Origin of the sequence: Sphingobium sp. CFD-1 (assembly GCF_024611115.1) — a bacterium.
GTDB lineage: Bacteria > Pseudomonadota > Alphaproteobacteria > Sphingomonadales > Sphingomonadaceae > Sphingobium > Sphingobium baderi_A.
Window position 1 is genome coordinate 1 of sequence record NZ_CP084400.1, and the last position, 101,845, is coordinate 101,845.

101 protein-coding genes and 8 pseudogenes are annotated in these 101,845 nt (G+C 64.1%); 58 read left to right on the plus strand and 51 right to left on the minus strand.

Going from position 1 to position 101,845, the window contains the following annotated elements:
• Positions 1 to 5: 5 nt before the first annotated feature.
• The 8 genes and pseudogenes from LDB26_RS20180 to LDB26_RS20215 form a co-directional block, all read right to left on the minus strand.
• Positions 6 to 1,256 (minus strand): type II restriction endonuclease, encoded by a 1,251-nt coding sequence (locus LDB26_RS20180; protein WP_257542440.1) that lies wholly within the window; start codon positions 1,254 to 1,256, stop codon positions 6 to 8.
• Positions 1,257 to 1,504: 248 nt separating this feature from the next.
• Entirely contained in the window at positions 1,505 to 1,894 is a 390-nt protein-coding gene (locus tag LDB26_RS20185) for a copper-binding protein (protein ID WP_007683329.1), read from the minus strand.
• Positions 1,895 to 1,905: 11 nt separating this feature from the next.
• Positions 1,906 to 3,561, minus strand: a pseudogene (locus tag LDB26_RS20190) (efflux RND transporter permease subunit); the annotation flags it as partial.
• 171 nt (positions 3,562 to 3,732) lie between these two features.
• Positions 3,733 to 6,135: a VirB4 family type IV secretion/conjugal transfer ATPase gene (locus tag LDB26_RS20195; protein WP_257542442.1), complete on the minus strand. Its 2,403-nt coding sequence runs from the start codon at positions 6,133 to 6,135 to the stop codon at positions 3,733 to 3,735.
• Positions 6,128 to 6,484, minus strand: a complete 357-nt coding sequence (locus LDB26_RS20200; protein WP_257542444.1) for a type IV secretion system protein VirB3 — start codon at positions 6,482 to 6,484, stop codon at positions 6,128 to 6,130. The genes LDB26_RS20195 and LDB26_RS20200 overlap by 8 nt, the downstream gene beginning before the upstream one ends.
• A gap of 4 nt (positions 6,485 to 6,488) precedes the next feature.
• Positions 6,489 to 6,821, minus strand: a complete 333-nt coding sequence (locus LDB26_RS20205) for a TrbC/VirB2 family protein (protein ID WP_257542446.1) — start codon at positions 6,819 to 6,821, stop codon at positions 6,489 to 6,491.
• Positions 6,818 to 7,498 carry a lytic transglycosylase domain-containing protein gene (locus LDB26_RS20210; protein WP_257542448.1) on the minus strand — a complete coding sequence of 227 codons (681 nt, stop codon included), beginning with the start codon at positions 7,496 to 7,498 and terminating at the stop codon, positions 6,818 to 6,820. Before LDB26_RS20210 ends, LDB26_RS20205 begins: the two co-directional genes overlap by 4 nt.
• A complete protein-coding gene (locus LDB26_RS20215; protein WP_257542450.1) occupies positions 7,495 to 7,857 on the minus strand; it encodes a hypothetical protein in 363 nt (120 codons plus the stop codon). Before LDB26_RS20215 ends, LDB26_RS20210 begins: the two co-directional genes overlap by 4 nt.
• A gap of 719 nt (positions 7,858 to 8,576) precedes the next feature.
• Here LDB26_RS20215 and repC point away from each other — a divergent pair.
• The 4 genes from repC to LDB26_RS21570 all read left to right on the plus strand — a co-directional run bounded on the left by repC (position 8,577) and on the right by LDB26_RS21570 (position 12,323).
• Positions 8,577 to 9,842, plus strand: coding sequence for a plasmid replication protein RepC (repC, locus tag LDB26_RS20220; RefSeq protein ID WP_257542452.1), 1,266 nt, complete (start codon positions 8,577 to 8,579; stop codon positions 9,840 to 9,842).
• A complete protein-coding gene (trfA, locus tag LDB26_RS20225) occupies positions 9,842 to 11,224 on the plus strand; it encodes a plasmid replication initiator TrfA (RefSeq protein WP_306812073.1) in 1,383 nt (460 codons plus the stop codon). The genes repC and trfA overlap by 1 nt, the downstream gene beginning before the upstream one ends.
• Positions 11,225 to 11,602: 378 nt before the next feature.
• The gene (locus LDB26_RS20230; protein WP_257542454.1) at positions 11,603 to 12,154 is read left to right on the plus strand and encodes a recombinase family protein; all 552 of its coding nucleotides are present in this window, start codon (positions 11,603 to 11,605) and stop codon (positions 12,152 to 12,154) included.
• A 55-nt stretch (positions 12,155 to 12,209) separates the two neighbouring features.
• Positions 12,210 to 12,323 carry a DUF6771 family protein gene (locus LDB26_RS21570; RefSeq protein ID WP_306812074.1) on the plus strand — a complete coding sequence of 38 codons (114 nt, stop codon included), beginning with the start codon at positions 12,210 to 12,212 and terminating at the stop codon, positions 12,321 to 12,323.
• Between the two features lie 311 nt (positions 12,324 to 12,634).
• Here the strand turns inward: LDB26_RS21570 and LDB26_RS20235 are convergent, their stop codons facing one another.
• The 3 genes and pseudogenes from LDB26_RS20235 to LDB26_RS20245 form a co-directional block, all read right to left on the minus strand.
• On the minus strand, positions 12,635 to 13,201 hold the full coding sequence (locus LDB26_RS20235; protein ID WP_008786762.1) for a TetR/AcrR family transcriptional regulator: 567 nt from the start codon (positions 13,199 to 13,201) through the stop codon (positions 12,635 to 12,637).
• A 10-nt stretch (positions 13,202 to 13,211) separates the two neighbouring features.
• Positions 13,212 to 14,342, minus strand: a pseudogene (locus LDB26_RS20240) (MFS transporter); the annotation flags it as partial.
• Between the two features lie 47 nt (positions 14,343 to 14,389).
• A complete protein-coding gene (locus LDB26_RS20245; RefSeq protein WP_001389365.1) occupies positions 14,390 to 15,154 on the minus strand; it encodes an IS6-like element IS6100 family transposase in 765 nt (254 codons plus the stop codon).
• Between the two features lie 51 nt (positions 15,155 to 15,205).
• Here LDB26_RS20245 and LDB26_RS20250 point away from each other — a divergent pair.
• From LDB26_RS20250 to LDB26_RS20260, 3 genes and pseudogenes are all read left to right on the plus strand, one after another.
• Positions 15,206 to 15,715, plus strand: a pseudogene (locus LDB26_RS20250) (Tn3 family transposase); the annotation flags it as partial.
• A 142-nt stretch (positions 15,716 to 15,857) separates the two neighbouring features.
• The gene (locus LDB26_RS20255; protein ID WP_006961816.1) at positions 15,858 to 16,724 is read left to right on the plus strand and encodes a recombinase family protein; all 867 of its coding nucleotides are present in this window, start codon (positions 15,858 to 15,860) and stop codon (positions 16,722 to 16,724) included.
• Positions 16,725 to 16,753: 29 nt separating this feature from the next.
• A complete protein-coding gene (locus tag LDB26_RS20260) occupies positions 16,754 to 16,909 on the plus strand; it encodes a hypothetical protein (RefSeq protein WP_257542436.1) in 156 nt (51 codons plus the stop codon).
• Between the two features lie 66 nt (positions 16,910 to 16,975).
• On the opposite strand, the gene LDB26_RS20265 is transcribed toward LDB26_RS20260, so the two are convergent.
• On the minus strand, positions 16,976 to 17,506 hold the full coding sequence (locus LDB26_RS20265; RefSeq protein WP_007686150.1) for a GNAT family N-acetyltransferase: 531 nt from the start codon (positions 17,504 to 17,506) through the stop codon (positions 16,976 to 16,978).
• Complete coding sequence (locus LDB26_RS20270; protein ID WP_008832583.1) at positions 17,503 to 18,123, minus strand: recombinase family protein; 621 nt, start codon at positions 18,121 to 18,123, stop codon at positions 17,503 to 17,505. Before LDB26_RS20270 ends, LDB26_RS20265 begins: the two co-directional genes overlap by 4 nt.
• Before the next feature lie 125 nt (positions 18,124 to 18,248).
• Here LDB26_RS20270 and LDB26_RS20275 point away from each other — a divergent pair, with 125 nt between their 5' ends.
• The gene (locus LDB26_RS20275) at positions 18,249 to 21,140 is read left to right on the plus strand and encodes a Tn3 family transposase (protein ID WP_013849879.1); all 2,892 of its coding nucleotides are present in this window, start codon (positions 18,249 to 18,251) and stop codon (positions 21,138 to 21,140) included.
• 196 nt (positions 21,141 to 21,336) lie between these two features.
• Here the strand turns inward: LDB26_RS20275 and LDB26_RS20280 are convergent, their stop codons facing one another.
• The 13 genes from LDB26_RS20280 to LDB26_RS20340 form a co-directional block, all read right to left on the minus strand.
• Positions 21,337 to 22,086: an HAD-IIB family hydrolase gene (locus LDB26_RS20280; protein WP_004212890.1), complete on the minus strand. Its 750-nt coding sequence runs from the start codon at positions 22,084 to 22,086 to the stop codon at positions 21,337 to 21,339.
• Positions 22,083 to 24,584, minus strand: a complete 2,502-nt coding sequence (locus LDB26_RS20285; RefSeq protein ID WP_004212886.1) for a heavy metal translocating P-type ATPase — start codon at positions 24,582 to 24,584, stop codon at positions 22,083 to 22,085. The genes LDB26_RS20280 and LDB26_RS20285 overlap by 4 nt, the downstream gene beginning before the upstream one ends.
• A complete protein-coding gene (locus LDB26_RS20290) occupies positions 24,581 to 25,189 on the minus strand; it encodes a cation transporter (RefSeq protein ID WP_004212885.1) in 609 nt (202 codons plus the stop codon). Before LDB26_RS20290 ends, LDB26_RS20285 begins: the two co-directional genes overlap by 4 nt.
• The gene (locus LDB26_RS20295; RefSeq protein WP_004212882.1) at positions 25,186 to 25,872 is read right to left on the minus strand and encodes a ZIP family metal transporter; all 687 of its coding nucleotides are present in this window, start codon (positions 25,870 to 25,872) and stop codon (positions 25,186 to 25,188) included. The genes LDB26_RS20290 and LDB26_RS20295 overlap by 4 nt, the downstream gene beginning before the upstream one ends.
• Before the next feature lie 3 nt (positions 25,873 to 25,875).
• Positions 25,876 to 26,289 (minus strand): hypothetical protein, encoded by a 414-nt coding sequence (locus tag LDB26_RS20300; RefSeq protein ID WP_004212881.1) that lies wholly within the window; start codon positions 26,287 to 26,289, stop codon positions 25,876 to 25,878.
• A 47-nt stretch (positions 26,290 to 26,336) separates the two neighbouring features.
• Positions 26,337 to 26,714 (minus strand): hypothetical protein, encoded by a 378-nt coding sequence (locus LDB26_RS20305; protein ID WP_009824022.1) that lies wholly within the window; start codon positions 26,712 to 26,714, stop codon positions 26,337 to 26,339.
• A complete protein-coding gene (locus LDB26_RS20310; protein ID WP_257542279.1) occupies positions 26,711 to 27,199 on the minus strand; it encodes an SRPBCC domain-containing protein in 489 nt (162 codons plus the stop codon). The genes LDB26_RS20305 and LDB26_RS20310 overlap by 4 nt, the downstream gene beginning before the upstream one ends.
• Positions 27,200 to 27,252: 53 nt before the next feature.
• Positions 27,253 to 30,498 (minus strand): efflux RND transporter permease subunit, encoded by a 3,246-nt coding sequence (locus LDB26_RS20315; RefSeq protein WP_004212878.1) that lies wholly within the window; start codon positions 30,496 to 30,498, stop codon positions 27,253 to 27,255.
• A 3-nt stretch (positions 30,499 to 30,501) separates the two neighbouring features.
• Positions 30,502 to 31,680 (minus strand): efflux RND transporter periplasmic adaptor subunit, encoded by a 1,179-nt coding sequence (locus LDB26_RS20320; protein ID WP_004212877.1) that lies wholly within the window; start codon positions 31,678 to 31,680, stop codon positions 30,502 to 30,504.
• A complete protein-coding gene (locus LDB26_RS20325; RefSeq protein WP_013039111.1) occupies positions 31,680 to 32,957 on the minus strand; it encodes a TolC family protein in 1,278 nt (425 codons plus the stop codon). The genes LDB26_RS20320 and LDB26_RS20325 overlap by 1 nt, the downstream gene beginning before the upstream one ends.
• A 60-nt stretch (positions 32,958 to 33,017) precedes the next feature.
• Complete coding sequence (locus LDB26_RS20330) at positions 33,018 to 33,314, minus strand: hypothetical protein (protein ID WP_007406840.1); 297 nt, start codon at positions 33,312 to 33,314, stop codon at positions 33,018 to 33,020.
• Between the two features lie 73 nt (positions 33,315 to 33,387).
• Entirely contained in the window at positions 33,388 to 35,355 is a 1,968-nt protein-coding gene (locus tag LDB26_RS20335; protein ID WP_004212871.1) for a cytochrome c/FTR1 family iron permease, read from the minus strand.
• A complete protein-coding gene (locus LDB26_RS20340) occupies positions 35,355 to 35,981 on the minus strand; it encodes a cation transporter (RefSeq protein WP_257542277.1) in 627 nt (208 codons plus the stop codon). The genes LDB26_RS20335 and LDB26_RS20340 overlap by 1 nt, the downstream gene beginning before the upstream one ends.
• A gap of 75 nt (positions 35,982 to 36,056) precedes the next feature.
• Between LDB26_RS20340 and LDB26_RS20345 the strand changes: the two genes are divergently transcribed.
• Entirely contained in the window at positions 36,057 to 36,476 is a 420-nt protein-coding gene (locus LDB26_RS20345) for a helix-turn-helix domain-containing protein (protein WP_007406847.1), read from the plus strand.
• Here the strand turns inward: LDB26_RS20345 and LDB26_RS20350 are convergent.
• Positions 36,470 to 37,672 (minus strand): aspartyl protease family protein, encoded by a 1,203-nt coding sequence (locus LDB26_RS20350; RefSeq protein WP_013039112.1) that lies wholly within the window; start codon positions 37,670 to 37,672, stop codon positions 36,470 to 36,472. The two genes, LDB26_RS20345 and LDB26_RS20350, sit on opposite strands and share 7 nt — an antisense overlap.
• A 289-nt stretch (positions 37,673 to 37,961) precedes the next feature.
• The gene (locus LDB26_RS20355) at positions 37,962 to 38,534 is read right to left on the minus strand and encodes a recombinase family protein (RefSeq protein WP_009824027.1); all 573 of its coding nucleotides are present in this window, start codon (positions 38,532 to 38,534) and stop codon (positions 37,962 to 37,964) included.
• A 191-nt stretch (positions 38,535 to 38,725) separates the two neighbouring features.
• Between LDB26_RS20355 and LDB26_RS20360 the strand changes: the two genes are divergently transcribed.
• Both LDB26_RS20360 and LDB26_RS20365 read left to right on the plus strand, forming a co-directional pair.
• Positions 38,726 to 40,126 carry a Mu transposase C-terminal domain-containing protein gene (locus LDB26_RS20360; RefSeq protein WP_257542275.1) on the plus strand — a complete coding sequence of 467 codons (1,401 nt, stop codon included), beginning with the start codon at positions 38,726 to 38,728 and terminating at the stop codon, positions 40,124 to 40,126.
• Positions 40,053 to 40,931 (plus strand): AAA family ATPase, encoded by an 879-nt coding sequence (locus tag LDB26_RS20365; protein WP_009824028.1) that lies wholly within the window; start codon positions 40,053 to 40,055, stop codon positions 40,929 to 40,931. The genes LDB26_RS20360 and LDB26_RS20365 overlap by 74 nt, the downstream gene beginning before the upstream one ends.
• A gap of 314 nt (positions 40,932 to 41,245) precedes the next feature.
• Here LDB26_RS20365 and LDB26_RS20370 read toward each other — a convergent pair whose 3' ends face one another.
• Positions 41,246 to 42,484, minus strand: coding sequence for a site-specific integrase (locus tag LDB26_RS20370; protein WP_013039113.1), 1,239 nt, complete (start codon positions 42,482 to 42,484; stop codon positions 41,246 to 41,248).
• A gap of 146 nt (positions 42,485 to 42,630) precedes the next feature.
• Between LDB26_RS20370 and LDB26_RS20375 the strand changes: the two genes are divergently transcribed.
• From LDB26_RS20375 to LDB26_RS20385, 3 genes are all read left to right on the plus strand, one after another.
• A complete protein-coding gene (locus LDB26_RS20375) occupies positions 42,631 to 43,797 on the plus strand; it encodes a hypothetical protein (protein ID WP_007686500.1) in 1,167 nt (388 codons plus the stop codon).
• A gap of 96 nt (positions 43,798 to 43,893) precedes the next feature.
• Positions 43,894 to 44,292, plus strand: a complete 399-nt coding sequence (locus tag LDB26_RS20380; protein ID WP_007686501.1) for an antitoxin Xre-like helix-turn-helix domain-containing protein — start codon at positions 43,894 to 43,896, stop codon at positions 44,290 to 44,292.
• Positions 44,292 to 44,975, plus strand: a complete 684-nt coding sequence (locus LDB26_RS20385) for an RES family NAD+ phosphorylase (protein ID WP_013041559.1) — start codon at positions 44,292 to 44,294, stop codon at positions 44,973 to 44,975. Before LDB26_RS20380 ends, LDB26_RS20385 begins: the two co-directional genes overlap by 1 nt.
• A 44-nt stretch (positions 44,976 to 45,019) precedes the next feature.
• On the opposite strand, the gene LDB26_RS20390 is transcribed toward LDB26_RS20385, so the two are convergent.
• From LDB26_RS20390 to LDB26_RS20410, 5 genes are all read right to left on the minus strand, one after another.
• Positions 45,020 to 45,370 (minus strand): hypothetical protein, encoded by a 351-nt coding sequence (locus tag LDB26_RS20390; RefSeq protein WP_007688086.1) that lies wholly within the window; start codon positions 45,368 to 45,370, stop codon positions 45,020 to 45,022.
• Between the two features lie 64 nt (positions 45,371 to 45,434).
• The gene (locus LDB26_RS20395) at positions 45,435 to 46,448 is read right to left on the minus strand and encodes a ParB/RepB/Spo0J family partition protein (RefSeq protein ID WP_013849890.1); all 1,014 of its coding nucleotides are present in this window, start codon (positions 46,446 to 46,448) and stop codon (positions 45,435 to 45,437) included.
• 47 nt (positions 46,449 to 46,495) lie between these two features.
• Positions 46,496 to 47,698, minus strand: a complete 1,203-nt coding sequence (locus LDB26_RS20400; protein WP_007688084.1) for an AAA family ATPase — start codon at positions 47,696 to 47,698, stop codon at positions 46,496 to 46,498.
• A 195-nt stretch (positions 47,699 to 47,893) separates the two neighbouring features.
• Entirely contained in the window at positions 47,894 to 48,982 is a 1,089-nt protein-coding gene (locus tag LDB26_RS20405; protein WP_007688083.1) for a replication initiation protein, read from the minus strand.
• Between the two features lie 386 nt (positions 48,983 to 49,368).
• A complete protein-coding gene (locus tag LDB26_RS20410; RefSeq protein WP_013041755.1) occupies positions 49,369 to 49,569 on the minus strand; it encodes a hypothetical protein in 201 nt (66 codons plus the stop codon).
• 79 nt (positions 49,570 to 49,648) lie between these two features.
• On the opposite strand from LDB26_RS20410, the gene LDB26_RS20415 reads away from it, so the two are divergent.
• The 17 genes and pseudogenes from LDB26_RS20415 (at position 49,649) to LDB26_RS20495 (ending at position 65,826) form a co-directional block, all read left to right on the plus strand.
• On the plus strand, positions 49,649 to 49,975 hold the full coding sequence (locus LDB26_RS20415) for a single-stranded DNA-binding protein (protein WP_007688082.1): 327 nt from the start codon (positions 49,649 to 49,651) through the stop codon (positions 49,973 to 49,975).
• Between the two features lie 61 nt (positions 49,976 to 50,036).
• Positions 50,037 to 50,903, plus strand: a complete 867-nt coding sequence (locus LDB26_RS20420) for a toprim domain-containing protein (RefSeq protein ID WP_007688081.1) — start codon at positions 50,037 to 50,039, stop codon at positions 50,901 to 50,903.
• A 66-nt stretch (positions 50,904 to 50,969) separates the two neighbouring features.
• Positions 50,970 to 53,165, plus strand: coding sequence for a strawberry notch-like NTP hydrolase domain-containing protein (locus LDB26_RS20425; protein WP_257542273.1), 2,196 nt, complete (start codon positions 50,970 to 50,972; stop codon positions 53,163 to 53,165).
• Between the two features lie 90 nt (positions 53,166 to 53,255).
• Entirely contained in the window at positions 53,256 to 54,488 is a 1,233-nt protein-coding gene (locus LDB26_RS20430) for a site-specific integrase (RefSeq protein WP_007015824.1), read from the plus strand.
• Positions 54,485 to 55,840: a tyrosine-type recombinase/integrase gene (locus LDB26_RS20435; RefSeq protein ID WP_009823940.1), complete on the plus strand. Its 1,356-nt coding sequence runs from the start codon at positions 54,485 to 54,487 to the stop codon at positions 55,838 to 55,840. The genes LDB26_RS20430 and LDB26_RS20435 overlap by 4 nt, the downstream gene beginning before the upstream one ends.
• The gene (locus tag LDB26_RS20440) at positions 55,837 to 56,841 is read left to right on the plus strand and encodes a site-specific integrase (RefSeq protein ID WP_009823939.1); all 1,005 of its coding nucleotides are present in this window, start codon (positions 55,837 to 55,839) and stop codon (positions 56,839 to 56,841) included. The genes LDB26_RS20435 and LDB26_RS20440 overlap by 4 nt, the downstream gene beginning before the upstream one ends.
• Positions 56,842 to 57,024: 183 nt before the next feature.
• On the plus strand, positions 57,025 to 59,001 hold the full coding sequence (locus tag LDB26_RS20445) for a strawberry notch C-terminal domain-containing protein (RefSeq protein WP_009823943.1): 1,977 nt from the start codon (positions 57,025 to 57,027) through the stop codon (positions 58,999 to 59,001).
• A 157-nt stretch (positions 59,002 to 59,158) separates the two neighbouring features.
• Positions 59,159 to 59,332, plus strand: a pseudogene (locus LDB26_RS20450) (zincin-like metallopeptidase domain-containing protein); the annotation flags it as partial.
• Between the two features lie 52 nt (positions 59,333 to 59,384).
• Complete coding sequence (locus LDB26_RS20455) at positions 59,385 to 59,723, plus strand: helix-turn-helix transcriptional regulator (protein ID WP_013849891.1); 339 nt, start codon at positions 59,385 to 59,387, stop codon at positions 59,721 to 59,723.
• Between the two features lie 12 nt (positions 59,724 to 59,735).
• Positions 59,736 to 60,272, plus strand: a complete 537-nt coding sequence (locus LDB26_RS20460; protein ID WP_007688074.1) for an arsenate reductase ArsC — start codon at positions 59,736 to 59,738, stop codon at positions 60,270 to 60,272.
• Positions 60,269 to 60,709, plus strand: a complete 441-nt coding sequence (gene arsC, locus LDB26_RS20465) for an arsenate reductase (glutaredoxin) (protein ID WP_007688073.1) — start codon at positions 60,269 to 60,271, stop codon at positions 60,707 to 60,709. Before LDB26_RS20460 ends, arsC begins: the two co-directional genes overlap by 4 nt.
• On the plus strand, positions 60,706 to 61,773 hold the full coding sequence (arsB, locus tag LDB26_RS20470; RefSeq protein WP_007688072.1) for an ACR3 family arsenite efflux transporter: 1,068 nt from the start codon (positions 60,706 to 60,708) through the stop codon (positions 61,771 to 61,773). The genes arsC and arsB overlap by 4 nt, the downstream gene beginning before the upstream one ends.
• A complete protein-coding gene (arsN2, locus tag LDB26_RS20475; RefSeq protein WP_007688071.1) occupies positions 61,770 to 62,201 on the plus strand; it encodes an arsenic resistance N-acetyltransferase ArsN2 in 432 nt (143 codons plus the stop codon). Before arsB ends, arsN2 begins: the two co-directional genes overlap by 4 nt.
• The gene (arsH, locus tag LDB26_RS20480) at positions 62,201 to 62,941 is read left to right on the plus strand and encodes an arsenical resistance protein ArsH (protein ID WP_007688070.1); all 741 of its coding nucleotides are present in this window, start codon (positions 62,201 to 62,203) and stop codon (positions 62,939 to 62,941) included. The genes arsN2 and arsH overlap by 1 nt, the downstream gene beginning before the upstream one ends.
• 347 nt (positions 62,942 to 63,288) lie before the next feature.
• On the plus strand, positions 63,289 to 64,230 hold the full coding sequence (locus LDB26_RS20485; protein ID WP_007688069.1) for a DUF2493 domain-containing protein: 942 nt from the start codon (positions 63,289 to 63,291) through the stop codon (positions 64,228 to 64,230).
• 112 nt (positions 64,231 to 64,342) lie between these two features.
• Positions 64,343 to 65,011, plus strand: coding sequence for a hypothetical protein (locus LDB26_RS20490; protein WP_007688068.1), 669 nt, complete (start codon positions 64,343 to 64,345; stop codon positions 65,009 to 65,011).
• Between the two features lie 407 nt (positions 65,012 to 65,418).
• The gene (locus tag LDB26_RS20495) at positions 65,419 to 65,826 is read left to right on the plus strand and encodes a single-stranded DNA-binding protein (RefSeq protein WP_007688067.1); all 408 of its coding nucleotides are present in this window, start codon (positions 65,419 to 65,421) and stop codon (positions 65,824 to 65,826) included.
• 75 nt (positions 65,827 to 65,901) lie between these two features.
• Here LDB26_RS20495 and LDB26_RS20500 read toward each other — a convergent pair whose 3' ends face one another.
• Positions 65,902 to 66,336, minus strand: coding sequence for a thermonuclease family protein (locus LDB26_RS20500; RefSeq protein WP_007688066.1), 435 nt, complete (start codon positions 66,334 to 66,336; stop codon positions 65,902 to 65,904).
• Positions 66,337 to 66,641: 305 nt separating this feature from the next.
• Between LDB26_RS20500 and LDB26_RS20505 the strand changes: the two genes are divergently transcribed.
• Both LDB26_RS20505 and LDB26_RS20510 read left to right on the plus strand, forming a co-directional pair.
• A complete protein-coding gene (locus LDB26_RS20505) occupies positions 66,642 to 66,806 on the plus strand; it encodes a hypothetical protein (protein WP_007688065.1) in 165 nt (54 codons plus the stop codon).
• A 107-nt stretch (positions 66,807 to 66,913) separates the two neighbouring features.
• Positions 66,914 to 67,435 (plus strand): hypothetical protein, encoded by a 522-nt coding sequence (locus tag LDB26_RS20510; RefSeq protein WP_031295760.1) that lies wholly within the window; start codon positions 66,914 to 66,916, stop codon positions 67,433 to 67,435.
• Between the two features lie 138 nt (positions 67,436 to 67,573).
• On the opposite strand, the gene LDB26_RS20515 is transcribed toward LDB26_RS20510, so the two are convergent.
• Positions 67,574 to 67,924 carry a hypothetical protein gene (locus tag LDB26_RS20515; RefSeq protein WP_066564291.1) on the minus strand — a complete coding sequence of 117 codons (351 nt, stop codon included), beginning with the start codon at positions 67,922 to 67,924 and terminating at the stop codon, positions 67,574 to 67,576.
• A 259-nt stretch (positions 67,925 to 68,183) separates the two neighbouring features.
• On the opposite strand from LDB26_RS20515, the gene LDB26_RS20520 reads away from it, so the two are divergent.
• The 10 genes from LDB26_RS20520 (at position 68,184) to LDB26_RS20565 (ending at position 74,834) form a co-directional block, all read left to right on the plus strand.
• Positions 68,184 to 68,576: a DUF3768 domain-containing protein gene (locus LDB26_RS20520; protein WP_007688057.1), complete on the plus strand. Its 393-nt coding sequence runs from the start codon at positions 68,184 to 68,186 to the stop codon at positions 68,574 to 68,576.
• 191 nt (positions 68,577 to 68,767) lie between these two features.
• The gene (locus LDB26_RS20525; protein WP_013039042.1) at positions 68,768 to 68,944 is read left to right on the plus strand and encodes a hypothetical protein; all 177 of its coding nucleotides are present in this window, start codon (positions 68,768 to 68,770) and stop codon (positions 68,942 to 68,944) included.
• A gap of 12 nt (positions 68,945 to 68,956) precedes the next feature.
• Positions 68,957 to 69,721 carry a ParA family protein gene (locus tag LDB26_RS20530; protein WP_007688046.1) on the plus strand — a complete coding sequence of 255 codons (765 nt, stop codon included), beginning with the start codon at positions 68,957 to 68,959 and terminating at the stop codon, positions 69,719 to 69,721.
• Positions 69,721 to 70,668 carry a ParB/RepB/Spo0J family partition protein gene (locus tag LDB26_RS20535; RefSeq protein ID WP_007688045.1) on the plus strand — a complete coding sequence of 316 codons (948 nt, stop codon included), beginning with the start codon at positions 69,721 to 69,723 and terminating at the stop codon, positions 70,666 to 70,668. The genes LDB26_RS20530 and LDB26_RS20535 overlap by 1 nt, the downstream gene beginning before the upstream one ends.
• A gap of 230 nt (positions 70,669 to 70,898) precedes the next feature.
• Positions 70,899 to 71,435: a plasmid mobilization relaxosome protein MobC gene (gene mobC, locus LDB26_RS20540; protein ID WP_031295761.1), complete on the plus strand. Its 537-nt coding sequence runs from the start codon at positions 70,899 to 70,901 to the stop codon at positions 71,433 to 71,435.
• Positions 71,428 to 72,549, plus strand: a complete 1,122-nt coding sequence (locus tag LDB26_RS20545; RefSeq protein ID WP_007688043.1) for a relaxase/mobilization nuclease domain-containing protein — start codon at positions 71,428 to 71,430, stop codon at positions 72,547 to 72,549. The genes mobC and LDB26_RS20545 overlap by 8 nt, the downstream gene beginning before the upstream one ends.
• 168 nt (positions 72,550 to 72,717) lie before the next feature.
• The gene (locus LDB26_RS20550; protein ID WP_007688042.1) at positions 72,718 to 73,326 is read left to right on the plus strand and encodes a DUF6088 family protein; all 609 of its coding nucleotides are present in this window, start codon (positions 72,718 to 72,720) and stop codon (positions 73,324 to 73,326) included.
• Positions 73,319 to 73,972, plus strand: a complete 654-nt coding sequence (locus LDB26_RS20555; RefSeq protein ID WP_009823950.1) for a nucleotidyl transferase AbiEii/AbiGii toxin family protein — start codon at positions 73,319 to 73,321, stop codon at positions 73,970 to 73,972. Before LDB26_RS20550 ends, LDB26_RS20555 begins: the two co-directional genes overlap by 8 nt.
• The gene (locus LDB26_RS20560) at positions 73,969 to 74,367 is read left to right on the plus strand and encodes a nucleotidyl transferase AbiEii/AbiGii toxin family protein (RefSeq protein ID WP_009823951.1); all 399 of its coding nucleotides are present in this window, start codon (positions 73,969 to 73,971) and stop codon (positions 74,365 to 74,367) included. Before LDB26_RS20555 ends, LDB26_RS20560 begins: the two co-directional genes overlap by 4 nt.
• A gap of 263 nt (positions 74,368 to 74,630) precedes the next feature.
• Entirely contained in the window at positions 74,631 to 74,834 is a 204-nt protein-coding gene (locus LDB26_RS20565) for a hypothetical protein (protein WP_007683427.1), read from the plus strand.
• 48 nt (positions 74,835 to 74,882) lie between these two features.
• On the opposite strand, the gene LDB26_RS20570 is transcribed toward LDB26_RS20565, so the two are convergent.
• The 4 genes and pseudogenes from LDB26_RS20570 to LDB26_RS20585 all read right to left on the minus strand — a co-directional run bounded on the left by LDB26_RS20570 (position 74,883) and on the right by LDB26_RS20585 (position 76,817).
• The gene (locus LDB26_RS20570; protein WP_007683426.1) at positions 74,883 to 75,041 is read right to left on the minus strand and encodes a hypothetical protein; all 159 of its coding nucleotides are present in this window, start codon (positions 75,039 to 75,041) and stop codon (positions 74,883 to 74,885) included.
• Between the two features lie 124 nt (positions 75,042 to 75,165).
• A pseudogene (locus tag LDB26_RS20575) lies at positions 75,166 to 75,705 on the minus strand (ATP-dependent helicase); the annotation flags it as partial.
• A gap of 61 nt (positions 75,706 to 75,766) precedes the next feature.
• A pseudogene (locus tag LDB26_RS21575) lies at positions 75,767 to 76,156 on the minus strand (autoinducer binding domain-containing protein); the annotation flags it as partial.
• A complete protein-coding gene (locus LDB26_RS20585) occupies positions 76,056 to 76,817 on the minus strand; it encodes a LuxR family transcriptional regulator (protein ID WP_007683383.1) in 762 nt (253 codons plus the stop codon). The pseudogene LDB26_RS21575 and the gene LDB26_RS20585, both read right to left, overlap by 101 nt.
• A 221-nt stretch (positions 76,818 to 77,038) precedes the next feature.
• Here LDB26_RS20585 and LDB26_RS20590 point away from each other — a divergent pair, with 221 nt between their 5' ends.
• On the plus strand, positions 77,039 to 77,608 hold the full coding sequence (locus LDB26_RS20590; protein WP_013039076.1) for a hypothetical protein: 570 nt from the start codon (positions 77,039 to 77,041) through the stop codon (positions 77,606 to 77,608).
• A gap of 117 nt (positions 77,609 to 77,725) precedes the next feature.
• On the opposite strand, the pseudogene LDB26_RS20595 reads toward LDB26_RS20590, so the two are convergent.
• Positions 77,726 to 78,397 (minus strand): annotated as a pseudogene (locus tag LDB26_RS20595) (isoprenylcysteine carboxylmethyltransferase family protein); the annotation flags it as partial.
• Positions 78,394 to 78,657 carry a DUF2933 domain-containing protein gene (locus LDB26_RS20600; RefSeq protein ID WP_007683380.1) on the minus strand — a complete coding sequence of 88 codons (264 nt, stop codon included), beginning with the start codon at positions 78,655 to 78,657 and terminating at the stop codon, positions 78,394 to 78,396. The pseudogene LDB26_RS20595 and the gene LDB26_RS20600, both read right to left, overlap by 4 nt.
• Before the next feature lie 252 nt (positions 78,658 to 78,909).
• On the opposite strand from LDB26_RS20600, the gene LDB26_RS20605 reads away from it, so the two are divergent.
• The 4 genes from LDB26_RS20605 (at position 78,910) to LDB26_RS20625 (ending at position 83,996) form a co-directional block, all read left to right on the plus strand.
• Positions 78,910 to 80,358 (plus strand): MBL fold/beta-CASP domain-containing RNA metallo-hydrolase, encoded by a 1,449-nt coding sequence (locus LDB26_RS20605; protein WP_013849921.1) that lies wholly within the window; start codon positions 78,910 to 78,912, stop codon positions 80,356 to 80,358.
• Entirely contained in the window at positions 80,355 to 81,893 is a 1,539-nt protein-coding gene (locus LDB26_RS20610) for a thymidine phosphorylase family protein (protein ID WP_007683378.1), read from the plus strand. The genes LDB26_RS20605 and LDB26_RS20610 overlap by 4 nt, the downstream gene beginning before the upstream one ends.
• A complete protein-coding gene (locus tag LDB26_RS20615) occupies positions 81,890 to 82,798 on the plus strand; it encodes a ribose-phosphate pyrophosphokinase (protein WP_009823969.1) in 909 nt (302 codons plus the stop codon). Before LDB26_RS20610 ends, LDB26_RS20615 begins: the two co-directional genes overlap by 4 nt.
• A gap of 562 nt (positions 82,799 to 83,360) precedes the next feature.
• Entirely contained in the window at positions 83,361 to 83,996 is a 636-nt protein-coding gene (locus LDB26_RS20625; RefSeq protein ID WP_007683376.1) for a response regulator transcription factor, read from the plus strand.
• Between the two features lie 26 nt (positions 83,997 to 84,022).
• On the opposite strand, the gene cueR is transcribed toward LDB26_RS20625, so the two are convergent.
• From cueR to copC, 4 genes are all read right to left on the minus strand, one after another.
• The gene (gene cueR / locus LDB26_RS20630) at positions 84,023 to 84,421 is read right to left on the minus strand and encodes a Cu(I)-responsive transcriptional regulator (protein ID WP_004212744.1); all 399 of its coding nucleotides are present in this window, start codon (positions 84,419 to 84,421) and stop codon (positions 84,023 to 84,025) included.
• Positions 84,418 to 86,775: a heavy metal translocating P-type ATPase gene (locus LDB26_RS20635; protein WP_007683374.1), complete on the minus strand. Its 2,358-nt coding sequence runs from the start codon at positions 86,773 to 86,775 to the stop codon at positions 84,418 to 84,420. The genes cueR and LDB26_RS20635 overlap by 4 nt, the downstream gene beginning before the upstream one ends.
• Positions 86,776 to 87,169: 394 nt before the next feature.
• Complete coding sequence (gene copD / locus LDB26_RS20640; protein WP_007683373.1) at positions 87,170 to 88,114, minus strand: copper homeostasis membrane protein CopD; 945 nt, start codon at positions 88,112 to 88,114, stop codon at positions 87,170 to 87,172.
• A gap of 4 nt (positions 88,115 to 88,118) precedes the next feature.
• Positions 88,119 to 88,496 (minus strand): copper homeostasis periplasmic binding protein CopC, encoded by a 378-nt coding sequence (gene copC / locus LDB26_RS20645; protein ID WP_007683372.1) that lies wholly within the window; start codon positions 88,494 to 88,496, stop codon positions 88,119 to 88,121.
• A gap of 133 nt (positions 88,497 to 88,629) precedes the next feature.
• On the opposite strand from copC, the gene LDB26_RS20650 reads away from it, so the two are divergent.
• The 9 genes from LDB26_RS20650 to LDB26_RS20690 all read left to right on the plus strand — a co-directional run bounded on the left by LDB26_RS20650 (position 88,630) and on the right by LDB26_RS20690 (position 96,305).
• Positions 88,630 to 88,902, plus strand: coding sequence for a hypothetical protein (locus LDB26_RS20650; protein WP_007683370.1), 273 nt, complete (start codon positions 88,630 to 88,632; stop codon positions 88,900 to 88,902).
• On the plus strand, positions 88,902 to 89,342 hold the full coding sequence (locus LDB26_RS20655; RefSeq protein WP_007683368.1) for a periplasmic heavy metal sensor: 441 nt from the start codon (positions 88,902 to 88,904) through the stop codon (positions 89,340 to 89,342). The genes LDB26_RS20650 and LDB26_RS20655 overlap by 1 nt, the downstream gene beginning before the upstream one ends.
• Positions 89,339 to 89,905, plus strand: a complete 567-nt coding sequence (locus LDB26_RS20660; protein WP_007683367.1) for an RNA polymerase sigma factor — start codon at positions 89,339 to 89,341, stop codon at positions 89,903 to 89,905. The genes LDB26_RS20655 and LDB26_RS20660 overlap by 4 nt, the downstream gene beginning before the upstream one ends.
• A 66-nt stretch (positions 89,906 to 89,971) precedes the next feature.
• Positions 89,972 to 91,897, plus strand: coding sequence for a copper resistance system multicopper oxidase (locus LDB26_RS20665; protein WP_007683365.1), 1,926 nt, complete (start codon positions 89,972 to 89,974; stop codon positions 91,895 to 91,897).
• Positions 91,897 to 93,045 (plus strand): copper resistance protein B, encoded by a 1,149-nt coding sequence (locus tag LDB26_RS20670; protein WP_007683363.1) that lies wholly within the window; start codon positions 91,897 to 91,899, stop codon positions 93,043 to 93,045. The genes LDB26_RS20665 and LDB26_RS20670 overlap by 1 nt, the downstream gene beginning before the upstream one ends.
• 90 nt (positions 93,046 to 93,135) lie before the next feature.
• Positions 93,136 to 93,609, plus strand: coding sequence for a DUF305 domain-containing protein (locus tag LDB26_RS20675; protein ID WP_007683361.1), 474 nt, complete (start codon positions 93,136 to 93,138; stop codon positions 93,607 to 93,609).
• Between the two features lie 58 nt (positions 93,610 to 93,667).
• Complete coding sequence (locus LDB26_RS20680) at positions 93,668 to 95,203, plus strand: nitrogen regulation protein NR(II) (RefSeq protein ID WP_007683359.1); 1,536 nt, start codon at positions 93,668 to 93,670, stop codon at positions 95,201 to 95,203.
• Entirely contained in the window at positions 95,193 to 95,816 is a 624-nt protein-coding gene (locus LDB26_RS20685) for a response regulator transcription factor (protein WP_007683357.1), read from the plus strand. Before LDB26_RS20680 ends, LDB26_RS20685 begins: the two co-directional genes overlap by 11 nt.
• Positions 95,817 to 95,897: 81 nt before the next feature.
• Entirely contained in the window at positions 95,898 to 96,305 is a 408-nt protein-coding gene (locus LDB26_RS20690; RefSeq protein WP_007683354.1) for a response regulator, read from the plus strand.
• Between the two features lie 62 nt (positions 96,306 to 96,367).
• Here LDB26_RS20690 and LDB26_RS20695 read toward each other — a convergent pair.
• The 4 genes and pseudogenes from LDB26_RS20695 to LDB26_RS20710 form a co-directional block, all read right to left on the minus strand.
• Positions 96,368 to 96,682 (minus strand): annotated as a pseudogene (locus tag LDB26_RS20695) (CorA family divalent cation transporter); the annotation flags it as partial.
• 401 nt (positions 96,683 to 97,083) lie between these two features.
• Positions 97,084 to 97,365, minus strand: coding sequence for a type II toxin-antitoxin system YafQ family toxin (locus LDB26_RS20700; RefSeq protein WP_004212690.1), 282 nt, complete (start codon positions 97,363 to 97,365; stop codon positions 97,084 to 97,086).
• On the minus strand, positions 97,352 to 97,615 hold the full coding sequence (locus LDB26_RS20705; RefSeq protein ID WP_004212689.1) for a type II toxin-antitoxin system RelB/DinJ family antitoxin: 264 nt from the start codon (positions 97,613 to 97,615) through the stop codon (positions 97,352 to 97,354). Before LDB26_RS20705 ends, LDB26_RS20700 begins: the two co-directional genes overlap by 14 nt.
• Positions 97,616 to 97,999: 384 nt before the next feature.
• On the minus strand, positions 98,000 to 98,437 hold the full coding sequence (locus tag LDB26_RS20710; RefSeq protein ID WP_007683347.1) for a DUF411 domain-containing protein: 438 nt from the start codon (positions 98,435 to 98,437) through the stop codon (positions 98,000 to 98,002).
• A 126-nt stretch (positions 98,438 to 98,563) separates the two neighbouring features.
• On the opposite strand from LDB26_RS20710, the gene LDB26_RS20715 reads away from it, so the two are divergent.
• Complete coding sequence (locus tag LDB26_RS20715) at positions 98,564 to 99,328, plus strand: IS6-like element IS6100 family transposase (protein WP_001389365.1); 765 nt, start codon at positions 98,564 to 98,566, stop codon at positions 99,326 to 99,328.
• 18 nt (positions 99,329 to 99,346) lie between these two features.
• On the opposite strand, the gene LDB26_RS20720 is transcribed toward LDB26_RS20715, so the two are convergent.
• Complete coding sequence (locus tag LDB26_RS20720) at positions 99,347 to 101,800, minus strand: Tn3 family transposase (RefSeq protein WP_257542281.1); 2,454 nt, start codon at positions 101,798 to 101,800, stop codon at positions 99,347 to 99,349.
• Positions 101,801 to 101,845: the final 45 nt, after the last annotated feature.

A 101,845-nucleotide genomic window follows, 5' to 3' on the forward strand; every position in this document is an offset into this window, starting at 1 on the left:
GATCGTCAACAACAACCAGCCCGTTCCCGACGTGTTCTCCAAGATGACCAAAATCGCAGCTTCGGGCCGACTGGGCCAATACGGCTGAAAGCCGGGCGACGGAGTTGCGCGCGAACGTCCTGCTCGCGCGCATTCGGTGCGACCAGGAATAGCCCGGCGGCAGCGTGCAGATCGCTCCCCGACAGCGCCAGATCGAGCATGCGCACGATCCCCGAGTAGATCGAGGTCGAATGTTCAACCTCGAACGCGGCGGCGACGCCGTCGCCACCCTTCGCCAGCCACAACACGTCGATGAGGCGGATCGAGTCCGCTCCGGGAGAGGTCGCAATGGCGTCTGGAAGGCGCTCGAGGCATCCCTGTCCAAGCGGGCAGCCAGCGTGAAGTCGACCGCGGTCATTGGCGGCGATCCACACATCGTAACCGAGGGCATGGCCGAGGTCGCGCAGCCAGGCCTGGATTTCGGCGTGCGTGCGATCGGTTTCGCCCTGCGCGGCGGCTGTCTTGTCGAGCCGGCTTGCCTCCGCTCTGGCATGTTCCAATCTGCCGAGCCAGTCGTCGGCCGCCGTTGCGTCATCCTCCAGCGGTGGCGCGGGATAGCGGCCCGAGCCAATGTCGAACAACAGTCCGCCGATCGCGCCGAGATCGTTGGAGAGCAACTCGCGGTAACGGTCGTTGAGGTCGAGGATGCCGGCGCGCATGGCGAGAAAATGATCCCATGACCCGAGCTTCACCTTGGCGCCGGTGACGGCATTGTAGCCCTTGACGATCGCGGTATTGAAGGGCGGCACCAGCGTCGGGTGAAGGAAATAGAGCAGGTTGGCCGCCGCCGGCCCCAGCCCCTTGATCTTGAGCGCGTCTATGCTGCGGATGTGGCTGATGATCTCCTCGGCGGTATCGCAGCACGAGCAATTGTCGAGCAGGCGACCGAACGCCCGCTGGTTGTCCGGGCTTTCGTAGATGTCTGGAATGCGCAGCTTGGGCTTCCACAGCCAGGCATGGTCGGCGCCCTTGAAGATCTGCCGCTGTTCGGCGATCGAGTGGACAACCGTTTCCAGTGACGAGCCGCGATAGGCGACGCCGAACCGCCCACTTTCGATTTCTGCGACCACCTGCTGCAGCCCGCGACGGATGGAGCGGAAGTTTTTCAGCCGTTCGTCCCACAGAAACCAGGAGCGATAGGTGGCGCCGGGATCGTCTCGCCAACGACGGACAAGCTCGCTCACGAGATCATGATGTGTCGCGGGTAACAAGGTCATACTGGCTGGGTCATCTAAACTGGGCTCCTTGCCGTTCAGGCTATCGCGAGCAAGGGCGGCTTGCACGTTCAATGTGCGATCCGCGAAGCGTGCTCAAATTGTCGGTGATCGCGCAGGGAAACGCCGCTGGCATTGGGCGTTGCCGGTCGCAACCGTCGACCGGGCGCACAGCCAGGCAGACGGCCGGCACGGGCGTCGCCGCCCGGGAGCGGCGCCGCAACCAGCTTTTTCCGGTCGAACTTAGCGGATCACTGCTTTGCGATCGCGGTGACCTCGCCATCGCTGCCCTTGAGCGAGAGGTCGAAATCGACCTTGTCGCCGACCTTGACCGCATCGGTGATCGACGGCGCGGCCTTGAACGCCATCGTCATCGCGGGCCACTTGGCCTCCGGGATCGGACCATGATCGAGCGTGATCGTGCCTGCCGCCTTGTCGATCGCGGTGACGGTGCCATGGCCCTTGGCCTTGATCGCGGCGTTCGCGTCAGGCGCCATCGACATGTTGCCCATGTCGCCGCTCATGGTCGCGGCGGGCGCCGCCTCGTTGGTCTCAGTCGCAACGGGGGCCTCCGCCTTCTTGCCGCACGCGGCAGTCAGGGCGGCGAGGCCGAGGGCAATGGTCAGTCGTGCATGGTTCATCGTCTTCTCCTTCATGATGAAACGGGTTGAGGGATGGGATCGGTCTTGGGCCGGCGCAACAGCAGGTAGGCGGCGGGCAGGACGAACATTGAGAGCAAGGGCGCGGTCAGCATGCCGCCGATCATCGGCGCGGCAATCCGGCTCATGACCTCCGAACCCGCGCCTGATCCCAGCAGGATCGGCAGCAGGCCGGCCAGGATCACCGCCACCGTCATCGCCTTGGGACGGACGCGCAGCAGCGCGCCTTCGCGCACGGCGGCCTCGACCTCGGCAGCGTCCGGATGTGCGCCGCGCTCGGCCAGCGCGTTCTTGAGATAGATCAGCATCACCACCCCGAACTCGGCGGAGACGCCGGCGAGCGCGATGAACCCGACCCCGGTGGCGATCGACTGGTTGAACCCCAGCAGATAAAGCGTCCAGATGCCGCCGGTCAGCGCAAACGGCAGCGTCCCCATGATCAGCGCCGCCTCGTCGAAGCGGCCGAAGATGAGGTAGAGCAGCACGAAGATGATCAGCAGCGTCGCGGGCACGACCAGCTTCAAGCGGTCGACCGCGCGCTCGAGATATTCGAACTGGCCAGAGTAAGCGATGCTGACCCCAGGCGAGAGCCTGACCTGTTTCGCCACCGCACGCTGCAGATCGCCGACCACCGAGGCAAGATCGCGCCCGCGCACATCGACGTAGACCCAGGTCGAAGGCCGGGCATTCTCGGTCTTGAGCATCGGCGGTCCCTCGGCGATCGAGACGTTTGCCACGGTGCCCAAGGTGATCTGCTGGCCCGCGGGCGTCAGGATCGGTAGCGCCCGCAGCCTTTCGAGGCTGTCGCGCAATTCGCGCGGATAGCGCACGCTGATCGGATAGCGGGCGAGGCCCTCGACCGTCTCGCCGATCGTCTCGCCGCCGATCGCGCCGGAGACGATGGCCTGGACGTCGGCGATGTTGAGCCCGAACCGCGCGGCGGCGGCGCGGTCTATGTCGACATCGACATAGCGTCCGCCGGTCAGCCGCTCGGCGAGCGCCGAGCTGACGCCGGGCACGCTCCTGGCCACGGTCTCGACATCATGCGCGATGCGGTCGAGCTCGGCGAGGTCACTGCCCGACACCTTGACCCCGATCGGGCTCTTGATGCCCGTCGCGAGCATGTCGATGCGGTTGCGGATCGGCGGCACCCAGATATTGGCGAGACCCGGAAGCTTCACCCGGCGATCGAGCTCGTCGACAAGGCGTTCGGGCGTCATGCCCGACCGCCACTGGTCGCGGGGCTTGAATTGGATCGTCGTCTCGAACATTTCGAGCGGCGCGGGATCGGTCGCGGTCTCGGCGCGGCCGGCCTTGCCGAACACGCTTTCGACTTCGGGCACGGTCTTGATCAGGCGGTCGGTCTGCTGGAGCAGCTCACTCGCCTTGGCGGCCGAGAGGCCCGGCAGCGCCGAGGGCATGTAGAGCAGGTCGCCCTCGTCGAGATTGGGCATGAACTCGCCGCCGAGCCGGCTGAGCGGCCAGGCCGTGGTGGCGAACACCAGAGCCGCGATCAGCAGCACTGCCTTGGGCCGCTTCATCGTCCAGTCGATCGCGGGCCGGTAGATATTGGTGAGCCAGCGATTGACCGGATTGGCCTGCTCGGCCGGAATGCGGCCCCGGATCAGCCAGCCCATCAGGATCGGCACCCTCGCTGATTTGCTGCTTGCCCTGTTCGATCATCGAAAGCGTGTTTTTCACGGTGGCAAGCGCCTGAGCGAAGCCGCTTTGGTCATAGACCGGAATGCCCTGTGCGGCCGCAGGGGTCGCCGCCATGGCCGCGAGCACGCCGGCCGCCATCAATGGTTTGCGCATGATCGTCATCCTTTTGAGACTTTGGGCGAGCGCCGCCGCTGGTGAAAAATGGGAAGCCAGATCGCCGGATCGTCGCCGACTTCGGCACGGATGGCATCGAGAAGGGCGACCGTCTCCGCCGTGCCCGAGAGCACGGCCAATTCATCGTCGAGACCGCCAAGGTCGAGTTCGACAACGATGGAATCGTGCCCCTGCTTGACGGGGAACCGCCGCTGTTCCGGAATCAACTCGTGGCGGATCAGGTCATATTCCTTCCGCGTCAGACCGAGGCCCTTGATATAGTCGTCGGGATTGCCGTTTGGGTTGGGCAGGATGATCTTCGTCGCCATCTGCTCGATGATGCTGTGGGCGATCGGCGATTTGAGCGTGTCGGCCGGACTCTGTGTGCCGAATACGAAGAAGGCATTGAGCTTGCGGTAGGTTTTCAGGCCATCCTGCGCAAACTCCTGAAATCCCACGTCCTCCAGCGGCCGCCACACCTCATCAATGTCGAGCACAAGCGGTTGACCAGTCAGCAACGCATCGATCCGGTGGAACAGGTAGAGCATCACCGGCGACCGGATTTCAGGATTTTCGAGGAAATCCGTCATGTCGAAGCCGATGAAGCGCGCATCGAGACTGAGCGCGTCCTTCTCATTGTCGAACACCCATCCCAGCGCCCCGCCCTGGCACCATTTTTCAAGGCGCGCGCCGATGCCTTCGGCGTCACGCTGTCCGAGAAGCTGGCGCAGCGCACCGAACGAGCGCTGATCGGCAGGCAGGCGGGAGAGCGACACCAGACCGTCGCTGATCCGGCGCTCCTCGGTTACGTTGAGCGTGCCGTTGCGCGGCGTGACGAGCTGGCGGATCAGCTTTTCCAGAAACACGAGATTGCGCGGGCTATCGTCGAGGCCCTTGAGCGGCGCGAAGCCGGTTGGTTCACCGTTGCGCAGAGTCAGATAGGTGCCGCCGCTGGCACGGACATAGATTTCCGCGCCGCGATCCTTGTCGATGAATATCTGTTGCGCGCCTGTCTTTTCGAGCTGCGCCATAAGGAAGTTCTGCACCACCGTCTTGCCGGTGCCGGTCGGGCCGATAATCAGCGTGTGGCCGATGTCGGCGCGGTGGAAGTTGAAATAATAGGGCGATTGCGCGGCCGTCTTGAGCAGCGCCACCGCCTGCCCCCAATGGTTCCCGCTAGCCTTGCCGCTTGGATAGGTGTGGAACGGCGACAGCGCCGCGAAATTGCGCGATGTGATCGCAGCAGGCCGCGAGCGCCATGCGAAGTTGCCGGGGAGCTGCGACCAGAAGGCAGCTTCCAGCGCCGGTCCTTCGCGGGCTGAGACGAGGCCCGCATCGGCCAGCGCTGCGCGCGCACCGGAAAGATTATCGTTCAGGCGCCGGATGCTGTCGCCGAACACCGCCAGCGAAAAATGATGCTCGCCCAGCACGAAGCGATTGCTTTGCAGATCATCGGCGGCTGCGATCAGATCTTCGGCTTGGCTGGACGCGGCATCTTCGGTCGATGCCATCTGGTTTTGTCGGCGCCGCAAACGCTCCGCAGCCCGCGCCTTGCCCATGAACGCGAAGGATTGGGACACGACGAGCGGGAAATCCGCGCTCAGCAGCGCGTTCAACTGGCCAGGACGGGTTGCTGCCGGATATTCCCGAATGCCGAACATGCCGATGTAGCGGCTGCGATCATGGGCGCGGACCTCGATCGTCTCGCGACCGAAGATCAGCCGTTCGCCATAGAGCGCGCCGCCTAGATGACCGCGCACCAGGGGCACGCGCCGATGCGTCCCCATCATCACCATTTCCAGAACCTCCATCGGCTCTGAAAACATGATGCCGCCATGTTCATAGGTGCCGAGACGGCGGGGGGCACAGCGCCCCAGCAACTTTACCGTATCGCGGGCCTTCTCCTCGAAGCGGAGCAGTTCGTCCGCGTCGATTTCCTCATCTTCACGCCGGGCTTGCGATATCCGCTTGAGAAGCACGGCCGTTCGATCCGCCGATCCAGCGGCAGGGCGCATCACAAGGGTCAGATAGATTTCATTGACGAACATCCGCCGCGCCGTGACCCGCTCGCGATAGCGGGCATCGAGCGCTGCGGCGAAGGCAGACCGGAAACGACCTTCGGGATAATCGGCGACATCATGGCGGACGATATGCGTCCAGAGCGCAAGGCGATCATCGGCGATGTTGCGCAACACGCCGTTCAGCTTTTCATGCCAGTCGTTGAGATCGGCGGGATCAGCCGTCTCGAACGACAGGCCGTCTAGCCGGAACATGGTCATCAGGTCGCGGTTTTCGAGCGCGACGACATGCGGATCTACATGCCGGACATAGGGCAGATAGCGGCCCGGCTCGGTTTCGTTTCGCAGGACGCGCCACGGCGTCCGCTCCGCTACCCCTCCCCTAGCCATGATGGAACCCCCGGCGCTTGAGGCCCGCGACGGGCAGCGGCGAATAGGAGCTTCCGCCCCACCATATCCGATTACGGCAACGCGCCTTGGTGCGGGTCCAGAGCATGAGCAGCCGGAAGGCATTGGCATCGTGGCGCACGACAAGCCGCGCGACTGCGAAGGCGGCACCGCCGAACGCGAGCGCATAGAGGGGATTGCCCGTGATGATGAGCGTCACGCAGGCGGCGAGCGCGATCGGCAGCGATGCCTCGATCGGCACGCCCAACCACATCGTCGGCCGCGTGACGGCGAGGAACAGGATTTCCTCTCGCAACCTTTCCTGATCGCTGGACGGGTTAGCCGCGCGCACGGGATCAGCCCCCCGTAATCGTATCGACTATCCACTCCGCGCTGAACACGATGAATATGCCGACAATGACGGTAACGAGAAGAGGCAGGCTGGCGCGGCCCGTGAAGAACATGAAGCCGACGATCACGACCGCAATGACCGAAATGGTCTTGGCAAACGTGCCAGTCAGCCAGGAAAGGATGTTCTGCGCCATTGACGTGATGCCGTCAGCCGCCTGCGCATAGGCGGGATCGGTCATCACCATGCTCACCGCAGCGGCAAGCACGAGCAAGCCAAAGCATCGTTTGATCGCCGGGAGATTGACCGGCAGCGGACGGGCGACGCGCGGGAAGGTCATTGCATCATTTCTCCTTGAAGCTCCTCGGCTTCCTTGGGGCGGCCGAAGATGAGCGCTGGCGCGGCGGGCCGCGCGAACACGTCCCATGCGGGTGCGGCTTGAACGACCTGGGCAGGCGCCGGGGATAGCGCTGGCGCGAGCGCGGGAGAGCGCCCCTCCCCTCTCGCAGCCGCTGGCGGCGGGGCCGGTGTCGCCGTGCCAAGTCCACGCGTGACAATCGCGGCCGAGCGGTAAACGCGCGCCACATAGCCGTTGGCAAATCCCCGGCGCGGCTTCCCGGTATTATAAAGCGAAAGCGCGATCCCCATTGCTTCCGGCCCACTCGCGCCCCCGCGCGCGGCGGTGCTGTAATTCAGGCTGATAACGCGCGCGGCCGCTGCGAGATTTCGGCAAGGATCGAATGTGTCCTCGACGCTCAGGCCGAGCCATCCAAGATTGTTACTGTTGATCTGACCAAGACCCAGATCGACGCTGTAGCCTGCGGCGATATAGCTCCGGGCTAGTGCCGCGGCGTCGGCCGCGCTGGTGGCAGGCCGCAGCTTGGGGCCGCCATTGACGTTGATCGCCAGCGTATCGAGTTCGCTTTCCGCATGAGCAATCGCGAGGATCGTCGCCGGGGCCACCGACGGGGCGCATTGCCGCGCAAGATCGAGGGCTATGGCGAGCGAAACGATCATTGCGAGCCGACCTCGCCCATCGCTTCGCTTGATGCCGCTTGCTCGATGCCGGCGAGCGAATAGGTTACGATCCGCCCGTCGGAATAGGTCATTTCGACCCGGCGCCGCGTGCTGCTGTCCTTATTGCGCACCTTCGTTTTGACGACGCCGCCCGCCGTGCAGGACGGAAAAGCCTTGCCCAACGCGAGTTGACGCCACAGCTTCGAGATCGGCGGAACGCATTGCTGATATTGTGTCGGCCCGCCCGGATTGGAGAGGCACAACAGAACCTGACAGCCAAAGTCGCTTGCGAGGGCCGGTGCAGGCGCAAACGTGGCGAGCAGCGCTACGCTTGCTGAGACGGCCAGAAGCTTTCGCATCTCTCCTCCCCCTTCTTATGGGCAATCTGTCGTTGTAACATAATAGCCCTATTGTTTTACAAGGGCAAGCGTCGTTACACAGGCATAATTGCTATCAAGAGTCGGGAGTCGGGGGAGACAGAGAGGATGAGCCTGCAATGTCCGCATGAAGTCGGTAATGATGCGGAAAGTTGTTATCGTTCTTCCGTGCTGGGTCAGAGTAAAGCACCGAAGATATCAATAGAGGTTATCGCGTCTCTCGCGGCGGCATCTATACGACGATCGCCCCCAAACGGCGATCTGCGGCTAACATGGTTCCCTGATCTAGCTTGTTTCGCTGCCACTATCGCCGATGGCACGAATCTTCGTGGAGCATATCGCCAAAAGCACGAGGATTCGCGGGTGGTCATCCAAGGCCGCTCCGGCGATGTCTCGACCATGCACAGCCATACCCTCCTGATTCTCGCGAAAGGGTTCGCCGAACCGGCGGGGCGACTGCGCATGTGGAAATCCGGCAGCATAAGGCGCGAGCTGCCAACGGATAAACGACGCGCGGAAGGAGCTTTGGTGAGGGCATAAAAAACCCGGCCAATGGCCGGGCTTTTCGAAGGCCTGCAAGCAAGCCGGTGTGACGACCTCTAGCTATACGGTCCTTCGATAAACAACAAGTCCAAAACGCGCGATTCCGCGCCACGGATTTTTTGTGTCCGCACGGGCTCCAGAATTGGAGTGACCGAACGATGTTGTCTGTCCCGCAACCAGGCGCCGGATATAGGCGCTACGATGCTCATTTCGCGGCGGCCGAGGCGACTGCCCAGCAGTTTCGTGGCTTTTCAGGCCGCATCACCCACGGCCAAGCCCTCGCCGCTTTCAAGCGCGCCGCGACCAGCATCGGCGCGAGCGCTCGAATCGTGCGTCTGATCGACCTTCTGTTCGCATGGACAAAGCCTCAGGACTGGCAGGAAGGCCGCCAGCCTTTGGTCTGGCCCAGCAACGAGCGCTTGGCGGAGGAGCTGGGGGTAGAGGTGCGGCAGGTGCAAAATCTGCTTCGCAAGGCCATAACGCTGCGCCTGATCGTCGCGCAGGATTCTCCGAATGGCCACCGTGGCGGTGCGCGTGGCGCTGATGGCCATATCGTCTGGGGCTACGGCTTCGACCTGCGGCCGATCGGCGCGCGCATGATGGAGTTTGCCGAGATCGCCGAGCGTGCCACAGCCGTTCGTCGCGAGAAGCAGGAACTGCGCCGACGGCTCACCATTGCGCGCAAGACAATCGCCCAGCTTGCTCAGACGGCCATTGATGAGGGCTTGGAGGGCTGTAAGTGGCTGGAGGAAGTCGAGACCGCCCGCATGATCGTCGACCACGCGCGGGGTCTTGCCGATATCGATGCCCTTGCCCGCCTCGTTCATCAGATCGAGCTTCGCAAGCGTCGCGTCCATGTCGCCTTCATCACCGCGTCGACCGTCGTTGACGATGGACAGGGCAAGGGACAATCGGTGGATAATTCAGTAGATATTACACCCACCGATGAAACGAATTGCACCCACTATACAACTACAACCCAACTCCAACCTGCTAATGCAGAAATACGTAATGGCTTAGCAGAGGGGCGTAGTGGCAATGGCGGTGCTCCTTCGTCACCGGCATCGCGTGTCGAAACGGACCTCGACAAATACGGGATCGACGTCGATTTTATCGGCAAGGCTTGCAGCGAGATTTGCTGGGAACTGGACCTCAGCACCCGAACATGGCGCGATTTGATCGCGATCGCCGAGCAGCAGGCTACCTATCTCTTCATCAACAATCACACCTGGCGCGAGGCCTGCCGGATCATGGGCCGTCGCGGGGCGGCGGCAGCGATGATCGCGGTCGCGCACAAGGAACGCGAGGGCCAAGTGACCAACGCCGGCGGCTATCTGCGCGCCATGACCCAGCGCGCGACGATCGGCGAACTGCACCTGGGCCGGACCTTCCATGGTCTGCGCGAGGCGGCGGATATCCAGTGATGCTCGATCCGACGAACGAACGTGCTTTCGCCGATCATCGAAAATCGACCGGGGGCGACGCTATCGGCGTAGAAAAACCGCTATTTTCCGGGGTTTCCGGCAATGTCGATCCCATGAACGCACCGATTTTGGCGGCCGCGGACCCAAATCCAGCCATCGCCGAAAGCACGAAAGCGGCCGCAGCGCTGGCAGGGCTGATTCGTGTATGCGAATCGGACGGGCTGGAATCGCTGAAAGCACGAATCGGGTCTGCCCAAGAATCGGCGAAAGCACGAATCCAACGGCCATTTTTCAAAGATCGGCCTCAAAGTGTCGTGCAAAACCGTCCCCCAAAGGCCCTGAAATGCGTCAAAGATTCGTGCTTTCAGCGATGGAAGCGGGTGTGCCGGTTTACTTCGCACGGACGCGGGGACAATCTGGGAACCGGAAAAAGCGCGGCGGATTCGTGCTTTCGGCGATCAGACAGAGGAAGGACCAAGGTGGCCTCCAGCCAGGGCGACCTTTTTGTATTCGACAGCCCCCTACATGGTGATGTTCGGGGCGAGCGGTCCATTATGGCTTTCCCCTTTTTCGCCCTCACCAAAACCGCCCAGATGAAGCCGATCGAATATCATGCGGAGAATGTGTCGATCGAGGTTCGCCCCAGCCAGAATGGGGTCGCAACCATCTACGATAAGGAAATCGTGCTCTACATTGCGAGCCTCATGGCCGCGAAATTGCGCGAAGGTGAGCCGGTTGGGCAGGATTTCACGTTTACGGCGCATGACTTCTTCCGGGTGACGGGAACTAGTCTGTCGGCCCGCTCCTATACTCGACTATCCGAAGCCTTGTCGCGGCTTCAGGGCACTCAGATCCGGACCAACATCGAAACCGGCGGCGAGGGTGAGGAAGGTTATTTCTCCTGGCTCGCCGAGGCCAAGCTGGCGTATTCGACGCGCGGGCGTGGGGGTGATAAGCGATTGAAAGCAGTTCGCGTCCGGCTTTGCGACTGGCTTTATCGCGCGATCAAGCTGGATCAGCGCATCCTCGCCTATCACCATGATTATTTCTCGCTGGGGCCGATCGAACGGCGGCTCTACGAGCTGGCGCGCTCGCATTGTGATGGTGACGAGCCATGGGAGATCGAGATCGAGGTGCTTCGCCGCCACGTCGGCAGCAACGATACGGCGCCGCGATTCAAACACACTCTCAAAGGCATCGCGGAGGCCGACGAGCTTCCAGAATATCAGATGGCGCTCTACGATGTCGTGGTGCCGCCCAAGGCGGGTGCGCCCAAGCCGCGCCGACGCGAGGTGCTTACGACAGTCGTTATCACGCCGCGCGCAAATCGGACCCGCCCGCATCCTGTTCCCCTGATTACCCAGCTTGTGCCCGCTGTTTGACCTCATCCGGGGCGCGGGCGTTCCTCAGATTCAGCAAAGTCTCTTGGCCTTCGTGCTTTCGCCGATTAGAGATCAGGACAACTCGCGGAGACGCGGGCTGAGGCATGGAAACCTTTCAAGCGCAGCTTCTCGGTCGACATTTCGGCCGGGTGGCATGCGCGCATGTCCAACCGGCAACGGTAAAGGCGCATGCGCGCTGCGCTGTGCCAGTGTTTCCAACACCCGGCTTTGGGCCGGCACGCCTCTCGATCCGGGGACGCGCTGCCGGCAGGGCGCGATTTTTTCGGTTGTGCAGCACCTGCCCGGATCACGACCACCGATCATGCCAATTTCACAAGCATCGCAAGGCTTTCTTCCCGCAACGCAGGGTATGCCCTGATGGCTGGGCGTTTGATCGGTTACGCGCGTGCTACGCTTACCGGCCCGTCGCTGGACGATCAGGAAAAGGCGTTGCGCAGGGCAGGCTGCAAAGTCGTTTTCCGCGATGATCTTCCCCAGCGCCCTGCCCGCCGCTTCGCACAGCGCGCGGCAGCTATCGAAGATCTTGAGAAAGGCGATATCTTCGTCATCGGCAGTCTCGATCGACTGGCATCCTCCCTTCCCGACCTAGTTGCAACGATTTGGTCGATCATCTGCTTGGGCTGCGGTGTGCGAACGCTGGCCGAACGGCTGAATCTCGATCCCGATGGGGCCGACGACGGCCGTGCCCTTATTGGGGCTATCGCCGCCGCCGCCAAAGCGCAGAACGCGGAAGTCTATGCCGAATCCGAGAGCAAGCGTCGTGTCCGGCGAGGCCGAAAGGACGCCCTCTCCGATGAGGATTGGCCAAAGATCGCGAAAATGCTGGAAAAGCAGAGCGTGTCGGACGTGGCTCGCCAATTCGGCGTCAGTCGGCCGACAATCTATCGTCTCCGCAAGCGCATGGAATAAACCGGCTCCAAACGCGTGGCTTGCCTTTTTGTTCTTTTTTTGTTCTCATCCTCTCATGGAACGAATCGAACAGGATGAGCTATCCGCCATCATTCTGGCGGCGCCGGGCTGGGCGCGCGTTGGCGTCACCTCAAGGTTTGTTCGCCAGACAACGATTTCTCGGACATAAGCGGAACATGGGCTACGCTACACGCTTCAACCGCGCCATTGGCTCGTTGAGTGGGTGGAATTCACCTGCTGGAAGTCGCCTGGCCTGCTCCCAGAGGTAATCGCCGGTCAGACTGATGTGCGCCCAGCCCATCGGAGAAAGGTGCGCAAGCAGTGCCGCATCGAACGTCGTGCCGACGGCTCTGTTGCAAAGATTGGCGGCAGTCAGAGGTAGGCTGTCGCTCTGCGCCGATCAGGCGGCTGCTGCGAAATGGTAAGATGACCAAAATCGCAGCTTCGGGCCGACTGGGCCGGGTTGTGGGGGGACACCAGTTATTTCGGGAGGTTTTCTTCCGCCTCAACAGGTCCGGCGGCCATCGCGACGAGGCGCGCCGCGATACGCTTGCGCAGTTGCTCGGGGAGCGGGCGCGACGACAGCGCCTCGTGAATCCACAGCCCATCGGCGGCAAGGCGCGAAATGAACCTGTCCAACTCGGCAGCGTCGTTTCCAATCGGCGCAGGAGGTGCCCAGCGGTCGATGACCTGTTGCCACAGATCGCCAAGCTGCCGATTGTCGGAGCTTTCCAGCATGAGCAGCAGTTCGACCCGCCGGGCAGCTCTTGCGCAGGTGTTGATGTAGGCGGCGTGTCGTTCGGCGTCTGTCGCCCTGTCCGAGGTGTTGCCGGCGCTCGCTTCCAGCTCCTGTTCCCATGAGCGAGTCAGATGCTCATGGGTGGCGAGGATCAGGGCTTCGCGCGACGGGAAATGATACAGAAGGCCGGCGCGTGTCATGCCGGTTTCGAGCGCTACGGCGTCGAGGGTGACGGCGGTGAGGCCGTCACGCTCGATGATGCTCACAATGGCTTCAAGCACTTCGAGGCGCTTGCTGGCTCTCGCCATGTCGGCTTCCTTAGTGTTGTGTGGGATAGGCTGACGATTGCGAGCCGGGACCGTAGCGCCGCAACAGGATGCCGGTGATCAGGGCACCCACGGCCAGAACACCCGCCGCCACGTACATGACGACCGTATAGGCGTGGTCGAATGCGATTCCTGCCGCTTGACGCACGACAACACCATCGGCCCCCGCCTCGTTGGCAAAGACCAGCGCCGACGCCATGCTGTCGCGGGCCGCTTCCGAGGTTCCGGCGGGGAACACGACGTTGACCGTATAGAGGTAGGCCAAAAGACTTCCGAGAATTGTGACAGCGAACAGACTGCCAAACTCGTAGGACACTTCCTCGACCGACGACGCCATGCCGGCGCGATGCACAGGCACATTGCCCACAATAGCCGTTGATGCCACCGACATTGTTGCACCTACGCCGGCACCGGTCAGCGCCAGACCGGCGATCAGCCAGCCAAGGCCATGAGTGATGCCCCATGTCGCAAGCAGGACCGCCAGCGATCCCGCCGCAAGCCCGCCAGCTATAAGGATACGTAGGCCAATACGATGCAGGAATGCACCACCGAGCAGCGCAGTCGGCAATGATCCGAGCGCCGCCGCCGAAACCAGCATCCCGGCTTCCAGCGGCGTGAAGCCCGCAACGAGCTGGAAGCGTTGCGTCGTAGCAAGCTGAACACCGCCGATGGCGAACAGGGAGAACGCGGCCGCTAGAACGCCCGATGTGAACGCGGCATTGCGGAAGATCGAGAAGTCGAGCAGCGGGAACGGCAGGCGCAGTTGCCGGCGGACGAACAGCGCTCCGGCGAGGATGGCAACCAGCAGCGAAATAGCGGGGACGGCCCACGACTGCCCGGCATGGGCAGATTCCTTGATCGCGATCACAAAAGCCGACAGCGCCACCAATGCCTGAAACGACGACACCACGTCCCAAGGCTTGGTCGCATCGCCGGCCACCTTCGGCGCAACGATCAGCGCCGAAATGAAGGCAGCGACCACTACCGGCACATTGATGAGGAACACCGACCCCCACCAGAAATGGCCGAGCAGAAAACCGCCGATGATCGGTCCGAGCGCAGCGCCGACGACCGACAACGACCCCCAGATCGCAATGGCGATGTTGCGTTCCCGGTGGCTCTGTTGCAAAGATTGGCGGCAGTCAGAGGTAGGCTGTCGCTCTGCGCCGATCAGGCGGCTGCTGCGAAATGGTGGTTGAGCATGCCCATGGCCTCCGTCAGCGCCGAGGGCCCAATGCCAAAAGCTCTCTCCACAAGGCGCACCTCGCCCCTGATGCCGGGCTGCAGGCACCAGGGGCGAGCCTGTCCTTTGCGCAGGGCTCGCATGACTTCGAATCCCTTGATCGTGGCATAGGCCGTGGGGATCGATTTGAAACCGCGCACCGGCTTGATCAGTATCTTGAGCTTTCCGTGATCGGCCTCGATCACGTTATTGAGATACTTCACCTGCCGGTGGGCCGTCTCCCGGTCCAGCTTTCCTTCGCGCTTCAATTCGGTGATCGCTGCACCATAGCTCGGCGCTTTGTCGGTATTGAGCGTGGCAGGCTTTTCCCAGTGCTTCAGGCCTCGCAGGGCCTTGCCCAGGAACCGCTTCGCTGCCTTGGCGCTGCGGGTCGGCGACAGGTAGAAATCGATCGTGTCGCCCCGCTTGTCGACTGCCCGGTACAGGTAGGTCCACTTGCCCCGCACCTTGACGTAGGTTTCATCCAGGCGCCAGCTCGGATCAAAGCCACGCCGCCAGAACCAGCGCAGCCGCTTCTCCATCTCCGGGGCGTAGCACTGGACCCAGCGATAGATCGTCGTATGGTCGACCGAAATGCCGCGTTCCGCCAGCATTTCCTCAAGGTCGCGATAGCTGATCGGATAGCGACAATACCAGCGCACCGCCCACAGGATCACATCACCCTGGAAATGGCGCCACTTGAAATCCGTCATCGTTCCGTCCGTCCAATCTCCGCCAAGCATGCTCAAGCTTCACGATTTTTGCAACAGAGCCAGATGGTCAAATATGCAGCCGCGATGCAGACAAAAACCGCCGACCCGGAGGCGATCCTGCGCCGGTTTAGCCGCTCCGAGGTGATGCACCCGACCTACAAGGCGTTGAGTGAGCTGGGCCGCGCGGTCAAGACGATCTTCCTGTGCCGGTATCTGCGCGAGGAGTCCTTCCGCCGCGAAATTCATGAAGGCCTGAATGTCGTTGAAAACTGGAACAGTGCCAATGGGTTCGTTTTCTTCGGCAAGGGCGGCGAGATCGCCACTAACCGCATCGATGAGCAGCAGCTCTCGGTCCTGGCGCTACATTTGCTGCAAGCGTCGCTTGTCTATGTGAACACCCGAATGCTTCAGAGCGTGCTGGTGGAACCGAAATGGACGGGCCGGATGACGCCGGATGATTATCGCGGCCTCACACCGCTGATTTACAGCCACGTCAATCCTTATGGCCGCTTCGACCTCGATCTGAATAGCCGGATCGATTTTGGGCGGCTTGCTGCCTGACCGGGGCCTTTCCGCTCGCACCATTTGGGTGCACCCGAACGTGACGATCGGAAGTGACATATACGACATGTCACAAAAGGGTGGTTCCGTCACCAATGTTACTGTACGAGGGCAAAGCCACCCTAATGTGACGGATTTGCCCATGACCCGCGTCGGCTACGCCCGCGTCAGCACCATCGACCAGGATCTCGACATCCAGGTTGCCCGGTTGAAGGCAGCGGGCTGTGAAATCCTCCGCTCCGAAACAGGCTCGGGCGCATCGCGCACTGGACGCACGGAGCTTGAGACGATCATGCAGTTCCTGCGCGCCGATGACGAACTCGTCGTCCTGCGTCTCGATCGGCTCGGTCGCTCCACACGCGATGTTCTCAATCTGGTTCATGAACTCGACCAGAAGGGAGCCTCATTGCGGGTGCTTGAGCCGGAGGTGACGACGGCCGGAAGCATGGGGCGGATGGTGATCACCATTCTGGGCATGGTCGCGGACATGGAACTGACGTTCATCAAGGACCGGCAGCGCGCCGGGATCGAGGCGGCGCGCGCCGAAGGCGTCTACAAAGGCCGGAAGAAAAACATCGATGACGATGAAATCCGACGCCGGATCACCGCCGGCGCGAGCAAGGCCAGCGTCGCGCGCGACCTCAAGATCTCAAGAATGACCGTCTATCGGGCGCTTGACGTCATTCCTTCAAGGATCGGGCTGCCGGAAAAGCCGCCTTCTGTCACCATCGCCCTGCATCTGACCATCGAGAACTTCAACAAGCATGGTCGTGGCAGAAAGCCCGCTCGCGAGCGCATTGAGGCGATGCTGGAGCGGGATTACCAGATGCAAAAGACCGGGAACTGCGATTACACGCTGACCGTCGCCTATGATCAGGGTGCCGATGGCGTCAGCCTCGATGATGAGATCGCATCTCTCCAGACAGAGATGTTCAACATCGCAGAGAGCTACAGGTGCTCGATCGAGACCGATGTTTACGAGATTGGAGGACAAGAGCGAGCCTGGTAGATCGCCATGTTCAATCTTTGTTCTTCAACATGGCCAAAATCGCAGCTTCGGGCCGACTGGGCCGTATTGCCGATCTCGACTTCGCCTATCTGCCCTATGGCGAGCTGGAGAGAAACAGGGACGCGATCGCTCGTTTTGGAACGGGATTGAAGGCCATCAAGGCGATCTCAAGCCCCCTTCCCTGAAAGGGGGCGTTTGCGGGAGGGGGCGGAATCCTACGCCAAGCTCGCCCAGATAGCCGGCGCGAGATCTTACTTGTTGCTGCCTTCTACGGTCGCGCCAGAAAGGCGACGGCTCAGTTCTATCCGGCGATGGCTACGCATTTTGAAGGTGTCTGGCCCAACGCGCCGATACTCAATGAAGCCGAGAGAACGCCAAAATCGCTCTGCCGCTTCATTCGCTTCCAGCACGGCCAACCGAATCTCTGTGGCACCTCTCGCAGCGGCCCAGCTTTCGACCGTCGAGTAAATTGAGCGTCCGACGCCACGACCACGCTGTGCGGCATCTACGATCATGAAGCCGAGATACCATGTGCCATCACGCGGATAATCGCGGAGGATGGCCGCGATTGCATATAGGCCGCCAGGCCCCTTCCATCCCAGGACAGCTTGATTGTGGGCGCTCTTTTCGGGCGGCACATCGGAGAAAAGCTCGCGAGCATCGTCCAGCGTGGGCGCGGCCCCGTCCTGCAACAGGAAATAGTCGCTGCAACGGTTGTACAGGTCTGCAACGTCTGCGGCGTCCGCTTGGGTAAGTTTGATCGGGGCTCCCGTCATCATCATCGCGTTTTGGCAGCAAGCACGCGCTGACCGTAATCCCGGAGTTCCCCGTTGGGACCGACATAGCGGTAGAGAGTGACGCGCTCGATCCCGAGTTCCTTGCAGAGGTCGGAAACGGACGTGTCGCGTTGGGCCATAGCAGCCTGAGCGAGCCGCACCTGGGCCTTGGAGAGGGCGAACTTGCGGCCACCCTTGCGTCCCCGCGCGCGGGCAGCGGCCAGGCCAGCCATGGTGCGCTCGCGGATCATATCCCGCTCAAACTCCGCCAGTGTGGCAAAAATGCCGAACACCATCCGGCCCGATGGCGTCGTGGTGTCGATCTGCGCGCCCTTGCCGGTGAGCACCCGCAGACCGATACCGCGATCCGACAGATTCTGCACCGTGCTGACCAGGTGGGTGAGCGTTCGGCCGAGCCGGTCGAGCTTCCAAACGATGAGGACATCGCCGTCGCGCAACGATTTCAGGCAGGCGGCAAGACCGGGGCGATCATCACGGCTACCGGATGCACGATCATCATAGATATTGCCTGGCTCGACACCGGCAGCGCGAAGGGCATCGTGCTGCAGGTCGAGCGACTGCGAGCCGTCGGCTTTGGACACGCGGGCGTAGCCGATCAGCATGGATCACAAACGAAGGTTTGAGGCGGTGACGAACATGAGCACATAAGATTGGGCTATTGTGTATCTTAACCAGCATCTCAATCAAGCTATCTCAAACCGTAGCTCGGAAAGAATAAGGAGCATGTATGCCGCGTCGCGTGACCCTGACCGATCGACAGCGCGAGGCGCTGCTTCACTTGCCGGTCGATCAAGGTGAGCTGCTGCGGCACTATACCCTCAGCGATGAGGATCTCGGGCATATCCGCCAGCGCCGGCGCGCCCACAATCGTTTTGGCTTCGCGCTGCAACTGTGCGTCCTGCGCTACCCGGGCCGGGTGCTCGCTCCTGGCGAGTTGATCCCGGCGCAGGTATCGGATTTCATCGCGGCCCAGCTCGGCCTGACCAGCGACGATCTACTCCTCTATGCCGCGCGCGAGGAGACCCGGCACGAGCATCTGGCGGACCTTCGCCGAATCTACGGCTATCGCTCCTTTTCGGGGCGGGGCGCACGGGATTTGCGCGAATGGATCGCTCGGGAAGCCGAGGCGGCGACATCGAATGAGGATCTTGCCCGTCGCTTCGTTGCGGAGTGTCGCCGCACCCGCACGATCCTTCCCGGCTCCTCGACGATCGAGCGCCTTTGCGCCGATGCGCTGGTTGAGGCCGAGCGCCGGATCGAGGATCTTATCGCCCATCGCATCACGCCAACCCTGAGCGAGAATTTGGCTCACCTGTTGGAGGATACGGTGGATGGTCGCGTCACGCGCTTCGTATGGCTGCGACAGTTCGAGGTTGGCGCAAATTCAGCAGCCGCTAACCGGCTGATGGATCGACTGGAATATCTTCAAAGGTTCGATCTTCCGGCGGATTTGCTGGACGGCGTGCCGGCGCATCGTGTGACCCGGCTTCGCCGGCAGGGCGAGCGCTATTACGCCGACGGCATGCGTGATCTGCCCGAAGACAGGCGGCTTGCGATCCTCGCTGTCTGCACCCTGGAATGGCGGTCATCGCTGGCCGATGTCATCGTGGAGACCCACGATCGCATCGTAGGCCGTCTCTATCGGGCCTCCGAACGCCTTTGCAACACCAGGATCGCCGACGAAAAGGCGGCCGTTCGGGACACGCTGAAGTCCTTTGCCGAAATCGGTGGTGCTTTGCTTGGAGCGCAGGACGATGGCACGGCCCTGGACGGGATAATCGCCACCGGGCCTGGCTGGGAACGGTTCAGAACCCTTGTCGCCACGGCCTCCGCGCTGACCAACGTGCTCGCGGCCGACCCGCTCAGCCGTGTGCTGGACGGCTATCACCGTTTCCGCCTCTACGCGCCCAGGATGCTGCGCCTGCTCGACATGCAGGCGGCGCCGATCGCCACGCCTCTTCTGGCGGCCGTTGCGATGCTGCGTAACGGGATCAAGGTCGATCCGCCGGTGGATTTTCTACGTCCCAACTCGAAATGGCATCGTCATCTTTGCGCTGAGCCCAGCGGCGACCACCGGCTTTGGGAAATCGCGGTGCTGTTCCACATCCGCGACGCCTTCCGGTCCGGTGACATATGGTTGGCGGGATCGCGCCGCTATGGCGACCTCAAGCAGCTTCTGGTCCCGCCACAGGCGATAGAGCAGACCGCGCGGCTCGCCGTGCCGCTGCGACCCGGCGAATGGCTGGCCGAGCGCAGGGCTCGACTGGATACACGGCTGAAGGAGTTTGGCCGCGCGGCGCGAACCGGCACGATCCCAGGCGGCATCATCGAGAACGGCAAGCTGCACATCGACAAGCTGAGGGCCGACACGCCCGAAGGGGCCGAGGATCTCGTGCTCGATCTCTATCAACAGCTCCCGCCCGCGAGGATCACCGATCTGTTGCTGGAAGTCGATGAGCGAACCGGATTTTCCGAGGCGTTCACGCATCTGCGCACCGGCGCGCCCTGCAGCGACCGGATCGGCCTGATGAACGTGTTGCTGGCGGAAGGCGTCAATCTCGGTTTGCGCAAGATGGCGGCGGCGACCAACACGCACAGCTTCTGGGAATTGCTGCGGATCGCGCGCTGGCATGTCGAAGGCAGCGCCTATGATCGGGCGCTCGCCATGATCGTGGAGGCCCACGCCGCCCTGCCCATGGCCGCCTTCTGGGGACAAGGGCAATCGGCATCCAGCGACGGGCAGTTCTTCCTTGCTACCGAGCAGGGCGAGGCGATGAATCTGATCAACGCGAAATATGGCAACGTCCCGGGCCTCAAGGGATACAGCCATGTGTCCGATCAATATGCGCCGTTCGCAACCCAGGTGATCCCGGCAACGGTCAGCGAGGCTCCCTATATCCTGGACGGGCTGCTCATGAATGACGCGGGCCGCCGCGTTCGCCAGCATTTTGCCGACACGGGCGGCTTCACCGATCATGTGTTCGCCGCCTGCGCCTTGCTCGGCTACCGGTTCGCCCCCCGTATCCGCGATCTCCCTCAGAAAAGACTCTATGCCTTCACGCCCAACGCGACGCCGGCCAATGTGCGAGCGCTGGTCGGAGGTAAGATCAATGAACCGCTCATCGAGCGCAACTGGCCCGACATCCTGCGCATCATGGCGACGATCGCAGCGGGGATCGTCGCCCCCAGCCAGATTCTTCGCAAGCTCGCCTCTTACCCGCGCCAGAATGAGCTGGCCCTCGCATTGCGAGAGGTGGGCCGCATCGAGCGAACCCTGTTCATGATCGACTGGATTCTTGATGCCGGCCTCCAGCGCCAGGCTCAGATCGGCCTCAACAAGGGTGAGGCCCACCACGCCCTAAAGCGCGCCATCAGCTTCCACCGCCGAGGTGAAATCCGGGATCGATCCGGCGAAGGCCAGCACTATCGCATCGCCGGAATGAACCTGCTCGCCGCCATCATCATATTCTGGAACACCATGAAGCTCGGCGAGGTCGTCAATACCCGGGCCGCCAGCGGTACCCATATCGCGCCTGATCTACTCGCCCACGTCTCGCCGTTGGGATGGGAACACATCAATCTAACCGGGGAATATCGCTGGCCCAAATCCTTAGCGTAGGATTCCGCCCCCTCCCGCAAACGCCCCCTACGATTGAGAAGCGCGGCGGAATCTCTTAGATTGATCGCTGGAGGCTTTGTTCGCGGAGACGCGCACATTGCCTTCTTTTCGTTTTAGGAAGCGCTGCCCTAAGCGACAGAAGCCAGAGCTTTGACAATGCGGCATTCCGCGATGGAGCCGACCATGTATCTTGATCCTATCGGTGCAGACACGCGATGATGGCGGTCACGACGGCGGTGGTTTCCGCGACGTCGCGCACCCTCACTGTGTCGAGGCCGATTTCAGCAGCGGGATAGTCATTCCCACCGGGGAATATCGCATCCCCAATGAACAGCATCCCGTCGAGCGGGACACCGCTCTCGGCACTCAGGCGCTTCAGGCCATAGCCCTTGTCGATCCCTGCTCTGGTCACGTCGATCGATGTCGTGCCACCGAGATTGATCGAGAGCTCCGGCAGCTTCGCGCGCAACGTGGCCTGCAACGCGGTCCTCTTCTTTCGGTCAGGATCCCACGCTTCCTTTTCCTTCAGCGGCGCTGCCTGCCCCAGGCCCGAAAAGGTGATCTGGCTGCCCCGGTCCTCGATCCGTTCGCCCCAGATACGTTCGTCGGCGAGACCGGCATCGGTCAGCGCCTGATCGAAGGCCGTGCGGATCTTCGCCTTCTCCGCGTCGTCGAACAGTTCGGCATAGACCGCGCGCCAAGCGCCATTGATGAACCGATAGAGTTTCGTGCCTGTGGTCGGCATCAACCAGAGACGGTCGAGCGCGACGCCGGCAGGAAGGCGCGAGGCGATCTGCTTTTCGAACTGCGGCCAGTCCCCGCCCGAGATCACCGCCACATCCGTGATGGCGAGCAATCGGGCGAGGATTGCGGCCATATCCTCCGATAACGGCCGCTTGCTCTCGGCAAGCGTGCCGTCGAGGTCGAAGGCGATCAGCCACTTCATGCCGCCTTCCCTGCCGGATCGCGGTAGGCGAGCAGCCTGAGCGCATTGATGACGACGAGCAGCGTCGATCCCTCATGAACCGCCACCGCTGGCCCAATGCCGAGGCCGAGGATGGTAGCAGGCACCAGGAAGGCGACGACACCCAGGCTGACGAAGACGTTCTGCCGGATGATTCCACGGGTATGGCGGCTAAGACCGACTGCGAATGGCAGGTGCGCCAGATCGTCGGCCATCAGCGCCACGTCGGCTGTCTCCAGCGCAACGTCCGACCCCGCCGCGCCCATCGCGATGCCGACCGTGGCGCTTGCCATCGCCGGCGCATCGTTCACGCCGTCGCCCACCATCGCGACCTTGTCTTCGCCGGCGAGCTTCTTGATCGCGGCAACCTTGTCTTCGGGCATGAGGTCGCCCCACGCTTCGTCGATCCCGACTTCGTCGGCGATCGCTTCGGCGACTTTCTGGTGATCGCCGGAGATCATTATCATCCGCGACACGCCCATCTCGTGCAGCCGACGCAACGCGGTCTTGGCAGCTTCGCGAGGCGTGTCCATCAGGCCGATCGCGCCCAGGTCGCGGTCCCCCTTGCGGACCACCATTGTCGTGCGGCCGTTCTCGCGCAGCTTCGCGATTGCGTCCTGCGCGCCCTGCCCCAGCGCCGGAATGCCCTCACTTCCGAACATCTCGGCCTTGCCGATCCACACCGTCTCGCCATCCACGCTCGCGGTGACGCCCCGACCGGTCAGGCTCTTGAGGTCGCCGGCAGTCGGCACGGCACGATCGTTCAGACGTTCGCGGCCGTCCTTGACGATCGCTTGGGCCAGGGGATGGTCGCTCAACGCTTCGACGGCGACAGCCAGCGCCAGCAACTCGCCTTCATCGGCGCCATCGACGGGCACGACATCAGTGATGCGCGGACGACCTTCGGTCAGCGTGCCCGTCTTGTCGAAAGCGATCGCTTTGAGCGACCCGAGGTTTTCGAGCGGTGCACCGCCCTTCACGAGCACGCCGCCCCGCGCTGCACGGGCAACGCCCGACAGGACCGCGCTCGGCGTTGCGATCGCGAGCGCGCACGGGCTTGCCGCCACCAGCACCGCCATCGCGCGATAGAAGCTGTCGCGGAACGGCTCGTCGACGACCACCCATGCGAACAGCAGGAGCACTGACAGGACCAGGACGGCGGGCACGAAGATCCGTTCGAACCGGTCGGTGAAGCGCTGCGTCGGCGACTTCTGCGTCTCCGCTTCGCTCACCATCTTCACGACCTTGGCAAGCGCGCTTTCATTGGAACGGCGTGTCACCTCGATCTCGATCGCGCCGCCGCCGTTGATCGTACCAGCAAAAACCCGGCTTTCCGCGTCGACTGCATCGGGCTTGGCGCGTGCCGCTGCGGCATCTGCGACCGGCACCTTGTCGACCGGGATGCTTTCACCCGTGACCGGGGCCTGGTTGATCGCGCTGGTGCCCTTGATGACGAAGCCGTCGGCAGGCAGGCGCTCGTTCGGGCGGACGATGGCAATGTCCCCGACGACCATCTGCTCGACCGGGATTTCGCTGGTCTGCCCGCCGCGTCGCACGGTCGCGGTTTCGGGCGCGAGCTTCGCCAGCGCCTCGATCGCCTTCTTGGCGCGGCCCATTGCATAATGCTCAAGCGCATGGCCGAGGCTGAACAGGAACAGCAGCAGCGCACCTTCGGCCCATGCGCCCAGCGCAGCGGCGCCGGCCGCAGCGACCAACATCAGCGTGTCGATCTCGAACTTCTTCATCCGGAGGTTGTCGATCGCCTCGCGCAGCGTGAAGAATCCGCCGAAGAAATAGGCTGCGATATAGCAGGCGGTCGGCAGCCATTCGGGCGCGCCAGCGACCAGCCTCTCGATCGCGTAGCCGATCCCCAGCAGCGCGCCACAGGCGAGCGCGAAGATCAGCTCGGTATTGGGGCCGAGAAATTCGGCGTGGCTATGGTCGTGGCCATCGCCGGGGCCGTGCTTCTCTTCGCCCGCGCCGTGGCCCCCGGGGCCGTGGTCGTGGCCGGCATGTTCATCGGCAGCGACCCGCTTGCCCACCCTCACCTTCAGCTTGCGAAGCGCAGCGCGCACCTCCTCTTCGGTGGTTTCGCGGCGATCATATTCGACCCGGACAGACCCGCTGGTGCTGGCGCTTGCCTGGACCACGCCGGGCAAGGCGCACAGCGCATCGCTGACCGTGCGCGCCCGACGTTCGTGGTTGATCCCCGTCACCTGCCAGATCGCATGGCCGTAGCGCTCGGTGATTTCGGCACCTGCGGCGCGCACCATTTCGCGCAACCGTGGCAGCGGCAGCTTGGCGGCATCGAAATGGATGCACAGCGCCGCTGGCGTGTTGCCGTCGAGACAGATCACATGCGCCCGCTCGACACCTTCGCGCTTTGACAGGGTTGATACGAGACGGTCCAGGCAGGCATCGGCCGCGTCAGGAAGGTCCGGCAACAACACTGGAATGTCGAGTTCGAGCTTGTCGTTCATGACGACCTCCTTTCGCTTTTCTTGGTTTCGGCGCGCGCGTCGCGCAGGATTTCGACACCGCCCTTGATGGCGATGATGGCGGTGGCGAAGCCGACCAGCAGGTCCGGCCAATTGGTACCCAACCACAGCACCAGCACGCCGGCGATCAGGATGCCGCCGTTGGAAATGAAGTCGTTGAAGCTGAAGGTGGTTGCGGCCCGGAGATTGACGTCCGGATCCTTGAGGCGCTGGAGCAGCCGCAGGCAGAGGTAATTCACGACGCCGGCGATCGCGGACATGACCATCATGGTAGGTCCGATGGGCTCGCTGCCCTGCACGTAGCGCCGTCCGACATCGATCAAGATGCCGCCCGCGAAGATCAGCAGCATGACGCCCGAAGCGACCGCGGCGCGTGTCTTCCATGTCTGGCCCCGGGTGAGCGCCACAAGGCTCAGCGCATACACAGCCGTATCGGACAGGTTGTCGACGCCGTTGGCGATCAGCGCGCTCGAGTCCGCGAAGAAGCCGGAAACGAAGAAGCCCGCAGCGATCGCCGCGTTCAGCAGCAGGACGATCCACAGTGTGCGGCGCTCCTGCCCGCCATTGTTGTCGTTGCCCGGGATCATCCCATCATCTCCTCAAGTGTCAGCAGGGCCAGGAAGCCGACGAAAAACATCGAGCTGATGAGCGGGGTGTCGGGTTTCTCGTGCGCCTCGACCAGCAACTCCTCCGTGACGAGGTAGAGCAGCGCCATCAGCCCGAAGCTGAGGAAGCCGGCGATCATCACCGGCGACAGCGCGGCGACCGGCACGGCAGCGAGCGCGCCGATCGGCAGCAGCAGGGCCAATGCCGAGACGATCACGATGATGCGCAAGCGCGAGCGATAGGTTTCCGCCAGCTCGTCGGTCAGCGTCAGTCCCAGAAATAACACTTCCAGAGTGAGCGCGATCGTCAGCAGGAGACCTGCCTTCTCGCCCGCCACGAAAGCGAGGCCGAGCACCAGGCCGTCGACCAGAATGTCGATGCCGATCGCGGCGAGTAGCGCCATCGGCCCCTTGAAGCGGGCCTCAAGAGCCTTGAGCCCCAGCATGGTCGCGACGCCCGCCGCCCCGCCGATCAACGTCGCGCTGGGCGATGCCTCATGCTTGACCTGCGGCAGGATTTCGGTCGCTGCCGCCGCGAACACGACGCCGGCAGCGAGATGCTGTAGGCCCGCCACGAGGCCAGGTTTCAACTTGGTGCGGCTCGCGACAATCGCGCCGAGCACGACCGCCAGCACAGGCGCAAGCGTATAGAGCAGTGCCTGCATTTCCTAGGACTCCTCCGGGGTTCGGTGGCAGACGCGGATCTTCCCGCGTCGCGTGAACGCGATCGATCCGCCCGCCACGACAGCCCGCGAATGGTCGCCGCGAAACTCGTCACCGGTTCGCTGCGCGCGCAGGATCTCGGTCCTGCCCTTCGGCAGCCAGGTGACGGCCATTTTCAAGCCGTCATCGATGAAGTCGACATCGGCGCGTGTGCCGTCGTCGCAGTACATGATGCGCTGCGCGATTAGTTTCGACGTCAGATGCTTTTCATGCGCCGGCTCGGTAGGCTGGGTCGGCGCTGGATTACACGCCCCTATAACCGCCCCGGAGACGAGAACGACGCCGAGGCGCGCGATCGCCAGACCGGCCCGATTCAGGCCGCACAAGGTTGTCACATTTGAAATCGACGTGTCAGACATCGGTCTCTTCCGACGAAGCGCCCTGTGGCGTTCGAAGGCAGGGCAGTTCATCGCGTGCCTTCCTGCTCGCAGATCCGGGTACGGCCATCGCCTTCCACGATGGTGAGCTGCGACCCCTTGAAGGTCGCGGTGGCTGTTTCGCCGACATATTGCAGGCCCTGCGCTGGCGCGGTCAGCATCATCGGCGGTCCCCCGTTGGAGCGCCGCAAATCGATCTGCAGGCCGTTGTCCTTGTAATCGACGAACAGCGGTTCCCCGTCGGAACAGCGATATCTATGCCGCCCCATTTCCCCGGTCGCCACGGCGCTGTCGGACGAATGGATCTGCTGCTCCGTTGGCGGGGCTGGCGGCTTTCTTTCCGAGCACGCCGCGAGCCCGACAACGAGGATGACGGCGGGCAGCACCCGCTTACAGTGCATCATCATCGCGCCTTCCTCCTGCAGCGGAAGGGGACGCGCTGACGATTGATAGCCCGGGCAGGCTGACCTACCCGCCAGCGGAGATAGGTTGCGAGGCGATCGTCAGATTCGACCATCAGGGATCGCAGGCGGCGCAACATCATCGCCGCGAACGGCAGGGAGAGCGCCCCGCGCAGCGTGCAGCTATGCGTTAGCCTGGTGCCGCCATCGTCCCCCGCCAGCTCGTACCGCTCGTCGAGCGTGAACAGATAGGGGATGCCGCAGGACCAAGCGAAGGCGTGCGGTTTATCGAATCGATCAATCCGTGCTGGCGTCCGAATTGGCCGGGTGATGCCCTGGATCGCAAAGGTGCATTCTGTGTCGCCGAGCCGGGACGGATCATCGAGAAATACGAGCGGACTCCACGCCCGGCGATGATCCGGATCGGTGAGTGCCGACCAGATGCGCAGTGGCCCGCCGTGAAGCATCGAGCTGGTTATGGTGCGAGGCATATCCCCATCTCCCAGAGATGGGCGGGGCGATCGCGGATCGCCCCGCCCATCCATCAGGCCAAGTTGTTCACGAAGGTCTGACCGTGGTCGTCCCCTTCATGCTCCTCATTGTAGTGCTCGGGTTTCTCGATCACTTTCTGCCCGAACCGGGCATAGAGTGTCGGCAGCACGAACAGCGTAAGAAGCGTCGCCGAGATCAGACCGCCGATGACGACCGTCGCCAAAGGCTTTTGAACCTCTGCGCCGGCGCCTTCGCCCAGCGCCATCGGCACGAAGCCGAGGCTGGCGACTAGCGCGGTCATGATGACGGGTCGCAGACGCTGCATCGCGCCAACATGCGCGGCTTCCTCGCGGCTCATCCCTGATCGGATCAGATCTTGGATCGAGCTGACCATGACGAGGCCGTTGAGGACCGCGATGCCCGAGAGGGCGATGAAGCCCACTGCCGCCGAGATCGAGAAGTCCATGCCCCGCAGGAACAGCAACAGGACGCCGCCCACCAGCGCGAAAGGCACGCCGGTGAACACGATCGCGGCGTCGCGGACCGATCCCAACGCCCCGTAGAGGAGCAGCAGGATCAAAATGAAGCAAGCCGGAATGACCAGCTTCAGCCGTTCGCTTGCCGATTGGAGGTTCTCGAACTGGCCGCCCCATTCGAGATAGGTGCCGGCAGGCAGCCGGAGTTGGCTGCCGATCGCCGCCTGCGCATCCGCCACGACGGATCCGACGTCGCGGCCACGCACGTTGGCTTGCACCACCACGCGCCGCTTGCCGTTCTCGCGGCTGATCTGGTTCGGACCATCGACCACCTTGATCTCGGCGACGCTGGACAGCGGTACATAGCCGCCGCCTGCCACCGGCACCTGCACCTGTTGGAGCAGGCCGATGTCGGCACGCTGCGCCTCCGACAGGCGGATCACCACGGGGAAGCGACGGTCGCCCTCGAAGATCTGGCCCGATGTTCGCCCGCCGATCGTCGCAGTCACGGTGTCCTGCACATCCTGAGCCGTAACGCCCAACCGCGCCATCGCGTCGCGGTTGACGCGAATGTCGAGCATGGGAAGACCGGTCGTCTGCTCCACCTTCACGTCCGCTGCGCCTTGCGTTCTGCGCAGCACCGCCGCGATTTGCTCGGCCGTCCGGTTCATCTGGTTGAAGTCGTCCCCGAACACCTTCACCGCGATGTCGCCGCGCACGCCGGCGATCAGCTCGTTGAAGCGCATCTGGATGGGCTGGGTGATCTCGTAGGCATTTCCCGGAATCTTCGCGAGATTACCCTCGATCCGGCTGACCAGCTCCTCCTTGGGAAGCTCAGGATCCGGCCAATCCTTGCGCGGCTTCAGGATGACGAACATGTCGGTCGCGTTCGGCGGCATCGGGTCGGCCGCCAGCTCGGCGGTGCCCGTCTTGGAATAGACGAATTGCACCTCCGGCTGCTTCGACATCATCCGCTCGATCGGCACCTGCATCGCCTGGCTCTGCTGGACCGACGTTGCCGGAATGCGGAGCGACTGGATCAGCAAATCGCCTTCGTCGAGCTGCGGCAGGAACACCGAGCCGAGCGTAGTGAAAGCAAGCGCCGCCACCACAAGGCTTCCCACACCCGCACCGATCGTCAGCGTCGGGCGCTTCATGGCCCGGTCGAGACCGGGTTCGTAGCGCTTCTTCAGCCACGTGATGATGCGGCCGTCCTTCTCCTCGACCTTCTTCGACAGCCAGATCGCAATCATCGCCGGCACGAAGGTGAGAGAGAGGATGAAGGCGAAGGCGAGCGCGATGATGACGGTCAGCGCCATCGGTCCGAACGTTTTACCCTCCACGCCGGTCAGCGTGAGCAGCGGTACGTAGACGAGGATGATGATTGCCTGCCCGTACACAGAGGGACGGATCATCTCACGCGCAGCGGCTGCCACGGTCGCGAGCCGTTCCTTGACGCTGAGCAATCGGCCTTCATGATGCTGTTGCTCGGCAAGCCGGCGCAGCGCGTTTTCGACAATGATGACGGCGCCGTCGACGATCAGACCGAAGTCCAAAGCCCCAAGGCTCATCAGATTGGCCGAGACCCCAGCGCGCAGCATACCAAAGCCTGTCAGCATCATGGTGATCGGGATGACCAACGCCGCGATCAGGGCCGCACGGAAGTTGCCGAGCAGCAGGAAGAGCACGACGATGACCAGCACCGCGCCTTCGGACAGGTTTTTCGCGACCGTCTTGATCGTCGAATTGACCAGCTCGGTGCGGTTCAGCACCGGCTGAATTACGACGTCAGGAGGCAGCGAAGCGTTGATCGTCTTCAGTTTCTCAGCGACCGCGGTCGACACGATGCGGCTGTTCTCGCCGATCCGCATGATCGCCGTGCCGACGACGACTTCGGTACCGTTCTCCGATGCCGAACCCATGCGGATCGCCTGACCCGTCTTCACAGTCGCAACTTGTTCGACCGTGATCGGCACGCCGTTACGTGTCGCGATCACGGTCCTGGCCAACTCGCTGGCATTGCGAACGAGCGCATCCGAGCGAACAGCCAGACCTTCGCCATTGCGATTGACGAAGCCACCGCCGACGCTGGTGTTATTGCGCTCCAGCGCATTTCCCAGGTCCGTCAGCGTGATGCCGAGCGAGGCCAGCTTCTGCACGTCGGGCACGACGAGGAACTGCTTGGCGTAACCGCCAATCGAGTCGACACCGGCGAGGCCCGGTGTGGTCTTCAGAAGCGGCGTCACGATCCAGTCCTGCGCGGTGCGCAGGTAGGTCGCCTTGTCCTCTTCGGTCGTCAGTCGCTCGCCCTCTGGCGTGATGTAGCTGCCATCGGGCTGTTGGCCCGGTTCACCGGGCTTGTGCTTGTCGTCCTCGCGATGATCGAGACGAACGGTGTACATGTACACCTCGCCCAGGCCTGTCGCGATCGGACCCATTTCAGGGTTCACGCCGTCGGGCAGATTCTCTTGCACGCCCCGCAGACGCTCGCCCACCTGCTGGCGGGCGAAATAGATGTCCGTCGCGTCCGAAAAGACCGCCGTGATCTGCGCGAAGCCGTTGCGGCTCAACGAGCGCGTATATTCCAGGCCGGGGGTGCCGGCGAGCGCGGTTTCGATTGGAAACGACACCTGCTTCTCGACCAGCTCGGGCGAGAGGGCAGGCGCGCGGACGTTGATCTGGACCTGATTGTTGGTGATGTCCGGCACCGCGTCGATCGGTAGCCGGTAGAGGGAAAAGGCGCCGATGGCGGCGACGATGACGGTGAGGAGCAGGACTAGCCAGCGCTTCTCGACCGCCCAGGTTACGATACGGGCGATCATGGCTTAATCCTCGTGGCTCGCTTCGCCCTTGCCGATCTCGGCCTTGAGCGTGAAACTTCCGGTGGTGGCGATCTGTTCGTTGCCGGTCAGGCCCGACCGGACGATCACCGTGTCGCCCGACGCATCGCCGAGCTGGACCGGGGTCGCCTTGAAGCCGGTGGGCGTGCGCACGAACACGACCGACTTGCCCTCGAAACTCTGGACCGCCGTCGTCGGCACGCGGACCGCCCCGCTCCCGCCGCTGCCCGTGAGCTGCACGGCTGCCGTCACAGGCTCGCCGACCCGCCATTCGCCACCGCGATTGTCGAGGGTGGCGAGCGCAGGCACGAGCCGCGTCTGCGGATCAAGCGCCGGCGACACGAAGGTCACGCGGGCGGTCGCCTGACGGCCTGCCGCCTTCACCAGCACCGTATTGCCGGGACGCACCCGGCCCGCATCCTCGGGCTTGAGATTAAGCGCGATCGACACCTGGCTCAGGTTGGCGATGCGATAGAGTTCGGCATCCGCCGCGACCGTTTGTCCCAGCGTCACGGGGCGCGCAATGATCTGGCCCGAGATCGGCGCGGCAATGCCGAGCCGGTTGAGCCCGCCGCCGCCGACACCCGCCGCCGAAACCATGCTCTGCGCCTGCGTCAGGGCGATCCGCGCCTCCGTCGCCGCTGTGCGGGCGGCGATCAGATCCTGTTCAGGGGAGACTCTCTGCGCGAACAGCCGCTGTTCGCGCGCGAGGTTCGAATTAGCGAGCTGAAGCCGCGCCCGCGCCGCCTCGACCTCGCCCTTGATCTGCGCCGCCTCGCGGCTTTCGATGACCGCAATGGTCTGGCCGCGTCCGACCGATTGGCCGAGGTTACGGGTGAGCGCGACCACGCGTCCCGCAATTGCGGCCGAGACGACCTGCGTTCCCTGTGGGTCGCCCTCGATGATCGCGGGCAGCTCGATCGTCCCGGCCCCGCCGATGATCGGCCGTCCGACCTGGACGCCCGCTGTGGCGATCTGGTCGGCACCCAATGTGACGACGCCTTCACCGGCATGACCGCCTTCAGCACCGCCCTTTTCCGTGCCCGCTGCCGTCTCATTGGCAGCTGCGCCTTCGGCAGTTGCCTCGTTTCCGCCATCCTTGCCGCCGCAGGCAGCCAAGAGCAGGGCGAGCGACGCCGCGCCCGCGAGATAAAAGCTCTTCATCACTGATTCCCCCCATTGGGCGCACGAGCGGTCAGTCGCTCCACTTGCGCGCGGGCATTCTGGTAATTGGCAAGCGCGTCGATCGCGGCGACCCGCGTTTCGGCGAGCGTGCGTTCAGCATCGAGCAATTCGAGCTGGCCGAACTTGCCCTCGCGATAGCCGATCCGCGCGATGCGGGCGGCCTCCTGTGCAGCCGCCAGCGCCGGCCCCGACGCCGCACGAGCCGTCGTTGCGGCATTGGCCGCCTGCGCCTGCGCGTCCGTGATCGCCTGTTCGATGTCGAGCGCGGTCACGCGGCGCTGCGCATCCGCCTGGGTCCGCTGCGCGGTCGCCTGCGCAATCGCGGCGCGACCATTGTTGAACACCGGGATCGGGATCGACACGCTGAACACCGCCGCCATGTCGTTGGTCGCTTCCAGGCGGCGGATCGACGGCCCGACGTTCAGGTCAGGCACGCGATTGGCGCGCGCGAGCCGCACGCCGGCTTCGGCAATGGAGAAATCCGCGTTGGCTGCCGCCAGCGCGAGTGTGCCGGTCGTGTTGACCGGTGCCAACGGCCCATAGACGTTCACATCGGGAAGGCGATCGAGCAGCGTGTCATCGAGCAGGCCGTCGATCGGCCGTCCGATCCGACGCGCCAGATTGGCGCGGGCCGCCTCGGCCAAGCGAAGCTGCCGCTCCACATTGGCGTCGGCATTGATACGCGCGACATCCGCGCGCTGTTGCTCGAGTGGCGATGCCCGCCCTGCCTGCACGCGAACGCTCGCGGCCCGCAGCGCATCGCTGGCGATCCGGGCCTGATCGCGGGCTGTCATTACCCGGCGATCGGCCGCGACCGCTTCGACATAGAGCTGCGTTACCTGAAGCCGGACATCCGCCGCGATGATCGCGGCCTGGATCTCGGCCCGGGACAATTGCGCATTGGCGACCGCGACGCGGGCGCCGCGCTTGCCGCCTAGCTCGATCGGGATCGCAAAGCCGACCGTGGTTTCCGCGCTGCGGACCCCCCGATACGGCCCGGAGCCGATGACATTCTCGACTTGGCCTTGAACCACCGGATTGGGCCGCAAGCCGGCGACTGTGCGACCTGCACGGGCCGCGTCGATTCCAGCTGTCGCCGCTTCCGCAGCAGGGGCCGAACCGCCCGCTGCACTGACCGCTTGGTCAAGCGTGTAGACCGGCGCATCCTGCGCAACAGGCGCGGACGGTCCGACCTGCGCCTGCGCCATCGTGGCGCAAGACGCTGCGGCCAGCATGGCCGCGAGGATACGATTCATGAAAATAGGACTCCTGACGATGATCGACAGGGGCGCGCCAACGCACGCCCAAATCGGACGTCAGGCTTGGGGGGGCCTCAAATGGACCATGCCGGTGCGGCCGTCGAGCGACGCAGAGGCGGAGATTGTCGGCTTGGGCACTGTGAGGACGGGGGTATATTCCATCGTCGTGCGCGCAGGCGCGCCGACGTCGTGTCCGTGACAATAATTGTGATGATGCGGGACATTCTTGTCCGAGTCCGATGGCACCTGATCGATGTCACCGGCGGTATGGACCGTGAACTCAACGCCCGCGATGCTTCCCCCCGCCAGATCGGCGGCATGGGCCATGCCGGAGAAGCTGGTCAGGACCAGCATCAGGCATGTCAGGAAAGGCAAAAAGGCTCGCACTAGCTTGCCTCTATCACGGAAGGGTTTTCATGTCATTGCACTAATTCGAACCAAGGGTCACTGAGCCGGAACCCGAGCGGGATCGGTCGCGCCCGTTCCAGGCGAACCCGACCGCAATGGCGACCGCCATCAGGAGTTGCGCCAGCACCGATTGCCAAGTGGGAAACACGCCGAGCATCGACAGCCGTGGCACGTCCGCGAGCGGTGCGATGTTGATAAGGCCGGCTTCCTGGAGCGCGGCGACGCCTTTACCCGCCAGCACGACGGTCAGGACCGCCATGAGCCAGGAGCTATAGCGGAAGAACTGCGCGATCGGCAGCTTGCGACTGTAGCGAAGCATGGCCCAAGCGATCAGGCTGAGCAGTCCAATCGCCGACCCGGCCCCCGCGAGAAGCATCCCGTTGTCACCTTGCGCCGAAAGCGCGGCATAGAACAGGATCGTCTCGAAGACCTCGCGATAAACTACGACGAACGCCAGCCCGAACAGGAACCAGCCCGACCCGCCCGAGAGCGCCCGCGACATCTTCTCGCGAATATAGCGCTGCCACTGATCGGCCTGCGCCTTGCCGTGCATCCAAATCCCGACCGAGAGCAGCACGACCGCGGCGAACAGCGAGCCAAACCCTTCCGTCAGCTCCCGGCTCGCACCGCTGATCCCGATCGCATAGGTGGCGACCGCCCAGGTGATCCCGCCCGCGATGATCGCGCTGACCCAGCCGCCATGCACGTACCGCAGCGCCTCGCCGCGCTCGGCTTTACGCAGGAACGCGATCATGGCGACAACGATGAGCAGGGCTTCGAGCCCTTCACGCAGCAGGATCGTGAACGCGCCCAGGAACGTGGACGCTTCGGTGGCGGCATCAGGCGCGAGCGCCGCTTCCGCATCGTCGAAAAGGCCGCCCAGTACTGCGACCTTCTCCGCGAGATCATCGGGCGACGCGCCCCGGTCGATCGAGGCGCGGAACTCCCCCATCGCGCCCTCGATTCGACCCATCAGCGTCGCGTCGCGCGCGGTGAGTGTTGGCTCGATCGGCTCGAACCCATCGAGATAGGCCGACAGCGCCAGCTCTTTCGCCATGCGCGCATCGCCGCGCCGCGCAGCCGCCACGCTTTCGGCGAGTTTGGCGCGGGCGACCGCGAGCGAGCCGGGAGCCTGTTGTATCACCTGTTCGGGATGACGACGCAGGAACGCGAGCACTGGGTCAGCCTTGGCGTCGCCGATCGCCGCGCCGAGCGCGGCCGGGGTGAGCGCGACCAGGGTTTTCAGGTCCGGAATGCGCCGGCGAAGGGTCGGGTCGGATTTCCAAAGCCGCTCGCCTTCGCGCGCCTGCGCATCCGTGAAGGCGAAGCTCCCGGCTCGGAATGCTAACGCCCAGCGCTGATCGTTGGGCAGATCGGCGAAGCTCTGCATCGCGGTCCCGTCGATGCCTTGCGTCACCACCTGATAGAGCGCGAACACGCTGCGCTGGCGCGCGCGCTCGGCATCGGTGAAAGCAATCGGGGGCGTAGCGAGCTTGGCGGCGTCAGGGCCACGGCCGTTGCCCGTCATCCCGTGGCAGGACGCGCAGGATTGTCGGAACAGTGCATCGCTGGAGACGAGGTTCGGAGCCTTATCGGGCGCGAGCGGCACCGGGTAGGCGCGCAACAGATCGGCCGCGAGCCCGTGCGCCAATGTTGCCACCTGTTCAGTCGGTCCCTTTTCCGCGATCACCGCCTGGAGGTTGGCAGCCCGCTGGATGAGGGCTTGACGCTCCGGCTTCGCCGGCAGGCCCTGAAGCCGTGTCGAGACCGACGCGGCGAACTCCGTCATCTCGGCATATTCCGACGTGCTCTTGATCCGACCGTTGGCGACCGCGCCGCCATAATCGACGGCCATATAGTCGAGCAGCCGCCATGCGGTTTGCACGTCGCCGGGTTCGGCGATTGCCGCAGCAGGGATCAGCAGCGCCGCGAGCGCGGAGAGCAGCCGCAACGAGAGCATTGCCCGGATCAACGCGAGCAGACGCACTACCGCTCTCCCAATTCGCGCCGAGCGCCAGTGACGATTTCATAAGCGGAGTGGAGGAACAGGAGGGCGATGAGGCCGGCGACGGCGAGGTCCGACCAGGCGCTTCCTGTCCACGCCACCAGACCGGCCGCGGCGATCACCGCCACGTTGGCGAGCGCGTCGTTGCGGCTGAACAGCCAGATCGCGCGAACATTGGCGTCCCCTTCCCGGAAACGCGCAAGCACCAAGGCGGACACGACATTGATCGCGAGCGCGACAACGCCGATTGTGCCCATCAGTTCGGCATCGGGCGCGGTTGCGTTCAGGGCGCGCCAAATCGCGAAACCGATTACGCCCACGCCAAGCGCACCGAGAAACAACCCCTGCGTCAGCGCGACCTTTGCCCTCGCCCGTGCGGACCAGGCAAGCGCGAGAAGACCGATAAGGCTGATCGACCCGTCCCCGAGAAAATCGAGGGAATCCGCTTTCAGCGCTTGGCTATCGGCGATGAACCCGCCGAACAGCTCGGCGACTCCGAAGCCGAGGTTGAGCACCACGACGGTCAGCAGCGCACGGCGATAGGCCGGATCGGTTTGCGCGCGCGCGGGCTCCCCGTGGCACCCGCAGCTTTCGGTAGAAGCATTCATGCGGCCTTCCTTACCACCTCCAGTCGCTGTAGAAGCAAGCGAAATGTGCGACACGTTCGCATAAGCAAGGATGGCATGATGAAGCCGGTGATGATTGGGCAGCTCGCCAGCGAGACCTCGACGAAGGTGACGACGATCCGCTTTTATGAGTCGATCGGGTTGCTCCGATCCGCCCCTCGCACGGCGTCGGGTCGCAGAACCTACGATGCCAGTGACATTGAGCGTTTGCACTTCATCCGCAACGGTCGCCGGCTTGGCTTCTCCGTCGACGAGATCCGTTCGTTGATGGGGCTGGCGCAGAACCCGGACCAGGATTGTGGTGCCGCCTCAGCTATCGCTGCTCAGCACCTCAAGGATGTGGAGGAGAGACTGGCGCAACTCGCGGTGTTGCGGGATGAGTTGGCAATGCTCAGCCAGAGCTGCACCAAGGCGCGCATGGCCGATTGTCGGATCATGAAGGCGATCGGCAAAGGCCACCCTCAAGCCGATCAATAATAATCGGCCAGCCTGAGCTCGCGCACATCACCCGAGGCCATCGTCAGCTTTACGAGGGTGCCAGCAGGCCGGGAGCGCACTTGCCAGAGCTCCCCACGCGTATAGTTCGCATCGATCGAATGGCCGTTCACCGCCACGATCCGGTCGCCGACCGCCCAGCCAGCCTTTTCCGCGGGACTGTTCGCCGCCACATGAACAACGGTGAGCGCCGTTGGTGAGGCTGCGAGGCCAAGGCCGCTACGGTCCTTCAGCATCGGCAGGCGACGACGAGGACCGAGTGGCCGGAGCCACACGAATCCGGCGGTCACGTCGAACACCACGTCGAATTGAGCGATCAGCGGTAGGCCGACATTGCCAACCGTGCTGGTGGAGAGCCAAGCTCTCATCCCGAGTGTGGGGACGTTCGAGACGCCAAGCCCTTCGATGTTGATGTTCTGGATCGTGAAAGCATCGTTGATACGCACACCATCGACGCCGCCGATCGCCGCGGTCGAGACGAGCTTCCCGTTCAACAGCCCTTGATCGCGGGCATAGGCCGACGAGAGCATCAGCGCGGCCGAGCTGCCAAGATCGATCATCAAGGGCACGGGAGGCAAACCCGAGACGGAAGCTCGAATGAACAGCTCCTGCTTGGCACCGCGCCCGAGCGCGACAGCGCGCCAGTCGGGACCGGCGAGAAACGTGCCTGACTTGACGACCGCCATACGCCTTTTCGCGAAATCGAGCGCGATGCAGCTACCCGTGAACATATCGGCACCGAGGAGGATATCGATCGGTCGTCCGAAGGCCGCCGACACTGAACTCAGATCACCAACGACGGCAAAGGGTAAGCGACGGGTTTCGCGGGCGAGCTGTACGTCGATGTCGCGGACCAGCAGCACCGGGGCCTTGGCGCTCAGCCCGCTAATCATGCGCCGCTCACCATCGTTCAAGCCGAGCTTCGCCGCGAGCGCCGTGCTCATGATCGACGCGCCGCTGCCACTGTCGAGCACCGCCCGCACCGGCACTCCGCGCACTTGTGCCGAAACAAGGAGGGTATCACCCGTGCCGACTTCCAGCGGCTCCCATTCGAGGTGAGCCGCACCGAAGTTCCACGAGCCCGCAGACCGGGAAGTCTGTCGCGCGAGCGTTGGAGAACCGAGCACCAAGCCGGTTCCACAGGCCACCAGCCGCGCCACTAATGAGCGTCGAGACATACCGATTGCTTCAACACGGGCCGTCAAAAAGCCACCTCCAGCCCCCCGTCCGCAGGAGAGCAAATTGCGGTTACATGCTCCAGCCACTGGAGGAGCAAGTGCTTTTGGTGCGCCCGAAAATCCTCAGAAGCGCTTGGAGAACTTTAGATGAAGGATGGTGCAGACCGCTTAGATGCCTTCCCGATAACGAACGGTTCCGGGGGACGCTGGGCCGATCGGGACCGCGAACGGTGTAAACGCTCGCGCTAAGTGGCGGCATTCTGATCGCGCTATTTGTCGGCGAGCGTCGCTACGCGGCTACCGGCTTGGTCTCGGCCGATCGCACATAGGCGTAGAGTTTTGGCTTGGAGATGCCGAGCATCGAGCAAATCTTGGCGATCGGCATCGTGTTCTCGTGGTAGAGCCTGACGGGCAGGTCGCGCTTGTCCTTGCCGAGTGCGGCCGGCCGGCCACCCTTCTTGCCGCGAGCGCGGGCTGCGGTGAGACCGGCCTGGGTCCGCTCGCGGATCAGGTTGCGCTCGAACTCCGCCAATGCCCCGAACAGGTGGAAGGTAAGCTTGCCCGACGTGGTGGTCGTGTCGATCGCCTCGTGCAGGCTCAGCAGCCCGACCTTTTCCTCGTCGAGGTAGGTCATCCATCCGATCAGATCACGGAGCGAGCGGCCGAGCCTGTCGAGGCGCCAGACCACCAGTGTGTCGCCGGCGCGAAGCAGCTCCTTCACCTTTTCCAATCCAGGGCGAGCGGCAGTCGCCCCGGAGGCCTTGTCGGTGATGACCTTCTCGCAGCCGGCAGCCTTCAGCGCATCACGCTGGAGGTCCAGGTTCTGCTCGGCGGTCGATACGCGGGCGTAACCGATTTTCATGCGTAGGGCCGGTGGCGCCCCGATCGGGCGCGGTTTGGGAAGAAAGTCGTCATCGGCAGGTCTATGTTGCCCTAGTTTTCTTTACCGGGTAGATTTACGTCGAACAGGCCGGTTTGGCAACGCGAGCGGACTCGCATGGCGATGGGCAGGCAAATCTCCGTTTTCCTTACCTGCGACACGGACCGTCGGCGGTGACGCATCCGGCGCTTGTCCCGCCGCTGGCGATCGAGCGCTACCGCGTCCTTGAACCGCACCTCGCCGATGGCATCCCGCTCGCGGACCTCGCCCGCACCGGCACGCTGAGCGAGCGGACGTTGCAGCGCTGGCTCGGGCGCTACCGTGCCGAAGGACTTGCCGGTCTCGCGCGTCTGCCGCGCAACGATCGGGGCAGGCTGCACCTGCCGGAACATCTGGTCGAACTGACCCGCACTCTCGCCACCAAGCGCCCGCGACCCCCGGTCGCCGCCATTCACCGAAAGGTGCAGGAACTCGCCATCGCGCATGGACACCGAACCCCCAGCTATGCGGCCGTCGCGCGTGTCGTCAGGGCGATACCGGCAAGCCAGATCGCCGCAGCCTCCGATCCGGCCGTCTACCGCGACCAGCACGAGCTAGTGCATCGGCGCGAAGCCGCGACCTCGAACGAGATGTGGCAGGCCGATCATACCGTTCTCGACATTCTCGTGCTCGATGATGCCGGAACCCCGGTGCGTCCTTGGCTGACCGTCATCGTTGACGATCACAGCCGAGCCATCGCCGGTTACTTCCTCAGCCTCGATGCCCCCAGTGCCCTCAACACGGCGCTCGCCTTGCGGCAGGCGATCTGGCGCAAGCCCAATCCCGAATGGATCGTCAGCGGCATTCCCGAACAGCTTTACGTCGACAACGGCTCGGATTTCATCTCCGAGCATATCGAGCAGGCGTGCATCGCCCTCAAAATCCGCCTCATCCATTCGCTGCCGGGGCGTCCTCGCGGGCGCGGCAAGATCGAGCGGCTGTTCCGCACCATCAACGACATGTTCCTGCCCGACCTGCCCGGCCACCTGATCGCGGGCAAGCCGCTGTCGGCGCCAGTGCTCACGCTCGACGAGCTGCGCGCCCGCTTCGAGGCGTTCGTGTGCGGCGTCTATCATCGTCGCCCGCATGGCAACACCGGCGAACCGCCGATCACGCGCTGGCAGAAGGGCGGGTTCCTGCCCGCAATGCCCGACAGCCTTGAACAGCTCGACATGCTGCTCGTGCACGTGCCCAAGCCCCGTAAAGTGCTGCGCGACGGCATCCGTCTGATGGGCAGGCGCTATGTCGAACCCACGCTCGCGGCCTTCGTCGGCGAGCAGGTCGAGGCGGTCTATGACCCCCGCGACCTGACCGAGATCCACGTCTACCACCAGGGCCGGTTCGTCTGCCGTGCGCTCAGCTCCGAGCACGCTGGGCACCCGTCGTTGCGCGCGATCCAGCGCGCCCGGCGCGGCGCGAAGGAGCGCGACAAGCAGGTGCCTGCCCCCACGGAGACCTTCGATGGCGACCAAGAGGATACGGCTTCCCGGCCCACCACCTACCGAGGGCTCCGGCTCTACGCCGCTGACGATTGAGTTCCTGGTCGAGCAGCCGTTCCTGGCGACCCGCGAACATGCCCGGTTCGTCGAGTTTGCCGAAGCCTGCGCGCACTACCGCTATATCGGCGTGTGTCATGGCCGGCCGGGCGTCGGAAAGACGCGATCGGCGCGCGAGTTTTCCAGCTTCCCCGACCTGGGGGAATATGCCGCGCTCCGTCCCATTGCCGCGCTCCTTGGCGAAAAGGTCGCTCGCTGCCGCGCCGTCTTCTACACCGTGTCGGTCAGCAACACGCCCAAGACGATCGACGCGGTGTTGGGCCTCAACCTCATTAAGCTGGGCTATGCCCGGCTGACGGTCGCGGGCGGCTCGCAGGACGAAATCACCCATGACGCCGCCCGCATCGCCTGCCCCCTCGTCATCGTCGACGAGGCCGACCGCCTGACCATAAAGTCGCTCGAACATCTCCGCGACATGGCCGATCGCCACGGCTTCGGGCTGATCCTGATGGGTATGCCGGGCTTGGAGAAGCGCCTCGCCCGCTATGCCCAGCTCTACTCGCGGATCGGCTTCGTCCACGAGTTCAAACCGCTTACCGAGACCGAAATGCGGCTGCTGCTCGCGACCCACGCCGGCGATTTCGGGATCAGCTTCGACCCGGCCCAACTCGACGCGATCGAAGCGCAGGCAGCCGTGATCCGCATCACGCGCGGCAACTTCCGGCTCATGGAGCGCCTGTTCGCGCAGATGCGGCGGATCATGACCCTCAACCGCGTCGAGGAGGTCACCGCTGACATCGTTCAGGCCGCGCGCGATTGCCTCGTCATCGGACCCGGCAACTGACAAATAGCGCGATCAGAACGCCGCCATTTAGCGCGAGCGTTTACACAGGATAAGATCCATACCGTTTCCGGAACCACTTTCTTGTTTCCTCTTCGAAATTGGACTGTGCTGATGAGTTTGAGCGATGGTGGCTTCGCTCATACACTACGCGCTACCAGGCCCCTGCCCGTTTCTTAGGCTTAACGTTGTAGCTCAAGACCCCGGGGGCTCAGCCTCCCTTCTCCGGTTCTTGCCGCTGCGCAAATCCCTCGATCTACCTGCCGCCGTCGTGTGGTCGCACGGCATCATCCAAAGACCTATTTAGGCCGTCATGACTAGCCAATCTTCGCCATAAGGCGCCCCGCCGCCCCCTGCTCTGCCGCGAGATTGCGATTATAAGCGAGCGGCATCCGCGGCGACTTCCACCGCAGCGCGTCCATGATGCCGGCCAAATCCTCCCCGCTGGCGAACAGGTCCTGATTGAGCCCGATCCGCGTCGAGTGCGCACTGATCCCCTTCAGCAACCGCGCCAGATCGTCCGCCGTCAAATCGGGCAGCGCGCCACGGTCGAACGCGCGGCCGATGATCGACCGAAAGATTGGTCCGATCGAGCCCGGGTGCAGCGCCACGGTGCCGATGTCATATTCGACGCGCGCCTTCACCGCCGGCTTGGACAGCGTCTTGCGCAGATCCCACGTCTCCCGGCCCGAGATGCTGTCGATCGGCCGACCGCGCACGGCTGCCCGCGCCTTGTAGCGCCGCACCTGCACCCGCCGGAACAGCGGCCCTGTCGTGATCCCCGCCGCTTCGGTCCACGCCGCGATCGCCGCGACGGTGCGCGGGCTGAGGTAGGCGGTCGCCCCCTCCCCGTCTTGATCGCCCTTATGACGCAGAATCTGCAGCAGCCGCGCTTCGGGATCGATCGCCTCCTCAATATGCTCAATGGCGACCGCCACCAGTTCGGAGGCGCGCAGCCCGGTGTCATAAGCGGCCGATAGCAGCGCCCGATCACGCAGCCCCGGCAGATCCTCGCCACAACTCTCGAGCAGCGCGCGGATGTTGAGCCCCCGCGCCTTGTCGCGCTCGACGTCGCGCACCGGGCCCTTGAACCGCAGCGGCCGCGCCTGCTTCTGCGCAGCCCCCTTCTCGCGGCGCACCGTCTGGAGCCGCAGCTTCACCAGCGGCGCCGGCGTCGGATCCTTGAGCTCGAGCAGCTGGTGGATCTTGGCGATCGACGCCTTGTAGCGGGATAGCGAGGCCGGCCGGCTCCCCTTCCCGGCCCGCGCGTCGAGATAATCGGCCACGGTCTCGGGCGTGGCCGGCAGCGCGATCCGGTTGTTGCGCCTACACCACGCATCGAACGCCTCGACGTCGGACTTGAGCGCACGGATGCTATGGGGCGATGAAGCGGCCTGATAGGCGGCGATCAGGCCCTCGTTGACGGTGATGCGCTCGCCGGCGCGCATCTGCACGATCGTCCACGCAAGGTCGGCCGGCGCCCTGACGGCCGGCAGGACAGCCTCAGGCGGCGCTACGGGGATTTCTGGCCCTTCCCGGGCGGTTTCGGTGCTCACGACGCGCCTCGCTCCTCAGCCGCGCTTGTAGCCCACCTTATAAAGAACGGTCAAATCTGCTTATGTGATAAGTGCAATTATCACATGTTCGTTCACCAACCACCTGAGTAGTTGTGCAGTGTTTTGGCATTCACTACACATCCGGCATGGAGCGCTTCCATCCCCTCGCCGCCGACACCGACGTCCCACCCGAGGAGCTCGCCCTCGCGCAAGGCGAATGCGCGCTGGCGCTCGGCCGGCTCGACGGGCTCCTCGCCAGCCTCACCGATATCGAAAAACGGCTGTTCTGCGTAGGGCTGCTGCGGGAGGTGTTGCTTTCATCCCTGGCGCAAGCGGGATTTGCGGACGCCGAACACCGGTTCAACGCCTGGTTCGCCGGGCTCGACCGCGGCCCCCAAGAGACACCCCTCACCGGCTGCTCCGCCTATGCCGTGGTCCGCGCCCTGCTCGGCGAACTCAGCCGTCATCCGTGGGAACCGCTCGCCGATGCCGCGCAGACCATCGCTCTGGCCGCTCGCTTCGGGGCCGACCGCCCGATGCAAGCCGAAGACGCGCTGGCGGAGGAAGCGATCGGCAGGGCGATCACGCTAATGAAACAGGCCGGCGCGGATGACGAGACCCCCCTGCCCTTCGCGGGTCTGGCCCGCCTGCACGCGCTGCTGCGCGCCGATCCGCGGTTCGCGCCGCTGGAGCGCGCGGTGCAAATCCGTTCGTTTGGGAACCGCGCGGTGGCGATCGAGCAGGCCGCCACGCGCACCCCGCTCTGGGCGGTCGATGCCGCGCTGGGGCGGCTGCTGACCGCGTCCGGCGCGTGGGCCCGCGCCCTCCCCTGCCCCGGCGCGGTGACGGCGCAAACGCTGCAGCCGCAGCTCTGGCCGGGCGAACGCGCCATGCTGGCGGCCCGCAGCCTCCAGCGCAGCGTGACCCGGCTTGCCGAGCTGGTCGCGCAAGCGCGGCGGCGCGCGGTGCTGATGCGCGAGCAGTTGGGGCACCTGCGCTCGAGCGCGCGGGCACCGCAGGTGTGGATCCTGCTCGCTGGTTTTGCGCCACTCGGGCTCGATCAGATCACCTGGGCGTTCGGGATCAGTCGGCGCGGCACCTATGCGATCGGCGACGCCCTTGTGGCGGCGCGCATGGCACGGCGGGAGACGGTCAAGGGGAAGGCCCTGCTGGTCGTCGAAGAACCGGGAAGGGATGGGCAGCCGGCGTCTTTGGACCAGGCTACCGCCCTCCCCCATGCGGCTCTTGCCGAGTTCGACGCGGCGATGGGTGAGATCGACCGGCTGCTCGCCGGCAGTTCTGGCCATCCCTGACGCGGCATCGCGCGCATTCGGCGTGTATGAAAACTGATCTCTTCTTGACGTTATGTACAGATATCATACATAGACAGAGAAAGAAGGAGATGGCCAATGGCCACAACTGCCCATTCCGGCGTCCCCGCCAAAGCGCCCAGCCGCAAGGATCTGAGCGGTCCGGCGCTGCGCACCTTTTTCCGCATTGCCGACGCCTGGGACCTCAAGGAAGCCGAGCAGATGAAGCTTCTCGGGCTCGACAGCCGCTCGACCTTCCAGACCTGGAAGCGCGGCGCGGTCGCGGCGATTCCCAAGGATGCGCTGGAGCGCATCTCCTATGTCATGGGGATCTACAAGGGGCTGAAGATGCTCCTGCCCCGTACCGCCAACGAATGGGTACGCAAACCCAATGAGGCGCCGCTGTTCGCCGGACGCCCGGCGATCGAGCGGATGGCCTCGGGCAATGTCGCCGATCTCTACGTGGTGCGTCAATATATCGACGCGCAGCGCGGCTGATGGATGCCATTGCGACGACGCAAGTGCGGTGGCAACCGTGCTACCGGATCGTCGCAAGCCGGTTCCCGCCCATATCGCTGTTTGAGGATGTCGCGGATCCGGCCGACCTGGAAGCGGTCTATGCGATCGAGGCGATGACCAACGACCGGCTTCGCGACGAGGTCGGGGACCTCGCCCTCGTCCCACCGGAGGACCGCGTATCGGGACCCGGAACATCGGCGATCATGGCAGCGTTCACCCACCTAAATCCCGATGGCAGCCGGTTCTGTGACGGCAGTTTCGGGCTGTTCTACGCTGCCAGCACCATCGAGACTGCGGTTGCCGAGACGCGCCATCACCGAACCCGCTTCATGGCGTACACCCACGAACCGGCGCAGGAACTCGACATGCGCGTCTACGCGGTCGACCTGGACGCCATGCTCCACGATATTCGCGGCCTGCGCGATGAACGCCCTGCCCTCTACGCCCCGGACAGCTATGCCGCCGGCCAGGCGCTTGGCCGGCACCTGCGTGAGCAAGGTTCGGATGGCATCGTGTACCAAAGCGTGCGCGACGCCGACGGCGAGTGCGCCGCGGTGTTCCGCCCTCGCCTACTCGCCAACAGCCGACAGGAGCGGCACCTGTGCTACGTTTGGGATGGCCGGGCGATTGTCACCGTCTACGAGAAGAAGACATTCGCCTAAAGGTCCTGCGGACAAGCTAACCTTTCGGCCTTGAGTGACGCCTGTCAGGAATAGACCCCGGCAGCCATACGATCGAGATCTTCCATGACGATATCGATATCGCCATTCGCAACCAATTCCGCGGCCGTTTTCCCAACTCCAGAAATGGGTTGATGCTTGAACCAGATAACCGCCTTGCCTTCTTCGCCTGCAAGTTCTGCCGCTCGCGTTATAACTCGGGCTATTTCCTCCAGTTTAATCTGCACGGTCGGGGCGGAGGGATACAGAGTCATGGCCTTAGGATCCAGGCGAGCAACGCGAGCCAAATGCGCCATGGAGAAGCGCAGGCGCTCCGCCAGACGACGGGGCGAGATGATCTCATTCTCGCGAATGTCATCCTGGAAGGCTGCAGTCATAGGGCAGTCCATATTCAACATGTGAAGACAAAACTCTCACGTCTCAGAACCGCTGAAGATTGTCCTAGCTCCAATGCTGATCGAGCAGCGCTTTCAACGCGGCCTCCGCTTCAGCCCGCGTACCACCGGCATGCGGGAGCAAGGTAAGTTTGAGACCCTTACGATCCACCGCCTCCACTTTCAGCAATGGTTTCCCCCCTTCGGACACGATCGTTTCCGGCTTTCCTGACTTCTTGGGGGATCCTGACCTCTTGGGGGGATCGGCGGCCAGAGCGAGCGCGCGTATGATATCGGGGACCGGCATCGGTGCTGCGCGATCGGACTGCACCTGAGCGAGACGTCCCGCCTCGGCGAACACACGCTGCCGCCGATCCTCCGGTTTCAAGAGAGGCTTGATCGCGGTGACATGCTTGATCCTGAGATCCTGCGGAAGGGCGAAGGCCGCCATCAGTTCCGCCGGCAGCCGGGCAAGGTCGAGATAGCGGCTGAGCCAGCTTTCCGTGACATTGATCCGCTCGGCCATCACCTTCTGGCGCCCCTCATAATAGGCGTCGAGCGCGCGCAGATAGTCGCGCGCGCGCTCCAGATCGGTGAGATCGTCGCGCGCCCGATTCTCGAGGTCAGCGAGACGGAAGGCCTCCTCGTCGGTAAGGCTACGGATATCGACGAGAAAGCGGAAATCCGGATAGTTGTGGGCGCGCAGCCAACTGATCGTCCAATGCCGGCGCGCGCCGCAAATCACCTCGAAATCGAAGGCAGGATCGTCCTTCACGCGGCGAACGATGGCGGGCATTTCTTGCTTGCCCTGCGCCTTGATGCTCTCGATGAGGTCGGCGCACCGCTCCTCATTGAGGAGCGCATATTCGCGGTTATGCCCCGCCCACATTCGGCAGCGCGCGGGATCGACAAGCTCATGGGTGCGCGAGACGACGCTGCCCGTCGCCAATTCGGCAAGCCGGCTTTCCCGGCCCGCCAGCACGCTCGCACCGATGCCAGGGCGCCGCGCCGCTGGGGCTTGCGCCCCCGGGTCGATTCCGGCGACCAGATCAGCCGCGAAGTTGGCGTTCTTCTTGCTCATCATCCACCCCTTCTACCCGGAATTGCACCGGTGCAATTTTGCTCGCATCAGGCGAGTCCCTCCTTGCGAAGCCGCGTCAAATGGCTCGGCCACATCGACCGAATGTCGACCTCAATTTCACTGTTCACGCCATCAAGATAGGCAAGGCAGCGGTTGCGCACCGTCGAACTGGTGACCGGGCCGTCCAGCTCGTAGACGGTCATCAGCCGCGCCGTTGCATTGTCGATTTCGGCCGAATCCTTGAGCGGCGTACGGACGATCGCGTGACCGAAAAGGGTCCGCATCAGGTTCAGCAGTTCCTTCTGCATCGACTTATTCTCATCGACCTTGGACGCCACAAAGCGCAGGAACTGCAGCGACGGCGCCAAGCCGCGATCGGCCAGCGTCTCTATGGTCTCATCGAGCATGGCGAGGAAGGCCGCCGTCGACGAGAAGTCCATCACCGTCGGCGGAACCGGCACCACCAGCGCATTGGCCGCGCGCAGCACCGAAAGCGAGATCGCGCCGAGCGCCGGAGGCGGATCGAGAACCACCACATCGAACCGATCGGCAATGCTCGCGATGCCTTGCGCCATGCGGTCGATCAGGTTCCCCTGCCCCCGCGCCATGCGCGCTGCGATTTCATATTCCGACTGGAACAGCCGCAGATTGGCCGGAACAAGCTCGAGGCCGTCGAAGTGGGTCTTGCGCAGGGCATAGTCGAGCGACTCCATGTCGTCGTGCCGCAGGAATGGATAGAGCGTGTCCTCCTCGGTCAGGTCGAGGTCGGGCACATAGCCGAATAGCGTGGTTGCCGACGCTTGGCTGTCGCAATCGATGAGAGCCACCCGGTAGCCCTTGATCGCGAGATATTGGGCCAGGTGCACCGAAAGAGTCGATTTCCCCACCCCGCCCTTGAAGTTCTGCACCGCGATAACGCAGCAGGGATCGGTTGCGGCCCGCCAGGGCCGGGTGCCGAACAGTCCGCGCATGTCGTTGAGCTGCGCCAGGGTATAGCCGACACGCCGATTATTCTCGGTTCGCGGAGGCGGCGGCAAGCGGCCGTCCTTCTCGGCCTCGCGAATGGCCGCCGCGGTTCGGCCGACCAGTTCCGCGGCCTTGCCAATCGGGAACGTCGGCTCGCGCCGCTCGTCCGCCCGGGCACTCCGCGCGGAGTCGCGGAGCCGCTCGAGGACAGAGCTGGTCCGTTGTGCGAGCGTCGAGACGGACAGCAGGTCCTGCGTGCCCTCAATGTCGAGTGATGCAGCCAAGAGAGGCCCCCTTGCGAAACTAGAGGGGGCATAGCTCAATTTGCACTTTTAGGTCAATCGAAGGCTGATTTTCGCAAGTCGGCCCAGCCCGAAGGGCGAAACTTGCCCAATCTGCGCCGCAGACCTTTTGCGCCCCCTCGCAACCTGACCCCTTGGGGGCAGTTCACCCCGAAATTGCACCGGTGCAATTTCGGCTCAGGGGCGCCCGCGTCGTGCCAGGAAACTCTCGCAGAAGCCGGTCCAGGATGCGATCAGCTTGGCGCCCTTGAGCTTCGCCAGCCTTTCGCCCATCTGCGCGCGATAGGCATCGGCAATGAGATCGATGTCCCAACCGCCGCCAGCCGAACGGCCGATGGCCGCGAGCGTGTCCGAGCCAAAGCGGATCGTGCCGTTCGGGAAGGTGACCTCCCCTGCCCCAGCCTTATCCTTTGACACCAAGGCCGCCACCGCCGCCTGTGTGACAGCCTCGACGGCAACGGTCTCCACCTCGTCCTCGCGCCGCGCCTTTCTGCCCGCAGAGTGCCGACCGATCTCATCCACGGTCGCGATTTGGGCCGGAGCATCCTTGGGCTCAAAGCGGAATTCGATTTCGGTGACAGTTCTGCCCTGGCGGATCTCCCGCCACTCCACGCGAAAATGGGCGAGCTGGTCGATTTCGGCCTTCGCCTTTTCGAGAACTTTGCGGCGCAGCTGCGCGAAATCCTTGTAGACGTCCGGCGCGATGCCGAGCAGCGCACGCAGCGCCGTCATGTCGCCCTTCCAGAGCGACTGGCGCCTATGCAGCCTCAGCGCCCCGATCTCGTACAGCTTGAGCGCATAGGTTGATCGGAAGCCGAGCACCGCCTGGCGGTTCAGGACCGCATAGGTCTCCGATTCCTGGATCAGCTTTCGGGCTTCGGGCGTGAACTCCCACTCGATCCACCCAGCGTCCGCGCCCTCTTCGTCTTCCGCTTCTTCGCGCGACGACGAGATAAGCGAAAAGCGCAGCGTCGCCTTCTTGCCGCGCCAGGACTTGTCGTCGACCGCGAAAAGCGTGCGGTGCAATTCCTCAAGCATATCCGAGATGCGCTCATTGCCCTTGTGGCCGCGGCGAATGTCCGCCTTTCGCATCTTGTGCGGGCGGTCCTCCCAGGCATCACCGCCCGCGGTCAAAATCATCAGCGCAAGCAAACGCGAAGCAGTCAGGCTAAGCGACTGGCCTTTGACGAACTTGACCTCGACGATGCTGCCGGGCTTGGCGAACTCGTCACCGCCCTTTGCCTGCAGGGCGGCAGCCACCCGCATCGCCCGTCCCGGAGAAGCGTCATCGCCGGTGGGGGAGGGCGTTACAGCGTGATCTAGGGCTTGCTCGTCATCCATGCCATGAAGTCTGCGCCGATTCGTCCAGCGTGGGAGAAAATCTGCCTGACCTGTCCTTACGCGTCAAGTCAGGGCAGGATAGACACCGGATTCGGCCCCCAAGAGGTCAGGATGGAACTTCGCTCCGAAGCAGCAAACCATGAGGAAGTGCGGCGAGTCGCGTTTCCAAGCGCCCGGACCCGCGCAAACGGCAGCGCGGACGCCGAAGAAAGTCCCTGACGAACGCTATGGCGAGCGAATCACTCCAGCAGGAAGCTGTCCCCCATACGGTCAGGAAGGCCCCAGCAGGTCAGGTTGCATCCCCCGATCGGTCAGGGAAGCGCCCCCGGAAGGGCAGGCAAAATCCCCCGTCCGGTCAGGATAAGCTTGCTCAAACCCGCAGAAATGCTGTGCTTTCGGCCTCCTGAATCTGAATCCTTTTGAATCGGAAAAGCTTCCGCTGCGAGCAGCGGCGTTTTGATTCTTTTTATTTTGAGAAAGAGATCGGCGTCGCGCCTGATGCAATCGTTCAATCCCCCCGCCTGGAGGGATACGCGAAGTTAGCCGCCTACGATAGGCTGCCGGCCAAATGACCTTGCGCATGGAGGGTGCATGATCAACTTCGCCAAGTTCGAGATCATCGGCCGGATCGGGGAAATCGACGCGCGGCCGAAAGTCACCCTGCTGTCGGTCTGCGCGAATTATCGCCGCAAGGGTGACGATAACGAATGGCAGGAAGACAGCCACTGGAACCGCGTGAGCGTCTTCAGCGAAGGCCAGCGAAAACATATCGCCGACCGGGCTCAAGTCGGGGATCTCGTGCGCATAGCCGGACGGCTCAAGGACAACTCCTATGAACGCGACGGCGCGACGCACTACACAACCGATCGCATCGTCGAGGAATTCGGGATCCTGGCACCCAAAGGCATGCCGGGGTGAAATATCGGGGAGGGGAGGGCGCAATCAGCAGCGGCGCTCCACCACTTCCGAGGATTAGTCGATGCCCATAGCTGCTCCCCATCGCGCCAAAGCCATTGTCGAAGCCCTGGGTGGGATCTGGCGCGGTACGCGCGGCGAATGCCGGTGCCCGGCACATAACGATCATGGTCCCAGCCTGTCGGTACGCCTGGGCGAGCGGGCGATCCTGTTCCACTGCTTTGCCGGCTGCGACACGCGCGATGTTCTGGCTGCTTTGCGCCGGCGCAAACTTCACGATGCGGAGCCGCTCACAATGCCGCGCCCGAAGGCGGCCGCGGACCATCGCGCTCTTGCACTTCGCCTATGGAAGGCGAGCCAGCCCATCGCCGGATCTCCAGCGGCCGATTATCTGGCGGCGCGCGGTCTGCCGCCTCCCTATCCGCGTTGCCTGCGCTACAACCCGCGCACCATCGTCGGGGCCGGTGAGCGCCGCCGGTTCTTTCCGGCGATGATCGCCGCGGTCGAGAATGATCTGGGGGTTGTCGCCGTCCAGCGGACCTGCCTCGATCTCGCCGACATCCTGCACAAACCCATGCCAAAGCCGAAGATTGCCCTTGGCCTTCTCGGCGACGCGGCCATTCGTCTGGCGCCGGCCGGCGAGGAGCTTGGCCTTGCCGAAGGCATCGAGGACGCCCTTTCAGCAATGGCCTGGTTCGGAACGCCCACCTGGGCGCTGGGCGGGGTCGAACGCCTTGGGCTTGTCGCCATCCCCGAACGGGTCAAGCGTATCATCGTCTATGGCGATCGCGGTGCCGCCGCTGCCGCCATGCTCAAAAAAGCCCGCCCCCATCTCACAGCCAATGGACGCGAACTGGTGCTCCGGCTGCCGGAACGGCACGCGGACTGGAATGATGCTTGGCGTGTCCGCCGGGCCGCCGAGGCGGCCTGAAAGGGGAGGGAGCCTTCCGGCTGATGACCTGGCGCTGATGCCAGGTGTCAGACCTGGAGATGCCCCATGGCCACACACCCCCTCGCGCTCACGCTGCCGCTCGATGATCCCGCCCGTACCGCTGCTCAAGGCATAGCCGACCGGCTGTCCGAAGGATGTCCGGTTGCACGTAACGACCTCCTTGCCGAAATGACCTCCGCTTTCGGTGGCTCGAGCGCCGATGGCCTGTGGTCATTGCGCGACGCCTACGATGTGCTCGAACTCGCGCAGGTCCTCCATCTGAAGAACGCGACGCTCCCGGCAGATGCGAATGCGCGGCTCGCCCAGCTGATCGCTATGACGGCGGCGCTTCCCACGCAAAGCGTGCGTAGCGAAACGCAGATCGCGTTCCAGCAATTCTCGACACCGGCGCCGATCGGCTTCCTTGCCGCCAAGGCAGCCGCGATCACGGCACACGATATCGTGCTCGAGCCCTCGGCCGGGACCGGCCTCCTGGCCGTACACGCCCATCTCGCCGGCGCGCGCCTCCTTCTCAATGATATCGATGCCTGGCGCACGCGTTTGCTGCGTCACGCCTTTCCCGAAGGCAGGCTGAGCACGCATGATGGCGAACTGATCGACGATATGCTCGATCCGCAACTGGTGCCGAGCGTCGTGCTCCTCAATCCGCCCTTCTCGCGAAGCCAGGGGCGCGCGCGCGATCGCCATGCCGCGCTTCGCCATTTGCGCTCCGCGCTGTTGCGGCTTGCTCCAGGCGGGCGCTGCGCCGTTATTCTCCCCGACCGCATCGAGACGGAGGACGCGGATTGGCTGCACGCCACTGCGGGCGCGCATGCCCGGCTGCATCTCGACCTGCCGCCCGATGCCTATGCCAAGCACGGCACCGGCCAGGCAGTCCAGCTCATACTCCTCGAAAAGGACGGGGCAGGGGGCTCGGTCCCGCGCCAGACCTGCACGACGCTCGGCGCTGCGCTTGCGGCCATCGATGCGATGGCGACCCCATGCGCGCCGCAGCCGCAGCCGATCTCCCGCCCCAGCGGATTGTTCCGGGGCCTCACGCGGCGGACCCGCCCCGTCTGCTCGCGTGCGGCGGTGACCCTGCCCACGACCCGCGCGGTCGCCTATCACCGTCTCGACGCGCCCGCACCCGCGGGCGAACCGCAAGGGATTTACCTGCCCTATCGGCCGAGCCGTCTGCTGATTGCCGATGCTCGTGAGCACCCAAGCGCGCTGGTCGAATCGCAGGCAATGGGATCGATTGCCGCACCCCCGGTCGCTTATGAACCCGTGCTGCCGGCCAGGATCCTGGACGACGGCCTGCTCTCGGACGCGCAGCTCGAAACGCTGATCTACGCTGGCGCGGCGTTCGAGCGCGATCTTCCCGGGCGGTTCATATCCAGCGAGGAGGGTCTTTCGCTGTCGCCGGCAGAGGCCGGTAACGCCTATCGGACCGGCTTTTTCCTTGGCGATGGCACGGGCGCCGGCAAGGGGCGGCAGGTGGCAGGCGTCATCCTCGACCAGTGGTTGCGTGGCAACCGCCGCCACCTCTGGATATCCAAGAGCGAGACGCTGGTCGAAGACGCTCGCCGGGACTGGTCGGCGCTTGGCGGCTTGCCGCTCGACATCCAGCATCTCAACCAGTGGAAGCTCGGCACCCCGATCGCGCTGGGCGATGGGATCCTCTTCCTGACCTATGCCACCCTGCGCTCCAACCGCGGCGACAGGGGCACGCGGCTGCGCCAGCTGATCGAATGGATGGGTGAGGATTTCAGCGGCGTCATCGTTTTCGACGAGGCGCATGAAATGGCCGGGGTGGCCGGCGGCGAGGGCCGGTTCGGCGCCACGAAAGGGTCCGAGCAGGGCATTGCCGGCGTCCGCCTGCAAAATCTCGCTCCGCGCGCCCGGATTCTCTACGCCTCGGCGACGGGCGCCTCGGATGTCAACAATCTTGCCTATGCGACACGCCTCGGATTGTGGGGACCGCAGACGGCCTTCGCCGACCGGCGGGCCTTCGTGGAATCCCTGCGCCGAGGCGGCATCGCGGCGATGGAGTTGATCGCCCGCGACCTCAAAGCGCAGGGCCTCTATGCCGCGCGGGCGCTCAGCTTCGCCGGCGTCGAATATGACATCCTCGAGCATCGGCTCAGCGAAGAACAGATCGCCGTCTACAATGCCTATGCCGATGCCTGGGCGATCTTATGGCGAGCTGCGCATAAGACGGCTTATCGCGAGGAAGCGGTAATGCGGAGGAGCGCGGCGTAACCGGCGAATTCCCATGATAGTGTGCGCAGTTGCTGCGCATTATATTGGTTGCGAACCTCGGCGGTCCCTGGACCAGCTGAGGAGGCAATCATGTTGAAGTTGCATGACGAGTTGATCACCGAACTCTCGAATTCGCTCACCACACAGAATTACAATCCCGTGGTCGTGGCGAACCACCGTCTCTACGCCCGCGCGTTTCTCGATTATCTGGCCGAGTGCGATATACAGGTCGAGACTGTGACGCCGCAGCAGGTCGATCAGTATTTTGGCTATGCGGTTCAGGATTTTGAGATCCAGTACGGTCGGCCTCCCAGTGCGCGTTGGCACATGTTGCCCCGCACCGCGATCGCCAAGCTCCTCCGGCTTGCTCAAGGCAATTGGCCCCCGGACGCAGAAATGATCGGTCCCGATGACGAGCATCGACATGAAATTTGCCGCGAATACGAGGCATGGCTGCGCGAGGAGCGCGGTTTGGCAAGCGCGTCCATTGCGGCGCTGATGTGGGAGGCGCGAAACTTCCTGCGATGGCAGTTCGACCGGGCCGGTGCCGCCAGCCTCGAAACGTTGAGCATCGTGGACATCGATCTCTACATGGACATGCGCGCGCCTGGTTTACGGCGCAAATCATTGGCCGATGTCGCTGAGCGTCTCCGTTCGGTGGTTCGCCATCTGCATCGGACGGGTCGCATCCCGACCGATCTGACGCCACACATCATCGGCCCCATGCTCTATGCCTACGAAGATGTGCCGTCGACGCTGGAAAGGAGCCAAATCGCCGCGGTTCTGGCGACAACGCAGGAGGACAGATCGCCACGCGGACTACGCGATTATGCGATACTTCAGCTGCTTGCCACGTATGGGCTGCGCGAAGGTGAGATATGCCGCCTTCGGCTCGATGACGTGGACTGGCGCGCAGAATCCCTCCGGATCTGCCACACCAAGACCAACGCGTACTCGTACATGCCGCTAATGGTGACTGTTGGTGAAGCGCTGCTGGATTATCTGCGCCTTGGGCGGCCCCAGGTTGAAGTGCGGGAAATCTTCGTCCGATCCTGCGCACCCTATATCGCAATGACGAACCTGTACGGCATGATCCGCGGTCGGTTGGCCGCCGCAGGCGTAGTGCCAGCAGGAAAGCGGGGGCCGCATGTCTTCCGCCACGCACGTGCGGTCGAAATGCTGCGGGCATCGGTCCCGCAAAAGATCATCGGCGACGTGCTCGGGCATCGATCCACCGAATCCACCAATACTTATCTCAAACTGGCAACAGATGATCTCCGAGCCGTGGCACTCGAGGTGCCTGGAATGGAGGTGCTGTCATGAGCGCCTGGCACGATCCCGATCGCACCGTCGTCGACGCCTTCCTGGTAAAATCGCAGTTCCGGCCGGGAAGCGTACCGACATATCGCTGGTTCCTTTGCACCTTCGAAGATGTTGCCCGCCGGCATCCGGCGGTGGACCGGCAGATGCTCGACGCCTGGCTGAAGGAGATGCAAAAACGTTGGCGATTGTCGACGCTGCTCAATCAGGTCTGCATTGTCGACCGCTTCCTCGACCACCTCGTCGAAATCGGGCTGATCGCCGACAACCCTGTTGCTGCACTTCGCCGTCGGTACAACGTCAAGCAAAGCAAGCCGATCTGGCGGGCCTTGGCTTCCCCGAATCCCGACGAATCCTTGGCCGCGTTACGACGGCCTGCGCCCTTCGGCAGCGTGCTGGGTGACTTCATGCAAGACCATGTCATGCTGATGCGCAGCCGGGGATATCAATATGAAGCGCAGGCTCACTGGCTGCTGCGGTTCGATCGGTTCCTTCAGGCCCGTCCCGACCTCGCGGAGCAACCACTTGAGGCAATGATTGCGAGCTGGGCGGCTGCCAAGCCGACCCGCAACCACGCGGCTGAATGCCAGAAGCTGGCGCGCATCCTGACCAAGGCGCGGTTCCGCCTCGATCCGACTATCCCGCCAAAGCGCTTCAATCCCCGGCCAGAGCGGGAAGTAGCGCGGGAGCATCGGCAACCGCATATCTTCAGCCCGGCTGACGTTCGGCGTATGCTCGATACCGCACGGACTTATCCGTCGCCGGACGCTCCGCTGCGGCCGTTGACCCTCTACACCATGATCATGCTGGCCTATTGTGCCGGGCTACGGCGAAGCGAGCTGGCATGGCTCGATCTTGGTGACGTGGACCTGCAATCAAGCACGATCACGATCCGGGAAACGAAGTTCTACAAGACCAGGATCTTGCCTCTATCCGACAGTGTCGCGGTCGAACTGCGCGCGTACATCGATGCGAGGCGGCGCGCTGGCGGCCCACAGAACCCGAAATCAGGGCTGTTCTGGCATGCCCACTTAAATGACCGCTACAGGCCCGAGGCGGTTACGACAATGATTACCAACGTCATGCGCCGTGCTGGGCTCAAGCCCGCTTCGGGCCGGACCGGGCCGCGGGTCCATGACCTTCGTCACTCGATGGTGGTGAACCGCATCCTCCAGTGGTACCGGTCCGGCATTAACCCTCAGGAAAAACTGCACTTCCTCTCGACCTACATGGGGCACCGGGATCTCCACTCCACGCTGGTCTACATCACCGTCACGCAGGATCTGTTGCAGGAAGCCAGTGAACGGTTCCGCGCGCTCGGCGCCCCGTGCCTTGTCACGGAGGCGCGGCCATGAGGAAAGGCAATCCATTGCCCGCGTTGTTGCGGGCGTTCTTCCAGGAGTGGCTGGCCGAGCAGCGCAGCGCGTCAATCCACACGATCCGCTCTTATCGCGACACCTGGCGGCTGCTGCTTCGGTTCGTCGCGGAGCGAAAAGGCTGCGGGGTCGCGCGGCTGACGCTCACCGACGTCTCGGCCGGCGAGGTGCGCGCGTTCCTTCATCATACCGAGCATGGCCGCAAGACCACGATCGGCACGCGGAACTGCCGACTGGCCGCCATCCGCAGCTTCTTCAGCTTCGTGGCGGACAAGAATCCGGAATACATCGCGCAGTGCTCAGAGGTCCTGGCTGTTCCGTTGAAGCGGGAGCCCACCTCCGCGCCGTGCTACCTCGAGCCCGAGGAGGTCGAGGCCATCCTCGCCCAGCCCAACCGATCGACACTCGAAGGGCTGCGCGACCATGTACTGCTCTCGTTCCTCTATAACAGTGGCGCGCGAATCCAAGAGGCGCTTGACCTCTGTCCCGAAGCAATCCGGTTCGATGCACCGAACTTCGTGCGTCTTTACGGCAAGGGGCGCAAGGAACGCATCTGCCCGCTCTGGCCAGAAACCGTGGCATTGCTCAGGAAGCTACTGGAGCGACAGCCGCGTGCGCCCGATGAGCGGATCTTCGTCAATCGATACGGTGAACCGCTAGGGGCGTCAGGGGTGCGGTTCAAGCTCAACGCCTACGTGGAACAAGCCGCGAAATCGACGCTGACCCTCCAGTCAAAACACGTTACGCCTCACAGCTTCCGGCACGCGACCGCCGTCCACCTCGTTGCCGCCGGAGTCGATATCACCGTCATCCGCAGTTGGCTCGGGCACGTCAGTCTCGATACGACCAATCACTATGCTCAGGCCAATCTGGAGACCAAACGAAAGGCGCTGGAACAGGTTGGCGCCCCGGCGGCGAGCAACGTGCCACCTTCGTGGAAGCGAGATGCCAATCTGATGGGATGGCTCGACACCCTATAGAATAATGTGAAGGACGTGGCGAAATGTTCCGCAGCTTTGCAGGACTACGCCGCGTTCCTCCGCATTACCGCTTCCTCGCGATAAGCGATCATTCACAACAATCTGCAGGCCGCGCTCGCCGCCACGCGCGTCACCGACGACTTCAGCGGTGCCACCTATAATAGCGGCGCGAAGGCCGCGGCATTGTCGATCTTCGAATCGACCAAGCAACGCTTCTTCGGCCAGATCCTGCTGTCGATGAAGCTGCCCTCGCTGATCCCGGCGATCGCCGCCGATCTCGCGCGCGGCGACTGCGCCGTCGTCCAGCTCGTGTCGACCTCGGAAGCGATGCTCGATCGTGCCCTTGCCGACCTGTCCCCCGAGGAGCGCGCCTGGCTCGATATCGAGCTGTCCCCGCGCGAATTCCTGGTCGATTATCTGACCGCGGCCTTTCCCGTGCGCCAGATGCGCACCTATACCGACGATAGCGGCACGGTGCGCTCGGAACCGATGATCGACGAGGCCGGGCAGCCCGTGCTGTGCCGGGAAGCGATGGCCATGCGCGACCAGCTCCTCGAGCAACTCTGTGCGCTGCCGGTCGTCGGCTCGGCGCTCGATCACATAATCGGGCATTTCGGGACGGAGGCTGTGGCCGAGGTGACGGGCCGCAGCCGGCGGATCGTCGTCGATGCCGACGGCCGTCAGCGGATCGAACGGCGCAGCGCGCGCACGAACCTCGCGGAGACCGACATCTTCATGCGCGGCGAAAAGCGCATCCTGATCTTCTCCGACGCCGGCGGCACGGGGCGGAGTTACCACGCCAGCCTCGACGCGCCCAATCAGAGCCGCCGCATTCACTATCTCCTCGAGCCCGGTTGGCGCGCGGACGCGGCGATCCAGGGGCTGGGCCGCACGCACCGCACCCACCAAGCCTGCCCGCCCTTGTTTCGGCCCGTTTCCACCGATTGCCGTGGCGAACGGCGGTTCATCTCGACCATCGCCCGGCGCCTCGACAGCCTGGGCGCGCTGACCCGTGGCCAACGCCAGACCGGCGGGCAGGGACTTTTCGACCCCCGCGACAATCTGGAGTCCGACTTCGCGCGGGAATCGCTCGACCAGTGGTTTCGCCTGCTGTTCCAGGCAAAACTCCAATCGGTCCACTTCGATCAGTTCCAGGCGCTCACCGGTTTGAACCTGGCCGGGGAGGGCGGGGGGCTCACCGAGACCTTGCCCACGATCCAGCGGTGGTTGAACCGCATCCTGGCGCTGCGCATCGACCTGCAGAACGCGATCTTCGACGAATATCTCGGCTTGATCGAAGCACGGGTGGAAAAGGCACGCGAGGCCGGCACCCTCGATCTTGGCGTCGAAACGATCGCGGCCGACCGTATTTCGATCCTCGACCGGACGGTGATCCGGCGCGATCCCGTGAGCGGCGCCGAAACCGAGATCCTGCGTATCGAAACCGAGGAGCGATATCGGCCGCTGACCCTGGAGCGAGCGCATTGGCTTCTGGCCGACCCGGAAGCGCGCGGGTTGATCAACCCGCGTTCCGGCAAGGCCGCCATTTGCCGGCCGACCTTCTCGCTGACGGACGAAGAGGGGCGGACCGTGCGCCGCTATGAGCTGGTGCGGCCGACGCGCACCGAACGGCACCGGCAGGACCTCTTCGCCGAAACCCATTGGACCGACGTGGACCGGGCGAGCTTCGACGAAGCCTGGCAGGCCGAATGCGACGCAATGGCGGCGCAGACGCGCACGCAGATCATCTATCTGGTCACTGGCCTGCTGCTTCCGGTGTGGGGCAAGCTGCCCGACGATCATGTCCAGGTCTGGCGGCTGACGAGCGATGACGGCCAGTCGCTTCTCGGGCGTCTTATTCCGGCGCCGCTGGTTGAGCGGATTGCCAGCGCATTCGGCATCGCGGCCCATGTCGAGATCGACCTCGGCGCGCGGGTCGAGCACGTCCGCACCTCGGGCGAGATCATGCCGATCGGAGCGCTGCGGCTGAAGCGCGCCTTGGTCGCCGGCGATCAACGCCTCGAATTGCTGGACTGGAAGCCCGAGGCGCTGCCGCATCTCAAGGCGGCGGGCTGCTTCACCGAGATCATCCAGCACCGCACGCGGCTGTTCGTTCCCCCGAGCCGCGCCCTCGAGATCCTCGCCAGGATCACGGACTGACCCGCGGCCGCGCCAAGCGACCGAAGAGAGGGGAGGGGGCCTTCGGCCGGGTGGGCCTGAGTGGCTCAAGCCGGCCGACGAGGTCGGCGCAACCCTCGAAGGAGACAACCGATGATCCAGTCCGTGAAGGTCAAGAACCTCTCGCTCTCGAAGGACAACCACCCATCTCGACGACCACGCGGCTTATATCGGATCCTGGCTCGCCATTTTGCGCAAGGATAATCGCGCATTGCTGACGGCGGCTGCGCGAGCCGAGGAAGCCGCCGGGTTTCTGCTGCGGGCAACCGATCTCGCTTGCGAGGATGATCTGGACGAGCAGGCGGCTGCTTGATCTCGCCATGTCGCCGATTGCACTATATCCATATATCCGCTATCGTGGATATATGGATAACGAATCTGTCATCGTCGCGTTGGGCGCGCTTGCCCAAGCCACGCGCCTCGACGCCTTCCGCCTTCTGGTGCGTCACGAACCCGAAGGCCTTCCCGCCGGCGAGGTCGCCAAGGCGCTGGATGTCCCGCAGAACACGATGTCGGTGCATTTGGCGACCCTGGCGCGTGCCGGCCTGGTCACATCCGAGCGGCGCAGCCGGATCATCAACTACCGCGCCGATCTCGATGCGCTACGCTCCGTGATGCTGTTCCTCGTCAAGGACTGCTGTGGTGGCCGGGCCGAGCTCTGCCATCCACTTGCGGATGAACTGCTTGCCTGTCGTGCTGCCTGAAAGGACATCAACATGACGGATCGCCTGTTGAACGTACTGTTTCTTTGCACGGGCAATTCCGCCCGTTCCATCATGGCCGAGGCGATCCTCAGCCGTGAGGGGCTAGGCCGTTTCAAATCGTTCAGCGCCGGCAGCCAGCCCAAGGGCGAGGTCCATCCGTTCACCATTCATCTCTTGGAGAAGCTGAACTACGACGCAAGCCGGTTCCGCTCGAAGAGCTGGGAAGAGTTTTCCGGCCCCGATGCGCCGTCCTTGGATTTCGTGTTCACCGTTTGCGACAATGCCGCCAATGAGCTTTGCCCGGTTTGGCCGGGGCAGCCGCTGACCGCCAATTGGGGGGTGCCCGATCCGGCCGCTATCGAGGACAGCGAAACGGTGCAGCACGCGGCCTTCTTCGATACTTACAGGATGCTGTTCAATCGCATCTCGCTGTTCACCAACCTGCCGTTCGAAGGCCTCGACAAGATGAGTCTACAGAACCGGCTGAACCGGATCGGCAAGGAACAGGGCCGCGCCGACCTCCCAAGCGAAAAGGCACCCAGCGCATGAGCAATGCCGCAATCGATATCGTCATCTATCACAATCCCGAGTGTGGGACGTCGCGCAACACGCTGGCGATGATCCGCAACGCCGGGATCGAGCCGCATGTGATCGAATATCTCAAGACGCCGCCCAACCGCCCGCGCCTGGTTTCGCTCATCGCCCGCATGGGCATCAGCGCACGCCAGTTGCTCCGCGAGAAGGGCACGCCCTTCGCCGAGCTGGGTCTTGCCGATCCGACGCTCAGCGATGACCAGCTCATTGATGCGATGATCGAACATCCGATCCTCATCAACCGGCCAATCGTTGTGTCGCCGCTCGGCGTGAAACTCTGCCGTCCATCGGAAGAGGTGCTCGATCTTCTCCCGTCCGCCCAGCGCGGGGCTTTCACCAAGGAAGATGGCGAGCAGGTCATCGACGCCGCCGGCAAGAGGATCGGGGCGTGAACGCGACCGTTGCGGCACGACCCAAGCCGGCGATCAACAGCTTCGAACGCTATTTGAGCGTCTGGGTGGCGCTCTGCATCGCTGTCGGCATCGCGCTCGGCTATTCGCTGCCGAATCTGTTCGCAGCCATCGCATCGGCTGAGATCGCGCGCGTGAACCTGGTCGTGGCTGTGCTGATCTGGCTGATGATCGTCCCCATGCTGCTCAAGATCGACCTCGGCGCGTTGGGGTCGGTTCGCCAACACTGGAAGGGCGTCGGCGTCACCCTCTTCATCAACTGGGCGGTGAAGCCCTTTTCAATGGCGCTGCTCGGCACGCTGTTCCTGGGATGGCTCTTCCGGCCGCTGCTGCCGCAGGGCGAGATCAACGCCTATATCGCCGGGCTCATCCTGCTCGCCGCCGCCCCCTGCACGGCGATGGTGTTCGTCTGGTCGAACCTGTGCGACGGCGAGCCGACCTATACGCTGAGCCAGGTGGCGCTCAACGACGTGATCATGGTCTTCGCCTTCGCACCGCTGGTCGGACTGCTGCTCGGGGTCGCCTCGATCACAGTGCCCTGGGACACGCTGCTCATCTCGGTCCTGCTCTATATCGTCGTGCCCGTCATCGTCGCGCAGATCATTCGTCGGGCGTTGCTATCGTCAGGCGGGCAGCCGGCGCTCGATCGGCTGCTGGCAACGCTTGGGCCGGTGTCGCTGGTTGCGCTGCTGACGACGCTCGTCCTCCTGTTCGGCTTCCAGGGCCCGGCGATCCTGGCTCATCCGCTGGTCATCGCACTGATTGCCATTCCCATCCTCATCCAGGTCTACTTCAATGCGGGCCTGGCCTATTGGCTCAGCCGGCGCTTCGGCGTGGCCTGGTGCGTCGCCGCTCCGGCCGCGCTGATCGGCGCGTCCAATTTCTTCGAGCTCGCGGTTGCAGCCGCGATCAGCCTGTTCGGCCTCAATTCCGGGGCCGCGCTCGCGACCGTGGTGGGCGTGCTGGTCGAGGTGCCGGTAATGCTGTCTGTCGTCAGCATCGTCAAGAAGACGCGGCCCTGGTACGAGCAACGCGTTCCTGCATGATCGCTACACTCCTGGATTCCAGGTCGCTTTCCGACCTGATGGCGGAGCTGAGCGCGGCGGGTCTGCCTGCCAGTGATCTCGCCGAGGCGGGACGCCGCTTCTTTCGGTTCGAGGATGATGTTGGCCTTGTCGGCTATGGCGGGATCGAAGGCGACGGCTCCGACCGCCTGCTGCGCTCGCTGGTCGTGAAGGCCGATCGGCGCGGATGCGGATTGGGCGGTGCCATTCTCACGGCAGTCGAACGCGCTGCAGCTGATGAGGGCGCGACTAGCCTGTACCTGCTCACCACGACCGCCGAGCCTTTCTTTCGCCGTCACGGCTATGAAACAGCCGAACGGACCGACGTTCCTGCCGTCATCGCGCAATCGGCCGAGTTCCGATCGCTATGCCCGGCGAGCGCCGCCCTTTTGTACAAATGGATTGCCTGATGTCGCGTCTTCGTATCCTTCCCGAACCCGATCACATGCCCGCGCTGGACCGTGCAATGATCCGGCCCGATCTCGCCGCCGGGCTCGGCGCGCTTGAGCCGAAACCTCGCATCCTCCTCCTCTACGGCTCGCTGCGCGAGCGGTCGTTCAGTCGCTTCGCGGTCGAGGAAGCGGCCCGGCTGCTCATCCTCTTCGGCGCCGAAGTGCGGATCTTCGATCCGGCCGATCTCCCGCTCCCCGACCAGATCAAGGACGATGATCACCCGGCGGTGCATGAGCTTCGCGAGCATGCGCTTTGGTCCGAGGGCATGGTCTGGTGCAGTCCCGAACGGCACGGCCAGATCACCGGCATCATGAAAGCGCAGATCGACCATTTGCCGCTCGAATTCGGCGGCATGCGTCCGACCCAGGGCCGGACCCTGGCCGTCATGCAGGTTTCGGGCGGATCGCAGTCGTTCAACGCGGTCAACACGTTGCGGCTGCTCGGGCGGTGGATGCGCATGTTCACCATCCCCAACCAGTCGAGCATTGCTATGGCGTTCAAGGAGTTCGACGAGGACGGCCGTCTCAGTGCCTCAAGCTATTATGACCGGATCGTCGACGTCATGGAGGAGCTGGTGCGCTTCACGGTGCTGACACGTCGCCATGCCGATCAACTCGTGGACCGCTATTCGGAACGCAAGGCGGCAGCCGCCAAGCGCGACGCGGCCCAAGATCTGGCCTCACGGTCGAAGGCCTGACGGCCGGGCTCTTCCGATGCGACGCGCTTTCATGCCGTCCTGTGCGTATCGGGAGATCGGGTTGCGGGTGCCCTTCTTAAGGTCCTCTGCGTCATGAATGCCTGACGCGACAGGGCCTTCGCGCCTTTCGCCAGAGGATGCGGCACATGGGCCATCGCGCTGGCGGCGGCAACCCGAACGCTCCGGCCGTGTTGGCGCGCCGAGGCGCGCCTGCCCGCACCACCCGGACCTTATCGGGTTCCCCTTGGGCGTTGCCCGGCGGTGCCGCCGCCGCTTTTTCGATGGCCCGGAGGGTGCGCATCCGGCGGGAAGGCCGCCGGCCCTGCGACACGGAAAGGCAATCCCTCATGACCAGCTCCCTTTCAGCAGTGCTCCAAGCACTCGAACTCGGCCATCTCGACCTGATGGGCGACCAACGCTCGATGGAAGCGCCGCCGCCGGCCGAAGCGCTCGAACAGACCGTCAGCGCCATCTGGAGCGATCTCTTCGCGCTCTTCCCCTTCACCGCGCTCGAACGCGACATCGAGGATCTGGGCTGGGGCTTCGTCAATCTCTTCCACCGCGCGGCCGCCAAGAAGCATCAGCTGATCGACCGCCTGACCGACGAGATCCGGCTCCTGCTCGCCGAGCAGGACGGATCGGAGATCGCGACCGCTGATCTCGAGGACAAGATCGATCTCGCCCGCAAGGTCGAGCAGTCCGCCCAGGCCTATGAGGGGATGCGCGACACCGCGGCGCGCCACTATCTGCATGAGACCGGCCGCTCCTGGGTGCCCGCGACCGGCAACCGCATCTCGCTCGGCACGACCGCTGCGATCGTCGATGGCCGGGCCTATTTGCAGGCGCGGCGCGAGCGGGTGCGCGATGCCAATATGGTCCATGGCACGCCCGTGGTCTTCGCCGGCGGGCGCCTTCGCTTCGCCAGCGACGACGAGGCCAAGCAGTTTGCCGACAATCTGCTGCGGACCCTCAAGGCCGTGCGCGAACGTGTGGGCGACATGTATCTCGTCCATGGCGGCGACATGAAGGGCATCGAGCGTCTTGCAGCATCCTGGGCCGAGCAGAACGGCATCCAGCAGCTGCGGTTCGGCCTTGATCGCAAGCTTGGCGATCGTGCCGGCTTCCGGCGCAACGAGCAGATGCTCTCGGTCAAGCCGCGCTACGTCATTGCCTTCCAGGGCAACGGCGTCACCGAAAGGCTGGTGGTCGAGGCCAAGGCGCGCGGCATCCATGTCGTCGATCGCCGCGGACCGCTCGGAACGCCGCCGGCGGCTTTATCTCGCGGCTGACCGCCGTGCCGGCCGCTTCGGCGGCCGGCTTTTCTCAATCTCGCGGATTCCGGTGCCGGAGGGGAGGGGGCGGGGCGGATGCGTCCCTTGTTCCCTTCGGAGGTTCCGCATCATGTTCATGCCCGATCGCGCCAGTGCGTGCGCGCTCCTTGCCTTCCGCGCCGCGCATGGCCGCCACTGGAAGGCGAAGCTGCTGTCCTTATGGTCGACAGGCCGCGATGTGGACGAAGCCGATGGCGCTTACTTACGGCATCTTCGCAACCAGGCCGGTCCCTCCTGGCTCCGCCAGCTGACGCCGCGCCGCTGGCGCGCGATCGAAAGATTGGCGGCGCCCGGCGATCCGGTGCTTGCAGCCGTGTTTCTCGATCGAGCGCGCGAATTTCATCGCGGCGCGCAGATTGGCGCGCCTATTGCGCTTGCGCCGGCACTGCACTTGCTCGCGATCTCCTGCGAACTGGGTTTGAAGGCGCATCTTTTGGGTCATGGCTGGACGGACGATGCGCTGGCCCGCGATATCCGTCATGACCTTGTCCGCGCCCTCGACGAGGCGCGGCAGCTAGGCCTGCCGGCGCCCGGTCGTCCGCTGGCCGATTTCATCAAGAGCCTCGGCCCGGCCTATGCCGTGCATCGGATCGACGCGCTGGTGGCAGGTGGCTATGCCTGCGACATCGGCGCCGTGCTTTGCGAGACCGGGCAGCTCCTCGATGCCGTGGCGGCCTGCCTGAGGCCAGCCACGCCAGGCGCCGCCACCTTGCGTACCTCCTCTTCCCCCTCCGCGTGATCGTGCAACGGACGTCGTGTCGAGCCCGCGAGTGGCCATGCGAAGGATCTACAATCCCGTCCTGCGGCTCAAGGGACGGGCAGATAAGGCACGGGCGTAAGGTCCGCGAGATGCCGGACCGGCGTGCTCGGCAAAGCCGGCAATATCGGCGGTTTCGCTGGGTGGGCTCCGGTCATGGCCCAAGCGACGCACCGTCCTTCTCCTCATCTGACCCCTAAGCCGGCCGTCCGGCCCATCCAACCCGCAAGCCATCGGGCCGAGTTGCCGTGTGCCACGGCTGCCCGCACCACCCCTTGTCTCGGGGTTCCCCGGCGCTGCGCTGCCGGTGGATGGGCCGTCCTGTCCGCCTTGGCCGGGGATCAGTCGAAGGGACGGTCCCTTGGACCCACATCGAAGGAACTCAGGCCATGCAGAACCTCGTCATCCTCGCCGGCAATGTCGGTGGCACGCCGGAAACCCGCACCACCCAGGGCGGCACCCGCATTACCCATTTCAGCCTCGCCACCTCGCGCCCGAAGCGCGACAGCAACGGCAAGATCCTGCGCGACGACAACAATCGCCGCCTCGAGGACACCGAATGGCACCGGATCACCTGCTTCAACGGCGTCGGCAAGACGGTCGAGCAATATGTCGACAAGGGTATGAAGGTCATGGTCCGGGGCCGTATCCACTACACCCGCTGGACCGACAGCGAGAATATCGAACGCTACGGCGTCGAGATCATCGCCGACGAGGTGACCTTCCTCACCCGCGCCAAGTCCAACGAGAATAGCGGCGGCGGCAACGAGCCCGAAGACGATGAAATCCCCTTCTGAGCTCGGACAGGGCGGCCCGGCGGCATCGCCGCCGGGCCTCTTATCCTGTTCAGGCGCGGCATGGTCCCAAGCGGATCAGCGGGATCGGCATCGCCCCTTGGCATAGCGCTCCCAGCGCAGCACGGTGCCGGTCGCAATCATCGCGCAGCTGAGATCGCCGATGCCGGGCGCGTTGCACCAGGCGCCGGTCCGGTTGCCCTTGGCTTCGCCGGTCGAGACGCAGCGCATGGTGGGGCCAGCCACGCGAATATGCCCGGTGGATGTCTGGCCGCGCGGTCCGCCAAGCAGGCGCACCAACGCATCGCGGGCGGCCGGGCCACTTGCTCTCGGACAGGGCTGGCCGGGGCGGCAGCTGTTGTCGATCTCGCGCGCGGCAATGCCGGCGAGCCGCACATGGGCGCCCTCGCGGCACCAGATCGGGCCATCGCCATCCCAGACGCGCGTCGGTGTGCAGGCGAAGGTCTGATCATTGGGGACCACGGCGGCGGCAAGCAGGAGCGGGAACAGCATCCGGCGGGGCTAACCGACAAGCGGCGGCCTGTCATCCGGACCCGTTGGATGGAGCGGCAGGCAGGGCAAGGGGTGGGGCGCGACATCGGCGGGGACCTGGCCTCCTGGCCGGCGGGTTCGCCCGCTCTCAATCGGCGCGATCCTTGGTCCACCCGGTGACCTTTTGCGATCAACCCGCAAGGGGTCCGGTCGCTTCGCTACGGCTTTTTGGGCCTCCAGCCAAAAAAGTGATCGCGGCCACCGGCCGGACACATCGGGCGCCTGTCGAGCGGGACGAACCCGCCGGCGCGCAAAGGAGCCTCGACATGTTCACCGACATCGCAATCGCTCGCCGCCACGCCTTCAGCCTCTCGCGCAGCCTCATGATGGTCACCTTCGTCATCGCGATCGGGCAGCATTACGGGGTTATCACCGCCGAAGACGCCGACGGCAGCGTCGCCATCGTCACCGAATTCGATCCCTTTGCCTGACGGCTCGACCGGGAGCCGCTCGGCTCCCGGTTATTCCCCGCGCTTCGCTCGCGGCTTGCGCCGAAGACGAGAACCGATTGTTCAGATGCCGCGACTATGCTGCGATAATGACGATTGAGGCTGCGATAGCGAATGCCGGCGATGATGCCCTGTGGGCGCGCGTCACCCAGGAGGTGAACGCCTGGCGCGGTGCCTGTCTGCAATGCTTCGCCGCGGTGGAGGTGGCCGTTACCGAGACTTTGCTGCATCTGAGCGCTCAGCCGGGACGAGGACAGTCGGTGAAGCTACGGCATTTGGTCGGGCAACGGCTCGATGACCTTGCTGCACTCGTCAATGAGGGCGGCCCCTTTTCCGTGGAGGGAAAGGGTGTCGCGAGCCTGCTGGCGGAATTTCGGCACCAGGAAGGGCTGCGCACGATGCTCGCCCATGGCCAGGCGAAGCTGACAGTCGAACGGACCAGTCGATGGGCCGCCATCTTTCGTGTGATCGCGATCCGGGCACGGCAGGCTGATCGTTCGACGCTCGTGATCGAAGAGAACGAGGCGGCGGAGAGGCTTCAGCAGCTCCGTAAGGTATCGCAGAAATTGTGTTCTGCACTTGGCAATCTGCGACGGGCGGTTGCCGTCTGAAAGTCGGATTTCTCTGCATCTATGCGCTGAGAATGGCGGCTCCGGCGCGGCCGGACCGGGCTCTAGGCTTCGCCCTGAGCCTTGTGCCAAGTCTCAGCCCATTCGGGTGACGATCCCTGCCGTGACTGCTCGCACTTCTCAACCCTGCGCGCAAACTATGGCCCGGCCGGTCGCGCCGCGCGCTGGAGGGCAGTTGGCCAGGCCCGCACGCAGGTGCTCATCGTGCAGCAATATGTGCCAGGGACGGTCATGGCCCCGCGCCGCGAGATAATAGGCCGCGCCGTCGCAGCCGACCATGCGGCATCGGGCCTGCCGGTCGATGAGGCTGGCGCCTGCTCCATGGAGCCCGATCAGGGCATCGACATCCTCGCGCATCAACGCACCGCAGCGGCGGCATTGCGATCGGACGAGGATCTGGCGCAGCCGCATCGCCTGGAGTGACGCGGTCCAGGCCGGGGCAAGGCGGAAGAGAGTGGCGCTGCTCGTCATGATGGGCGGAGGATAGCGCCGGGCTCTCCGCGGAGCCAGAGAATCAGGACACCGCGATCATCTCTTCGCGATCCCGCCCGCCAAGACCTTCCTCCTGTCGGCTTGCCTGGCCGGCGCGCGCGCCCGCGCAAGCCCGCTTTGCGGGCTTCTCCACTGCCGTTGCGACCCTGCCGGTGCGCGGCCGCGCTCTGCCGCCGGCCCTTGGCACGCCTGTCGGAAGGCCCCGGCGGGCGGGGCCGGACAGATCAGGAGCGTTCTCATGTCCCAATCCTCCCCGAATGCGATGAGCCAGGCCGAGCGGATCGCCCGCGTCGCCGAACTCAATGACGCGCTTCGCCGGTCCATCCATAGCCCGGGCCGCAACCAGATCGTGATGACTGCGGGCGTTGCGGCGCTGATCGGCGACGTCGCCCTGTTCCGCGGCTTTCGCCGCCGCGCGGAGATCCTCCGGATCGTGCGCGACTATGACAGCTTCACGCCCGACAACGATCCGATCGACGAGCATGATTTCGGCCGCTTCGAGTTCGAGGATGCGATCCTCTACTGGAAGATCGACTATTACGATCTCGAGCTCGCCTATGGCTCGCCGGATGCCGCGAACCCCGAGGTCACGACGCGCGTGCTCACTATCCTGCTGGCCGACGAATATTGATCCGGCGCAGCCATCCCCCCGACCGGGGGGATGGCCCGCATAGTCTGCTTGAGCAGACTATGCGGGCAACGGACGCCGCATCCGCAAATGCGGGAGGGGGGGGCGCGGGTCCGAGATGTCGCGCGATTGCGCGTGGCCGGCGCCAGTGGCGCCGTTCGCTTGCCCGTTCACTGGCTCCAAGGAGACTTATCATGGCCGCATATTTCGCCGCGCATCCCGATCACGCGTTTCTCTTCGCGTTCGGCTGCTTCGCCCTCACCGTCTATCTGTTCCGCTATGTCGGTCCCGGCATTGGGGGTGGCGGCGACTGGTCCTCGCGCGATCATTATGAGCGCAACCTGCGCGATGGTCCTGACGACTATTGCTGAGGTGCCGCGGTCATGAAGACGATCGTCGTCAGCCTGCTCAAGGGCGGGGTCGGCAAGACCTTCCTCGCCAGTCATCTCGCCTGGTATCTTGCTGAACCGCCTGAGCGCCGCGTCGCCTTCGTCGATCTCGACCCGCAGGGCAGCTCGACGCGGCGCCTGGGCGCCGAGCGGCAAGGCGGATTTTCCGCCGACCTGTTCGATCCTGCCGCTGCCCTGTGCGCCGACGGGCAGGCCGGGCTAACCGTGCTCGGTGCCGATCCCCGTCTCCAGATGGTCAAGGCGGCGCAGGATGTGCGCGACTTCATCGGCCGCTTCCCGGCGCTCCGCCCGCATTTCGACTATTGCGTTATCGATACCGGTCCCAAGTGGGACGAGCTCACCTTGAGCGCGATGGCGGTCGCCGATGCCGTGATCGCGCCGGTGCAGGTTGCCGAGGATTCGGTCGAATGCGCCAAGATGCTGCTGACCGCGCTGCGCAAGGCCGAGGCCGCGCGCGCCGGCCGCAAGATCGCTTTCCTCGGGCTCCTCCCCTCGATGGTCAATCCGTTCGACCGGCGCGAGATGGAGAATGCGGTGAAGCTGGCGCATGCGGTCGGCGAGAAGCTCATGTTCCCGGCCTTCATCAAGGCGCGGCCGACCTACAAGCATGCCGCGGAAAATCATCGTCCGGTATGGCAGGAGACCGGCAGCGGCGCCAAGGCGGCGGCCGAGGAGATCCGCGCGGTGCTCGCCGAGATCGAGGGGCGCATGACAAGCCAGGAGGTCGCGGCCGCCTGATGGGCAAGTTCGACGAGCGCATCGAGGAGTTCGGACTTCTTGTCGGCGACCATGAACGGGCGCGCCGGGTCGAGGATATCGAACTTGCGCGCATCCTGCCCGACCCCGGCAATCCCCGGCGCAGCTTCGACGATGACGCGCTCGCCGAGCTGGCCGCCTCGATCGCGTCGCGCGGCGTGCTGCAGCCGATCACGGTTACGCCGCCCGACGCGAACGGCATGCACCGGATACGTCTGGGCGAGCGCCGCTTCCGCGCATCGCAGCTGGCGGGCCTTGCCACGATCCCCGCGATCGTCGTGCCGGTCGGCGAGGGAGTGCAACTGCTGGCCGACCAGATCGTCGAGAACGACCAGCGCGCCAATCTGTCGTCGGTCGAGCTCGCCCATGCGATCGCCCGGATGCTGAAGGGCGGGATGAACCAGGTCGAGATCGCGGCGGCACTCGGCCGATCCAAGCAGTTCGTCTCGCTCTATGCCGCCTATGGCGACATGCCGGCCTATCTCAAGGCGGCCCTGCCGTTTGCGCCTATTCGCCTTCTCTATGATCTGCACCGGACGGCGAGGGACTACCCTGCCGAGGTCGAGGCCTATGTCGCCAGCTGGGGCGACGCCGGCGCAACGCTCGCCGCAGGATCGCGCTTCATCGCCGAACTCAAGCAGACGCACCCGGCGCCGGTCCCTCCGCGGGCGCCTGTGGCACAGCCATTGGCCCCCACCGACCGCGATCCGGTTCGATCGGGCCTCACGGACAAACCCTCCGCGCCGATCCGATCTCCTAGACTACCGGTCTTGGTCGACGGCTTCCCTGCGTGGCTCCCGCTGGCGCCTTTGGTCACGGTGATTTTCGAGGATGGCCGCGAGCGTGAAGTCGCTGCCTCGTCGATCGGTCCGACCGGCGAGAGAAGCGAGGCCTTGCCAACAACTGACCCGCCTCCTCCGCGTTCGTAGTTTATCTTGCACGATGGTTTGGGCCGTACCCTTCGGGGTGCGGCCCTTTTCGTGTCGATGGGCGGGGGCAGCGCCGAAGGCGCCGCCCCTTGCTGCGGACGATCGGTGTTCGAGAGGGGTTCGCTGGCCGAAGAACAATAGTCTGCCCAAGCAGACTATAAGATGAGTTGAGTAAAGGTAAGGGCCGGATAGGCTTGGCGCCGGGGATGTATGACAATAGCGTTGGGGACATGCCCGTCCTCACCTTTCGGCTCGACGATGATGTCGCCCAGCGTTTCGCCGCGCTCGCGGCGGTATCGGGCGGCCGCTCGGCGCTGCTGCGCCGCTTGATCGGTGACGCCTTGGCCATGGAGGCGGGGGAGGGGCATCAGGCGCCGCGCGCCCGCCAGCGCGCAACCTGCCGGGTCGAGGTTCGGCTGATCCCGGAAGAGATCGCCGCGCTCGACCGCGCGGCGGATGTGCTGGGGATGAAGCGTACCGACTGGATCACCACGTTGCTGGCGCGGCGCTTGCGCGCAAACGCGCCCTTGCCGCGCGAGGAGCGGGCGGCCGTCGCGCAGGCGTGGCGCGAGCTCAATCGGATCGGGATCAACCTCAACCAGGCGACCCGCGCGCTCAACGCCTCGGTGATGGTCGAATCCGGCCTCGACGTCGCGCGGGAAGCGGCCAGGGTCGCAAGCTTTAGGTCCGAGATCGTCGATGCGCTCGCCGGTCTCGGGGCCGCGCTCAAGGGCGATCTTCGCTACTGGGACATGGCCGATGCGTGAGGAGGAGGGGGTTCTCCCGCTTCCCAGCCTGATGGAGGCCTGGCGGCCGCCGGCAGGCGGCAAGCGGACCCTGCGCGGCGCCTATGTTCGGATCAAACCGGGCGGAAGCGGGGGCGGGGCCGCCCGGCCGATGTCGATGGGCCAGGCCGAGGCGCGCGCCAAGCTCGAGCGGATCGTGCGCAAGGCGCCCGAGGTGATGGTGAAGGTCTCCGGCAAGCAATATGGCGCTCATCATGTCGCCGAGCATTTCGGCTATGTGGCGCGCCACGGGAAGCTCGCCGTCCGATCGAGCGAGGGCGAGATTATCACCGAGCCGGATCGGCTCAAGGCGATCGCTCAGGACTGGGCGATGCTCGACGAGGCCATGAACGAACATGGCCGGGAACGGCCGACGTCGATGTCGCTGGTGCTGTCGATGCCCGGGGGATCGACCGACGCCGAGACGCTCCATGATGCGGCGCAGGCATTCGCGCGAATCCTGTTCGAGGGGAACCATGCCTATATGCTGGCGCTCCATACCGACACCGATCATCCCCACGTCCATCTGACGGTGGCGACCGAAGGGGCGGACGGAACCCGCTTCAATCCGCGCAAGGCGGATCTCCATCATATGCGTGAGACCTTCGCGCATGAGCTGCGCGCGCGCGGTGTCGCGGCGGAAGCGACACCCCGGCGGGCGCGCGGTCATGTCCAGAAGCGCGTGCGGTCAGCCGCGCTCCATCTCGATGCCCGGCTTGGGGCCGAGGGGCGCAGGCTCAATCTCGCGCAGCTCAACGAACTGCGGGCGCAAAGCTTCGTGCGTGCGGCCGACCAGGAGCGCCGGCCGGAAGATGTCATGGCGCTGGCGCGCCAGAAGCAGATCCGCGGCGCCTATGCCGAGGCCGCCGTCGCGCTCGCCGCCACCGGAAAACCGGAAGATCGGGCCTTGGGGCAGGAAATCGCCGGCTTTCTGGCGGCGATGCCGCCGGCGGTGTCGCGGCGGCTCGCGCGCGCACGGGAGATACTGCAATCCGAACGGCCGCCGCAGGAGCGCCGAAACGAGCCGGAGGGCGTTTCGCCGCCCACAGGTGCGGACGAGGGGCGGCCACCGCCTCACCGGGATCGGGAACGATGATGGCCGGCGCTCCCGCGGGCGGCTTGCCTACCTTGCCTGTGTGGCCTTGGCATCCTATCTGGATGCGATGCCAAAATATCTTGGAAAATAGCGAATTTAGGCGCTGATACGCGCTTCTAGCTTGTTAGAAAAAAGCGTGTTATTATCTAACAGATAGGAGCACAGCCAGTGTCTGCGGTAGCCGATCGGATCATGAAGCGCGTGCGCGGCAAGGGCCGCGGCTGGGTGTTCACGCCCAAGAGCTTCGTCGACTTCGGGACGCGTGGGTCGGTCGACATGGCGCTGTCGCGCCTCGTGACCGCCGGCGACATCCGGCGCATCGGCCGGGGTCTTTATGACTATCCGCGCCAGCATGACAAGCTCGGTGCGCTCAGTCCCGATCCCGCCAATGTCGCCAAGGCCCTCTCGACGCAGAGCGGGGACAAGCTCGCACCGTCGGGCGCGGCGGCGGCGAACAGGCTCGGGCTATCGACCCAGGTTCCCGCCCGGGCCAGCTATGCCACGACCGGCCGCACCCGGGTCAGGCAAGCGGGCGGGCGCAGCCTGACGCTCAAGCACAGCCGCGCACCGGTGCTCGACAATGCGCCGGACTCGGTCAACGCGGTCGTGCAGGCGCTCGCGCATCTGGGGAAGGACAATATCGATAGCGACAAGATCCGGCACTTCGCCGCCCGCCTCGATGATCGCGACATGCGGATGCTCGCCCAGGCCAGGGCCGAGATGCCCGGATGGATGGGCGACGTCGTCTTAAAGATCGGCGCCGCCCGCAATGGATGAGTTCGCACGCAGACCAGCCGAGGATCGGCGCGCCTTTATCGATGAAGCGGCGGCGCGGCGGGATCTGACGCCGATCATCATCGAGAAGGATTTCTGGGTCTGCTGGACGCTACGCCGCCTCGTCATGTGTCCCGACCTCGCCGGTCACATGACCTTCAAGGGCGGGACCTCGCTGTCGAAAGCCTATGGGATCATCGCGCGCTTCTCCGAAGATATCGACCTCACCATCAGCCGCGCGGCGCCGCTGCTCAGCGAAGTCGCCTCGCCGATGGACAGCGACATTACCGGCAAGGAGCGCGAGCGCCGGACCAAGGCGCTCAAGGCGGCGGCACAGGCTTATGTCGCCACGGTCGCCATGCCGATCCTGGCGCGCGAAATCGAAGTCGCTCTCGGCACGGCCGAGGGCTGGAGCCTGGCGCTCGATCCCGACGACAAGGACCAGCAGACGCTGCTCTTCGTCTATCCGCGCACCTCGGGTTACGGGCTCGCCTATGGCGAGAATTACGGCGGCGCGGATGAAAGCGGTTACATCAAGCCGCGCATCAAGCTGGAATTTGGCGCCCGCGGCGACACGGAACCGTTCGCGCTTCGACCGATCTTGCCTATCTGGCCGAAGACTTTCCCGAGGAACTGCCGGATCCGGTGACCGAGGTGCCGACGCTGGCCGTTGCGCGGACCTTCTGGGAAAAGGTCACGATCCTTCATGCGCTCCATCATAACGGCAAGCTGCGCGAGGGCATGTCGCGCCATTATTATGACGTGCTGATGCTCGACCAGGCGGGCATCACGAACGAGGCGATGGGGCGGATCGATCTGCTCGAGCAGGTCGTGCACAACAAGAGCCTGATGTTCGCGGACAGGTCGGCCTCCTATGACACCGCCGTGGTTGGAACGCTGCGCCTGTCGCCCGATGGCGCGACTTGGGAGAAGCTTGAGCGGGACTATGGCGCGATGTCGGAGATGTTCATGGCCGCGCCGCCGAAATTCGAGGCGTTGATGAAGGGTCTGGCGGCGATCGAGGGGACGATCAACGGGCGTTGATGCCGGAGACCGCGAATGAGCAAGTAATCTAAGTATTTGAAATAGAACGATAAAAGACTGATAATATTTCTTATGTTAAATCAGTGCCAGCATCGCACAAGCGAGTGGCGGCTCACGCACCGAAGTCTGGCGTCAAAAGCCGAAGGCGCACCGAAAAGCTGCTCGGGCTGCCGAAACCCGACAGGTTGGCAACCAGCTGGGTTTCGTGCCTGCACAAAGATGGGCTAAATGCGGGACCAATGGAATCGAGCGAGGGAACTTGCATGATCACCGCCAAGCACATCCCTTGGGAGCCGATCGGCACTTTGCCGGAAGACCGGAAAGACGGCCGTCGCTTGCTGCTCTGGGAGGTTGACCTCCCTGTGATCGGGCGATGGGATAGCGACCGTGAGGGCTGGGAAAATCCCGAAAGCATGCATATCCTGGAAGAAGTCATCTACTGGGCCGACATCACCCCACCCGTGTGATGAGTGGATAGGAAGGGGTTACTTATCGGTATCCGCAGTTCGACTGATTCAATAGTGCGCCAGCGTCCGGCCGATGCCGATCCGTCTGAACGGCGGCTTGGTCTTAAAGATATCGATGAGATCGAAAGCGCCGAGCGCGAAAGCCGCGATGTCGTTGCCGGCCTTCAGGACGATGAGCTCGCCGGCATTGTGTCTCTTCGCGATCATGCTGTTGTTGGGATGAGAGGTGCTGTCTCCCGCGGCGGCTCCGCTTCGAGCCAAGAGAAAATCTGGCTAAGATCGTGGTCCGTTTAGGCAGCGATCGTCACCATCGGTGGTGCCTCTCCCTTGGTCATGGCGCGGCCCCGCCCGCGGGATCTGCTGGAAGCGGGATCACATTGGCCTCGCCGAACAAAGCTGTCACCTTCGCCATCGCGAGCTCGCTTAGAATCTGGGTGAACAACAGCGCCAATCGGCGCTTCGGTCTGGAGCACGCGACGTAGAACAGGTTGCGATTGCTCTCGAAGGATTCGACCTTGTCTGCCGGGGGGCCTGGGTCGAGCCGTTCCAGCATCTGCGCGAAATTATACTTGTTCCAGCCACGGCCGACGATGACGAGCACGTTCTCGAACTCCGCACCCTTCACGCCGTGCTTGGTGGCGAAGGGCGTGTGACCATCGATGAACGCATCCACCGCCATCAGCTCGGTGTAGGCGACGTCCCGTAGCCTTCGCAGCTGGGCGATCCTCCGAGACTCGCCTTCGACCGGTTCGGGTCCGGCGTCGGCCAAGCGTTGCTCGCGGTCCAGCACCGCCTCGGGCAGATGCATGTGAGCCTGGCCTTTGATGAGGTCGATGACGGCGCCGATCGTGCCGGTCGCTCGCAATTGGATAGGCTTCTGCCAGGATCGAGCGATCGGCGGCCGTCAGAGAGATGATCGACTGAACCGCCGACCAGGCAAAGCCCACATTGGTGCGATGGCTGGCGCGGTGGATCGGGTCGCTCGCATAGAGGCGTCTCGCCTGGAAGCGCTCCACCCAGTCTTGCGGATAGTCGACGATGTGGACCGAGCGAACCGCAGGCTTCAGGTCGACATGATGGACCAGGGCATAGTGCCGAAAGCCCATGGCCTTCGTGATTTCGGCCATCAGGTCAGACAAGGCCGTAGCGTCCTTGATCGCGCCAGCGACAGCGCAGAAATCCTGAACTTGCCCAAGCCCGATCATCATATGGCCGGCGAGATCAGAGCAGCGCTTCCATGTTGAGATGACCATCGCGAACCGCGCGCAGCACCAGCTGCGTGCGTCGTCGCACGCCATAACGCCTGCGGGCCGATTCAACATATTCGTGCACGGTATCGCGGCTGAGGCCGAGGATCTGGCCGATCTCCCAGTCGCTTTTGCCTTGCGCGACGAGCGCGATGCATTCGACCTGGCGAGGACTGAGAGGGACGCAGGCCAATGGCCCTGCCCTTTCGCCAAGCAGCTCGCGCGCCCGATCATAAGCGACCGAGCCGAGCAGACGGGCGGTCAGAACCTCTTCTGCACTCAGCGGCTCGTCGCGTGATCGGGCCGCAGTGAAGATCGCCTCGGGCTCGCCCGGGGTCCGGATCGGCAAACTGTAGCCCGATGCAAGGTCATGATCCCGGGCGCGGTCAAGGATGCCTCGCTGGCGCGGCGTGAGCTCCAGCACGTCGCCGACACGGTCCCAGGCCAGTCCAGAGGGCGTACGTGCGCAGGCCGCATGGATGGGATCTTCGAGATAATGGCGCTCTTCGAGCACTTCCTCGAGCCAGGCCGACGGATAGGTTGTGAGGAACAGGCTTTGCTCGTCGCCGCGCCGAAGGTCGATATTGTGAAGCAGCGTGAACCAGCGGAAGCCAAGATCGCGCACGGCGGCATCGATCGTGCCATGCAGATCGCCAAGGGTTTCAGCACGCTGACAGTCCGTCGCAAAGCGCGTGAGATCATCAAGGCGGCCGCAGTCTTTTATCCTGTTCGCCATAGGCGACGGAAGCTCGTTCGCGAGGAGACGGCTCGTCCACACCTAAGCGGCGAGCGCCATGATTATCAGGATGAGTTGAGAACGATTCGCAACAATCTACGATTAGAATGGATCGCCTATGACACTTTATCCGCCGGCAAAGTGTCATAGCTGACAACCCGTCTGTGGCCGCCGATTTGGGATTCACATTGATCCTGCTTTGTGCTTGATTCCATCATGTTATGTTTCATGCAGGCAAGCCTCTTGAACCCTCCATTGGCTGTGATGTCGCGGCCGTGCTCGAGACGCTGGCGACCGTATCGAGCCGGCCCCGTTATGCCTTCATGCTGCTCAACCTGATCGCCCAGGTGGCGGGGCCAGATGGAAGCGCCGGTCCCTGGGTCAGGCGGAACGATGGGCTCGTTTCCCTGCGCGATTGGCTATGCGACGCATTGACCCCGATGGCCCAGCGTGGTCCGCGCAGCATTACGCTGGCCGAGCGGGTCGAGAGCGACCTCGCTAGAAACGGACTGCTCCCCGGCGATCCGGAGAAAAGGCGCGGCGTGATCGCGGAGGAAATGCGGGCACGCATTCGCACAGCCGGCAAGAGTAATCTCAGTCGCGCCGTTTCCGAACTGGTGAATGCAGGCCTGCTCCGCCGACATTATCAGGGCTATCGCGTCGACCATCGGAACCGTGGCGGCCAGCGCCACGCCGTCTATACCTTGATCGGCGATGCTCTGCGTCTAGTGCCGGGCATCAGCTCCACACCGAATCTGCCCGTGCAAGGCGAACTTGCCCTCCCAAGATGATTGCGCAGTCGAACCGGGATTGCTGCAGTAGTGTGCTGTGAGGTCGGGTAACGATGTCCGAATAATAAGGCCAGTCAGAACGTCAGCATTGACCTTGCCGGCAATTACATCAGCCATTCCCGTCAAGGATCGCCATGGCCTTCTTCGACGCGAATGGATTGTCAGATTCGGAATGAAGCCGGGCACGCGAGCCATATAATCGCGGTAAACCTCGCCGAAGTTGGCTAGCGCCTCCTTTTCCTCATGCCGAGCCAGCCGAATATACATCACGACGAGCACCGGAAACATAGCAAGGGTCAAAAGGGTCGGCCATTGTAGCAAAAAGCCGAGCATGACGAGAATGAAGCCGACATATTGCGGGTGCCGGATCCGGGCATAAATCCCAGTAAGGGCCAATTGGTGTTTGCGCTGACTCAAGTGAAGGGCCGTCCATGCAACCGAGATCAGCCAGTAACCCACGCCGATCAGCACAAAGCTGGCGATGTGGAATGGACCGTAATGGGGATTAACTCGCCAGCCGAACATCATCTCCAGGAGATGTCCAGCATCGTGGCTCCACCAGTCGACAGCGGGGAAATACGACTGGAGCCACCCCGAAAGCACGAAGATCGTGAGCGGGAAGCCATACATTTCCGCGAAGAGCGCTATGATGAAAGCGCTGAACGCCCCCAAACTGCGCCAGTCTCGTTTAGTTGCCGGCTTGAAGAAGCTGAACGCAAAGAGGATGAAAACGGCGGCGTTAACCAGCGCGAGCCCCCACAGACCATAGCCATAGTCGGCGTGCGTCATCGCGACTCTCCTTCGATGCGGCCGTTGGGATTGGCCGGTAAGCCGGCGGGTGCCTGACCGGGCTCATGGCCATGCTGATGCCCACCATGGCCGCGGTGCATGAACAGGTGCATGAGCGGGCAGGCGAGCAGGATGAGATAGGGCAGCACACCCAGGAAGTGCGCGGTATGCTCGGTGAGGAGGAAGAAGCTAGCGACGAGCAGGAAGCCGATCAGAACGATCTTGCCGCGCTTGCGCATGCGATGGTCATGTTCGCCCATATGCCGTCCTCTTCTGGTCAACGTCCGGGCAGCATAGGCTCGAGTCCAAGGAGCAAGGTATAAGTAGAGACCGAAGTCCCCCGGGCATCGCGCAGGCATGGGTAAGGCGATCGATGGGATCGGCCATCGGCGTTCGGGCGACGCAGCTGTCGGGGAGCAGCAGTCGTGCTGCGGATTTTGCGTATAGGCGTGCGGCGTCCGCGAACCAATGCTGCGCTCACGAACATAATCGTGAGAGGCAGGCCCGCGTCCATGCAAAAGAGAAAGAAACGGCACCATTCCCGCGTGACCATCTTCGAGCGTGAAGCAAGGATCGATCTGGCCAAGCGCCCGGCCGATGGTCTCGGCGTTGCCTTTCTCGGCGCATCGGGAACGGTCACAGGGTCGCGTTATCTGGTGGACGATGGTGAAACTCAGATCGTGGTCGATTCCGGCCTGTTTCAGGGACCCAGGGATCTGCGCCGCCTTAATTGGGCATCGATCCCACCCGAAGTCGCGGATGTCGGCCAGGTGCTGCTGACCCACGCCCATCTCGATCACTCGGGCGCACTACCGCGCATGGCGCGCCTGGGCTGGGACGGGACCGTCCTTGCCACGCGGGCGACCGCGGCCCTGTGCGAGCTCCTTCTTCCCGACAGCGGCCATCTGCAGGAAAAGGATGCGGAGTTCGCCAACCAGCACGGCTTCTCCAGGCACCAGCCGGCGCTGCCCCTCTACACCCAGGCCGACGCGCGTCTGGCATTGCAGCTCTTCCGCCCGATCGAGTTCGGAGCGTGGCATGCAGTCACGGACGGCATCAGGGTGCGCTACCATCGCGCCGGCCACATCCTCGGCGCGGCGTCGATCGAGATCGACTGGAAGGGGCGGACAATCCTCTTCTCAGGCGATATCGGCCGTTACGGCGATGCGGTGATGAAGGATCCCGAGCCGCCCGCGCGCGCCGACTATGTCCTGGTGGAATCGACCTATGGCGATCGGCGCCACGAGCAGGTCGATCCGACAAAGACGCTTGGAGATCATGTCGAGCGATGCGTCGAGAGAGGCGGGACGGTGGTGATCCCGGCCTTCGCCGTGGGACGGGTTCAGTCGCTTCTCTATCATTTCTCGCGTCTGCGCGCGCAGGGACGCCTCCGCGACATCCCGATCTTCCTCGACAGCCCGATGGCGATCAACGCGAGCGGGCTGATGTGCGATTTCATGGACGAGCATCGCCTGGCTCGCGCCGAGTGCGAAGCGGCGTGCAGCGTCGCGCACTATGTGCGCGAAGTGGAGGAATCCAAGGAACTCACCGCCAACCCCACCCCCAAGGTCATCATCTCGGCCAGTGGAATGGCAACGGGCGGCCGCGTGCTCCACCATCTCAAGCGCTTCGCGCCGGATGGGAAGAACCTCATCCTCTTCTCGGGCTTCCAGGCGGCGGGCACCCGCGGCGCCGCCATGATCGGCGGCGCCCGGACGATCAAGATCCACGGCGAGTATATCCCGGTCGAAGCCGAGGTCGCCAACCTGACGATGCTCTCGGCGCATGCCGACAGCGACGAACTCATGCGCTGGCTCGGGTCGCTGCACGAGGCCCCGCGCCACGTCTATGTCACCCATGGCGAGCCGACCGGCGCCCAGGTCCTGGCGAAGCGTGTCTCGGAGGAACTGGGTTGGGCATGCAGCGTACCGGCGCTGGGTAGCTGGGGCATGCTCGCGTGAAGCCCGGGATCATCGAGGACGCCGAAGCAGAGCCTGTCGCGACGACGCTGCGGGCACGCCGCATCGGCCTGTCGGCTGCCGGAAGCGATCTGATCGCGGTCATGCGCCACGACTGTCCCGTCTGCCGCTCGGAAGGTCTTGCGTCCCGCGCGCAGGTCGCGCTGCGCGCCGGCGGGCGGGAAATCGTCGTCTCGCTGCTGCACAGCTCCGCGGAGACTCCAGCGCCCGGCGAGATCGGCCTCTCCGAATCCGCATGGCAGCGGCTCGGCGTCAGCGATGGCGATCCGGTCGAGATCGCGCACGCCCAGCCTCTCGCCTCGCTCGCCGAAGTGCGTCGGCGCATCTATGGCAATCGTCTCAGTGACGGGGCTTTTTCAGCGATCATCACCGACATCGCCGAGCGACGCTATAGCGATGTCCATCTCTCGGCGTTCGTCACGGCCTGCTCAGCGGTCCCGCTCGATACGGACGAAACGATCAGCCTGACCAGGGCGATGGTCGATGTCGGCGAGCGATTGCAGTGGCCCGGAACGGTCATCGTCGACAAGCATAGCGTCGGTGGCTTGCCGGGCAATCGCACCACGCCGATCATCGTCTCGATCATGGCCGCGGAGGGCCTGATCATGCCCAAGACATCGTCGCGGGCGATCACCTCACCGGCCGGCACGGCGGACACGATGGAGGTGCTGGCACCTGTCGACCTCGACGTTTCCGCAATCCGCAAGGTGGTCGAGCGCGAAGGCGGCTGCATCGCCTGGGGCGGCGCCGTCAACCTCAGCCCTGCCGACGATGTGATCATCGGCGTGGAACGGGTGCTCGATATCGATGCCGTCGGGCAGATGGTCGCCTCGGTGCTGTCCAAGAAAATCGCGGCCGGTGCGACCCATCTGGTCATCGACATCCCGGTCGGGCCGACCGCCAAGGTACGCGGCGCCGATGCCGCCGACACGCTCGAGCGGGCGCTGAGCTCTGTCGCCCAAGCCTTCGGGCTTCGCACGCGCGTGATGCGCGGCCCCGGCGCCGAGCCGATCGGACGGGGCATCGGTCCGGCGCTCGAGGCGCAGGATATCCTTGCCGTGCTCCAGGGGCAGCCGGGCGCCGAGGATCTCGCCCACCGGGCCTGCGAGCTGGCGGGAGGACTGCTTGAGCTCGCGGACGCAGCCCCGGCCCGCGAAGGTTATGCGCGTGCGCGGGCGTGCCTCGAAAGCGGCCGGGCCTGGGCCAAGTTCCAACGTATCTGCGAAGCGCAGGGCGGCATGCGGGCTCCACCGGTCGCCCGGTTCCAACAGGATATGATCGCTCCCTATAGCGGCCGCCTGGTGAGTATCGACAATCGCAAGCTCGCGACGGTCGCGAAGCTTGCCGGCGCGCCGATGGCCAAGGCCGCCGGCGTCGCGCTGCAGTGTCGGCTGAACCAGATGGTGGATGCCGGGGCTCCCTTGTGTAGCATTCATGCCGAGAGCCCGGGCGAGCTCGACTATGCGGCGGCCTATGCGGTGAGCGACGGGCCGATCTTCGGGATTGAAGCGCTATGAACCGTCCCGTGCTGTTCGCGCTGTCTGGCAGCGAGGCCCTGGCACAGCCGCTATCCGCCGCGCTCGATGCAGAGGTCGGCACGATCGAGCATCGTCAGTTTCCTGACGGGGAAACCTATCTCAGGGTCGGAAACGACGTCAGCGACCGCGAGGTCATCCTGCTGTCCAGTCTCGATCATCCGGACGCCAAGCTGTTGCCGCTGCTGTTCGCAGCCGACACCGCGCGCGATCTTGGCGCTCGCAGGATCGGGCTCGTCGCCCCTTACCTCGCTTACATGCGCCAGGACATACGCTTCCATGCCGGCGAGGCGGTGACGTCGCGAACCTTTGCTGCGATCCTGTCTCGCCATCTCGACTGGCTGGTGACGGTCGATCCGCATCTCCATCGCTACCATGAATTGTCGGAAATCTACCGCATCCCAACCCAGGTTGTTCATGCCGCGCCGTTTTTGGCCTCGTGGATCAAGCGCAATGTCGCTCGCCCGCTGATCATCGGTCCGGACCTGGAAAGCGAACAGTGGGTCTCGCAGGTGGCGGCCGATGCCGATGCTCCGTTTCTCGTGTGCGAGAAAATCCGATCCGGCGACCGTCACGTCACCATCTCGATTCCGAATGCCCCAGCGTTTCTCGATCGCCAGCCGGTGCTGGTCGACGATATCGCCTCATCCGGTCGGACCCTCACCGAGGCGGCGCGCCAACTGGTCGGCATGGGGTTCGCGCGACCGGATTGCGTGGTCGTGCATCCGCTTTTTGCCGGCGATGCAGCGCAGGTTCTGGGTGGGCTTGTCGAAAGGATCGTCAGCACGAACGCGGTTGCACATGCGTCGAATGATATAGACGTCATGCCAGCGATCGCGGAGGCCGTTCGCCACCGGATTGAATGGCGTGCTGCGCGTCAGTTCTAAGACGGAAATGAACGCCCGGCAAACGCTGTGCGCGTCCTCATCCATTGACCCTAAACGAGTCCGAACCAATCTCCTGAGATCTCCCTTTCGGAGAAAATCGCGGCAGGGAAGGAGGATATGTCGTGTCGCACACACGCTCGTTCATCGATCCCCTCGACGTTGCTGGGCACCTGAAGCTTGAGCCCGAAGTAAAGCGCGCCACCCTGCTATCCTGGGCGTCCGATCGCGCAGCCGTCAAGGGCCAACCCGCCCCCCTCGCCCGCCGGGCGCCAGTAACCCGCTGCCGGTCGACGATGTGATGGAAGCGTAGCGATGGCTCGATCGCGCCGAGGGCGGCGCGGGCAACTCGCATGCATCGTCCGGAGCAGAGACCCGGCAATGAGCCGCAGCGACCGCGGCATTGGTGTGAGCGGAGTAGCCGAACCCTCACAGTTTCGCTGTCCTTCGCCGTTTTGCCTCGCCAAATTTTTACTCTTGACCTGGGACCATAGTCCAACGTGCAGAGAAGTATCCCTTGAAGCGCTGCCCTCGCGGCACTGCGTATTGATCGATCTCGGGGGCTATGGGGAACAAGCGCGTCGTGCATATCGTCGATGACGAAGAGACAATACGAAAAGCACTAAGTTTCACGTTGCGGACCGCAGGGTTTGCCGTAGAAGCCTACGCTTCGGGGCCGGAGTTTCTGTTGAGCGCAGAGGACGCCGAGAAAGGCTGCGTGGTTCTCGACATGCACATGCCCGACATGGACGGCCTGCAGGTTCAGGCGGAGCTGACGCGACGCGGTATCGACATGCCCGTCGTGGTGCTGACGGGCAATGGCGATCCTACGCTCGCCGTACAGGCGATGAAGGCGGGCGCTGCCGACTTTCTCGCCAAACCGGTCGAGAAGGCCGCATTGCTCGGCGCGATCGACCGCGGCTTCAGCTGGCTTGAGAGTATAGCCCGTCGTGCCTCCGAACAGGCCGACGCTCTTTCGAAAGCCGCGAGACTGACGCAGCGCGAACGGGCCGTTCTGAGAGGAATTTCGCGAGGCTATCCAAATAGCCTTATCGCAGATGAACTCGGCGTCACGTCGCGCACGGTCGAGCTGCATCGGGCCAGTCTGATGATCAAACTCAACGCGCAAAGCCTGCCCGACCTGTTGCGGATCGCTTTCGCCGTCGACCTGCACGAATCGACCGAAAACGGGCACCCCTAAAATTCTCGGCCGTGCGATGCCGGATGCTATGCGGATCGGGCCGCGGCCAGTTCGGCGATGATCGGACAATCCGGCCGCTCGTCGCCTTGGCAGCGCTCGGCCAGGTCGATTAGCGTGTCGCGCAGCGCCGTCAACGCCTCGGCTTTGCGCTGAAACTCATCGGCGCGGGCAAGGGCAAGCCGCTTCACCTCCGCGCTGGCACGGCCGGTATTGGCCCAAAGGCTGAGCAACGTGCGGATCTCCTCGATCGGGAAGCCGAGATCGCGGGCATTGGCGATAAACCGGAGGCGATGGAGGTCGCGCTCGCCATAGTCACGATAGCCAGCACCCCGACGCGCCGGCGCCGGGATGAGGCCGATCTTTTCATAATGGCGGATCATCCGCTCAGAGACGCCGCTCTGCCGTGACGTCTCGCCGATGTTCACAGTGCTTTCCGGTTGAGGCGCAGCGCGTTGGTGACCACGCTCACCGAAGAGAGCGCCATCGCCGCCGCCGCGATAATGGGCGAGAGCAGAATACCGAACAGCGGATAGAGCGCACCCGCCGCTACGGGCACGCCCGCGACATTGTAGATGAAGGCGAAGACGAGATTCTGGCGGATGTTCGACATGGTCGCTTGGCTGAGCCGCCGCGCCCGGACGATGCCAGTCAGGTCGCCCTTGAGCAGCGTGACGCCAGCGCTCTCGATCGCGACGTCGGTGCCGGAACCCATGGCGATGCCGACGTCGGCGGCGGCCAACGCGGGGGCGTCGTTGACACCGTCGCCGGCCATGGCGACGACCCGCCCCTCGCGCTTGAACCTGGCGACCACGGCGCTCTTCTGATCGGGCAGCACCTCGGCTTCGACCTCGTCGATGCCCAGGCGTCGGGCGACCGCTTCCGCGGTCGTGCGGTTGTCGCCGGTCAGCATGACCACGCGAATGCCCTCCGCCTTGAGCGCGGCGAGCGCTTCTGGTGTCGTGGCCTTCACCGGATCGGCGATCGCGAAGGCGCCGCCGACTGTGCCGTCGACCCCGATGAAGATCGCGGTGGCGCCATCCCGGCGCAGCGCGTCGGCCTGGCTGGCGAGCGCATCGGTCGCAACCCCTTCGTCGGCAAGGAACTGCGCATTGCCGAGGACGATGCGCCGCCCTTCGACCGTGCCGAGCGCGCCGCGCCCGGTCGGCGAGTCGAAGTCGATGACGTCGCTCGTGACGATGCCGCGATCCTTCGCGGCCTCGACGATTGCCAACGCGAGCGGATGCTCGGACGCCCGCTCGACCGAGGCGGCAAGACGCAGCAGCTCGGCTTCGTCGAAGCCGGGCGCCGGCACGACCTGGGTGACGGCAGGCCGGCCTTCGGTCAGCGTGCCTGTCTTGTCGACGACGAGAGTGTCGACCTTCTCCATATGCTCGAGTGCTTCGGCATTTTTGATGAGGACACCGAGCCCGGCGCCGCGGCCGACCCCGACCATGATCGACATCGGCGTTGCCAGCCCCAGTGCGCAGGGACAGGCGATGATCAGCACGGCGACCGCCGCCACCAGCCCATAGGCGAAGCGCGGCTCGGGACCCCAGATGCCCCAGGCGATGAACGCGACGGCCGCGACCGCGATGACCACGGGCACAAACCAGCCCGACACCTGATCGGCCATGCGCTGGATCGGCGCGCGCGAGCGCTGCGCCTCAGCGACCATCTGGACGATGCGTGCGAGCATGGTATCGCGGCCGACCTTGTCGGCGACGATCACCAGCGCACCGGTCTGGTTGAGCGTGCCGCCGATCACTGTGTCGGCCTTTGCCTTGGTGACGGGCATGGATTCGCCGGTGACCATCGACTCGTCGAGCGAGGAGCGGCCGTCCTCGACTACGCCGTCGACCGGCACCTTCTCGCCCGGCCGCACCCGCAGGCGGTCGCCCACCGCAACCAGATCAAGGCTGATTTCCTCTTCGTTCCCATCAGAACCGATCCGGCGCGCGGTCTTTGGTGCAAGGTTGAGCAGCGCCTTGATCGCGCCCGAGGTGCGTTCCCGCGCGCGCAGTTCGAGCATCTGGCCGAGCAGCACGAGGACGGTGATCACCGCGGCCGCCTCGAAATAGACGGCAACCATGCCGTCCTCGCCGCGGAAGGCCGGCGGGAACAGCTGAGGCGCGAGCGTCGCGATGACGCTGTAGATCCAGGCGACCCCGGTCCCCATCGCGATCAGGGTGAACATGTTGAAGTTGCGGGTCTTGAGCGAGGCCCAGCCACGCTCGAAGAACGGCCAGCCCGCCCACAGCACGACGGGTGTCGCCAGCACGAACTGGATCCATACCGAGATAGACATCGGCACGAGGCGATGGATCGCGGGAAAGACATGCGCGCCCATCTCGAGGATCAGCACCGGGAGAGCCAGCACGAGGCCGACCCAGAAGCGCCGCGTGAAATCGACTAGCTCGTGGCTGGGGCCGCTGTCGGCGGTCACGGTCGCGGGTTCGAGCGCCATGCCGCAGATCGGACAGGACCCGGGATGGTCCTGGCGGATCTCGGGATGCATCGGGCAGGTCCAGATCGTGCCTTCGGGCGCCGCGACCGGCGGCGTCGGCGGGCCGAGATAGCGCTCGGGATCGGCGATGAATTTGGTCCGGCAGCCCGCGCTGCAGAAATGATAGCTTTCACCGCTATGCTCGGCGTGATGCGCCGTGGTCGCCGGGTCGACGGTCATGCCGCAGACCGGGTCCTTGACGCCGGTCGCCGCTTTAGCGGTGCCGTGGCCGCCGCAGCAACCGCCGCCATGCGCCGCTCCATGTGTCTCGTTCATCGCCTCGCTCCTTTCGACGCCTGACGATCTAGGGTCTGACACCGTGTCAGGGTCAATACGTAATCGCCTAAGTGGCCAAATCGGCGGGCCCGTTCGCTTGGCCGCCATCAGGCCGGGGAGCACGCCGTCGGCATTGGGCTGGGTATCGTCGATGCCATCGAGCCGCTGCACGGTCAGGCGGAAGGCGAGCCGCATGAGACCCGTGCTGGCGGCCATAATCGGCGATTACCAGGCGCCAATCCGGGCGCAGCATGGCAAGCATGGCGGCACGCCACCGCTTCTCCCGCGCCCACAGGCGGATCGCGCGATCATAGTCTTTCGTCGATCCAGTCCCGCGCGGCGGGGTGTACGATTGCATTGGCTTCTCCCAACGCGAGGCGTTCGAAACGATAAACTACATCGACATGGGTGGCGACAGTGTCCCCAGCCAGGCGACCAGCCCGAGAATGACGATCGCAAGACCGCCTTCGACGACGAGGCTCGCGCGCAGCAGCGCCTGCGCCCGTGGCGCGTCCTCTTCCTCGATCGCCTGCGCAAGTGCCGGGGTCAGGCGATAACGGTTGAGCGCGGCCAGGCCCAGCATGCCGGCGAAGAGCAGCAGCTTGGCGATGAGCAGCAGGCCGTAGGTCGACTGCCCGAGAGACGCGATGTTGCCCGGGCCGACCAGGAACCAGCCGTTCACCGTCCCGGTCAGGATCAGCAGGGCGACGATGATCGTGCCGACGAAGGAGAAGCCCCGCAGCGCTTCCTCGGCGAGCATGACCCGGTCCATGTCTTCAGTGGCGAGATCATCGGTTGCGAGCCTGGTAAGAACCAGCGCAAGGAATGCGGCAAGCGCGCCGACCCAGGCGCCCGCGGCGAGCAGATGGATGAGATCGGCCCCCAGTTGCAGCCAGCCCGCCTCGCCTTCGCCGGCCGCGCCATGCCCGCTCCAGGCGAGGGTCGCGAGTGCGACCGCGCCTGCCAGAGTGGAGGCGATGAAGGCAGGACGGGATTGCCGGCGATAGAAGGGGATGGAGAGCAGAAGAACGAGGAGCGCGACGAGGCGCGCCTTCAGCGCCGTTCCCATGGACGTGCCGTTGAACAGCTCTGCGACCATGGAAAGATCAGGCTGGGTGAGCGGCAGCCCGGTCATGGCCGCTGCCTGCAACGCGAACCCCAGCGCCGACAGCAGGAGGGCGAGACAGGCGAGACCGGCCACCATTGCTACCATCGGCAGATGCCGCTGTACCATCCGGCCGCCGCCGGGCGCATAGAGCGCGAACAGCGGCAGGCCGAACAACAGGCCGAGATCGACGTAGAGCGCCCAGCGGACGGCGACGAGTGCCACGTCGTTCATGGCGTCACTTGACGGTAAAGGCGAGATTGCCCTGGATGCGGTGCGTGTCGGTCGAGACGACGTGCCAGGCGACCTGATAGCTGCCCGCCATGAGCGGCTTGGCGAGCGTCAGCACGAGCGTCTTGTCGCCTTCGACGGACGTCTTGAAGCCGGTTACCGCCATGCGGTGGTTGGGCATGCCGGGCATGCCGGTCATCACGATCTCGGCGCCCGACAGCTTCGGCATCAGACCTTCACTGAAGGTGAGCGTTATACGCGACGGCGCCGAGACGCTGGCGTTCGCGGCGGGCGTCGAGGACACAAGCTTGGGATGCGCGTAGGCCGGAGCAGAAACACTCAGGCCGACGGCGGCGATAACTGCGAGAGGCGAAAAGAAACGCATTGGAACATTCTCCTGTAGATCCCATGAGACAATACGCAGCCCGAGCCCCCACCCCTCGCAATTATTCTTTTCAATCTACAGCAAGGGTTCCTGGACCATCGTGCGTATTGATGGATGAAGACGGAGAAGCACCATGGATGAACTTGACCACCTGCTCTCGCGGTTGCGCGATGCGCCTCTCGATCCCAGGCTCGGCGGCCTGGAAAGCCGGGTCATGGCGGAAATAGCGCGCATCCGGGCCATACCAAGCCTTGGCGCTATGACGTTCGGCATCGCGGCCGCAACCGCGCTGTTCATCGGAATTGCCGGCTCGGCAGTTTCGACACGGTCTGCTGATGCCAAACCGCTATCGCCCTTCGATGCTCGGCTCGCGCTTGCGCCCTCGACGCTGCTGAGCTCGCAGTGATGCGCGACCGCCGCCGGCTCCTGCTCCTCGTCCTGGTGACCTTCGCCGCGGCGATCGCTGGCGTTGTCATTGGCCGCGTCTATGTGGTTCCAGTGCGCCCGGTCGAAAATGAGCTGCACGAGCTGCTCCATCGCGATCTGAAGCTGAATTCAGCGCAACACAGCCGACTCGAGACAATCGAGAAGAACTACGCGATCCGGCGTCAAGCGCTGGAGGCCGAATTGCGCGCCGACAATGCGCGTCTCGCGGAAGCGATCGAAGCGGAGCATGGCTATGGCCCGCAAGTCGCAACTGCGGTGGATCGCTCGCACCAGGCCATGGGCGCGCTGCAGAAAGAAACACTTGAGCATATCTTCGCGATGCGGGCCGTGCTGCGCCCGGATCAGACGGACAAATTCGACGACGCCGTGGTGAAAGCGCTGACGGCCAAATCCGAATGACCGCGTGCCTCCCCGACTGCTCGGACGGGGAGCTCGCGGCTCTGGCGCTTGGAGGCCGGCAAGCGGCCTATGGCGAGCTGGTCCGCCGGCATCAAGGTTGGGTTCACCGGCTCGTGCGCAGCCATGTCGGATCTATGGATGAGGCATTGGATGTCACCCAGGCGAGCTTCGTCGCGGCCTTTGCCGCACTCAACCGCTATGACGTAACCCGACCCTTCCAGGTCTGGATGTCCCGGATTGTCATCAACAAATGCCATGACTGGCGGCGTCGGCGAGCGGTTCGAAATTTCTTTGCCCTAGCCCTACCGCTCGGCGAGGCGGACGGCGTCGCCGACGACGCACCGCTGCCCGATCAGGCGATCGGGGCCGAACAGCAGCTCGCGCAAGCAATGAAAGCGATTGCTGCCCTGCCGTCTTCCCTCAAGGACACGCTTATTTTGCGTACGATCGACGAGAAATCGGAAGCTGAAACCGCCGAAATTCTCGGGATCAGCCAGAAGGCGGTCGAAACGCGCCTCTATCGAGCTAGGGCACGCCTTTCGGAAATATTAAAGAAAGTTTGAGGGGGATGAGGCCATGCTGCGTATTCCCAATAGGTACGCCCTCTTTCTTAAAGCTGAGACAACCGAATGATTTCTGCTCTCGACCGCCGCCAGTTCCTCCGCGGCGCGGCCCTCGCCGGCGGCGGCGCAGCATTGTCAGCCTGGCTGCCGGCCTGGGCGCAGACGATCTCGCCGGGGATGCGACCGACGCTGCCGACCGTGTCGGGCGAAGACATTACGCTCACCATCGCCCGGCAGTCGATGACCATCGACGGGCGCAAGTTCCGGGCAATCGGCCTCAACGGCACGGTCCCCGCCCCGCTGATCCGGCTGCGCGAGGGCCAGCGCGTGCGGCTCAACGTCATCAATCAGCTGGAGGAGGACAGCTCGATCCACTGGCACGGGCTGATCCTGCCGGCCAATATGGACGGTGTGCCGGGCGTGTCTTTTCCGGGCATCAAGCCGGGCTCGAACTACCTCTACCAGTTCTCCGTCGTGCAAAGCGGCACCTACTGGTACCACAGCCATTCAGGCCTGCAGGAACAGGAAGGCCATTACGGCCCGATCATCATCGATCCCGCCGGTGCCGATCCGGTCGCCTATGACCGCGAGCATGTCATCGTGCTCGCCGATCACAGCGCGCTCTCGCCGCAGGCGATCTTCCGGCGCCTCAAGGTCAACCCCGGCCATTTCAATTTCCAGCGCCAGACCCTGGCCGGGCTCCTGTCGGGCAAGGATCAGCCGCTCAAGGACCGGCTCGACTGGGGCCAGATGCGGATGGACCCGGCCGACATCTCCGATGTGACCGGATCCACCTACACCTATCTCGTCAACGGCCATGGTCCGATGGACAACTGGACCGCGCTCTTCACCCCGGGCGAACGGGTGCGGCTGCGGGTCATCAATGCGTCGGCGATGACCACCTTCAACGTCCGCATCCCCGGCCTGCCGCTGACCATCGTCCAGGCCGACGGGCAGAATGTGGTGCCGGTCACCGTCGACGAGTTCCAGGTTGGTGTTGCCGAGACCTACGACGTCGTTGTCAGCCCAGGCGATGACAAGGCCTACACCCTTGTCGGCGAGGCGATCGACCGCTCGGGCATGGCGCGTGCCACGCTCGCGCCGCGCGCCGGCATGGCCGGCGAGGTTCCCCCCTTACGCAAACGGCCGCTCGCCGACATGAAGGACATGGGCATGGACATGTCCTCGATGCCGGGCATGGAAGGCATGGACATGTCGGGCGGCGCTATGCGGGGCGTCGATCCGACGGCCGAGAAGAACGCGTCCGCGCGCCTCGCGACCGGCGCGGCGGCAGCGATGGCGACCATGGACAATAGCGCCATGGCAGGCATGGATCATTCGGGGATGGATCATTCCGCGATGAGCGGGATGGACCACGGCGCGATGGGCGCCGATGGCCAGATGGCGGGCATGGACCATGGCGGGCACGCGATGGGGTCGATGAAGATGCGAGACTTCTCGAACGCGCCGCAGGTGAAGCGCGACCCGAGCGTCCAGACCATCTCGCCGATGCCCGTCGACCGCACCGGCGAGCCCGGCCAGGGCCTCGCCGACGTCGGCCACAAGGTGCTTGTCTACAGGGACCTGATGGCGCTCGATCGCAATCCGGACGTGCGCGCGCCGAGCCGCAGCATCGACATTCACCTCACCGGCAACATGGAGCGGTTCATGTGGTCGTTCGACGGCGAAAAAATGTCGGACCATCACGAGCCGATCCCCTTCATCGAAGGCGAGCGGGTGCGCGTCAATCTCATCAACGACACGATGATGGGGCATCCGATCCATATTCACGGGCATTTTTTCGAGCTGGTGACGGGGCATGGCGATCATGCGCCACGCAAGCATACGGTAATCGTCCAGCCCGGCGGCAAGGTGACCTGGGACTTCACCGCCGACGCGGTCGGCGACTGGGCCTTCCACTGTCATCTCCTCTACCACATGCATGCCGGGATGATGCGGGTCGTGAGCGTCCGTCCGAAGGGAGACGCGTAATGACCCGCATCCTCACGCCGCTGGTGAGCGCGATCGCCCTTTTCGCTGCCGCGCCCGCCTTTGCCCAGGATCATTCAATGCACGGCATGCCCGGCATGGCGCCGCCGGGCGAGGTGCCGCCGGCGCAGGAGAAGAAGAAGGACAAGGCCGCCGCCAGGCCGCGCGCTCAGACACCAGCGCCAGACGCCACCTCGGCGATGGACCATTCGCAGCACCAGGCCAGTCCTGCGCCGCAGGGAGATGCGGCCGGTCAGCCGCAACCCGCGTCTCCCGCGATGCCGGACATGCCGGGCATGGACCACTCCCAGCATCAGGACGGCGCGATGCCGGACATGCCCGGGATGGACCATTCGCAGCATGGCCAGACCGCCATGCCCGGCATGCAAATGACCGGCACGGCGCTTCCGGCCGGCAATGCGCCCCCGCCGCCTCCCCCCAGCGACCACTTCGCCGATCGTGATTTTCCCGGCGCCGAGATGGCGCGCTCACGCGACATCATGATGAAGGACAGCGGCGGCAACAATTTCGGGCAGGTGCTGCTCAACCTGTTCGAGTATCAAGCGCATAGCGGTCGCGATGGCTATCGCTGGGATGGCGAAGGCTTTTACGGCGGCGATATCAACCGGCTCTGGCTCAAGAGCGAGGGCGAAGGCGAGTTCGGCCGCGGCATCGACAGCGCGGAGGTGCAGGTGCTCTATAGCCGGGCCATCGACCCCTATTTCAATCTTCAGGGCGGTATCCGCCAGGACTTCGGCCGCGGGCCCGACCGCACTTACGCGACGGTCGGCGTCGAGGGCCTGGCTCCCGGCATGTTCGAAGTCGAAGGCGCGCTGTTCCTCTCGACCAAGGGCGATGTTCTGGGCCGGGTCGAGGGCTATTACGACCAGCGCATTACCCAGCGCCTGATCTTGCAGCCGCGCGCCGAGGTCAATTTCGCCGCGCAGGATATTCCGGAGAACGACATCGGTTCGGGGCTGGTCAACATAGAGCTTGGCGCGCGCCTGCGCTATGAGTTCAGCCGCCAGTTCGCACCCTATATCGGCGTCTCTTATCTGCGCAAAGCCGGCGACACGGCGCGGCTGTCGAGGCTTGCCGGCGAGGACGTCCATGCCACCAGCTTCGTCGCCGGCATCCGCTTCTGGTTCTAGCATCGGGACGGCTGATGGCGGGGGCGAACAGGAGAGCGGGGCGTTACACTGAGACCCAGGTCGGCCTGCGCCGAACGAAGGAGATACGCCATGGATCATTCGTCCCACATGAGCACACGGAAGATGGGCGCCTATTGGAGCCTGGCCTTCCAGACCGTCATCAGCGGCGTCATCATGTATCTGGTGATGTTCGTCATGATCGACGGGCTCGACAGCTTCTACAACAACCTCAACATGCTCTACATGACGCTGATGATGGTCTCACCGATGGTGGTGCTCATGATCCTCGCCATGCGGCACATGTTCCCGTCGAAGGCCGCCAACATCGCGCTGATCGCCGCGTCGCTGGTCGCCTTCTTGGGCAGCTTCGCGTTCATCCGCACGCAGACCACGATCGGCGACACGGCCTTTCTGCGCTCGATGATCCCACACCACTCCGGCGCGATCCTGATGTGCCAGGAAGCAAAGCTGAGCGATCCCGAAGTCATCCGGCTTTGCGAATCGATCAAGCGCTCGCAGCGGCAGGAAATCGACGAGATGAAGGCCATACTCGCGCGGCGCTGAGTGGCACGGTCCGGCTACGCCCGGATACGTGCGCCCGGCCGGGCGTGTGAGCCGGCCGATGGTCTACACGAGGCGCGGGCCCGACGAGATTGCCAGGGAGGTGGCGCGGCTTGCGCCGCTGTTCCTGCGACAGGCTGGCGGCCACGTCCTGACGCTGCTCGATCCTTCCGGGATGGTGCTGAGCTATAATGAAGAAGGCGAGCGTGCCGAATGCTGGCCGCTCGATCGCGTCCTGGGACAGCCCCACGACCTGTTCTACCCGCCCGACGAGATTGCGGCGGGGCGTCCAGGCGCAGACCTGGCGGCCGCCCTTCACGAGGGCACGCTGGAGCGCGAAGCGTGGCGGGTCTGCGAGAACGGCGCGGAATATCTGGCGCGCCTGACGATCACCGCACTGTTCGAAGGCGACACACATCGCGGCTTCGCCTGCATCAGCCGCGATGTCACCGACGAGGCGGCGGTCCGCGCATCGATCGAGACCCGCGAGCAGCATCTGCAATCGATTCTGGCGACGGTGCCGGATGCGATGATCATCATCGACGAGACCGGCGCCATCACGTCGTTCAGCGCAGCGGCACAACGCCTGTTCGGCTACAGCGAAGCCGAGCTCGTCGGCCGCAACGTCTCCTGCCTTATGCCCCAGCCCGATCGCGACCGTCACGACGAATATCTCGCGCATTATCTGCAGACCGGCGAGCGCCGGATCATCGGCCTCGGTCGCGTCGTGGTCGGCCAGCGCCGCGACGGCTCAACCTTCCCGATGCAGCTGTCGGTCGGCGAGGCCGGTGAAGACGGGCAGCGGTTGTTCACCGGCTTTATCCGGGATCTCACCGCCAAGGAGCAGGATGAGCTCAGGCTCAAGGAACTGCAGGCAGAGCTGGTCCATGTCTCTCGGCTGAGCGCGATGGGCACGATGGCCTCGACGCTCGCGCATGAGCTCAACCAGCCGCTTGCCGCGGTCGCGCTCTATCTCGAGACGATCCGCGACATGCTCGACGAGCGGGACGACGAACCCTTCGTGTCGCTACGGTCGGTGATGGATGATGCGGCACAGGAAACGCTGCGGGCCGGCCATATCGTCCGGCGCCTGCGCGATTTCGTCGCCCGCGGCGAGGTCGACAAGAGCCTCCACGAGCTGCCGCAGGTCATCGCCGAGGCGAGCCAGCTCGCGCTGGTCGGTGCACGCGAGCGCGGCATCCGCAGCTTCTTTGCGGTCGATCCCGCCGCGACGCTGGTCCTCGTCGACAGGGTGCAGATCCAGCAGGTGCTGGTCAACCTGATGCGCAATGCCATCGAGGCGATGGCGGAGTGTCCGGTTCGCGACCTCAAGGTGGCGACCAGGTTGCGCCCTGACGGGCTGATCGAGGTGACCGTGGAGGATACCGGTCCCGGCATCGCGGACGGAATCCGCGAGCAGCTCTTCACGGCGTTCAACTCGACAAAGGCCGACGGCATGGGCCTCGGCCTCTCGATCTGCCGGACCATCATCGAAGCGCATGGCGGCCGTATCTGGATGGAGCGCCCCGACCGCGGCGGCACCCGCTTTCATTTTACCTTGATCCATGCGCGGGCGGAGGAGGAACATGGGGGATAGACGCGTCATCCATCTGGTCGACGACGAGGAGAGCATCCGCAAGGCGGCGAGCTTTGCGCTCAAGACCGCGGGCTACGACGTCGTGACCTATGCCTCGGGCGTGGAGTTTCTCAAGGAGGCGAAGTCGGCGGCCGTCGGCTGCGTCATCCTTGACGTGCGCATGCCCGAGATGGACGGTCTCGAGGTTCAGGCCGCCATGGCAGCACGCGGGGTCAACATGCCGGTCATCGTCCTGACCGGCCATGGCGACGTGTCGGTTGCGGTGCAGGCCATGAAAGGCGGCGCGGTCGACTTTCTCGAGAAGCCCTTCGAGAAAGCGGCCCTGCTCGGCGCCGTCAGCCGCGCGTTCGCGCGTCTCGACGATGTCGACTTTCGCACTCTGGAAACCTCTGAAGCCGGCGTGCGGGTCGCTGCACTGACGCCCCGGGAGCGTGAAGTGCTGGAAGGGCTGGCGAACGGCCTGCCCAATAAGACGATCGCCTATGACCTGGGCTGTTCATCGCGAACGGTCGAGGTCCATCGCGCGAGCCTGATGGCCAAGCTCGAGGTCCGCAATTTGTCCGAAGCCCTGCGGATCGCCTTTGCCGCGGGCATGGGCCGCAAGCCGAAGTGACTGCGACCTCTACGTAGCGACGGGACGAGGCGCGATATGCGATCGATGGTGCAATCGTCACACGGGTGTCCGCTTCTCGCAATGCCATCGGTCCGTTCCACTCAGCATGATGGCAGATACACCATCCTCGTCTCCGACGACGATCCCGGCGTGCGGCGTGGCCTCCAGCTGCTGCTGAGATCGCGCGGCTATGCCGTGTGGGGATATACGACCGGCCACGCGCTGTTGGCCGACCCCCGCGCGAAGGAGGCAGACTGCGTCATCCTCGACTATCGCATGCCCGACATCGACGGATTCGCGATGCTGCGTCACCTTCGCGAGATCGGATGGTCGGGACGCGCCATCATGATCTCAGGCTTTCACGACACGCTGCTGGCCTGGCGGGCCGCCGAGGCGGGCTTCGATCACGTTCTCGCAAAGCCTTTGATCGGCAGGGCTTTGCTCGATGCGTTGGACCGGCACCGCGCCGAGGTTCTGCGAAAGCATTGAGTTATGGCGGCCGGCCCCCGGCAGCCTCAGCCCGGCGCGATGTGGAAAGCCGATCTGCGCCGTCAAAGCCAGTGGCTACGTTTGAACCGGATGTAGAGCCCAATGCAGACCGCAGCGATGACGCCGAGGATGACGAAATATCCCCATTGCGTCTTCAGTTCGGGCATATTCTCGAAATTCATGCCGTAGATTCCGGCAATCGCGGTAGGCACCGCGAGGATCGCGGCCCAGGCGGCAAGCTGACGCGTGATCGCACCCTGGCGCTGCTGTTCGAGCAGGTGACTCGCCTCGAACACCGAGATCAGGATGTCGCGGATGCCGGTGATGGCGCTCTCAACCCTGAGCATGTGATCGAGCAAATCACGGAAATAGGGTTTCCTTCTCACGATCTGGCTTTTGAGCCATTCGAGCATGGAATCTTTTGCCATCATGGGCGTCGTCGTCGCTCTCGGCAGCATCGTCTACCGGGCCAGCATCCGCCGGTCATCAACGTAGGGGTCACGACGGTGGAGCGAGCGGTCGGCTCTTCAAGCCCAACGCGATCGGCTCATTTCTCGCTCACCAGTCGTGAACTAACGGCAAATTTGTCAGAATTTGAGGGTGAAAGTGATTTATGGCCCTCATTTTTGTTTCAAGCAGCGCCTGCCGAATGCATCTCTGCGATTGATGTCTTCTGCAAAAGCTTGTTGGCATCGGATGCTCGCTGATCACACCTAACCCGTAATCGTGCCTCTGGCTGACATACCCGACAAACGTATAAGCTCGCCATGCGCGGGCGTCACCAACCCAATTCCGCGTGCGATCCCAAGCGCACAAGCTGCAAGGTGTCGTCATCGGGCTTGCGGTAAATCAGCACGAGGTCGGGCTTTATGTGGCAATCGCGATGGTCGCGCCAGTCGCCGGTCAGCGCATGGTCGCGGTGGCGCGGTTCAAGCGGCTCGTCGGATGCCAGCGCCTCGATGATCGGGATCAGGTCAGCGTCCAGCGTCTTGGCGTGCTGCCCCTTCTTCTCCCGCTTGTAGTCGCGCTTGAACCGCCCGAAGCGTTCAATCGTCCGCATTGAGGTCGGCCATCAGGTCGACCACCGTGGCGAACCGCTTGCCCTTTCCCTCGCGCGCTTCCTTCATGGCCTCGATCGTCTCGGCATTGGGCACCAGCGGTTCAAACGGCAAGGCCTTGTCGCGGGCAACGCGGGTCAGCATCAGGCGCACGGCATCGGAGACGGTCAGCCCCATAGCAGCCAGCACGGTCGCGGCTTCCTCCTTCACCGCTCCGTCGATCCGGGTCTGCACAAGAGCGTTTGCGGCCATGTCGATTTCCTTTCTGCATGACGATGTAATGCAAGCGAACGCAAAGTGCAATCAGGCAAAGCCCCGGCTATCGACATGGCGACCGGGCTTCGCGTTTTTCACCTTCAATGCTGTGAGTGCCATCGGTTCGGGGCCCTGATCGGGAATGTTGGGGCCGTTCTCACACTTTCGGTGGGCAAACGGTCCCACAATCGTTCCCACATTTTGGGCCAAATTCAGGCAAATCAGGGAGACGACCGCGAACAACTTACAAGACAAATCGTTGCTTTTTCAGTGTAGGTAGGGGTAGGGACGCCATCAGCTCGCTTGACACAAGGTTCTACACTCGACAGCGGGGTCCTCTACCACCGGGCAATTCTGCAGGATGCTGCAAACCGCGCGATATCAATGGCGGGCGAAAATTCGCTGACCGGCGCTGCCGAAGGCCACCACCGTATAGGGTTGGCGGGCAGCGCCTGCCACTTCCATGCCCTCCGAACCGATCGGCATCCCCGCAACCGCAATGCCTTTGACGCCCGCAGGACGGGTCGCCAGCAAGCGCTTGACGTCGGATATCGGGACATGGCCCTCGATCATATAGCCATCGACGATCGCGCTGTGGCAAGATGCCAGCGTCCGGGGCATGCCGGCCTTGCGCTGAAGCTCGCTGCGCGACGCATCGTCACGCATGACGACCTTGCGTCCCAGCTTCGCGCGCACGGCCTGCGCCCACTTCTCGCAACATCCACATCCCGGATCCCGGTGGACGACGATATCACTGGCCGCAAGCGCTACGCCGGGCATGGCGAGGAACAGCAAGGCGACGAATAGGCGGGTCTTCATGAAATGACTCCCGGAAGAACGATAAGCATGGGGCAGAGGCCCCTTCTTTTCTATACGCATCAATGGGCTCTGTTGCAAAAATCGTGAAGCTTGAGCATGCTTGGCGGAGATTGGACGGACGGAACGATGACGGATTTCAAGTGGCGCCATTTCCAGGGTGATGTGATCCTGTGGGCGGTGCGCTGGTATTGTCGCTATCCGATCAGCTATCGCGACCTTGAGGAAATGCTGGCGGAACGCGGCATTTCGGTCGACCATACGACGATCTATCGCTGGGTCCAGTGCTACGCCCCGGAGATGGAGAAGCGGCTGCGCTGGTTCTGGCGGCGTGGCTTTGATCCGAGCTGGCGCCTGGATGAAACCTACGTCAAGGTGCGGGGCAAGTGGACCTACCTGTACCGGGCAGTCGACAAGCGGGGCGACACGATCGATTTCTACCTGTCGCCGACCCGCAGCGCCAAGGCAGCGAAGCGGTTCCTGGGCAAGGCCCTGCGAGGCCTGAAGCACTGGGAAAAGCCTGCCACGCTCAATACCGACAAAGCGCCGAGCTATGGTGCAGCGATCACCGAATTGAAGCGCGAAGGAAAGCTGGACCGGGAGACGGCCCACCGGCAGGTGAAGTATCTCAATAACGTGATCGAGGCCGATCACGGAAAGCTCAAGATACTGATCAAGCCGGTGCGCGGTTTCAAATCGATCCCCACGGCCTATGCCACGATCAAGGGATTCGAAGTCATGCGAGCCCTGCGCAAAGGACAGGCTCGCCCCTGGTGCCTGCAGCCCGGCATCAGGGGCGAGGTGCGCCTTGTGGAGAGAGCTTTTGGCATTGGGCCCTCGGCGCTGACGGAGGCCATGGGCATGCTCAACCACCATTTCGCAGCAGCCGCCTGATCGGCGCAGAGCGACAGCCTACCTCTGACTGCCGCCAATCTTTGCAACAGAGCCGACCATCTCGTCATATTGCTGCTCGATCTCATCCCAGTTGATCGGACTGGAGAGGATCGGCTGCAAGTGGGGAAGCCGCGTTCGCATGCCGACATCGGGAAGAGCCAGCTTCTGGCGAGCGATCGCTTTCAGGCGGGGTGCAAGCTCAAATCCGAGAAGCCGGCAAAATGCAAAGCCAACCGCGCTTTGGCCATGACTATCAACATATTGTCGCTGGATTTCCATGTCGGTGCAATGGCGCAGCACGCCCTCGATCATGGAGGCGACCTCGGAGGAAGAGCAGCGCTTGAGCTGGGAATAGACGCATGTCGCGCGTCGTTCGACATGCCAGTAGATCATGACGCCCCGTCCACCATAACGCGCATGCCATTCCGTCATCAGGTTGCGATCCCAGGCTCCGAACTTTGTGGAATCTGACGCACAGGCCGTGCCGGCGTCCCCCCAGACTGCAGCATTGCGGATTGCCAGGGTCGCATTCGCAACCCTGGCACACGCCTCCTTGAGCGCCGCGGCATGAACGAAGCGGCGATGGACATGCAGCAGCTCTTCATAGCTGACATCGGGGGTGGCGCCGGCGATCCGCTTGAGCCCGGCATTCGTTCCCAGGCCGTAGAGGCATAGCAGGAGACGTTGATCCAGCGCGGTTTTCGGCAGTGCAACACGCGAGGCCGATGTTTCGAACGCTTCGAGAAGTCCCGTATCAAGGGCAGCCTCCTTCAGTACGTCGAGCAGCCCGGTCATCGGCCAGCGTTGGCCGATCTCGGTCTTGATCGAGGCGAGACCCCTGGGTTCGGGCAAGGGTTTGAACGGGGTGAGAGATATACGGTTCTCGCCGCGCCACAGCAGCCGAACCTTGTCGTTCCGGGGAATATTGGCATTGAGGAGCAACAGTTCCTGAGCAAGCTCTTCCCGGATGGCGCTTGAAAATGCACGCGCATCCGCCGTCAGGTTCAATCCTGTGTAATATGCTTCTCGCCGCGCATCGAAGTCCTTGGGAAGATCGTCATCGGGATTGCGGTATCGGTCCGCCCCGACAACCCAGATTTCCTTAGAACGGATGCGATCGCGCAGTTGCGCGAGGACACAAAGCTCATAACTGATCCGGTTTACGCGCCCCTCTTCATCAATGACGGAACTGCGCCATCTCGCCGGAATGACCTCGTCGACCGGCACTGCGTGCGGCGGCACGTAGCGGCATCCATCATCCACTTTGCTTCTGATCCAGTCCAGGGCCGCCAGCACCGGACGCCACACGGCGTTGTTCGACCGGAACTCCAGTGCCGAAAGCAGGCTTGGCAGCATACGGCGATAATGATTGGCCCATGACCTCCGCATCACCTTGTAGATCCGCCGATCCAAGGCGCCCTTTGCCTGGCTTTCCTTGATGATCGCCGCCAGTTTGTCCTTGCCGGCGATTGGGAAAATGACATCGCAGATGCGCCCGGATGGATCGTCGATCGAAGCGCTGGCAATCTCGACCAGGAGTCGCTCCTTGCCATAGACCCGCTCGATGTCTTTCGCGATATCGCCCACCACCTTGCGTTTCGAGCGCGATCCGATCTTATGGACCGTCTCGATCAGCAGGTCGACCATCGCATCCGTAAGCTGAGCTTCCCGCGCCATCAGATAAACGGCATAGAGCCCGAGCTGGCGCGCCGGTACATGCCGGCGCATCTCCGAGGCTTTCTCGCCGGCAACCCGGCGAACGATCTGATCGACCCATGCCTTGCCCGTGACCGATAGGAAATCTCGGGGAAGAGCAAGCCGTTGGATAAAGGCGAGTTTGGCGGTCACGCCAAGAATGTTTTCGAGCGTCGCCTGACCTGCATCCCCCTTCATCGTGTTGAAGCCGGTCGGGCCATCGGGATCGGCGAGCGAGGCTTCCAGCAAGGCGACCGCATCCGGCGCAAGCCGATCGCGGACTCGGGCCAACAGGGCCTCCAGATAGAGGTGTCGTTGCGAACGGACGAGGCGTTCCAGCTCCTTGCGCGACGGCCCATAGATACGGCGGTCGCGGCACCACAGGAAAACATGCTCGAGCATGGCATTGATCGGCTGCCCGCCCGCACAAAGATCGTCGGAAATCCACCTCGACAACGCCCTGCGATCCGTCTGCGTCATACGGCGGAACCCGAGATGCCGCAAAATCTCCGCGCAATGCCGGCGGGCGGTGCGCCCGGAAAAATCATAGTGGTTCACGGATTTGGCATCGAGACCAAGTTGCTCCGCCAGATACAAGACACCGTCGGAGGGTATCGACGCATGATCCGGCACAAAGAAGCCATGCCCGGCGAAAAATCTAAGCTGAACCGCCAATCCCAGTCGTGCCGTCTCCGCTTTGCCGGTCACGAACGCGATGTCCGAAAAACTCAGGCTCCAGGAGCCGATCAGATCCCCACTCGAAACGCCAAGGCTCATAACGCCGCTCCCTTATCGGAGCGGAACGTCGTTCCTCGCATGGGC

Coding starts and splice junctions, on each gene's coding strand:
- LDB26_RS20180 (WP_257542440.1), bottom strand. CDS start 1,256: ATGACCTTGTTACCCGCGACACATCATGATCTCGTGAGCGAGCTTGTC.
- LDB26_RS20185 (WP_007683329.1), bottom strand. CDS start 1,894: ATGAACCATGCACGACTGACCATTGCCCTCGGCCTCGCCGCCCTGACT.
- LDB26_RS20195 (WP_257542442.1), bottom strand. CDS start 6,135: ATGGCTAGGGGAGGGGTAGCGGAGCGGACGCCGTGGCGCGTCCTGCGA.
- LDB26_RS20205 (WP_257542446.1), bottom strand. CDS start 6,821: ATGACCTTCCCGCGCGTCGCCCGTCCGCTGCCGGTCAATCTCCCGGCG.
- LDB26_RS20210 (WP_257542448.1), bottom strand. CDS start 7,498: ATGATCGTTTCGCTCGCCATAGCCCTCGATCTTGCGCGGCAATGCGCC.
- LDB26_RS20215 (WP_257542450.1), bottom strand. CDS start 7,857: ATGCGAAAGCTTCTGGCCGTCTCAGCAAGCGTAGCGCTGCTCGCCACG.
- repC (WP_257542452.1), top strand. CDS start 8,577: ATGTTGTCTGTCCCGCAACCAGGCGCCGGATATAGGCGCTACGATGCT.
- trfA (WP_306812073.1), top strand. CDS start 9,842: ATGCTCGATCCGACGAACGAACGTGCTTTCGCCGATCATCGAAAATCG.
- LDB26_RS20230 (WP_257542454.1), top strand. CDS start 11,603: ATGGCTGGGCGTTTGATCGGTTACGCGCGTGCTACGCTTACCGGCCCG.
- LDB26_RS21570 (WP_306812074.1), top strand. CDS start 12,210: ATGGAACGAATCGAACAGGATGAGCTATCCGCCATCATTCTGGCGGCG.
- LDB26_RS20235 (WP_008786762.1), bottom strand. CDS start 13,201: ATGGCGAGAGCCAGCAAGCGCCTCGAAGTGCTTGAAGCCATTGTGAGC.
- LDB26_RS20245 (WP_001389365.1), bottom strand. CDS start 15,154: ATGACGGATTTCAAGTGGCGCCATTTCCAGGGTGATGTGATCCTGTGG.
- LDB26_RS20255 (WP_006961816.1), top strand. CDS start 15,858: ATGACCCGCGTCGGCTACGCCCGCGTCAGCACCATCGACCAGGATCTC.
- LDB26_RS20260 (WP_257542436.1), top strand. CDS start 16,754: ATGGCCAAAATCGCAGCTTCGGGCCGACTGGGCCGTATTGCCGATCTC.
- LDB26_RS20265 (WP_007686150.1), bottom strand. CDS start 17,506: ATGATGATGACGGGAGCCCCGATCAAACTTACCCAAGCGGACGCCGCA.
- LDB26_RS20270 (WP_008832583.1), bottom strand. CDS start 18,123: ATGCTGATCGGCTACGCCCGCGTGTCCAAAGCCGACGGCTCGCAGTCG.
- LDB26_RS20275 (WP_013849879.1), top strand. CDS start 18,249: ATGCCGCGTCGCGTGACCCTGACCGATCGACAGCGCGAGGCGCTGCTT.
- LDB26_RS20280 (WP_004212890.1), bottom strand. CDS start 22,086: ATGAAGTGGCTGATCGCCTTCGACCTCGACGGCACGCTTGCCGAGAGC.
- LDB26_RS20285 (WP_004212886.1), bottom strand. CDS start 24,584: ATGAACGACAAGCTCGAACTCGACATTCCAGTGTTGTTGCCGGACCTT.
- LDB26_RS20290 (WP_004212885.1), bottom strand. CDS start 25,189: ATGATCCCGGGCAACGACAACAATGGCGGGCAGGAGCGCCGCACACTG.
- LDB26_RS20295 (WP_004212882.1), bottom strand. CDS start 25,872: ATGCAGGCACTGCTCTATACGCTTGCGCCTGTGCTGGCGGTCGTGCTC.
- LDB26_RS20300 (WP_004212881.1), bottom strand. CDS start 26,289: ATGTCTGACACGTCGATTTCAAATGTGACAACCTTGTGCGGCCTGAAT.
- LDB26_RS20305 (WP_009824022.1), bottom strand. CDS start 26,714: ATGATGATGCACTGTAAGCGGGTGCTGCCCGCCGTCATCCTCGTTGTC.
- LDB26_RS20310 (WP_257542279.1), bottom strand. CDS start 27,199: ATGCCTCGCACCATAACCAGCTCGATGCTTCACGGCGGGCCACTGCGC.
- LDB26_RS20315 (WP_004212878.1), bottom strand. CDS start 30,498: ATGATCGCCCGTATCGTAACCTGGGCGGTCGAGAAGCGCTGGCTAGTC.
- LDB26_RS20320 (WP_004212877.1), bottom strand. CDS start 31,680: ATGAAGAGCTTTTATCTCGCGGGCGCGGCGTCGCTCGCCCTGCTCTTG.
- LDB26_RS20325 (WP_013039111.1), bottom strand. CDS start 32,957: ATGAATCGTATCCTCGCGGCCATGCTGGCCGCAGCGTCTTGCGCCACG.
- LDB26_RS20330 (WP_007406840.1), bottom strand. CDS start 33,314: ATGCTGGTCCTGACCAGCTTCTCCGGCATGGCCCATGCCGCCGATCTG.
- LDB26_RS20340 (WP_257542277.1), bottom strand. CDS start 35,981: ATGAATGCTTCTACCGAAAGCTGCGGGTGCCACGGGGAGCCCGCGCGC.
- LDB26_RS20345 (WP_007406847.1), top strand. CDS start 36,057: ATGATGAAGCCGGTGATGATTGGGCAGCTCGCCAGCGAGACCTCGACG.
- LDB26_RS20350 (WP_013039112.1), bottom strand. CDS start 37,672: ATGTCTCGACGCTCATTAGTGGCGCGGCTGGTGGCCTGTGGAACCGGC.
- LDB26_RS20355 (WP_009824027.1), bottom strand. CDS start 38,534: ATGAAAATCGGTTACGCCCGCGTATCGACCGCCGAGCAGAACCTGGAC.
- LDB26_RS20365 (WP_009824028.1), top strand. CDS start 40,053: ATGGCGACCAAGAGGATACGGCTTCCCGGCCCACCACCTACCGAGGGC.
- LDB26_RS20375 (WP_007686500.1), top strand. CDS start 42,631: ATGGAGCGCTTCCATCCCCTCGCCGCCGACACCGACGTCCCACCCGAG.
- LDB26_RS20380 (WP_007686501.1), top strand. CDS start 43,894: ATGGCCACAACTGCCCATTCCGGCGTCCCCGCCAAAGCGCCCAGCCGC.
- LDB26_RS20385 (WP_013041559.1), top strand. CDS start 44,292: ATGGATGCCATTGCGACGACGCAAGTGCGGTGGCAACCGTGCTACCGG.
- LDB26_RS20390 (WP_007688086.1), bottom strand. CDS start 45,370: ATGACTGCAGCCTTCCAGGATGACATTCGCGAGAATGAGATCATCTCG.
- LDB26_RS20395 (WP_013849890.1), bottom strand. CDS start 46,448: ATGAGCAAGAAGAACGCCAACTTCGCGGCTGATCTGGTCGCCGGAATC.
- LDB26_RS20405 (WP_007688083.1), bottom strand. CDS start 48,982: ATGCGGGTGGCTGCCGCCCTGCAGGCAAAGGGCGGTGACGAGTTCGCC.
- LDB26_RS20415 (WP_007688082.1), top strand. CDS start 49,649: ATGATCAACTTCGCCAAGTTCGAGATCATCGGCCGGATCGGGGAAATC.
- LDB26_RS20420 (WP_007688081.1), top strand. CDS start 50,037: ATGCCCATAGCTGCTCCCCATCGCGCCAAAGCCATTGTCGAAGCCCTG.
- LDB26_RS20425 (WP_257542273.1), top strand. CDS start 50,970: ATGGCCACACACCCCCTCGCGCTCACGCTGCCGCTCGATGATCCCGCC.
- LDB26_RS20430 (WP_007015824.1), top strand. CDS start 53,256: ATGTTGAAGTTGCATGACGAGTTGATCACCGAACTCTCGAATTCGCTC.
- LDB26_RS20435 (WP_009823940.1), top strand. CDS start 54,485: ATGAGCGCCTGGCACGATCCCGATCGCACCGTCGTCGACGCCTTCCTG.
- LDB26_RS20440 (WP_009823939.1), top strand. CDS start 55,837: ATGAGGAAAGGCAATCCATTGCCCGCGTTGTTGCGGGCGTTCTTCCAG.
- LDB26_RS20455 (WP_013849891.1), top strand. CDS start 59,385: ATGGATAACGAATCTGTCATCGTCGCGTTGGGCGCGCTTGCCCAAGCC.
- LDB26_RS20460 (WP_007688074.1), top strand. CDS start 59,736: ATGACGGATCGCCTGTTGAACGTACTGTTTCTTTGCACGGGCAATTCC.
- arsC (WP_007688073.1), top strand. CDS start 60,269: ATGAGCAATGCCGCAATCGATATCGTCATCTATCACAATCCCGAGTGT.
- arsN2 (WP_007688071.1), top strand. CDS start 61,770: ATGATCGCTACACTCCTGGATTCCAGGTCGCTTTCCGACCTGATGGCG.
- arsH (WP_007688070.1), top strand. CDS start 62,201: ATGTCGCGTCTTCGTATCCTTCCCGAACCCGATCACATGCCCGCGCTG.
- LDB26_RS20485 (WP_007688069.1), top strand. CDS start 63,289: ATGACCAGCTCCCTTTCAGCAGTGCTCCAAGCACTCGAACTCGGCCAT.
- LDB26_RS20490 (WP_007688068.1), top strand. CDS start 64,343: ATGTTCATGCCCGATCGCGCCAGTGCGTGCGCGCTCCTTGCCTTCCGC.
- LDB26_RS20495 (WP_007688067.1), top strand. CDS start 65,419: ATGCAGAACCTCGTCATCCTCGCCGGCAATGTCGGTGGCACGCCGGAA.
- LDB26_RS20500 (WP_007688066.1), bottom strand. CDS start 66,336: ATGCTGTTCCCGCTCCTGCTTGCCGCCGCCGTGGTCCCCAATGATCAG.
- LDB26_RS20505 (WP_007688065.1), top strand. CDS start 66,642: ATGTTCACCGACATCGCAATCGCTCGCCGCCACGCCTTCAGCCTCTCG.
- LDB26_RS20510 (WP_031295760.1), top strand. CDS start 66,914: ATGACGATTGAGGCTGCGATAGCGAATGCCGGCGATGATGCCCTGTGG.
- LDB26_RS20515 (WP_066564291.1), bottom strand. CDS start 67,924: ATGACGAGCAGCGCCACTCTCTTCCGCCTTGCCCCGGCCTGGACCGCG.
- LDB26_RS20520 (WP_007688057.1), top strand. CDS start 68,184: ATGTCCCAATCCTCCCCGAATGCGATGAGCCAGGCCGAGCGGATCGCC.
- LDB26_RS20525 (WP_013039042.1), top strand. CDS start 68,768: ATGGCCGCATATTTCGCCGCGCATCCCGATCACGCGTTTCTCTTCGCG.
- LDB26_RS20530 (WP_007688046.1), top strand. CDS start 68,957: ATGAAGACGATCGTCGTCAGCCTGCTCAAGGGCGGGGTCGGCAAGACC.
- LDB26_RS20535 (WP_007688045.1), top strand. CDS start 69,721: ATGGGCAAGTTCGACGAGCGCATCGAGGAGTTCGGACTTCTTGTCGGC.
- mobC (WP_031295761.1), top strand. CDS start 70,899: ATGCCCGTCCTCACCTTTCGGCTCGACGATGATGTCGCCCAGCGTTTC.
- LDB26_RS20545 (WP_007688043.1), top strand. CDS start 71,428: ATGCGTGAGGAGGAGGGGGTTCTCCCGCTTCCCAGCCTGATGGAGGCC.
- LDB26_RS20555 (WP_009823950.1), top strand. CDS start 73,319: ATGGATGAGTTCGCACGCAGACCAGCCGAGGATCGGCGCGCCTTTATC.
- LDB26_RS20565 (WP_007683427.1), top strand. CDS start 74,631: ATGATCACCGCCAAGCACATCCCTTGGGAGCCGATCGGCACTTTGCCG.
- LDB26_RS20570 (WP_007683426.1), bottom strand. CDS start 75,041: ATGATCGCGAAGAGACACAATGCCGGCGAGCTCATCGTCCTGAAGGCC.
- LDB26_RS20585 (WP_007683383.1), bottom strand. CDS start 76,817: ATGGCGAACAGGATAAAAGACTGCGGCCGCCTTGATGATCTCACGCGC.
- LDB26_RS20590 (WP_013039076.1), top strand. CDS start 77,039: ATGTTTCATGCAGGCAAGCCTCTTGAACCCTCCATTGGCTGTGATGTC.
- LDB26_RS20600 (WP_007683380.1), bottom strand. CDS start 78,657: ATGGGCGAACATGACCATCGCATGCGCAAGCGCGGCAAGATCGTTCTG.
- LDB26_RS20605 (WP_013849921.1), top strand. CDS start 78,910: ATGCAAAAGAGAAAGAAACGGCACCATTCCCGCGTGACCATCTTCGAG.
- LDB26_RS20615 (WP_009823969.1), top strand. CDS start 81,890: ATGAACCGTCCCGTGCTGTTCGCGCTGTCTGGCAGCGAGGCCCTGGCA.
- LDB26_RS20625 (WP_007683376.1), top strand. CDS start 83,361: ATGGGGAACAAGCGCGTCGTGCATATCGTCGATGACGAAGAGACAATA.
- LDB26_RS20635 (WP_007683374.1), bottom strand. CDS start 86,775: ATGAACGAGACACATGGAGCGGCGCATGGCGGCGGTTGCTGCGGCGGC.
- copD (WP_007683373.1), bottom strand. CDS start 88,114: ATGAACGACGTGGCACTCGTCGCCGTCCGCTGGGCGCTCTACGTCGAT.
- copC (WP_007683372.1), bottom strand. CDS start 88,496: ATGCGTTTCTTTTCGCCTCTCGCAGTTATCGCCGCCGTCGGCCTGAGT.
- LDB26_RS20650 (WP_007683370.1), top strand. CDS start 88,630: ATGGATGAACTTGACCACCTGCTCTCGCGGTTGCGCGATGCGCCTCTC.
- LDB26_RS20655 (WP_007683368.1), top strand. CDS start 88,902: ATGCGCGACCGCCGCCGGCTCCTGCTCCTCGTCCTGGTGACCTTCGCC.
- LDB26_RS20660 (WP_007683367.1), top strand. CDS start 89,339: ATGACCGCGTGCCTCCCCGACTGCTCGGACGGGGAGCTCGCGGCTCTG.
- LDB26_RS20665 (WP_007683365.1), top strand. CDS start 89,972: ATGATTTCTGCTCTCGACCGCCGCCAGTTCCTCCGCGGCGCGGCCCTC.
- LDB26_RS20670 (WP_007683363.1), top strand. CDS start 91,897: ATGACCCGCATCCTCACGCCGCTGGTGAGCGCGATCGCCCTTTTCGCT.
- LDB26_RS20675 (WP_007683361.1), top strand. CDS start 93,136: ATGGATCATTCGTCCCACATGAGCACACGGAAGATGGGCGCCTATTGG.
- LDB26_RS20680 (WP_007683359.1), top strand. CDS start 93,668: ATGGTCTACACGAGGCGCGGGCCCGACGAGATTGCCAGGGAGGTGGCG.
- LDB26_RS20685 (WP_007683357.1), top strand. CDS start 95,193: ATGGGGGATAGACGCGTCATCCATCTGGTCGACGACGAGGAGAGCATC.
- LDB26_RS20690 (WP_007683354.1), top strand. CDS start 95,898: ATGCCATCGGTCCGTTCCACTCAGCATGATGGCAGATACACCATCCTC.
- LDB26_RS20700 (WP_004212690.1), bottom strand. CDS start 97,365: ATGCGGACGATTGAACGCTTCGGGCGGTTCAAGCGCGACTACAAGCGG.
- LDB26_RS20705 (WP_004212689.1), bottom strand. CDS start 97,615: ATGGCCGCAAACGCTCTTGTGCAGACCCGGATCGACGGAGCGGTGAAG.
- LDB26_RS20710 (WP_007683347.1), bottom strand. CDS start 98,437: ATGAAGACCCGCCTATTCGTCGCCTTGCTGTTCCTCGCCATGCCCGGC.
- LDB26_RS20715 (WP_001389365.1), top strand. CDS start 98,564: ATGACGGATTTCAAGTGGCGCCATTTCCAGGGTGATGTGATCCTGTGG.
- LDB26_RS20720 (WP_257542281.1), bottom strand. CDS start 101,800: ATGAGCCTTGGCGTTTCGAGTGGGGATCTGATCGGCTCCTGGAGCCTG.